General features: G+C 60.8%; 87 protein-coding genes and 1 pseudogene (1 of these 88 cut by a window edge). 28 read left to right on the top strand and 60 right to left on the bottom strand.

What is annotated here, in order from left to right:
* Positions 1 to 310: 310 nt before the first annotated feature.
* Positions 311 to 3,889: a carbohydrate binding domain-containing protein gene (locus tag ACP26L_RS02275; protein ID WP_426450881.1), complete on the top strand. Its 3,579-nt coding sequence runs from the start codon at positions 311 to 313 to the stop codon at positions 3,887 to 3,889.
* A gap of 282 nt (positions 3,890 to 4,171) precedes the next feature.
* On the opposite strand, the gene ACP26L_RS02270 is transcribed toward ACP26L_RS02275, so the two are convergent.
* From ACP26L_RS02270 to ACP26L_RS02170, 21 genes are all read right to left on the bottom strand, one after another.
* Complete coding sequence (locus ACP26L_RS02270; RefSeq protein WP_426450880.1) at positions 4,172 to 7,348, bottom strand: Athe_2463 domain-containing protein; 3,177 nt, start codon at positions 7,346 to 7,348, stop codon at positions 4,172 to 4,174.
* A gap of 130 nt (positions 7,349 to 7,478) precedes the next feature.
* A complete protein-coding gene (locus ACP26L_RS02265; protein WP_426450878.1) occupies positions 7,479 to 8,522 on the bottom strand; it encodes an S-layer homology domain-containing protein in 1,044 nt (347 codons plus the stop codon).
* Between the two features lie 34 nt (positions 8,523 to 8,556).
* On the bottom strand, positions 8,557 to 8,922 hold the full coding sequence (locus ACP26L_RS02260) for a hypothetical protein (protein WP_426450876.1): 366 nt from the start codon (positions 8,920 to 8,922) through the stop codon (positions 8,557 to 8,559).
* 18 nt (positions 8,923 to 8,940) lie between these two features.
* Positions 8,941 to 9,549, bottom strand: coding sequence for a hypothetical protein (locus ACP26L_RS02255; protein ID WP_426450875.1), 609 nt, complete (start codon positions 9,547 to 9,549; stop codon positions 8,941 to 8,943).
* A 4-nt stretch (positions 9,550 to 9,553) separates the two neighbouring features.
* On the bottom strand, positions 9,554 to 10,105 hold the full coding sequence (locus ACP26L_RS02250; RefSeq protein ID WP_426450874.1) for a hypothetical protein: 552 nt from the start codon (positions 10,103 to 10,105) through the stop codon (positions 9,554 to 9,556).
* A 27-nt stretch (positions 10,106 to 10,132) separates the two neighbouring features.
* Positions 10,133 to 10,282, bottom strand: a complete 150-nt coding sequence (locus tag ACP26L_RS02245) for a hypothetical protein (protein WP_426450873.1) — start codon at positions 10,280 to 10,282, stop codon at positions 10,133 to 10,135.
* A gap of 33 nt (positions 10,283 to 10,315) precedes the next feature.
* A complete protein-coding gene (locus ACP26L_RS02240; protein WP_426450872.1) occupies positions 10,316 to 11,212 on the bottom strand; it encodes a hypothetical protein in 897 nt (298 codons plus the stop codon).
* Positions 11,213 to 11,246: 34 nt separating this feature from the next.
* Positions 11,247 to 12,248 carry a hypothetical protein gene (locus ACP26L_RS02235; protein WP_426450871.1) on the bottom strand — a complete coding sequence of 334 codons (1,002 nt, stop codon included), beginning with the start codon at positions 12,246 to 12,248 and terminating at the stop codon, positions 11,247 to 11,249.
* Entirely contained in the window at positions 12,245 to 13,681 is a 1,437-nt protein-coding gene (locus ACP26L_RS02230; RefSeq protein WP_426450870.1) for an ATPase, T2SS/T4P/T4SS family, read from the bottom strand. The genes ACP26L_RS02235 and ACP26L_RS02230 overlap by 4 nt, the downstream gene beginning before the upstream one ends.
* Positions 13,681 to 14,514, bottom strand: a complete 834-nt coding sequence (locus ACP26L_RS02225; RefSeq protein ID WP_426450868.1) for a tyrosine-protein kinase family protein — start codon at positions 14,512 to 14,514, stop codon at positions 13,681 to 13,683. The genes ACP26L_RS02230 and ACP26L_RS02225 overlap by 1 nt, the downstream gene beginning before the upstream one ends.
* Positions 14,515 to 14,529: 15 nt before the next feature.
* Complete coding sequence (locus tag ACP26L_RS02220) at positions 14,530 to 15,408, bottom strand: hypothetical protein (RefSeq protein WP_426450866.1); 879 nt, start codon at positions 15,406 to 15,408, stop codon at positions 14,530 to 14,532.
* An 80-nt stretch (positions 15,409 to 15,488) separates the two neighbouring features.
* Entirely contained in the window at positions 15,489 to 18,227 is a 2,739-nt protein-coding gene (locus tag ACP26L_RS02215) for a hypothetical protein (protein WP_426450864.1), read from the bottom strand.
* A gap of 147 nt (positions 18,228 to 18,374) precedes the next feature.
* A complete protein-coding gene (locus ACP26L_RS02210) occupies positions 18,375 to 18,647 on the bottom strand; it encodes a WXG100 family type VII secretion target (protein ID WP_013914194.1) in 273 nt (90 codons plus the stop codon).
* Positions 18,648 to 18,865: 218 nt separating this feature from the next.
* On the bottom strand, positions 18,866 to 19,117 hold the full coding sequence (locus ACP26L_RS02205; protein ID WP_426450861.1) for a hypothetical protein: 252 nt from the start codon (positions 19,115 to 19,117) through the stop codon (positions 18,866 to 18,868).
* Between the two features lie 19 nt (positions 19,118 to 19,136).
* Positions 19,137 to 19,934: a hypothetical protein gene (locus tag ACP26L_RS02200; RefSeq protein WP_426450859.1), complete on the bottom strand. Its 798-nt coding sequence runs from the start codon at positions 19,932 to 19,934 to the stop codon at positions 19,137 to 19,139.
* A gap of 56 nt (positions 19,935 to 19,990) precedes the next feature.
* Positions 19,991 to 20,941: a WXG100 family type VII secretion target gene (locus ACP26L_RS02195; protein ID WP_426450858.1), complete on the bottom strand. Its 951-nt coding sequence runs from the start codon at positions 20,939 to 20,941 to the stop codon at positions 19,991 to 19,993.
* Between the two features lie 13 nt (positions 20,942 to 20,954).
* Positions 20,955 to 25,028: a type VII secretion protein EssC gene (gene essC, locus ACP26L_RS02190; protein ID WP_426450857.1), complete on the bottom strand. Its 4,074-nt coding sequence runs from the start codon at positions 25,026 to 25,028 to the stop codon at positions 20,955 to 20,957.
* A 63-nt stretch (positions 25,029 to 25,091) separates the two neighbouring features.
* The gene (locus ACP26L_RS02185; RefSeq protein ID WP_426450856.1) at positions 25,092 to 25,436 is read right to left on the bottom strand and encodes an EsaB/YukD family protein; all 345 of its coding nucleotides are present in this window, start codon (positions 25,434 to 25,436) and stop codon (positions 25,092 to 25,094) included.
* Positions 25,433 to 26,278 (bottom strand): hypothetical protein, encoded by an 846-nt coding sequence (locus ACP26L_RS02180; protein WP_426450854.1) that lies wholly within the window; start codon positions 26,276 to 26,278, stop codon positions 25,433 to 25,435. The genes ACP26L_RS02185 and ACP26L_RS02180 overlap by 4 nt, the downstream gene beginning before the upstream one ends.
* A complete protein-coding gene (locus tag ACP26L_RS02175) occupies positions 26,278 to 27,027 on the bottom strand; it encodes a vWA domain-containing protein (RefSeq protein ID WP_426450853.1) in 750 nt (249 codons plus the stop codon). Before ACP26L_RS02175 ends, ACP26L_RS02180 begins: the two co-directional genes overlap by 1 nt.
* Before the next feature lie 303 nt (positions 27,028 to 27,330).
* A complete protein-coding gene (locus tag ACP26L_RS02170; RefSeq protein WP_426450851.1) occupies positions 27,331 to 27,861 on the bottom strand; it encodes an STM3941 family protein in 531 nt (176 codons plus the stop codon).
* A 270-nt stretch (positions 27,862 to 28,131) separates the two neighbouring features.
* On the opposite strand from ACP26L_RS02170, the gene ACP26L_RS02165 reads away from it, so the two are divergent.
* On the top strand, positions 28,132 to 29,400 hold the full coding sequence (locus tag ACP26L_RS02165; protein WP_426450850.1) for an erythromycin esterase family protein: 1,269 nt from the start codon (positions 28,132 to 28,134) through the stop codon (positions 29,398 to 29,400).
* A gap of 467 nt (positions 29,401 to 29,867) precedes the next feature.
* Positions 29,868 to 30,359, top strand: coding sequence for a DUF1992 domain-containing protein (locus tag ACP26L_RS02160; protein ID WP_426450848.1), 492 nt, complete (start codon positions 29,868 to 29,870; stop codon positions 30,357 to 30,359).
* Positions 30,360 to 31,392: 1,033 nt separating this feature from the next.
* Here the strand turns inward: ACP26L_RS02160 and yicI are convergent.
* The 4 genes from yicI to ACP26L_RS02140 form a co-directional block, all read right to left on the bottom strand.
* Positions 31,393 to 33,717 (bottom strand): alpha-xylosidase, encoded by a 2,325-nt coding sequence (gene yicI, locus ACP26L_RS02155; protein WP_426450847.1) that lies wholly within the window; start codon positions 33,715 to 33,717, stop codon positions 31,393 to 31,395.
* A gap of 314 nt (positions 33,718 to 34,031) precedes the next feature.
* Positions 34,032 to 35,702, bottom strand: coding sequence for an ABC transporter substrate-binding protein (locus ACP26L_RS02150; RefSeq protein WP_426450846.1), 1,671 nt, complete (start codon positions 35,700 to 35,702; stop codon positions 34,032 to 34,034).
* Positions 35,703 to 35,784: 82 nt separating this feature from the next.
* The gene (locus tag ACP26L_RS02145) at positions 35,785 to 36,678 is read right to left on the bottom strand and encodes a carbohydrate ABC transporter permease (protein ID WP_426450845.1); all 894 of its coding nucleotides are present in this window, start codon (positions 36,676 to 36,678) and stop codon (positions 35,785 to 35,787) included.
* 12 nt (positions 36,679 to 36,690) lie between these two features.
* A complete protein-coding gene (locus ACP26L_RS02140) occupies positions 36,691 to 37,620 on the bottom strand; it encodes an ABC transporter permease (protein ID WP_426454787.1) in 930 nt (309 codons plus the stop codon).
* A 328-nt stretch (positions 37,621 to 37,948) separates the two neighbouring features.
* On the opposite strand from ACP26L_RS02140, the gene ACP26L_RS02135 reads away from it, so the two are divergent.
* The 3 genes from ACP26L_RS02135 to ACP26L_RS02125 all read left to right on the top strand — a co-directional run bounded on the left by ACP26L_RS02135 (position 37,949) and on the right by ACP26L_RS02125 (position 39,416).
* A complete protein-coding gene (locus ACP26L_RS02135; protein ID WP_426450843.1) occupies positions 37,949 to 38,278 on the top strand; it encodes an antibiotic biosynthesis monooxygenase family protein in 330 nt (109 codons plus the stop codon).
* 45 nt (positions 38,279 to 38,323) lie between these two features.
* The gene (locus tag ACP26L_RS02130) at positions 38,324 to 38,914 is read left to right on the top strand and encodes a class I SAM-dependent methyltransferase (protein WP_426450842.1); all 591 of its coding nucleotides are present in this window, start codon (positions 38,324 to 38,326) and stop codon (positions 38,912 to 38,914) included.
* 70 nt (positions 38,915 to 38,984) lie between these two features.
* A complete protein-coding gene (locus tag ACP26L_RS02125; RefSeq protein ID WP_426450841.1) occupies positions 38,985 to 39,416 on the top strand; it encodes a GNAT family N-acetyltransferase in 432 nt (143 codons plus the stop codon).
* Positions 39,417 to 39,648: 232 nt separating this feature from the next.
* Here ACP26L_RS02125 and ACP26L_RS02120 read toward each other — a convergent pair whose 3' ends face one another.
* The 8 genes from ACP26L_RS02120 to ACP26L_RS02085 form a co-directional block, all read right to left on the bottom strand.
* Entirely contained in the window at positions 39,649 to 40,689 is a 1,041-nt protein-coding gene (locus ACP26L_RS02120; RefSeq protein ID WP_426450840.1) for an NADH:flavin oxidoreductase, read from the bottom strand.
* 24 nt (positions 40,690 to 40,713) lie between these two features.
* Positions 40,714 to 41,295 carry a TetR/AcrR family transcriptional regulator gene (locus tag ACP26L_RS02115; RefSeq protein WP_426450838.1) on the bottom strand — a complete coding sequence of 194 codons (582 nt, stop codon included), beginning with the start codon at positions 41,293 to 41,295 and terminating at the stop codon, positions 40,714 to 40,716.
* 166 nt (positions 41,296 to 41,461) lie between these two features.
* Positions 41,462 to 42,274: a putative protein N(5)-glutamine methyltransferase gene (locus ACP26L_RS02110; RefSeq protein WP_426450837.1), complete on the bottom strand. Its 813-nt coding sequence runs from the start codon at positions 42,272 to 42,274 to the stop codon at positions 41,462 to 41,464.
* A gap of 188 nt (positions 42,275 to 42,462) precedes the next feature.
* Positions 42,463 to 48,906: an Ig-like domain repeat protein gene (locus ACP26L_RS02105; protein ID WP_426450836.1), complete on the bottom strand. Its 6,444-nt coding sequence runs from the start codon at positions 48,904 to 48,906 to the stop codon at positions 42,463 to 42,465.
* Positions 48,907 to 48,977: 71 nt separating this feature from the next.
* A complete protein-coding gene (locus ACP26L_RS02100; protein WP_426450834.1) occupies positions 48,978 to 49,499 on the bottom strand; it encodes a phage tail protein in 522 nt (173 codons plus the stop codon).
* Between the two features lie 33 nt (positions 49,500 to 49,532).
* Positions 49,533 to 50,033 (bottom strand): phage tail protein, encoded by a 501-nt coding sequence (locus ACP26L_RS02095; protein WP_426450832.1) that lies wholly within the window; start codon positions 50,031 to 50,033, stop codon positions 49,533 to 49,535.
* Positions 50,034 to 50,068: 35 nt separating this feature from the next.
* A complete protein-coding gene (locus ACP26L_RS02090) occupies positions 50,069 to 50,593 on the bottom strand; it encodes a phage tail protein (RefSeq protein WP_426450830.1) in 525 nt (174 codons plus the stop codon).
* 96 nt (positions 50,594 to 50,689) lie between these two features.
* Entirely contained in the window at positions 50,690 to 51,163 is a 474-nt protein-coding gene (locus ACP26L_RS02085; protein WP_426454786.1) for a GNAT family N-acetyltransferase, read from the bottom strand.
* A gap of 214 nt (positions 51,164 to 51,377) precedes the next feature.
* Between ACP26L_RS02085 and ACP26L_RS02080 the strand changes: the two genes are divergently transcribed.
* Positions 51,378 to 53,036: a PhoX family protein gene (locus ACP26L_RS02080; protein WP_426450829.1), complete on the top strand. Its 1,659-nt coding sequence runs from the start codon at positions 51,378 to 51,380 to the stop codon at positions 53,034 to 53,036.
* 333 nt (positions 53,037 to 53,369) lie between these two features.
* Here ACP26L_RS02080 and ACP26L_RS02075 read toward each other — a convergent pair whose 3' ends face one another.
* Positions 53,370 to 53,708: a winged helix-turn-helix transcriptional regulator gene (locus tag ACP26L_RS02075; protein WP_426450827.1), complete on the bottom strand. Its 339-nt coding sequence runs from the start codon at positions 53,706 to 53,708 to the stop codon at positions 53,370 to 53,372.
* Positions 53,709 to 53,880: 172 nt separating this feature from the next.
* On the opposite strand from ACP26L_RS02075, the gene ACP26L_RS02070 reads away from it, so the two are divergent.
* Positions 53,881 to 55,059 (top strand): MFS transporter, encoded by a 1,179-nt coding sequence (locus tag ACP26L_RS02070; protein ID WP_426450826.1) that lies wholly within the window; start codon positions 53,881 to 53,883, stop codon positions 55,057 to 55,059.
* Between the two features lie 66 nt (positions 55,060 to 55,125).
* On the opposite strand, the gene ACP26L_RS02065 is transcribed toward ACP26L_RS02070, so the two are convergent.
* The 7 genes from ACP26L_RS02065 to ACP26L_RS02035 all read right to left on the bottom strand — a co-directional run bounded on the left by ACP26L_RS02065 (position 55,126) and on the right by ACP26L_RS02035 (position 64,175).
* The gene (locus ACP26L_RS02065; RefSeq protein ID WP_426450824.1) at positions 55,126 to 56,085 is read right to left on the bottom strand and encodes an EamA family transporter; all 960 of its coding nucleotides are present in this window, start codon (positions 56,083 to 56,085) and stop codon (positions 55,126 to 55,128) included.
* A 112-nt stretch (positions 56,086 to 56,197) separates the two neighbouring features.
* Positions 56,198 to 57,808, bottom strand: coding sequence for a response regulator transcription factor (locus ACP26L_RS02060; protein ID WP_426450823.1), 1,611 nt, complete (start codon positions 57,806 to 57,808; stop codon positions 56,198 to 56,200).
* A 4-nt stretch (positions 57,809 to 57,812) separates the two neighbouring features.
* Positions 57,813 to 59,603 (bottom strand): histidine kinase, encoded by a 1,791-nt coding sequence (locus ACP26L_RS02055; protein WP_426450821.1) that lies wholly within the window; start codon positions 59,601 to 59,603, stop codon positions 57,813 to 57,815.
* A 459-nt stretch (positions 59,604 to 60,062) separates the two neighbouring features.
* Positions 60,063 to 60,680, bottom strand: coding sequence for a nitroreductase family protein (locus tag ACP26L_RS02050; RefSeq protein ID WP_426450820.1), 618 nt, complete (start codon positions 60,678 to 60,680; stop codon positions 60,063 to 60,065).
* A 206-nt stretch (positions 60,681 to 60,886) separates the two neighbouring features.
* On the bottom strand, positions 60,887 to 62,332 hold the full coding sequence (locus ACP26L_RS02045; protein ID WP_426450819.1) for an ATP-binding protein: 1,446 nt from the start codon (positions 62,330 to 62,332) through the stop codon (positions 60,887 to 60,889).
* A 76-nt stretch (positions 62,333 to 62,408) separates the two neighbouring features.
* Positions 62,409 to 63,701 carry a hypothetical protein gene (locus ACP26L_RS02040; protein WP_426450818.1) on the bottom strand — a complete coding sequence of 431 codons (1,293 nt, stop codon included), beginning with the start codon at positions 63,699 to 63,701 and terminating at the stop codon, positions 62,409 to 62,411.
* A 129-nt stretch (positions 63,702 to 63,830) separates the two neighbouring features.
* On the bottom strand, positions 63,831 to 64,175 hold the full coding sequence (locus ACP26L_RS02035; RefSeq protein WP_426450816.1) for a DUF4870 domain-containing protein: 345 nt from the start codon (positions 64,173 to 64,175) through the stop codon (positions 63,831 to 63,833).
* 177 nt (positions 64,176 to 64,352) lie between these two features.
* On the opposite strand from ACP26L_RS02035, the gene ACP26L_RS02030 reads away from it, so the two are divergent.
* The 3 genes from ACP26L_RS02030 (at position 64,353) to yhfH (ending at position 70,622) form a co-directional block, all read left to right on the top strand.
* Positions 64,353 to 65,024, top strand: coding sequence for a response regulator (locus ACP26L_RS02030; RefSeq protein WP_426450814.1), 672 nt, complete (start codon positions 64,353 to 64,355; stop codon positions 65,022 to 65,024).
* A gap of 1,300 nt (positions 65,025 to 66,324) precedes the next feature.
* Positions 66,325 to 69,525: a response regulator gene (locus tag ACP26L_RS02025; protein ID WP_426450813.1), complete on the top strand. Its 3,201-nt coding sequence runs from the start codon at positions 66,325 to 66,327 to the stop codon at positions 69,523 to 69,525.
* Between the two features lie 911 nt (positions 69,526 to 70,436).
* Complete coding sequence (yhfH, locus tag ACP26L_RS02020) at positions 70,437 to 70,622, top strand: protein YhfH (RefSeq protein ID WP_426450811.1); 186 nt, start codon at positions 70,437 to 70,439, stop codon at positions 70,620 to 70,622.
* A gap of 685 nt (positions 70,623 to 71,307) precedes the next feature.
* Here yhfH and ACP26L_RS02015 read toward each other — a convergent pair.
* A complete protein-coding gene (locus tag ACP26L_RS02015) occupies positions 71,308 to 72,513 on the bottom strand; it encodes an MGDG synthase family glycosyltransferase (protein WP_426450810.1) in 1,206 nt (401 codons plus the stop codon).
* 122 nt (positions 72,514 to 72,635) lie between these two features.
* The gene (locus ACP26L_RS02010) at positions 72,636 to 72,911 is read right to left on the bottom strand and encodes a hypothetical protein (RefSeq protein WP_426450808.1); all 276 of its coding nucleotides are present in this window, start codon (positions 72,909 to 72,911) and stop codon (positions 72,636 to 72,638) included.
* A 196-nt stretch (positions 72,912 to 73,107) separates the two neighbouring features.
* Here ACP26L_RS02010 and ACP26L_RS02005 point away from each other — a divergent pair, with 196 nt between their 5' ends.
* Positions 73,108 to 76,239 carry a PAS domain S-box protein gene (locus ACP26L_RS02005; protein WP_426450807.1) on the top strand — a complete coding sequence of 1,044 codons (3,132 nt, stop codon included), beginning with the start codon at positions 73,108 to 73,110 and terminating at the stop codon, positions 76,237 to 76,239.
* 115 nt (positions 76,240 to 76,354) lie between these two features.
* A complete protein-coding gene (locus tag ACP26L_RS02000; RefSeq protein ID WP_426450806.1) occupies positions 76,355 to 76,801 on the top strand; it encodes a MarR family winged helix-turn-helix transcriptional regulator in 447 nt (148 codons plus the stop codon).
* 77 nt (positions 76,802 to 76,878) lie between these two features.
* Here ACP26L_RS02000 and nagZ read toward each other — a convergent pair whose 3' ends face one another.
* Complete coding sequence (nagZ, locus tag ACP26L_RS01995) at positions 76,879 to 78,144, bottom strand: beta-N-acetylhexosaminidase (RefSeq protein WP_426450805.1); 1,266 nt, start codon at positions 78,142 to 78,144, stop codon at positions 76,879 to 76,881.
* 366 nt (positions 78,145 to 78,510) lie between these two features.
* Here nagZ and ACP26L_RS01990 point away from each other — a divergent pair, with 366 nt between their 5' ends.
* The 7 genes and pseudogenes from ACP26L_RS01990 (at position 78,511) to ACP26L_RS01960 (ending at position 86,880) form a co-directional block, all read left to right on the top strand.
* Positions 78,511 to 79,431 (top strand): alpha/beta fold hydrolase, encoded by a 921-nt coding sequence (locus ACP26L_RS01990; RefSeq protein WP_426450804.1) that lies wholly within the window; start codon positions 78,511 to 78,513, stop codon positions 79,429 to 79,431.
* A gap of 33 nt (positions 79,432 to 79,464) precedes the next feature.
* Positions 79,465 to 80,058: a histidine phosphatase family protein gene (locus ACP26L_RS01985; protein WP_426450802.1), complete on the top strand. Its 594-nt coding sequence runs from the start codon at positions 79,465 to 79,467 to the stop codon at positions 80,056 to 80,058.
* Positions 80,059 to 80,508: 450 nt separating this feature from the next.
* Complete coding sequence (locus tag ACP26L_RS01980) at positions 80,509 to 84,003, top strand: fibronectin type III domain-containing protein (RefSeq protein WP_426450801.1); 3,495 nt, start codon at positions 80,509 to 80,511, stop codon at positions 84,001 to 84,003.
* A 547-nt stretch (positions 84,004 to 84,550) separates the two neighbouring features.
* Positions 84,551 to 85,036 carry a GyrI-like domain-containing protein gene (locus ACP26L_RS01975; RefSeq protein ID WP_426450800.1) on the top strand — a complete coding sequence of 162 codons (486 nt, stop codon included), beginning with the start codon at positions 84,551 to 84,553 and terminating at the stop codon, positions 85,034 to 85,036.
* A 2-nt stretch (positions 85,037 to 85,038) separates the two neighbouring features.
* A pseudogene (locus ACP26L_RS01970) lies at positions 85,039 to 85,442 on the top strand (NUDIX hydrolase).
* A gap of 113 nt (positions 85,443 to 85,555) precedes the next feature.
* Positions 85,556 to 86,053: a hypothetical protein gene (locus tag ACP26L_RS01965; RefSeq protein ID WP_426450799.1), complete on the top strand. Its 498-nt coding sequence runs from the start codon at positions 85,556 to 85,558 to the stop codon at positions 86,051 to 86,053.
* 83 nt (positions 86,054 to 86,136) lie between these two features.
* A complete protein-coding gene (locus ACP26L_RS01960; protein WP_426450797.1) occupies positions 86,137 to 86,880 on the top strand; it encodes a metallophosphoesterase in 744 nt (247 codons plus the stop codon).
* Between the two features lie 251 nt (positions 86,881 to 87,131).
* On the opposite strand, the gene ACP26L_RS01955 is transcribed toward ACP26L_RS01960, so the two are convergent.
* From ACP26L_RS01955 to ACP26L_RS01945, 3 genes are all read right to left on the bottom strand, one after another.
* Entirely contained in the window at positions 87,132 to 87,296 is a 165-nt protein-coding gene (locus tag ACP26L_RS01955) for a hypothetical protein (protein ID WP_426450795.1), read from the bottom strand.
* A gap of 83 nt (positions 87,297 to 87,379) precedes the next feature.
* Complete coding sequence (locus tag ACP26L_RS01950) at positions 87,380 to 88,213, bottom strand: protein-glutamine gamma-glutamyltransferase (RefSeq protein WP_426450794.1); 834 nt, start codon at positions 88,211 to 88,213, stop codon at positions 87,380 to 87,382.
* A gap of 185 nt (positions 88,214 to 88,398) precedes the next feature.
* Complete coding sequence (locus ACP26L_RS01945) at positions 88,399 to 89,715, bottom strand: deoxyguanosinetriphosphate triphosphohydrolase family protein (RefSeq protein ID WP_426450792.1); 1,317 nt, start codon at positions 89,713 to 89,715, stop codon at positions 88,399 to 88,401.
* A gap of 245 nt (positions 89,716 to 89,960) precedes the next feature.
* On the opposite strand from ACP26L_RS01945, the gene ACP26L_RS01940 reads away from it, so the two are divergent.
* A complete protein-coding gene (locus ACP26L_RS01940; RefSeq protein WP_426450791.1) occupies positions 89,961 to 90,683 on the top strand; it encodes a hypothetical protein in 723 nt (240 codons plus the stop codon).
* An 862-nt stretch (positions 90,684 to 91,545) separates the two neighbouring features.
* Here ACP26L_RS01940 and ACP26L_RS01935 read toward each other — a convergent pair.
* The 5 genes from ACP26L_RS01935 to ACP26L_RS01915 form a co-directional block, all read right to left on the bottom strand.
* Entirely contained in the window at positions 91,546 to 92,700 is a 1,155-nt protein-coding gene (locus tag ACP26L_RS01935; RefSeq protein ID WP_426450790.1) for a mannitol-1-phosphate 5-dehydrogenase, read from the bottom strand.
* The gene (locus ACP26L_RS01930) at positions 92,697 to 93,134 is read right to left on the bottom strand and encodes a PTS sugar transporter subunit IIA (RefSeq protein ID WP_426450788.1); all 438 of its coding nucleotides are present in this window, start codon (positions 93,132 to 93,134) and stop codon (positions 92,697 to 92,699) included. Before ACP26L_RS01930 ends, ACP26L_RS01935 begins: the two co-directional genes overlap by 4 nt.
* Positions 93,135 to 93,138: 4 nt before the next feature.
* A complete protein-coding gene (locus ACP26L_RS01925) occupies positions 93,139 to 95,193 on the bottom strand; it encodes a BglG family transcription antiterminator (RefSeq protein WP_426450786.1) in 2,055 nt (684 codons plus the stop codon).
* Between the two features lie 82 nt (positions 95,194 to 95,275).
* Positions 95,276 to 96,742, bottom strand: coding sequence for a PTS mannitol transporter subunit IICB (locus ACP26L_RS01920; protein ID WP_426450785.1), 1,467 nt, complete (start codon positions 96,740 to 96,742; stop codon positions 95,276 to 95,278).
* Between the two features lie 167 nt (positions 96,743 to 96,909).
* The gene (locus ACP26L_RS01915; protein ID WP_426450784.1) at positions 96,910 to 98,742 is read right to left on the bottom strand and encodes an LTA synthase family protein; all 1,833 of its coding nucleotides are present in this window, start codon (positions 98,740 to 98,742) and stop codon (positions 96,910 to 96,912) included.
* On the opposite strand from ACP26L_RS01915, the gene ACP26L_RS01910 reads away from it, so the two are divergent.
* Complete coding sequence (locus ACP26L_RS01910) at positions 98,741 to 98,974, top strand: hypothetical protein (protein ID WP_426450783.1); 234 nt, start codon at positions 98,741 to 98,743, stop codon at positions 98,972 to 98,974. The two genes, ACP26L_RS01915 and ACP26L_RS01910, sit on opposite strands and share 2 nt — an antisense overlap.
* 261 nt (positions 98,975 to 99,235) lie before the next feature.
* Here the strand turns inward: ACP26L_RS01910 and ACP26L_RS01905 are convergent, their stop codons facing one another.
* The 3 genes from ACP26L_RS01905 to mgrA form a co-directional block, all read right to left on the bottom strand.
* Complete coding sequence (locus ACP26L_RS01905; RefSeq protein WP_426450782.1) at positions 99,236 to 99,820, bottom strand: WHG domain-containing protein; 585 nt, start codon at positions 99,818 to 99,820, stop codon at positions 99,236 to 99,238.
* Positions 99,821 to 99,839: 19 nt separating this feature from the next.
* Positions 99,840 to 100,544, bottom strand: a complete 705-nt coding sequence (locus ACP26L_RS01900) for an MBL fold metallo-hydrolase (RefSeq protein WP_426450781.1) — start codon at positions 100,542 to 100,544, stop codon at positions 99,840 to 99,842.
* Between the two features lie 195 nt (positions 100,545 to 100,739).
* The gene (mgrA, locus tag ACP26L_RS01895) at positions 100,740 to 101,732 is read right to left on the bottom strand and encodes an L-glyceraldehyde 3-phosphate reductase (protein ID WP_426450780.1); all 993 of its coding nucleotides are present in this window, start codon (positions 101,730 to 101,732) and stop codon (positions 100,740 to 100,742) included.
* A gap of 266 nt (positions 101,733 to 101,998) precedes the next feature.
* On the opposite strand from mgrA, the gene ACP26L_RS01890 reads away from it, so the two are divergent.
* From ACP26L_RS01890 to ACP26L_RS01865, 6 genes are all read left to right on the top strand, one after another.
* Entirely contained in the window at positions 101,999 to 102,850 is an 852-nt protein-coding gene (locus ACP26L_RS01890) for an AraC family transcriptional regulator (protein WP_426450779.1), read from the top strand.
* A gap of 277 nt (positions 102,851 to 103,127) precedes the next feature.
* Positions 103,128 to 103,430 (top strand): autorepressor SdpR family transcription factor, encoded by a 303-nt coding sequence (locus tag ACP26L_RS01885; RefSeq protein WP_426450778.1) that lies wholly within the window; start codon positions 103,128 to 103,130, stop codon positions 103,428 to 103,430.
* Between the two features lie 6 nt (positions 103,431 to 103,436).
* The gene (locus tag ACP26L_RS01880; RefSeq protein WP_426450776.1) at positions 103,437 to 104,057 is read left to right on the top strand and encodes an SdpI family protein; all 621 of its coding nucleotides are present in this window, start codon (positions 103,437 to 103,439) and stop codon (positions 104,055 to 104,057) included.
* The gene (locus tag ACP26L_RS01875; protein ID WP_426450775.1) at positions 104,054 to 104,827 is read left to right on the top strand and encodes a CPBP family intramembrane glutamic endopeptidase; all 774 of its coding nucleotides are present in this window, start codon (positions 104,054 to 104,056) and stop codon (positions 104,825 to 104,827) included. Before ACP26L_RS01880 ends, ACP26L_RS01875 begins: the two co-directional genes overlap by 4 nt.
* 107 nt (positions 104,828 to 104,934) lie before the next feature.
* Positions 104,935 to 107,376, top strand: a complete 2,442-nt coding sequence (locus ACP26L_RS01870; protein ID WP_426450773.1) for a YcdB/YcdC domain-containing protein — start codon at positions 104,935 to 104,937, stop codon at positions 107,374 to 107,376.
* A gap of 282 nt (positions 107,377 to 107,658) precedes the next feature.
* Entirely contained in the window at positions 107,659 to 107,844 is a 186-nt protein-coding gene (locus ACP26L_RS01865; RefSeq protein ID WP_426450772.1) for a hypothetical protein, read from the top strand.
* Between the two features lie 19 nt (positions 107,845 to 107,863).
* Here the strand turns inward: ACP26L_RS01865 and ACP26L_RS01860 are convergent, their stop codons facing one another.
* From ACP26L_RS01860 to ACP26L_RS01840, 5 genes are all read right to left on the bottom strand, one after another.
* A complete protein-coding gene (locus ACP26L_RS01860) occupies positions 107,864 to 108,676 on the bottom strand; it encodes a serine/threonine protein kinase (RefSeq protein WP_426450770.1) in 813 nt (270 codons plus the stop codon).
* A gap of 351 nt (positions 108,677 to 109,027) precedes the next feature.
* A complete protein-coding gene (locus ACP26L_RS01855; RefSeq protein ID WP_426450769.1) occupies positions 109,028 to 112,141 on the bottom strand; it encodes a PAS domain S-box protein in 3,114 nt (1,037 codons plus the stop codon).
* Between the two features lie 265 nt (positions 112,142 to 112,406).
* A complete protein-coding gene (locus tag ACP26L_RS01850) occupies positions 112,407 to 112,871 on the bottom strand; it encodes a DUF2243 domain-containing protein (protein WP_426450768.1) in 465 nt (154 codons plus the stop codon).
* Positions 112,872 to 112,956: 85 nt separating this feature from the next.
* Entirely contained in the window at positions 112,957 to 113,925 is a 969-nt protein-coding gene (locus ACP26L_RS01845) for a TRM11 family SAM-dependent methyltransferase (RefSeq protein ID WP_426450766.1), read from the bottom strand.
* A gap of 286 nt (positions 113,926 to 114,211) precedes the next feature.
* Positions 114,212 to 115,343: the 3' portion of a DUF7594 domain-containing protein gene (locus tag ACP26L_RS01840; protein ID WP_426454784.1), read on the bottom strand. It continues 2,957 nt past the right edge of the window; the window shows 1,132 of its 4,089 coding nt (coding positions 2,958-4,089); its start codon lies off the right edge, out of view; it ends in the stop codon at positions 114,212 to 114,214.

The following is a 115,343-nucleotide window of genomic DNA, read 5'->3' as shown; positions in this document are numbered from 1 at the left end:
GACGGGTCAGATCCTTTACAGCATTCCGGAAACCGGTTTCAAGTCCGTAAGACGCCTGGTCAGAGCACAGAATCAACCGAAACGCCGGACTCTAAATGAAAGCGTTTGCTAATAAGGGGCTGAGATGGAATCCTTCCTCTCTTCCCGCCGAAAGGAGGCTTCCGTCCGACCCGCCTGATCCCTCACCCCTGATTCTACGGCTTCCGCGGCCGGGGTTCTCCTCTAGTTACCGGAGGCAGAGCCTTGTCCGCCAGCCGCCATAACAATCACGGTTTCCTATTCCATTCTAAAGAAAGCTGGTGTCCTTCTGATGAAATCCCGTTCAAGATGGCTCCGCCGGTTCAGCGCCGCCGCGTTGGCCCTGGCCCTCGCTCTGCCATCTGCCTCCGCTTCGGCGGAAATCGCCGCATCCCATGTGTATCACAACCACATGCCGAACTTTTGGCCCTACTATGACGTCTCCAAATACGATTCCACACCGGTAGGCGGTCCGGTCCGCTATATGTATGACGGACAAGTGATCGACCTCAAGAAGAACCCGCCGGCCAACTACACCTATTACCTGCCGAGCGGCGCTCCGATGCCCCATGACGATCTCGTCTCCTACTACACGCACCATGCCAAGACCGGCGCCTACCTGGAATGGCCTTGGGATGTGGCCGGCACCTTGAAGGCCACCCACCCCTCCGCCCAGATGCAGGTGACGATGTCCGCCGCGGTCATCAACAACGTGAACAGCTTCATGTACACGAACAACGTATCCGGCTACAGCAACACGAACTGGGGAGCTCCGTGGAAAAACGCCTACAACACCTTGAAAACGCCGGGAGGCAACCGGACGCTGGATATGGTGCATTTTACAGGCCATCATACGATGGGTCCTCTCGTCGGCAACGACTATATGCTGAAGGACCTCATCTATCACAACGCGACGCTGGCTCAGCCTTACTTCCTCGGAAGCGACTTCAAGTCGTCCAAGGGCTTCTTCCCGACGGAGCTCGGGTTCTCGGAGCGCATCATTCCCGTGCTGGAGAAGCTCGGCATCCAGTGGTCGGTCATCGGCAACAACCACTTCTCCCGTACGCTGAGAGACTACCCGCTGCTGAACGACCCGGGCAAGGATACGATGGTCTCCCCGCCGAACCGGGCGGACCTGCAGAATGTCAGCAATGTCGGCTCCTGGGTGTCGCAGCAGATGTTCAACGAGCAGCAGGTGACGCATAACAAGTTTCCTTTTGCCTCCACGCCCCATTGGGTCAAATATGTGAATCCGACGACGGGCAAAGAGTCCAAGATCGTCGGGGTCCCGGTAGCCCAAGCCGAGTCCTGGGAGGAAGGGTATCAGGGCCAGGTGACGGCGAAGGCACTGAAGCCGTTCGAAGGGCTGGTGCCGCAGAAGCAGTTCTTCGTCATCGCGCATGATGGGGACAACTCCTCCGGCCGCGCAGGCGACAAAGGCACCTACCTCAATGCGGGAGCGGTGACGTATTCCGACTCCGGGGTCAAGGGCATGGGCATCGACGAATACCTTGCGTCGAACAAGCCGGCGTCGACGGATGTCGTGCACGTGCAGGACGGCTCCTGGATCGATACGCGCGATTCGTCTTCCGACCCTCAGTGGCATCACTGGAAGCTGCCGTTCGGCATCTGGAAGGGCCAGTTCGCCGACTTCAACCGCGTGATGGGCACGAACTACACGCCGAAGAAGAACCTGGCGGGCGTCGAAGAAGGCATGACGGTCTCCTTCGAGCACGGCTACCACTACCTTGAGCGCAACTTCGCGCTGCTTCAGGCGGCCGAGAACTACGCGAAGACGGCGGAGCAGATCTGGCTCGACGAGCATCCGAACCACTGGCAGCCGGCCACCGCACTCGACAAGGAAGTCACCTATGCGGGCAACCAGCTCAACCCGTGGATGATGTCCTATCCGGTGAAGGGCGACGCATCCAAGGATTATGCAGGCGGCGCCAACCCGGCGGAGCTGTCATGGTACTTCCTCATGCCGGCCATCGACTCGGGCTTCGGCTACTATGACGAGAACCAGGACGACTCCGTGAAGCCGACCCTTTCGTTCAACCAGTCGCTCTACTTCTCGAAGCCTTACGTCACGCCCAAAGCCGACAAGGACCGCACCGGACCGTCCGTCTGGTGGCCGCAGCGCTGGCCTTATAATCCGGGCAGCGCCAACGTGGACAAGTCCGAGGGCTGGACGCTGCACCATTTTGACAATACCTTCGGTATCTATACCTATGCGTATGACCTGAACAGCGTGGCGGACATTAAGGTCAAGATCCGGAAGCACACGAGCAAGCAGGCGGATGCGGCGGACAATACCTTCCGCGTCTACGACCCGGCGGCGCTGAAGGCGCAGGGCGTCGCGGGCATCGATCCGGCCAAGGTCGGCGAGTGGAAGGAATATCCGATGCAGCGCCGCGACCTGAAGCCGGACATGAACGGCGTCGACTGGCAGGCCGGCTCCAAGGCCGTACTGCAGAAGGTGCCGGCGCAGGCGATCGGCGACCTCTACTACTCTTACATCAAGGATCTGCGTGACGAGCTTGTCGACTATTACATCGAAGCGAAGGACAGCAAGGGCAACATTACCCGCAGCGACATTCAGCAGGTGTATGTCGGTGCAGGCACGTACAAGAACGAGGGCGGCAAAATCATCGAAGACCTCAATGGCGATATCAAAGGCACGTATCCGTTCCTGACGGACAAGCCTCCGGTACTCGACACGACACCTCCAAGCGTACCGTCGGGCATCAAAGCCGCTGCCGCTTCCAAGACGTCCATCGAGCTGACGTGGACGGCTTCCACGGATGATGTTGGCGTTACGGGCTATGAGATTTACCGGAACGGCACCAAGGTAGGAACCTCTGCGACGAACCGTTACGTGGACAGCGGCCTGGCCGCCCTGACCGCGTACACGTACACCGTGAAAGCTTTCGACGCCAAAGGCAACACGTCCGGCGCCAGCGCCGCGGCCACCCTGTCGACCACCGACCAGGGCAATGCGGCCACGGTCTACTACAAACCTGGCTACACGACGCCATACATGCACTACCGTCCGGCGGGCGGCACATGGACGACATCTCCGGGTACCGCTATGCCGGCCTCCGAGATTGCCGGCTATCACAAGCTGACCGTGGACCTCGGCGCCGCCACCTCCCTCGAAGCCGTGTTCAACAACGGCAGCGGCACTTGGGATAACAACGGCGGGAAGAATTACATCTTCCCGGCAGGCACGTCCACCTACAGCGGCGGCGTCATCACCTCCGGCCCGCCCGCGGCGGACAGCCAAGCGCCAAGCGTCCCCGCCGGCCTGCAGGCTTCGGCCAAGACGGACACGAGCGTCACGCTCGGCTGGACCGCTTCGACGGACAACGTGAAGGTGACCGGGTATGACGTGTACCGCGGCGGCGTCAAGGTCGGCACCACCGCCGGTACGACGTACACCGACAGCGGCCTGACGGCTGCAACGGCTTACAGCTACACGGTCAAAGCCTTCGATGCCGCAGGCAACACCTCCGCCGCATCAGCCGCGCTGTCCGTGACCACGAACCCGGCTGCGGGGGCCAGCACGCTGACCTTCAAGGTCACGGTGCCGGCGAATACGCCTGCGGGCGACAGCCTCTACGTCGCCGGCTCGTTCAACAGCTGGAACCCGGCCGATCCGGCCTCCAAGCTGGTGAAGCAGAGCGACGGCACGTATACCGTGACGCTGCCGATTGCCGAAGGCACGGCGGTGCAGTACAAGCTCACCCGCGGCTCCTGGGAGACCGTGGAGGTCAGCTCCACCGGCGCCGACATCGGGAACCGGGCCTACACCAAGGGGGCAGGCGCCCAGACCGTCTCGCTCACTGTTGTCCGGTGGAAGGGACTGTAGGCAGGAGCAGGAACGCAGGCATTGCAGGATTAGGCTGCCAGGATGCTGCACTGGCCAAAAGGGAGGACCCGGCATCACGGTCTGGCCCAGCTTCATAGACAGATGCCTCATCCCAGCCGGGTGTGTACTTCAGGCCGTACTAATGTATGACCTGGGCCGGCACTAACCCTCCGAGCTTTAGACTGCTGCAAGCACAAAAAGGACCGCAACCCTCAGCCCCGGGGTGCGGTCCTTCTGCTGTTCTTTTGTTCTCAAGCTGCCGTTTGTGATACGCTCAGCTGTTTAATCGGTCCACTGCCAACCCGATCCTGAATCGACGTTCCCCGGCTGGGCCGGTGCAGTAGGGGATGTATCGACCCACATGTCCTGGAACACGGACCCGAGGACAACGAGCGGCTCCAGCCGGCTGTACAAGCTGAGCTTGCGCCCGGCGAACGACGGGTCAAGCTTGGACAGATCCGCGCTGCCTTCCACCCGCATCGTGTAGAAGCCGTCCTTCGTATTCGGATGGATCATGAAGCCGCGGTAGCCTCGGCCGGTCCATTCGTACGACTTCGTGTTGAGGTTGCTCCCGCCGAAGGCGCCTTTGGCCGGCTCCAGCCAGACCGGTAAGGCGAAGGCGAACTCCGTGCGCTGCACCTGCAGCCGGTTCCTGCTGTCTTCGATAATCGTCTGGCTCGTGGTGACCGGCTTCGAAGCTTCGATCAGCGACTGCACCGTGCCGGCCTGCAGCACGAGCTTCTGGTTCTTCTCACTCAGATTGTTCGTGAGATCGCCGTACTTGCCCGGCCCTGTTACGGAGGTGATCAGCTCCTCATCCTTGGCTCCCGAGAGCTGAAGTCCCGAGCCGCCCTCGACCACACTGCTGACGAGCTCCGCCATGCGGCGGATGTTGTCCGCCTCACTCGGTCCTTCGAGCACAGCCCTCACTTCCAGGCTGCTCTCCGTGAAGAGGCCCTGACCGGACCGGATCACCCTCGGGAACGCCTTGAACTGCGCCGACGTGTTCTTCTCTTCCTGGATCAGCTTCGGGTTATAGAAGTCTCTAGGATCGAACTTGCTGTAGACCTTCGCTTCATTGGCCGGTACCAGGTCGCTGACATTCTTCACAGATCCGTCCGCATCGAAGGTATTAAAATCACCTGTGTCCGCAGCATGCAGCGCCCCGGCCGTGTCCTTCGACATGCCGACCTTATACTGCGAACCGGTCCGCATGGCCGGGAAATCCGTGGCCCATGCCGCAAGGAAGCCCGGCCGCTCCAGCGTCGTGCCGCTCTTATGAATGCTTTCCGGCACTGTCAGATCGAAGTGAACGGCATAATCCCGGTAAGTGTTCATGCCGGAGCGGCCGTTCGCCGTCTCGTGACTGAACTCGGTCGGCGCCCCTTTGCCCTGGAAGTAGGCGAATTCGGGCTTCGCCTTGCCGTCATGCAGAGCAACAGGCGAATAGCGGATGGTGATATAATCAAAACGGCCGAAGGTGTCGGTCACGTAAAGGGTCAGCGTATGAGGCCCCGGCGACAGCGCCGGACGGTCCTTCCCGATGCCCTCCATGTATTTCAGCAGCCTGTGTTTTTCCGTTCCCTGGGCCTTCTGGTAGGCTTCCGACTGGCGGAACAGGTCCAATTGTTCGCTGTAAGCGAACAATTGCTGCAGCTTCTCTTGGGAGATCACGAGCTCATCCGAGGATCCGCCCTTCAGCTTGGCTTCAGTGCCCTTCGTGATCACCGCCCCATCCGACGAGGTGAGCTCGTGGATGAACGGCTGCTTCTCCGAAGCAAAGGCCGGCAGCACCATCTTGCGCCAGTAGCCGCCCTGCGGGTTGGCCGGGTTGTCCAAGGTTCGCAGCCCTTCCGGCAGCTTCGCTTTGTTCGCCTCGTAGTCGAGGATGAGATCCGCCTTCAGCCCGCCCGCAGGAAATCCGAACGCGGAAGCAGAGATGCGCAGATTGCCCTGCGGGTCCACCGCGAACTTGCTGATCTGCGGCGCGCGGGACTGCTCCACTTCGAACTCCGCCAGATTCTGCGAATAGTAGGAGCCCATGGACTGCAGTCTGAACGTCTCGGTCACGTAATAGATCGTCTCGCACTCCGTCTCCGTTACGCAGGCTCCTTGTTCCGTGCGAGTGACTTCAGACTTGTGCTCCGTCTTGAAGGCCGGGGCCGTCAGCTTGCTCGTCAGCTTGGCCCCCGAGAGCGAAGCCAGCGACGAGATTTTCAGATACGTCCGGCTTCCGTCATTCACGAAGAAGCTGCGGGGACCGATGTCATTGCCCTTGCTGTCTTTCCAGACCGGCTCCGATTGCAGGTCGGATAAGCTGCTAACGGTCTTGCCGCCGGTCGACAGCTCCTGAATGAACGCCGGGTTGCCGCCATAAGAACGGACGTCCTCCTGGGACCTGAGTTTATTCAGATCGCTGACCGGATAGAAGCCCTCGTACGGGCCGTCCGGTACATCCACAGGAGCGGACAAGGTAATATAGTCTACGTTATCTTCCTCGTAGGCTTCTTGGAACTTCTCGTCCCGCTGCCCGCTGCTGTTCACCGCATAAGCTTCGACGGTAATTTTCTCCCCGCCGCCCGGCCGCTTCCAGTCGATGCTGACCTTTTCCATTGGGTGCTCGCGGGAAAGCTCGATCTCTTTGGAATTGATGATATCGCCGTTCAGCCTGCGGAACCACACCTTGATGCGCACCGGCTCCGAATTGTAAGCGCTGAGTTCCACCTCCGTATGAAGCTTGAGCGGTGAACCCTCAGGCCCCTTGTTATTCGGTGTTAGCGATGAGCCTCTTAGCGAAATGTTATACCGGCTCTTCAGCGGTGGAATCAGGAAGTCGTCGTACCAGACCGTACCATCCCGGTTGTGGAACAGGACGATCTGTCCGTACGAATACTCCGTTGGACGGGACAGAATCACCGCATGCTTGTACAGCTTGTCTACATCCCACCGGAGATCCTCAAGCAGGTTGCTGTTGTTGTTATACTTGTTCACCGTACTCTTCAGCCACTCTTTAGGTGACATTTCGAGATGAGAGTCTTGGTTAGCGGAGTCGGCATGATCCCCAGTCTCATAATTCATCCATTTTGTTTTCTCCGCCCGGGGAATATTCTTGGTCCAAGGTTCCTCGATCCATTTTCTCTCCAGTAACGGAGTTACTTCCTTGGAGTCCCGCGGAAAGTCGTAGTTGGGGAATACGGTCAGGTCTTCCGTATAGCCCGAATATCGATGCTTGTTCCCCGCCTTGGGAGCGTCACCCGGATCATCGAAAGGCATGCCGTACACGATGACCTTTTTGATGGCCGCCAGCGGGTAGTTGATCTTCATCTCTCCCGCTACCCCGTCTCTGGACAACAGAAAACCGAGGGATTGAAAATACTCATCAATCTCCCGCTTCAGCTGTCTGTTATCTCTCTCGAAATCCTCGGCTGTGTAGGTTCCGTTCAAATCTTTATTCTTCATAAAGTCTTGGAATCGTTCCACCAGTGACGATCCGCTTTGTGCCTTAGCTCTATCATTTGCCGGCCATAGAGGAATCAGAAGCACGACGACCAGGAACCAGATAGTCCATTTCCTCATCCGCAATCCCCTTCTATTCGACGATGATTTCCATGCGAGTCATGAGATTTTCATCCGGTTTGAGGTACAAGGTCCACTGTCCTGCCTGCACCCGCTGTTCTTTGTGTTCCTTCAGAACCGTATGAAGGGTATCCGTGAAGTTGTCAGGCACTGGAAAACCGAGTGCTTTCACCGATGCTGCTGTCATTTCCACACTTCCTTCTCTTTCGGATTCCAGCAGGTGGAATAAGACAATCGATTTGGTCTTTGGATCATATTCGATCTGCGTTACCAATAGATTTCGGTTCTTTCCGTCAATCACCGTAACCGTACTGGTATCGAAATGACCGTCATGATTCGCGCTGCGGACACTGTAGTTCGGAAACTTGGTCATGACGTGTGTATTCAACACGTACATGATCTGATTCAATCCCACCTGGGTCGGGCTTGGCATGACAGGCAGTTCGCTGGCCGGCGAAGGCTCATAGGGCCTGGTCCGGAAGTAATTCACATTGTTGATCTTCAAGTTACGGATGAATTGGGCCGCTTCCCCACGGGTTAACGTATCCTGGCCCTTGAAGGAGGCAATGGTCATCTCGCCCTCGACTTTGCCTGTTGCGAGCTTAAATCCGATGAGATACTGAATCGCTTGATCCCCGCTGTAGTTCTTACCGACGGTCCCGACTACAAATTCCGCTACCCGTTCCCGGGTAATCGGCTGATCCCGCTGGGCAAGCTCCTGATATCCCTTCAGAGGATAATTCTTCGACTCTGCAAAATAGTAATAAGCATCCGCCCAATGCTTCGGAGACTGCACCTCGCTGACCTCCGTCTTGAACGAAGCCACCATCATCTTGACGAACTCCGCTTCCGTGACCTGTACGTTCGGCTTAAAGGTTCCGTCCGGATAACCGCTAATCAGCCCTTCCTGCTGCCCCCAGGTGATCGTTTCCTTAGCCCAGTGGTTCTCGATATCATTGAATCCTGCCGCCAGCACTGCTATGCTGCCTCCGCCAAAGCCGCCGAAAGCTGAGAAAAGCAGCGAAGCCGCCAATGCTGTCTTTAAACCGCGTTTCATTATGTATTCCCCCTATGTTCGCCGTGTCGTCCCCTTATGGTGCCGCCGTATCGCTGCCGAAGGTCTTGTACTCGAGATCCGGTACGCCCGGAATCTGCGGCCACTTCTTCGTCTCCACCTCGAAGCCGCCAACCGGAATCTCGCTCTTCGACGTTGTTCCATCCGGCTTCCTAATCGTGACGCTGCCTTTGGTCCAGACGGCATCCGTCTGGCTGTCCGAGATCTCCTGCTGCCGGAAGTCGCCGGTAAGCTTCTTCACGGTGCCGTAGTCCGCCGTAGCCGGTGTCGGTTCAAAGAACTCGGACACGTAGGTGATAATGGTCCGGCCATAGACCGAGGATACGACCAGCAGCGAAGCAGCGGTCAATATAGCCGCCATGCTTATTACTTTCTTCTTCATTCGAATCCCTCCATTCGTTCAGGGTGTTGGTAGGGGCGCCGGCACGGAAACCGTTCCGGAGCTCGCTCCAATTTGGAATTCCGCCAGCTCCACATGGCTGACCGGAAACCGCATCATCGAACTCTCTTCCCATACCGTATCCGCACCCGGGTGCAGGTTCAAGGAGGACATCAGGAACCGGCGGTAGCCCAGTCCCACCTCATACGTCGGGATCAGATCTGCAGAGCCTTCCGACTTCTCGACCTCCGCAGGCCATTTCAACTGCACAGTAATGCGCCCGGACAGCATCCGGAGCTTGGTGTTCTGCAGCCGGTCAGGCCGGGGCGTGATGTTATAAAAGTAATAAGTACCGTCCTCACCCGATTCCTTCACGTAGGCCGAGTCCGGATATTGGGTGGCGATATAGCGATCGAAAGCATCCCTTGTCTGCCCTTTGACCTCTTCGATTGTGCCCATCACATTCGAGCCTTCACCCGTACCCATGGCCGAGAGCATATACTTCAAGCCTTTGCTCGATTCGGCTTCCACCTCCGAGTGAAGCAGGAAATACCTCATAAGATCGGTCACGACAAGCAGGGCAAACAGGAGCAGCATCATCTTGATTACGAAGGTTCCGAATCTGACCATGGCGCTACCACTTGTAGTCCGCAATCGTGATGGCTGCCGAGCTGACGCTGAAAGGCAGATACATGACGAGGCGTTTGCCGAAGGCGATCGTCTCGACTTTGTAATTGGTCCGGATCTCTACGCGAATCGGCACGTCACGGTCCAGCACATCCACAGGCGCGATCCCACCCGACTCGGCTGCCGCAACCCGGGCTGCTTTCTCTCCCTTCGAGAGCGGCAGCAGCTCACGCTCCGCCTGGCCCTCGCCCGGACTGTACTCAGCCCTGATGCTCACCTCATCCGGTGATCCTATGCCCGGAAGCAGATACCCGGCATCGGCCTCCCCCGGCACCAGCGTGGCACTCGAGAGGAAGCCCCGCTCCGTCCGGAATTCGGCGAGCCGCTTGTCCACGGCCTCCCGATCCAGATAACCGTCGTTCATCACTTGAAGCGAGATCTGGTTAGCAATGGATTTTACATCCATCAGGTAAGGGAAAAAGGTCAGGAAAGAGAATAAGCAGAGAATCCCGAGAATCAGCATGGAGAAACGGACGATCAGCCAGAAAAAATGGTGCATGCTCCCTCTCCCACTTTCAAAAGTTGGTTACGCCGTTCCATTCCCCATCCAACCCTGGAACAGATTCCATACATACGTCCAAACCTCGCCAATCCAGCCTTCCATATTTTTGTTCAGTACCGTAATGATAACCCCAATAATAAAGATGGCCGCAGCCATTTGAGCGAACTTCACCATAAATTAATCCTCCCGAATTGGTTATGACAGCCGTTACTGCAGCTGCCTGAAGAATTGCACGAGTCCCGAGCCCTGCATCTGGGCCAGGAAATAAATGATGAGAAGCAGGAAGAACGGCACATACATGAGGCCGAGCACGCCGTTGATCCGGCTCTCCAGCTTGAGCAGGTCCTTGTCGACCTGCACCTCCCGCATCTTGTCGAGCTCCAGCTTGAAGTTTTCCATGACCGGGGTATTGTCTTCCCCCCGGAGCCGGCTCTCGATAATCTCCGCGTAGCGGATGATATAAGGGAGCGGCAGCCGGTTCTTCCACCGCTGGATGGCCTCGAACTCACCCACTGACTCGATGTCCTCGAGGAACACCTTCAGCTCCCGCTGGAATGCCGGGTGACATACCCGCATGTGAGATTCCACCACGCGGGACAGCGAGGTGTTGATGTTCTTTTTGTAGGAGTAATAATTGCGCCGGTAGAAGGACGGGAACTTCTTGTAGACGATCTCGTTCATCTGCCGGATCTCCCGGTTGATCGTCTCCACCGGATAGATCCATCCGGCTACAGCAATCGCAAGCCCAAGAAGTCCAAGGACCGGTGCAAAGGCCCAATAAGAGAACAGCCCCACGAGCAGCGATACGCCGGCCAGCACGATCTGCTCCTTGCGCACATCCCGGGCGCTCTTCGCGAGACCCAGCCGCCGCAGCTTGGCGTTCAGCTCCTGTTCGGCCGTCTCCGACAGGAACACTTCCTTGAGATCGACCTTCAGCAGCTGGAATACGCTGTCCGGGTCCCAGTCCTTCTTCTTCTCCTGCTTCACCCGGAAACGGACGGCCTTCTTCTTGGCCACCGGCCGGAAGATCGCCTTCCCGAGCGCATAACCGAGCCAGCCCAGGGCCAGCGAGCCGATCACCGCAAAAAATAATATCGATGCCACAGGGCATCCCCTTTCTTATCCTTACACTTCTGCCTTACGCTTCTTCCGTGAATTCGTCGTCATTCACCCGGGCCGTAATCTGAACGATCTGATTGCCCGCATAGATGATCAGGCAGAAGCAGACGACGACCGAGTTGATGATATGTGCGATGCCCGAGCCCTGCATGAACTCGGCGGATATGCCGACGTAGTTGGCATACAGCGCCAGCAGGATGATGATGAGAATCCGCGCCAGCATGTCCTGGTTCTTGCGTTCGAACAGCGCTTCGGACCGGACTTCGAACATCCGGATGAGCTTGTTCATCTCGACGACGTCCATGAAGGCCTCGGCATCGCCTTCCCGGGCGTTGTACTCGTAATTCTTGGCTTTCCTCGCAAACTCGTGGAACCGGGGGCCGAGCTTCTCCGCCAGCTCATCCATCGCGCGTTCAACCGCAATCGTGCTGAACTTCCGCTGGTTGATGTACGTCTGGATATGTCCCCGGATCCGGGGATCGGCAGCGGCGATATTTCGCTCGAAGGTCGCCGTGACCCCGCGCCCGATCAGCGGGCAGATGATATCCAGGAAGTCCATCACCGCGGTGTCCCGGGCCTTGATCTTGGACTTCGAGGAGGTGACGATGGCAGCGAAGACAGCGGCTACGGCCGGCGTGGCGATCAGTACGGCCATCAGCAGGTTCTCGATCGTCCAGTAGAGCACGCTGACGAGAACGAACCACAGCACGATGAAGAAGACCGTGAAGTTTTCCACGGTAATCTTGATCTCGTAGGCCTCGATGACGCTGCCGAGAATCCGCTGGTACAGCTTCACGACCTTCCGCTGCTTGAGGCCGATCCGTTCTTTCTGCACCCGCTTCCGGTTATTCTCCACCCCCCAAGCCAGCAGCTTGGTGAAGGTCCGGGAGCCCATCTCCTTCGACTTGTTCTGCAGATCGATCTTCCAGTACTTCACCGTGAACAGGAACAGGGAGAGGAGCGCCAGAAGGACGGGGAAAATATCCCTGCTGAACAGGAACAGTTTCAGCTCGCGAATCACAGCAGGACAGCCTCCTTCTGCGTACCCTCGTAGTACGTCGCCTCCACCTCCCGGCCTCCTGCCGGAGACTGGGTCCACTTCGCATACCGGTTGAACGGGATATGCGCATCCTTGAATTTCGTAATAAGCTTGTCGCTGATCGCATTGCGCCGGACGAAGGAGCTCTTCACGACGCCGTCATCGTCGACATGCTCGATCTCGTATTCGTAGATGACGTTGATCAACGGCTTCATGCCTTCGGAGCCGACCACTTCGGCAATCGAAGTGACCCGTCGTTTGCCTGTCTTCGGGAAGAGCTTCACGCAGACGATCAAGTCGATCGTATCGCAGAGATTGCTCATGACGAGCTCCGGCGGTTCGTTCGGCGATACCATCAGGTAGGTCGTCAGGTACCGCTGCAGCGCCTTGTCCGCCGCATCCGCGTGGAAGGTGGCGAACGTCTGGTGCCCGGTCTGGGCGGCGACCAGCATCGTCTTGAACTCCTCCGGCGTACGAATCTCCCCCGCCCCGAGATATTTCGGCGTCTGACGAAGCGCATTGGTCAGCAGGTTGTTCATCGTCGGCCAGTTCGGGTTCTTCTCGTTCTCCGGATCGGGGTTCTTCGCGACGAGCTGCAGGAAGTCGTTGACCGTCTGCCCCGTCCGTTCGTCCTTCTGTTCGAAACGGATCTCCGTCGGATTCTCGACGATGATCGTCCGGTCCGACGGGTTCATTTTCTTCAGGATCGCTTCGTTCAGTGCGGTCTTGCCGGAGCCCGTAGGTCCGACCGTCCACCAGTTCACGTAGATCTGCGGCATGAACTGCAGGAAGTTAAGCATGTCCTGCGTCATGACGCCATTCTCCAGGAAATCCTCGTCGCGGAACGTATTCTCCCGGAATTTCCGGATGACCACGCCGTACTCCCCGAGATGCGAGATCTCGCCGTGGATGGCGTTGATCCGCCAGCCTTCCTCGAGCGTCCGTGCGTTCTTGAACGGTTCGTTCTCCGTAATCCGCACTTCGCCGAGCAGACGCTCGATGACCCTCCGGGCATCCTCCGGGCTCGAGAAGGACTTCTCATAGCGCTTCGTCATCCCGCCCGCCTCGTAGAAAATCCGGTCATAGCCGTTGATGCGGATTTCGTTGACCGACGGATTTTCCATCAGCTCCGAGATGATGCCGTAGTGGATCATCTCATCCTTGAGCGCCTTGCGCAGCTGGTCCGGGTTCTCGTAGCCTTCGACCTTCACCTCGAGGTCGTTCACGAACCGGTCGATGTTATCCCGGGTCCGCTGCTTCGCTTTGAGCGCGCTGAGGTTCATCTCCCGGTTCAGACGGTGCAGGTAGCGGCTGCACTGCTCGACGATCTTCGTGAACGAAATCTCTTCCTTCGTATAGAGGGAGGCCCGCCCGTACCTCGCCCGGCGCTGTTTCAGCTTCTCCGGTGTCAGCATCAGCTCTCACCTCCGCCGGTACCTGTCTTATGGTTGCTCAGCAGGTAATCGACCATATGGTAGAACTCCTTACCGTAGGCGCGGGACATTTTGCCCGAATTGATGATGAGCTCCCCGGCGGCCTTCAGTTCGTCCATGTCATCGATGTAAGGAACCGAGCAGACGTAGTTGCAGTTGAACTCCTTCTTGATCTTGTCGAGCTCGTACGCCCGCTTCGTCCGCTTGTTGACCACCACGTTCTTCACCATGTTGACGCAGTCGCTGTGGCTGTCGAGGAATTCGAGCATCTGCAGCGTCTTGTAGCCGCAGTCGTTCTGCTCGTCCCAGACGATGATGGACTTGTCCATCCGCTCTAGAATCTCGATGAACCACTCGCTCATCGGCAGGTACGGGATGTCCGCGATGACGAAGTCGAAGGTCTCCGAGACGTATTCCATCAGCCGGCCGAGATTGTCCTCGTTGGCCTGCAGGATTTTGTCCACGCGGTCCTTCGGGGAGGTGGAGATCAGCCACAGGTTCTCATGGCCGGGCACCCGGATATTGAGCTCCTTCTCCTCGATCTTGTTCGCAAAATACATGCTGAGCGACTGACTCTCCGGCACTTCCAGCCCGTCGAAGAAGTAGAACAGGTTCGGCTGGTGGAAGTTCGCGTCGAGCAGCAGCACCTTCTTCTCCTGCTTGGAGAGCAGGGAGGCCGTATTGGCGGCCAGCGTCGAAGTCCCCGCCCCGTTGAGCAGGGAGACGAACCCGAAGTTCGAGCAGAAGTAGCTTTCGCTTTGAATTTTCTCGACGTTGTATTCGATGATCTTCTTGGTGCGGTTTAGAAAATCCATTGTGTTCTATGCCCCCTATGGCTGAGCTGCGCCGTCCGCCTGCGGCGCCGGTGCTGGAGTTCCGCCCTGCAGCTGCGAGAGCAGCGATCCGATCTTGTTGCTGTTCTCCACATTCTCATCCCGGGTGAGGATATCCGCCTTGATCTGGATCTTCCCGTTGCCGAGGAACTTCTGCAGCGCTTCGGCTTCCTCGTTCGTGAGCACCAGACCCATAAATTTCGGCGTGAGGCTGTCCTGGAATTCCTTACGCTTCATGAGCGCCTCCTGCTGCTCCCGGGAGAGCATCTGCGCATCCTCAAGGTACCCCAGCACGGATTCCTCCTCGGCGTTGAGCAGGTCGGTAACCTTGATTTTTTTGAAAATGACGTCGACATCCGCCAGCTTGTTCAGCTGTCCCGTGGCCGGGTCCGTCCCCTGGTAGACCGCGTACAGCTTCACGTAATCGCCGGGCAGGAGCACCCGTCCCCCGCTGTACCGGGAATCGTACGGAATCGTCACGAACTCCTGGTTTTCCTTCATGTCCTTGAGGTACTTGAGCCGCTCCTTCTTCTTGTCCGTGAACCAAGTCTTCTGGAGCGGGACGCCCTTCGGTATGTATATGCCTGTGTACTTGCCTTCGATCAGACTTGCCGCCTGATCATAAGGCACCATGGTCTTGCTGTCGTAGTCCCGCTCGGCGAGGGTGCGCTTCTGAAGCATATCCTTCTTGATCAGCGTCCCGCTCCCGACGTCCTCTCTGAATTCAGCTACGGCGACATCCCGCTTGTATTTCGAGGTGTTGTTCAGAATCATGACCAGAGAGGCCAGGAACACCCCGAGCGCGAGCAAGTACACGCCGATGGATTTGAGCTTGTTGACTAGCACCCGTGTATCGCTGCTGCCCCTTTTAAACACGCTATGACGCCTTCCTTCCTTGACTCTGACTCATACGATTGACTCTCTAGTGATGTAACATCACGGGGCTCGGCTTTCGGCTACATATTCTCGATAATCTGGAGAAAAGGCTCCCGCAGCTCGCCGAGACTCAGCATCCGACCGGTGCTGTATTGGCCCGCATAACCCGGCGTGTAAGGAATCGCCCCGACCACCTTGAGGTTCCACGGATCACCCTGCCTGCGGATCAGCTTCTCCGCCAGAGCGCCAGTGAGTTCCCTGCGGTCCAGCAGGCTCTCCTTCTCGTAGCGGGTCAGCACGATCGAGCCCTTGGCGAGGTAATTGGTAAACGCAAGCTCATTGGTCTTGTACAGCGAACCGAGCTCCACGAAGAGCAGGTTGGACAGCGCCAGCTCCGAGTTATGCGAAGTGAACAGCACGTAATCGGAGTAGATCGACAGGTCCTCCGCGATCTTCATCGTTTCGGCCGGCAGGTCAATGACCACCCAGTCGACCAGCGTCTTGACGTAGTTCACTGCCGCATAGAAGCGCCGATCCTGCAGCAGCTCCTCCCTCGGCTTCTCGCCGATCGTCCGCTCGAACCGCCGGTCACCGTAGAGCTCGAGCACGTAAGGCTCGGTCATCGTGACGAACGAGAGCTGTTCGTGCTCCACGAACATGACGTCCTCGAACAGTCTCGGGTTGTTGAGCAGTGCATAGAGCCCGAAGCTCTGCCGCTCGTCGGTCTGCCGCTTCACCGTCTCCGGGAAGAGGTACGAGACCCCCTTGCGCTTATAGTCAAAATCAAGCAGGGCCACCGTGCCGTAGCCGGACAGCAGATGGGCCAGATTCACGGCCGTCGAGGTGACGCCGCTGCCCCGGTCGCCGGTAACGAGAATGCTGCCGTGCTTCGGGAGCTTGACTTTCTTCTCCCGGCTCCACAGGAACGACTTGCCGGTGGGGCGTTCCTTCTCCGGCGCCGTCTGGGTTCCCCGGCCCCGCTCATCCGCATCGAAGCGGATGCTGAGCTTGTCCTTCAGGCCCCACAGGCCGCCCCGCTTCGTTTCCTTCGGAGGCTCAGGCGGAGCCTCCGGCGCCGGGTGCGGCTCAGGCGGGGGCTCCCGGCGGACGCGCTCCGTCTCCTCTGCCGCCTGCGGCTGGGCCGGCCGGGACAGCTCCCGCTCCTCCGGTGCGACCGAGCGGCCGGAGGACGGCTGCATCTTGCCGGCATCCGGCGCCTGCGGAACGGGGCGGGAGAACGCCTGCCTCTCCGGCGGCCTGCCGGCGTCATGCGGCTGCGGCTGCGAGTCCGCCATGCGCGTTGGCGTATCGGCCACCGGCTGACGCTGCGCCACCTCCGCATCCGTCTGGTCCACCGCTGGGCCCGCTTCGGCCGGCTGGTGTGCCCTGCTGCCGGCACCCGCTGCCTTCTGCGGCGGTCCGCTGAACCGGGGGTGCCGTATGCCGTCCCGGTCATATTCACCCGACAGCAGACGCACAAGCTGGCCGCCGTCCATGCCGGGCAGGAAGACCGCGCAGGCATTGTCATACGCCAGCAGTTCGTCCAGCTCGATGAACTGCTCGTACAAGCTCATCCGGCTGATGACCAGATACAGAGCCGGCCGGCTGCTGCCGGTTCTGCCCATCTGCAGCAGCGCCTGCTGCAGCCGCTCCGCTTCCTGCCGGCCGTGATCGGGCGAGGTATGCAGCACGATTACACGGCAGGGGGCGGGCAGCTGTCCCCCTTGCCTGATATCTGTGAGAAAGGCCTCCAGCTCCGCAAACACCGCAGCCCTTCCCAGACTGTGGGCTTCAAGGCGGGTCTGAAGTCCTTCCTCCGGCTCCCCGCCGATGATCATGAACTCTTCCATTGGCTGTTCCTCCTGCCTGACAGGCTCCCTACGGGCTGCAGGCTCCTTATGAATCCGGTTGAGGAGCAGGTACCAGGCCTTGAAGCCCGGTGCCTCCTCCTCCCGGCTGCTGTGCCATACCCGGCTCCACAGCGCTGCGGCTTCTTCCCCCCACAGGGTCCGGACCGCTTCTAAGAGCAGTTCGCCACGGCGGCAGGACGTCCCGATCTCCGCAGGGTCAAAGTAGCTGTCCCCATAGGCTTCCCTCCGCAAGGAGGGGTCGGCCCAAGCCAGCATCTCAGCCAGCAGGACGCCGCCTGCGAACCGATCCGCTTCCGGAGACCAGGCTCCCGTCTGCTGCGCTCCGCCCCTGGCATAGCCCGGTGTCCCCTGCGGCAGCACCTGCGGCCGAGCCGCGTCAGGGTGGTACATCGTATCCACGTCGATCAGCTCGACGGGATATCCACTGCAGGAAGGCGCTGTTCCCAGGAGAGCCGGAAGCAGCAAATTCGCGGAAGAGAGATCCCCGTGAGCCATCCCGCTGCGTTCGAGATCGAAGAGTATCTTCGAGAGAGCAAGCGCCAGCTGGAGGCATGTCTCCTGCGTGAGCTCCCGCCTGTCCAGCAGTACATCCGTCCATGTGGGACCGTCGATCCAGGGCATGAGCACGGCGTAGTCCAGTCCCGCTTGTTGCGGCGGGCCCTCTGAGGCGCCTGGCACCCAGACGGTTCTGCCGCAGACCGACAGCCCCGGCATGGAGGCGTAAGGCGCCAGCCGGCGGGCCTGTTCTGCGATGAACGGCTGCCGGAACCGCGGGCGGAATACTTTCAGTGCCCGGGACGGCCCGCCTTCCGGATCATCGAGCCGGTAGACCGTGCCCTGCCGGCCTTCCTGCCCGTACGGCAGACCGGGAGCGGCCGGATGCTCCGCAATGATATACCGGCTATCGGCTGTACGAAGCTCTTCTCCCGCTTCGGGTTGAAACAACAAGGAAATCCCTTCCTTTGTGATGTTCTATGTATTCCTAAAACGCGATAAATCACGATCGGTTCCTGGTACTGTAGACTCATATCTTCCCCGGATGGGCAACAAAAAGACCAAGCGCACTCGGGCTTGGTCTTCTCTGATCGGGTACATTTACCCTTGGCCGTCCGCCTGACGGAAGCGCTGCGCGATGGTATCCAGTTGTGTCGAGATGTTATGCAGCAGTTCCACATAGTTCTTCATCATCGATTCCGCCTGCTGGAAGTCCGCGAAGAACTTCTGCTGCGTCATCCCTTCCCATTGTCCCTGAAGCCCGTTGATGGTGGCTTTCAGCTTCTGCACTTGAGCCTGGCTCTCAGCTCCGCCCTGTTTGAAGGTGTTGGATGCTTGCTGGAGTGTCTCCGGTGAGACCAAAATTTTTGCCATGGTGTCATCCTCCTGCGACAATATGTAGTAAAGGTGGAGATTATACCCGTTTCTATCGTACTATATCCAAAGCAGGAATACAATGGATTTAGGCTTATTTTTAATTGACATTAGGCCAATAAAACGAAGTTAAACCAGGAAAATATATGGAATTATGCATAAATAAAAGTAATTAAATGTAAATTTACGTTCGCCGACTTATACCTTCCTAGGTCTTTTTACTTACTAGTGAAGTAGCGGTACATGGCATACCAGATGAGCAAGGGTACCAGCAGCATCAGCGCGTAAAAGACCTCTTTCAGGAAAAGCAGATAAACGACCCCGCCCGCCATACAAACCATAACGGCGATCATAAAATACTTGGAGGCAGCCACGAGGAATGTGTAAATGGCTCCAATGGCAGCAGCGACCCCGATCAATAACTTCCCGAAACCAGATTCAAAAAAATCTCCATCGGATTTTTTGGACATCTTCAACCCGCCTTTGCCGCTAAAAGTCCAATTCTTGTATTTGGGTCCTGAAGAGAGATGGGGACAGCTTAGAAACCGTGAAGTTATTCCCCTGCCCATCAGGGTACAGCAGCCACTGGGCCCCTTCGGACTCGATGACAATCAGACCGCGGTCTGCCCGCAGTTCCTGTGCTTTTCCCTCCTCCAGTTTCATGACGCTGTAGATGGAAGCCGCATGCTGCGCATCCTCCAGGAAGCGTTCTGCCTGCTCCGTGGTGAATCCACCCGACACCAGGGCGTCCCTGCTTTCTGCTGCCTGCTCGGAAGTCAGGCCCGCCAAGTCATTCACCAACCGGGCGGGAAGATCAGCCAGGGGGCCGTCGTTCTCCGTATCGACCTTGATCCTTAAGCCCAGCAGAGACAACCCTTCCTCCGCAAGGCCTTCAGGGCTCCCCACCTCCTTGAACGTATGAACAATCCCGTCCAAGCTCTGATAAGAGATATAAGAGCTTCCTTTGCGGTGCAGGTGTCCGGTATAAGAGGTCTGCAGCGCGGTGTCCACCCGCTGGTAGAACAGCGTCGCCTCCGGAGAGCCGGTCGCATCCAAGTACTCCCCAAGCGGGGAAGCGATACTCAACTTCTCCCCATCCCCGGCTACCTGCAGCAGGTCGCGGACCAGAAGCGAATGGGATGCGGTAACGAAGATGTTCTCCACCTCTTTGGGCGGGAGCTCCTCATAAGCGATACCGAGCATTAATTTCGATTCCTCATCCCGTCCCTTCAGGTGAAGAAGCAGGGCCAATTCCTCTAACGAAACTTTTATCGTAGATGCACTCATGTATCCGAAACCACCCCTGCGTACGGGGCAGTCTTGCCCTCCTCCTGTTATGTACGTTACAAGCCAAGCAGGCCCTTTAGCTTTTTGACCCCGGACTTAAACCGTTCCCTGGGCACCAGGTTCTCGATGGCTTCGCTGACTACAGCTCCCCCCAAGGAAGAACCGACGATGGCGCCCGCGATGCCGCCTACCGCCGTACCGATCGGCGGCAGGACGAAGGAGCCCAAGAAGGCGCCCGCTTGGGCCCCGCCGACCGCTCCCGCATACGAAGCGCCCACCGTGGCGGCCACTTTGGTAGTGGAATAGGCAACGTCCGTCGCGACATGCCCTGCAGCTTCCAGGCCATCGTACTTCGCAATATCGTCTTGGATCGATGAGACGAGCGGTTTGACTTCACCGACGGATGTCAGAGCAACACCAACCAAACCGAACGGCTTGAGCTGTCCGCGGATATGCTTCGCTATATTCGTTGCCTTAATGCTGCCGCCGGGCAGCGTGTGATCGATATTACCCAGCTTGGCCGCCATCTTCTGAGGCGTATTGACACTCTTCACCGGAAGCAGTCTGCTCCAGACTTCCGCTACTTTTCCGTTCTTCACCCAGTCTCTCACGCCTATGTCCACCAGGTCGGCCCGCTTGGCATTGGCGGTGATCTGCAGCGCACTCGCGACAAACCCAAGCTTGCCTGCGGTGGACAGGCCCGAAATTATGGCTTTCTTTAATAATTCGGAGGAAGAGTCTTCCTTTTTGTCCGTATCTGCAAATTTTTGGCTGATTTGCTTGAGGTCGCCTTCAATTTTTTGCAGCGTCTCCAGATACCGGCCCATGATCTGGCTTGCACGCTGGAAGGACTGGTAGAACTCCTCCCGGGTCACGCCGCTCCACTGGGATTCCAGCCGCCCGATTGCACCGCGCATGCGGGCAATCGAGGATTGGCTCTGATGCTGAGCCTGCTGGAACTGCAGGGCGACCTGCCCGAGCTGCTCGGGACTGACTCTAATTCTCAAAGCGGCTCCTCCTTTAGCTCATATGGCCTGCCATAGGGCCGACCGATTCAGTAATGCGTCTCACCCATTGCTCAGGACCCGCTCCCCCGGTAAAAGGAAGGGCACCCTTGAACGGAGCATGCCTGCGCCGGACATAGAACCCTTCTCCCGAAGGAAGGGATTTGCCGGTTTCGGCGTACGGCAGCTTGAGGTTGAACAGATTCAGATCCGCACTCTCCGTCGTACCGAGGAGGAATCCGGTCTGTGCGCTCTTGACCGGGCCGGTCCAGCTGTCGAAGCAGTTCCCGATCTCCGCCGGGATGCAGCCGAAGAGGATGTAGACGCCAAGGCCCCTGGCCTGCTTCAGAATCCACTCCAGGTGGCCCTGCAGCTCATACGACATGCCGATCTGCCGGGCCACGGCCTCCCCGTCGTCGATCGCCAGCACGATCGCCGGGAAGCCCGCACCCACGGTTCCGTCCTCTTCGGACTGCAAAAGGAACTTGCGGCGTTCAAGCTCTTCCCGGAGCGGCCCGAGCAGCCCCAGCAGGCTGTCCTCATCCACCGCACAGCCGGTGACGTGGGGAAGCTGCCTCAGCGCATACAGGCCGCTCGGGGTACGGCGGAAGTCGGCCAGCACGAGCTGCAGCGCCTCCGGCCGGTTGGCCCCAGCCAACCCAAGAACCCAGGAAGTGAGCAGCGCGGTTTTGCCGCCTTCCATGCGGGAGCCGACCACGAAGATCGGCCCGTCGCGCAGGTCCGGGCAGAACGGTGTCAGCTCCTCGGTCTCGAGGCCCACCGGAACGCACAGCACCCTGTCCCCGGTTCCCGGCCGGTCTGCTGCTTCACCGCCGCCCGCTGGAGCCCCGCAAGCTCCCTCGAGCAGCGCGCTCAGCGAAACGACCTCCGGCATCACCGGAATCCGGTATGCCCAGGGGCCGTTCCAGGCTTCGCTCATCCGCTTCACCGTGTCCCGGATCACACGGGTGCGCTCGAACTCGTCGGCCCCGCCTGCCGGCAGGGCGATCTGTCCCTCCAGCGGAGGCACCGCACCCTTAAGGAGACCGCGCCCTTCCGGCGCCTGGCTGAGCGGCCGCACCGGCCGTCCCACGGCGAAGTAATAGTCGCTCGGGTCCGCCAACTCGAAGCTGAAGGCCAGCGGGAAGTTGCTCCGGATCTTGTCGAACATGTCCGATACCCGGTTCGTCGTCACAACGAAGTAGAGCCCGAGGCTCGCCCCCTCCCGCAGGAGGGCCTCCCAGCGGTCGTGCTCGTCCGGATAGGCATCTTTGAAGCTGAGGTACCCATCCAGGACGGTGAACACGGCCGGCATCGCGCTCCCGGTCACCTTGCGGTACGTCTCGAGCGACTTGACGCCCGCTTCCGAGAAGAGTTGCTTGCGCTGGTCGAGCTGCACGGCGAGGAACCGGAACAGGCGGCGGACCTTCTCCGCCTCCTCCTGCTGGATGACCGCTCCGGTATGCGGCAGCGGGTCAAAGTCCTTCAGCATCCGCCCGAAGTCCAGCACATAGAACTGGACATCCTCCGGATGGTGCTCGGACGCCAGCCCCAGGAGCAGCGTCTGCAGCATCGTGGTCTTGCCGGTTCCCGGCATGCCGTAGATGAGCAGATGCCCCTCCTCGAGCGGGAAGCGCAGCAGACGCTGGGCCTGGTTCGCCAGGTCGTCGATCAGGCCGAGGGCCGGCTGCAGCCAGCCTTCCGCCCGCTGCCAGCCGGTGCCGTTCCAGCCGGACGCCCCGTCGCGCAGGTCCCCGAGGAACAGCTCCGCCGGAAGCGGCGGCGTCCACGGCCCCGGCAGGGGCTCGATGCCTTCGCCCCCGGCTGTCTCGGCCAGGTGGTCGATGAACACCTGCAGCTGCTTGCGTTCATCGAGCCGGTCCCCGGCCGAGGAGGCGGCCGCCGGTGCGGCACAGCGGTAACGCGTACCGTTCAGCGCGACCGTGTAAGCCTCCGCCTCCACGGCGGCGGATGCCGCTTCCGGCTGGTAAGGGGCGCCGCTCCAGGCGAACTGCACGAGCTCGAAGACCTCGTTGCTGCCCACCTGGAAGTAGCCCCGGCCCGGGTTGCTGATCCGCGCCGCATCCGGTACGCGCAGCATATCCCGGCTGTCCGCCTCATCCTGTACGCGCAGGCAGATCCGGAAGCGGGCGTTGCTCCAGATTTTGTCGTCGACCACGCCGGCCGGCTTCTGGGTTGCCAGAATCAGGTGAACCCCCAGCGTCCGGCCGATCGCCGCAATCGAGATGAGCTCGCTCATGAAGTCCGGCTGCTCTTTCTTCAGCTCCGCGAATTCGTCGATAACGATGACGAGATGCGGCAGTGGTTCCTTATCCCGGTAAGGGGACCGGTAGTACTCGTCAATATGCTGCAGGTTGCCCGCCGCATTCAGTATCCGCTGACGGCGCGCCAGCTCCGCTTTGAGCGACACCTGCGCCCGGTCCATCACCCCCTTCCCCTCCAGGTTCGTGATGGAGGCGATGAGATGCGGGAGTCGGGCAAAGGTGTTCGACATCCCGCCGCCCTTGTAGTCGATGAGCATGAACGCCAGTTCATGCGGGTGGAACTGCAGCGCGAGGGAAGCGATCAGCGACTGGATCACTTCACTTTTGCCCGACCCGGTCGTTCCCGCAATGAGGCCGTGCGGCCCGTGCCCCCGGCGCTCGATCTTGTCGTGAATATTGAGCTGCACCGGCTTGCCGCCTGCCCGCACGCCTACCGTAACCGGCAGCGTGTCCGGGTACCGGTTCTTCCGCCAGTTGGCCGCAGGGGACAGCTCGCCCGTCTCCCGCACGCCGAACATGTCGTACAGCGTCAGTACCCTCGGCAGCTCCCCGGCCGCCGACTTGCGCAGCCGGTAAGGGGCCAGCAGCCGGGCCGCCTCGTCCGCCTGCTCCAGCGTGATGCGGTCGGGGATAAAATAACGTTCCCGGCCCGTCACGCCGCTCTGGCCGGAAGCGGTCTCCAGCAGCCTGCCTTCGCCCAGGGTGACCTCCAGGATCATGCCGCATTCCTTCGGCAGGGTCTCCCGGCGGTCCGACAGGATGAACGTGCAGGCGGACAGCGCCTCCGCTTCCCGCAGGAGCAGATGCACAAGCGGCTCGTCCTCCATCGGCCGGATGTCGCTGAGAAAGAACACATAGGCCGGCAGCTTCATCTCCGCCTCCCGCCCGGGGGAGGCGGCAAGCTTGCGTGGGTGCAGCACATGGTACAGCGCATCCAGGGCCTGCCGGGTCGTGCTCATATCCTTGGCGAGATAGCGCGCCTTGCGCTCGTCATCCCAGGTATGGGGCAGCCAGCGCATCCACTCCCAGTACGGGGCCTCTTCCTCCCCGAAGAAAGCGCCGACCTTCACTTCGTCGGGCGCATGATGGGCAGCCAGCTGCAGAGCCAGCACGCGTACCATGTTCTCGGCCGCCTGCCGGTCCCCGACGATCCCGATGACCTTCGACTCGAAGACAGGCAGCTGCACAGGCACATGGGAGACCGCCTGGTAATCTTCGTCGAGCTTCTGGGCCGCTTCAATCAAGGGCTCCTTCTCGTAGCCGTCCTGCTCCGGCGCTTTGATCCGGATGCAGAACGGCTGGTCTCCCACCCCAAGGCGCAGGTGCAGGAAGTCCTCCTCCTGCGGGGAACGGTTCCAGACCTCCCCGCTCCACTCACGGATGCGGCGCACGCATTCCTCGGGCGGCGGGTCGGTGTCCAGCATGACTGATTTTTGCAGCTCGCGCACCTTCTCCAGTTCCTTGCGGTGGCTCTCCAGCTGCGCTTCGTATTTGGACTCCCGCTCCGCCTTCTCCCTCTTGTACTCCCGCTTGTTCGAGAGGTGCGTGAGGAATGGCACGAGATAGGAGACGGCCATCGTCGACATCGAGATGAGCTGCACGACCAGGTACGAGCTGTTCTGGTTCGGATTCAGCATCACGAGCAGCAGGACGCTGGCCGCCGTCATGCCGGCAGGCAGCAGCATGGAGATCAGCGACAGTTTGGGAGGGGTTGGCGGCGCCGGAGGCCGGTGCACTTCCACCGTGCCGTAAGGAATTCCCTTTTTGATCCGTGGCGACCGCTGAAAATACTGGGGTCTCTGCATAGAAGTACCTCCACATGATGTTGCGTTGCTTGGGACCTCGGAGGTCCGACGTTACATCCCAGGTCAGGAAAAAAGCGGCTTCCAGCCTGCAACCGGCAGGCCCGATGAATCCCCTGAAGCGGATTCGGCCTTCCCCGGTCCGGACTTGTCTTCAGGCGGTGCAGACATACGGCCGATGCGAAGAAATGCCCCGTCCCGAATGTCCTCGTCGCTCAAAGTGCGCTCCGGCGGAAGGATCCTCCAGGCCTCTCCCGGCAGACTCGCTTCCAGAATCAGCCGTCCCCCGTCGTGGACGGCCGCTCCCGCCGCCTCCGCCAGAAGAGGAAGCAGACGGCCCACCGGCATGTCGTCCGGCACTTCCACATCCACATCCAGACGTTCCCTGAGCAGCGTCATAATGCGGTTCATGATGATGCCTCCTCTCTGTCATTCGGCGGCTGACCGCTCCGCCACTGCACCTGAAAATAAAGCTGGTCGTCATCCGCCGGATAATCTCCTTCTTCCCAGCAGATACGCAAAGGATCAGGCCCCTCGGGCGGCAGGTTCGTTACCCCTTCGCAGTAAGCTGCCAATCCGTCCGTATAGACGGTCAGACCAGCTGCCGTAGCCGGCAGTTCGCTGATAAGCACAGCCGGACGGCCTCCAACGACTCCCCGCCTCGTTGACCACCTTTGTCTCGTCGAACTGCCTGCCGGCGGGGGCTCCCACCGCCCATCGGTAGATACGAAACGTAGCCGGATATCCCCCAAGCACCCCAACACGAGCCGTCCCGCAGGAAACGCCGTGTTCGGAAGATCGATCCTGCCGCAGACGAACATCGCCTCGCTTCCGAGCAGGCGTTTATCCTCGAGCACTTCCCGCAGCAGGCCTGCGGCCATAGGGGGAAGCGGATGGTTCCGCACTTCCTCGCCGGCTGTGTGCGTCAGCTCCATGAGCAGCCGCGCCAGACTCAGCCGGACCTCCTGCTCTTCAGCTTCGGTAGAGATCCCGTTCGCGCACCACTCCAGCAGGGCATCTCCGAGCAGCCGGGCGGCCAGCCCGCCGAAGAAGGACAGGCTGACTCCGTCGCAGATGCAAAAGGAGGCGCCGGCCTCATCCGCGCGCAGGGCCAGATAATCCTGGCTCGGCTCTCCCGCAAGACGGCTCTCGTCGGCCCGTCTGGCCGCAAAGCGGTATAAGGCGGGACCGATCACGACAGTGGTCGGAGGAACATCCTCAGCCGGATCCAATCGAAATTCGTATGTATTCATCAGCGGACCGGCGTGGCGGAGGACATCTGGAAGCCGAGCCCCACCAGCTCCGCGCTGCTGCCCGGCAGCATCATATACGATCCGGCGGACAGCGGGTAACCCGAGTCCTGGAGAAGCTCGAGATAGCTCTCCGGGATCCGCGAGGACATGCGTCTCAGCCGTACGGCCGTCTCTTCCAGGAACGGTGTATCGTCCTGAATGCCGCCCCAGCTGCGGACATCCCCGACCGGCTCGACCAGCAGATGCTCGGAGATGAAGATGTTCTCCACCAGCACAGCCCCGTCGGGAACCCTCATGTCCATAAGCCGCCGGACGACCGGTTCGGGATCGGCCCCTGTCGGCGTGCCATCCGTTATATGGCACACGAGGGGAGCGGGACAGTCGGCCAGGCCCGGCAGCTCGGCCATCAGGAGCTTCTCGGCGTAAGCGAACGCTTCGGCCGTCTCCGTCAGCCGCTGGGGGACGAGCTCCGGAATGCCCTTGCGGGCCACCTCATCGATCGGCTTGATTCCTCCGAGCAGATCGTAGACCGCGTCGCTGTAAGCAATAAGAGCCACCCGGTACCGCGGGGAGAGTCTGCCTCCCTTCGTCGAACGGAACACCATCTGCTTCAAGGCCGCCGTCAACGAATCGAGCGCGAGATCGAGCCTCCGCCTGCCTCCCATGGGAAGCGTCATGGATCGGCTGATGTCGAGGAGGTATATGATCAGGGCCGGTGTTTTCTCTGTTGCCTGTATGCGGTAGCTCATAGATCCTCCGGTCGCAGAACGAAACGTTTCAACTGTACCTTACTCCGCCTGATGACAAAGCCACAGCGGTACGCTTAGGGATCAAGTACGTCCGCCGCGGCCGTTGGGTTTCAGGCTTGGTCCGGCAGCGATCCGCCCGTCCCAATTTGAAATATATGGAATACGTATTATTACCTATATAGAATTAGATTACGTGGGATTAAAAGACTACATTTCCAACGTTCGGCTTGATTTTACAATTAATCCTTTGGAAATTCAATCACTCTTCTATGTATTTGGGCCATACTGAGTCCAAAGACCCAGTTACTCCTTTGTACGGAGAGCGGCATTCCATCGCTCCGTCATGACCGCGTAAAGCTCATCCAGAGGCATCCTGACGCCCGTCTGCGGAATGTTGACGGAGGCCTCGACCAAGCCGCGGTTCATCCGCAGCAGGACTCTTTTGAACGGACTCTGCTTCTCCAAAAAGGACCCCGGGTCGTGCAGCTCGAGTCCGATAAAACGCTGGCCCATCAGCTCATAGACCGTGATATCGCGAATCTGCTCCCATCGAATGGCCCCGCCTCCCGTGTAGGAGGAATGATCCATAATCCCCTCATCGTCAATGACCAGCGACGGCTTGCGGCGAATCAGCCTGGACAGCAAATACAGCAGACAGCCTCCGAAGAAGATGATGCCCGCCGCCCCCACGACGATCAATTCGAGGTCTTCCTCCTCTTGTCCCCAAGCGAATAATCCCGCTCCCCCGGCCACGAATATGGCAGCCCCTATGGACAGCCCGGCCAGTTTGAGCGTACTCGGATACTCGATGATTTCCTTCTCCCTAACCTGCATGCCCTCTCTCCTCTCGCCCGGTAATTAGCCAAGGGTCAAGCAAGCCTGGCTCTTGACATGCCGTTTGGCCTTCAGCCCTTCCCCTACCCGGATAATAATTGGATATCAGTGTATCATCCCGGCCGAGGGGTGGCAATACCTTACTTGTCAGGTTAGCTTTGTACAGCGGCAGGAAAAAGCAGGGGCTGGGGGCATGAAATGCCAGGCGGGTAAGGATACTACGGGTAAGGGTACGATAAGAAAATCCATATCGGGAGGAATCCATATCTCATGCTAAGCAAATCGACAGAACGTATCGCAGCCCTTCAGAAGCTGGCCGTTCCCCTGAAAGAAAAGGCAGCGATGGACAGTCTGATCACAGCCGCGTCCTCCGCCCGCTGTGTGCTGCTCGGCGAAGCCTCGCACGGCACCTCGGAGTTCTACACGCTGCGGGCTGAACTGACGAAGCGCCTGATCACCGAGCATGGCTGCCGCATCATCGCCGTCGAAGGAGACTGGCCTTCCTGCTTCAGCGTTAACCGGTATATCAAAGGCCTTCCCGGCGCCGCAGGCAGCGCAGCCGAAGCTCTGGAAGCGTTCGACCGGTGGCCGGAGTGGATGTGGGCCAACCACGAGATCGGCAGTCTGGTCGAGTGGCTCAAGGAGCACAATGCTTCCCTGCCGCCGGAGCGCAAAGTGGGGTTCTACGGGCTTGATGTTTACTCTCTGTGGGAGTCCATGGACGAAATCCTGCAATATCTCGAGCGCACCGGCTCACCGAACGTGGAGGAAGCCCGTGCGGCGTTCGAATGCTTCGAGCCCTTCGGCGGCGAAGGCCAATCTTACGGGATCTCCGCGTCGCTCTTCGGCGAAGGCTGCGAAGATGAAGTCGTTGCGCTGCTGGCCAAGCTGCGGACCGAGCGTACCCGCCCGCAGGACCCGCAGGAGGAAGCGCTGGACGTCGAGATCAACGCCCTCGTGGCCGTCGACGGCGAGCGGTATTACCGCGCGATGATCACTCATGACGCAGAATCCTGGAACATCCGAGACCGGCACATGACCCAGGTGCTGCACCGCATTCTGAATTTCCACGGGGCGGACGCTAAAGCGGTGGTGTGGGAGCATAACACGCACATCGGCGATGCCCGGGCGACCGATATGTTCACCGACGGCATGGTCAACGTCGGCCAGCTCACCCGCGAGCAGATGGCGCCCGGTGAAGTGTACGCCATCGGCTTCGGTACCCACCGCGGCACGGTTATGGCCGGCACCAGCTGGGGAGCGCCAGCCCAGGTGATGGACGTGCCGCAGGGCATCAGCGGGTCGTGGGAAGACCTGCTGCACCATGCCGTCGGCGAGGACTGCGTCCTGCAGCTGAAGGACGCCCCGGCAGTGCTGCGCGAGACGATCGGCCACCGGGCCATCGGCGTGGTGTACCGCCCCACGCATGAGCGCGGCAACTATGTGCCGAGCCGGCTGCCGGACCGCTACGACGCTTTCGTGCACGTGGAAGTCTCACAGGCTGTGCGTCCGCTGGCGGGCGAACCGGTTTTAACTTAGCAGCCGGGCGGGGATTCCCGGGGAGGTCAGGTCAGGCATTGGCGGGCAGGGAGGGATCGGAATGGCTGGGATGCGCTGCGCAGCCCTCCCTGCCGGCCCGGGCTGCTGCAGGCAAGCCGGCGGCCGATGGCTGCGGCGCTATGGCAAGCCACGCACCGGCAGGTGAGCTGACTCCGGCTTAGTCCGGTGAGGGCTCCTGACAGGCCCAGCATGGCAGGCATGAAGGCGGCCGATGGCTGCGGTGTTATGGCAATCCACGCGGCAGCAGGTGAGCTGATTCCGGCTTAGTCCGGTGGGGCTTCCTGGCAGGCCCAGCATGGCAGGCATGAAGGCGTCGCGGTGAACTGGCGAGTGGTGCGGGTCCATGACGCAGGGTCCGTGTGATGGCCCCGGCCCGGACTTGACCGAGACCTTCCGCATCCCTTACGCTGGGAGAGAGACGGCTCAGAAAGGGGACGCGTGAACCTATGCTGAACAGAGAGCGGGAAGAACGGCGCAGACACGGCCACCAAGGGGAACAGGAAGCGGCGGAACGGCCGATCATTCCCCTGCCGAAAGAGACGCTGGAGGACCGCGATGTCATCCTGCACGCCCAGCTCGAGCAGCATCGGCTCGCCAATGAAGCGTACGAGGAATTCGTCAAGAACGGCGGACTGGAGAAGCTTCCGGGCTTCGGCAAACCGCTTGAGGTGCCGACCGGCGATATTTTGGCCTCCATTATGACACAGGCCAAGGTGCAGCCGCCCTTCATGATGCTGCGTACGGAGATCCGCAAGAACATGGAGCTCGCGATGGAACTGCTGAAGCAGGATCCCGGCAGCCCCGAGATCGACGCGACCCTGAACGATGCCAACAAGCAGATCACGGAGCTGAACTATCAGGCGCCCAGCCTGAGCCTCCACCGGAAAAAGCTGACCCGCGAGAACCTGCAGGAGCAGTACGAGCGCTGGTACAAGTAAGGCCCCCTTGGAATATCCGGTTTATCTCAGGGGTGCCGGGTTTATCATTTGAAATGGAGATGCGGTGCCGTTTGGCGCCGTTTTTTATTTGCCTTATTGGGGAGTGCAAGCGGACAACCAGCGGTTGCCCCGTATGTTAGCCGCGGCTGGCTGGACTTTCAGGGATGCCGGGTTATCCGGGACTAGCTTGGGAGCAATGAGGGCTCAAGTGACCGGTGTGCTGCACGGGCCCGTACGGTTAGCATGCGGCCTGCTGTATCGCTCCCATAACGCGGAAAATCCGTGTTCGGCGGGAGGTAGAGCGGCGAAGTGGAAGCTTGCGAACGGGCTTGCACGGTTTTTACGTGTTAGAAAGCGTGAGATTGCTGAATCGCTCCGATAGCGCGGAAAATCCGTGTTCGGCACGGGTTGGAGCCGCGAAGCGGAGGCTTGCGGACGGGCTTGCACGGGTTTTCCGTGTTAGCCCGCCTATAGAGTGCTGAATCGCCCCGATAGCGCGGAAAATCCGTGTTCGGTGCGGCTTGGGCGAGGTGGAAGCTTGCGAACGGGCTTGCGCGGGTTTTCCGTGTTAGCCAGCGTGCGGCCTGTTGTATCGCCCCCGATAGAGCGGAAAATCCTTGTTCGGCGGGGGGTGGAGCGGTGAGGCGGAGCAGCCAATTTGACAAGCTTCACTGGGAGGATGAGCTCCAAAGCATGGCTGCCGTTTCTGCATCTGATGTAATTGATCACATGGCAGGACTCACTCCTCCCAACTGGCGGTTATCCGATATCTTACATCGGATAATCTTCTCCAGCTGTCCCAAATGGGCTTTCTCGGCCCCGCATCCGATGGTTTACATCACATATCAGGCTCCGACTAACCTTTCAGGCAGGTATGCGATGTTTTACATCGGATACCTGACCCGCGCCGGCCCGCCCTGCGGCGTGCCCTCGGCCCCGGCGCCCACGGCCCCGCTCGCGCAGCGCGCGCAGACCAAATACCCCAACCTCACGGTTGGGGTATTTGCCGCGCCTCGCCTGCCGTGCCGCCCGCCTACGCCAGCCGCACGCTCCACTCGCGGCGACCCGCCTCCGGCGTGAGCCGCACGCCCTGCGGCGTGCGCTCGGCCGCGGCGCCCTCGGCGCTGGCGCTGTCCACGCCGCGCAGCAGCAGGCTCCACGCGCCGGCGCTCTCGCCTTCGGTGCGCACGCTCAGGCTCCCGCCGCTGCGCGTCACGCTCACGCGCAATACTTCCTCCGCCTGCGTGCTGTAGACAACCCGCTCCGCCGTGGCGCCATCCGCCAGCTCGAAGAGCTGCAGCTCCAGGCCGTCAGCGTAGTCGTAGTCCGGCCGCTCGGCATCCGCGCCGACCGGCAGCAGCGTGCCCGGCCGCACATAGATCGGCAGGCTCATGTAGCCGTGCTCCTCTTCGCGCCAGGTGCCGCCTTCCACCGTCTCGCCGGTGAACAGATGCGTCCAGCGGCCCTGCGGCAGATAGAAGCTCACGCGGCCCTCTTCGTTGAAGACGGGCGCGACCAGCACCGAGTCGCCCAGCATATACTGGCGGTCGAGGTAGCCGGAGGTCGGGTCATCGCCGAACTCAAGCAGCATTGCCCGCATGAGCGGCAGCCCCTTCTGCGACGCTTCCACCGCCCCGCCGAACAGGTACGGCATCAGGCGGCACTTCCACTGCGTGAAGAACCGCATGACGTCGACGGATTCTTCGTCGAACGCCCACGGCACGCGGTACGACACGTTGCCGTGCAGGCGGCTGTGCGAGGAGAGCAGGCCGAATGCCGTCCAGCGTTTGTAGACATCAGCCGAGGATGTGCTCTCGAAGCCGCCGATGTCATGACTCCAGAAGCCGAAGCCCGAGAGGCCGAGCGACAGGCCGCCGCGGAGGCTCTCCGCCATGGATTCGTAGCTCGCGAAGCAGTCGCCGCCCCAGTGAACCGGGAACTGCTGGCCGCCGGCAGTCGCCGAACGGGCGAAGAGCACTGCCTGGCCCCGGCCCAGTTTCTCCTCCAGCACATCGAATACGACTTTGTTGTAGAGCTGCGTATAGTAATTGTGCATCCGCTGCGGGTCGGAACCGTCGTGATACACAACATCGGTCGGGATGCGCTCACCGAAGTCGGTTTTGAACGAATCGACACCCATGTCCACGAGCTCGCGCAGGTAGCCGGCATACCACTCGCAGGCCTCCGGATTCGTGAAGTCCACGATGCCCTGGCCGGGCTGCCAACGGTCCCACTGCCAGACGTCGCCGTTCGGACGCTTGATGAGATAGCCCCGCTCCCGGCCTTCGGCGAAGAGCCGCGACTGCTGGGCGATATACGGGTTGATCCAGACGCAGATGTGCAGCCCCTTTTCCTTCAGCCGCTTAAGCATGCCAGCCGGGTCCGGGAACACTTCGGGATCCCACTGGAAGTCCGTCCAGTGGAACGCCTTCATCCAGAAGCAGTCGAAGTGGAACACATGCAGCGGCAGATCGCGCTCGCGCATCCCGTCCACGAAGGAGTTCACCGTCGCCTCGTCGTAGTTCGTCGTGAACGAGGTCGTCAGCCACAGCCCGAACGACCAGGCCGGCGGCAGTGCAGGCTTGCCGGTCAGCGTCGTATAGCGCTCCAGCACCTCTTTGCCCGATGGTCCGCCGATTACGTAATACTCCAGCGACTCGCCCGGCACCGAGAACTGCACCTTCGACACCTTCTCCGAGGCGACCTCGAAGGACACCATCTCCGGCTGGTTCACGAACACCCCATATCCGCGATTGGACAGATAAAACGGCACATTCTTGTACGCCTGCTCACTGCTCGTCCCGCCGTCCCGGTTCCAGATGTCGACGGTCTGGCCGTTCTTCACGAACGGAGTGAACCGTTCGCCGAGACCGTAGATCAGCTCTCCGACACCGAGGTCGAGCTCTTCCTTCACATGCACGTCCCCTTCCGGTCCGCTGACATGCGCGATGGCCTTGGTCCCACTGCCCGTAATCCGGCGTCCGTCCTGGTAGAACACGGCGCTCCAGTCCCCTGCCTCGAGTACCTTCACCGATACGCGGCCCGCCGTCAGCGTCACCACGCCGTCTACGCGCTCTACCGAAACATCGTGCGTTTCGCTGCGCTGCAGTTCGAAATCCGGCCCCACATGCTGCACACCTGCGAAGTGCTCGATCTTCACCCCGATCACATCCGGCTGCGGTGAGAAGTAGCGGATCGTCAGCAGCGGACAGTCGAGCTGCCCGCTGCGGCGCGATACATCCCTCGGCGCCACGAGTACGGTAACCGAGCGTTCTTCCGCCGTCACCGAGAATACCTGGACCGCATTGATCAATTGATACCCTTCGCGGGTCATCCAAAAGCCGTCACTGAATTTCATTCGTAATTCCTCCTTGCGGCTCTACGGCCGCGGCTGAATGGATACCGATATGTACAGGGCAGCAGCCCAAGGCACGAGAGGAAGGGACCCTCCAGCTTCATCTGCGGCCTCTTTAGCCTCCACCTGCCGCGGGGGCCGTTCAGCCGTCTGAAAGAGCGGCCTGCCCCCTTCCCGCTGCCTTGACTGCGCCCACCTTAAGAGGTCCGTTCCCTTCAGGACATCCTTAAGGACCCGACGACCGGGCCCTAAAGGCTTCCTCCTTATTCCCGGCAGCTTCCTGACGCCCGTCATGGGTGCGCCGGCACTTACCTGCCCTACTCGTTAAACAGCTTTGCACGCTCCTTGACCAGTTCCGTATACTCCTGCTCCATCTTTTTCACGCCCACCTTATCCAGCTCCTGCAGCATCCCGTCGTAGATGGCATCGAACTGCTCCGGCTTCGCAAGGATCGCTTCCGGAATCCGCTTCCATACGATCGTCTTCGCTTTGTTGTAGGTGACGTTGACGTTGGAGTCCGGCTCTACAGGGATCGACCAAGCCGCCCCCCAAGGCTTCACCGGGAATTCTTCCTTTTTGGGGAACAAGTCTTTCCAGGTCGTTGCGCCGTACGCCTTCAGCGTTTCTTTGTCCGCCTCCGAGTAAGAAGCAATCTTCTGTTCTACGGTGGTTGTGGTATAGGTGTTGCCTGTCGAATCCTTCACACCGTCGCCGTAGCGCCCGGAGATGTAGTACGACCCGATCCCGCTCGCCTTGTTGAAGTTGTTGGCATCATTGACCTTCTTGTCCAGAACATCCGGAGGGATGACCCGTTTGCCGTTCTCCACCTTGTAATGCATGCCCTCGATCCCCCAGTTGATGAGGACTTGACCTTCGTCGGACGCCAGATAATCCAAGAATTTGATCGCCCGCACCGGATCCTTCGCGGATTTCGTGATCCCGATCCCATATCCGGCAAGGTAGCCCGTATCCTGGAACGAGTGGTCCTTGAAGCTTTCATTGAGCGTAACCGGATAATGGCCGTACGTCCGCTCGAATTTGCCCTCTTTGCGCAGCGCGTTCTGCGCCTCCTGGTAGTCCCAGTCTTGGTCGATCAGCCCAAGCACACGGCCCGAAGCGATCTTCGCCTTGTATTGGTCATACTTTTGCACGAAGCTTTCCGGGTCGATCAGTCCGATATCGTTCATATGATTCAGCCAGCGGAAGTACTCCTTCTCTTCGGGCCGGAAATAGTGGAATTTGGCTTCGTACGTCTTCGGATCGATATAGTACTCCCCATCATCCGGGGCGCCCGTCGTCAGGAACGCCGGGTTCGTCACGGAAATCATGATGTGCCAGTCATCCGCATTGAGCGAGAGCCCGATCGTCGGCTTGCCGTCGATGGTCGGATGCTTCTCCTTGTATGTTTTGATGGCGTTCTCATAATCCTGTACCGTGCGGATCTTCGGATAGCCGAGCTCCTTCACAACCGCATGCTGCAGCTCGAAGCCGCCGCCCGCATCAAAATATTCCTGATCCACCGGTGAAATAGGGAGGATATAGATACTCGGGTCCTCTGTGCTCCAGCGCAGGCGTTTCATATATTTTCCATAGACCTTCTTCAGATTCGGCGCGTGCTGTTCAATCAGGTCCGTCAAATCAACCAGCGCATCGGCGGCCACCAGCTTGCCGGGGTCTCCCTTGGGCAGAATCATATCGGGATACTCGCCGCTGGAGACCATCAGCGGTATTTTTTGGTCGGAAGAGCCGACCGGGAATTCCATTTTGAGGGTGACGCCCGTTTTCTCCGTAAGCTTCTTGCCCACCTCGTCCTGCATATTGTTCCAAGCCGGATTGGGGTCTGCGCTGAATACGGACAGCGTGACGGGCTCCGTACTTGACCCGGAGGCCTCGCCCGGCTCGGCGGCCTGATTCTTGGAGCAGCCGGTAACCGTTACCAGCGCTGCGGCCAGCATGACACTGGCCCATTTCGTCGTTCGTCTCTTCATTATGCGGATCCTCCCTTTTCTCATCCCACGGTTATCGTAACACAGCCCTTCCGGATTTTCCCGGATAACCTGCCCGCGGGGCTTAACTTTTCACGGCTCCCAGCGTCATGCCCTTCACAAAATATTTTTGCAAAAACGGATATACGAGCAGGATCGGCAGGGTAACGACAATCGTGATGGCCATCCGGATCGATTCCGGTGACACGGCCGCAATGTTCTGTGCCATATTCGGATTGCGCGCGGCGTCGGCATTATTCTGCGTGCTCTGCAGCACCTTCATCAGCTCGTACTGAAGCGTGGTCAGCGACTCGTTCGAAGAGTTATAGAGATACGTATCGAACCAGGAGTTCCACTGTCCTACCGCAATGAACAAGGCTACGGTAGCCAGCACCGGCTGGCAGAGCGGCAGCACCACGCGCCAGTAGATCGTGAAGTCGTTCGCACCGTCAATCTTTGCCGATTCCTGCAGTGCATAGGGAAGACCGTTAATATAAGAACGGATAATGAACACGTTCCAGACGCTGAGCAGCCCGGGAATCAGGTACACCCAGAAGCTGTTGATGAGATGCAGATCCCGCATCAGCATGTACACCGGGATCAGACCGCCGGAGAAATACATCGTCAGCGCGAACATCATCGAGAACAGGCGGCGGGCCTGGAATTCCTCCCGGCTGAGCACATAAGCCACCATGGAGGCGGAGATGACGCCGATGAGCGTGCCCGCCACCGTCCGGATGATGGAGTTGCGGAAGCCTGCCAGCAGGCCGGAATATTGGAAGATCGTCTCGTAATTCTTCAGTGTGAACTCCCGCGGCCAGATGTGGATGCCGCCGCGCACCGTATCCGTCGAATCGTTGAGCGAGATCGCCAGCACGTTCAGGAACGGGTACAGGGTGACGATCACTGTGAAGATCATGGCCGCATAGAGCACCACGTCGAACAGCCGGTCGGACAAGCTTTTGCGTGTCCAGGTCATACGCATGCCCTCCTAAATGATGCTTTCTTTCGTTAACCGCTTGTAGATGCCGTTGGCCGTCAGGACGAGCACGATGCTCACTACGGAGTTGAAAATCCCGATCGCCGTGCCGTAGGAATACCGGCTAAGCCCGATTCCGTAATTGAGCGCATACAGGTCGACGACCTCCGAGTAGTCGATGACGAGCGGGTTGCCGAGCAGGAACTGCTTCTCGAACCCGATGGAGACCAGGTGCCCGATCGAGAGGATGAGCAGCACCATGAAGGTCGGCCGGATCCCCGGCAGCGTGATGTGCCAGATCTTGCGGAAACGTCCCGCCCCGTCCACCGTGGCGGCCTCATACAATTCGGGATCGATGCCGGCCATAGCGGCGAGGTAGATAATCGAGTTCCAGCCGGTTTCCTTCCACATGTCGGAAGCGGTTACAATCGACCAAAACCACTCCCCTTTGGCCATGAACTGAACAGGTGCATCAATGATCCCAAGGGTGAGCAGCAGCGAGTTGACCGCGCCTCCCTCGGTCGACAGCATTTTCGTTACGAGCCCGGCTACGACGACCCACGACACGAAGTGGGGCAGATACGAGACCGTTTGGACCGATCGTTTGAAGAACTGGCCCTTGAGCTCATTCATCAGCAGGGCAAAAATGATCGGCACCGTAAATCCGACCACCAGGCCCATGACGCTCATTGCCAGCGTGTTGCGGAGCACCAGGTAGAAGCGCTCGTCGGCGAAGAGCTCGGCGAAGTTGGCAAGACCCACCCACTTCTGCTCGAGGATCGACCGGCCCGGCCGGAACTTCTGGAAAGCCATCAGCCAGCCCCAGATCGGCACGTAGCTGAAGACGATCAGCCAGATCACGAACGGCACGGACATGAAATACAGGTACTTCTGGCGGCCCATCGTCTGCCAGAATCCGCCGGAGCGGCGGGGCTTCTCCATAGGGAGAACCCCCCGTGTTGTTAGCGGTTCCATTAGGCTCCCTCCTTTGATTCGTTCTTTGTATACCTCTATGATACCGGAGCCGCCGCCCCTGGAACACACGCCGGATTCCACCTGATATCATGTCAAAATCGGATGTCGGGCCCGGTACAAAGGGGTCATGGGACTGTAGCGGGTCGGATAGGATTGGAGGGGATCCGAGGGGGATTGGGTCGGCCCGGATGGAGTCAAGATAGGGTCAAGAGGGGTCGAAGGGTCTCCCCCTCCGGGACTGCCTGTGGTAAAGTGGAGCCATAGCGAAGAGAAACATGAGGGAGGATTCGGTCACATGGGCGAAATAGCTAAAACACCGCAGCCCCCATACTATGCGGTGATTTTTACCTCGGAACGGACCGCCGGCGACAAGGGCTACGGCCGCATGGCCGATCTTATGGTGGAGCTGGCCTCACAGCAGCCGGGCTTTCTTGGTGTGGAAAGCGCCCGTGACGCCGACGGCCTTGGCATCACGGTGTCGTACTGGGACTCGCTCGAAGCGATCCGTGCGTGGCGGGAGCATGCCCTGCATAAGACGGCGCAGGAGAAGGGGCGCACGGACTGGTATGAACGGTACGCGCTGAGGGTAAGCAAAGTTGAACGGGATGCTTTTTTTGAAATGTGAACCGGGCAGGGAAGCATCGCAGGTCAGGTAGAGGACTGAGGAGAGATGAGCACTTTTTTTGCCAGGCATTACGATGCCCTGATGGGCTGGCTGGAGAAGCGGGGCTTCACCCGCATCCGAGCCAATCTGCTGCGGGAAGCTTCCGGGACGGTGCTCGAGATCGGCTCGGGAACCGGGCTGAACTTCCCGCTGTACCGCGGATGCGACAAAGTGACCGCGCTGGAGCCGAGCGAGGTCATGCGCAGCGCCTCGATGAAGCGGGCCCTGCTCGCTCCCGTGCCGGTCGAACCGGTCGGCGGGGACGCACAGAACCTCCCCTTTGCCGATGATTCTTTCAACACGGTCGTGGGTACGCTGGTGCTCTGCACCATCCCCGATCCCGAGCAGGCGCTGCGGGAGATCCGCCGGGTCTGCAAGCCGGGAGGAACGGTGCTGTTCTTCGAGCATGTCCGCCTCGAGCATGCGGCGCTCGGCCGGCTGCAGGACTGGCTCACGCCGGCTTGGAAACGGCTGTGCGACGGCTGCTGCCTGAACCGCAGCACGCTGGACACCCTGCAGCAGGCGGGACTGGAGATCGAGAGGACGGAGCGGTATTACGGGGATATTTTCGTAACAATAGTGGCAAGGAATCCGTAAGCGGCAAGCGGGGACGCATCAGGAGGCAGGATAGGAACGATCGAAAACTGATCACACGGAGGCGGCAAAAATGCAGCGATCTGTCAGGCTGGCGTGTCCGGACGATGCGGACGGCCTTGTACGGCTCAACCAAGAGTTCAACGGAGTGGACATCACGGCTGAAGAAGTGGCCCGCAGCCTGCGCCTTAGCCCCGAGCTGGTTGCTGTGGCGTTTCTTGGCGGAGCGCTCAGCGGCTTTGCCTGTGCCCGGAGCTTCGCTTCCTTCTGTTACCGGGAGCGGCAGGCCGAAATCACGGAGCTCTTCGTAACGGAGACGGCCCGCGGGCAGGGACTGGCCCGTGAACTGCTGCTCCTGCTGGAAGAACACCTCCATAGGCAGGGGGTTCAGAGCATCAAGGTGATCACCGGCGGGAGCAATGAAGCCGCCCTGAAGACCTATGCGCGGTCCGGATATGTCCGGAAGAAGCACGCCGTGCTGTACAAGGAGCTTGGGCCTGATTGAGCAGCAGCTGAGCCATAGGATCGGGGAACTGCAGCAGCCCAGCCTTAAGTTAAGCCGCCGAATTATCCGGCAGCGGCGTACTTGCCCCTCCCTTACAGACGACTTCTCTATGGGAAGGCCTTCTGTAATCACCATACGCAAATAAAGAGCAGGCTGCCTGGGGCAGCCTGCTCTCGCTTCCACTTCAGATGGATCAACCGGCCGGAGGCATAAGCTTCCGGTCCATCATGAGTTATACCAGCGTTTTCAATGCCTCCGGCGTAAAGGGAGTCAGCTCATCCGTCCGGCCGTCGCGCAGCTTGCTTGCCCAGGCAGGATCGACCAGCAGGGCCCTGCCCACGGCAACCAGATCGAATTCCTCGCGTTCGAGCCTCTCGATCAATCCGTCGATCTTGGCATTCCCCGCGCCTTCCCCATTGGTGAAGAGATTCGTAAAGTCCCCGTCGAGGCCCACCGATCCAACCGTAATCGTCGGTTTCCCCGTCAGCTTCTTGGTCCATCCGGCCAGATTCAGATCCGAGCCTTCGAACTCAGGCTCCCAGAAGCGGCGGGTCGAGCAGTGGAAGATGTCGACGCCTGCAGCGGACAATGGCGCCAGGAACTCTTCCAGCAGAGCCGGCGTGCCGGCCAGCTTCGCCGAATAGTCCGAAGGCTTCCACTGCGAGATGCGGAGTACGATCGGGAACTCGGGACCGACGGCGCGACGGCAGGCTTCGATGATCTCCACCGCAAAGCGGGTGCGTTTGACCAGATCGCCGCCATAACGGTCCGTGCGGGGATTCGTCTGCTCCCAGAAGAATTGGTCGATGAGGTAGCCGTGCGCCCCGTGGAGCTCGATACCATCGAAACCGATCCGTTTGGCTTCGGATGCGGCCTGCGCGAAAGCTTCCACTATGGAGGCGACTTCCGCTTCCGTATATTCACCGGCATTGCCCTTGGCGCCCATATGCCAAAGCTGAGGAATGATCCGCCCGCCAGCCTCGTGCACCGCAGCCACTACCTTGGCCCATCCGTTCAATGCGGCTTCACCGTAGAAGTGCGGTACATTGCCTTGATTCGATGCATCGGGGTGAGGAACTACAGTGCCCTCCGTCACGATAAGGCCCACGCCGTTCTCCGCCCGGCGGCGGTAATAGTCAACCACATTCGGGCCGGGCACACCGTCCGGAGAGTACTGCCGGGTCATCGGGGCCATTACAATGCGGTTAGACAAAGTTACATTCCCGAAAGTAAAAGGCTTGAACAAGGATTGAACTGACTCATTCGTTTTCATCTTTAGAGCCTCCAAGTCATTTTTTTAAGGCAGGATCAGCGCAATAGACGTATGCAAAACCGCTTGAATCCGCTCCGGTGAGGCACCTGACTTCTCCATCATCCGCGCACCGAGAAGAGCGCCTGACAAATGGGCGGCAAGCGCATCAGCGGTATGCCGGTTCGTGATCTGCCGCTGCTCTTGACCACTCCGGATCAACTTCCCGATCAACCGTTCCATTTCGCAGGACATCATCTCGACCTGTCGGGTTACCTCCTCATCACTGGATCCGAATTCCAGCGCGGAGTTGACCATGAAACATCCTCTGCGGCCCGCTTCATCGCTTGGGGTAAAGGAAGCGTCGCACATCATCTTCAGTTTCTCCAAGGGAGAACCGTCCAGAGAGACGAATTGTTCCATCCTCGCCACCTGCTGCTCACGATACAAGGCCAGCGCCTTCAGGAATAAGGCCCGTTTGTCATCAAAGGCACAGTACAAGCTCTGCTTCTTGACCTGAGTACGGCGGGTCAGGTCCTCGAAGGAAGTCGCCTTAAAGCCTTTCGTCCAGAACACTTCCATGCACTGCTGAAGGGCACATTCGATGTTAAATTCTCGGGGTCTGCTCATGGGATTATCGTATCGGTTCTTGACTATGTAGTCAATAAATATTTTTACAGCATGACCATTATTATACATAACAGACTGCGGTCCCTTATCCTAAAATACACAGAAAAGAGCAGCTGCGCGGCAGCCGCCCTCTGTTCTATCACCGGCGTTTATTCTGTTAAGACTGTCATCCCACTTGGCCTGCACATTCGGTTCGCCTCCCGATGATTACGTTAGCGTCATGCTCTTCGGAATGAACCCATTGGGGAAGCAACCCAGATCGGGCAAGGAGCTCGGCAGTCCAGGGCGCCTGCATCCTACTGGTTTCGATCAGCAGACAACCCCCAACGGCCAGCCACCGGGAAGCCCCGGCCGCGATTCTTCGTTGGACACCCAGCCCATCAGGCCCTCCGTCCAGCGCAATCCTTGCCTCATGCATGCGGGCCTCCGGCGGCATAAGCCGGATGGACTCGGTAGGCACATAGGGCGCATTGGCTATAAGAACATTGACCCTTCCGCACAGCTCATCCGGCAGCGGATCATAGAGATCCCCCTCATATACGAGGCCATCGGCCAAACGAATATTCCGACGGGCGCACCGTACGGCAGCCGGATCGATATCCACGGCGTGCAGTTCAATACGCCCCCTCATTGCAGCCAAGGCTGCGCCAACAGCTCCCGAACCGCAGCACAGGTCAACGACTATGTCTCCCGGCTGCATGAGTGCCGCGGCCTGCCGAACAAGAAACTCCGTCCTGTACCGGGGAATGAACACACCGGGATCGAGCTCGATCCGCAGGCCGGAGAATTCCACCCATCCGACAATGTGTTCGAGCGGAACCCCCGCCGCTCTCCGGTCTACCCGCTCAGCCAGTTCGGCAGTGCTCCGCGAAGCGGAGAGGAGCAGCCGGGCTTCTTCTTCGGCAAACACACAACCGGCTGCACGAAGCTTCCTTACGACCGTTTCCCAGATGGCATTTTCTTCATCACAAGTATCCACATATCCTCCTATTTGGCCTGGGATATTGTCTCCATACCCCAGTCTACAAGGGATCGCCGGTTTCCCATATGCAGAAATCTTTTATACCTAAACTATCCTCCCCTTCCCCGGTACAAAAGAAAGAGGCTGCACCCCCTACCTTCGGACGGTGCAGCCTCTTTCTCATTTCCTGGTACGTTCTTCCCGCTTCAGCTTCCGGACAAGCCGGTCAGCTGCAGCAGCTTGGAGATCAACGTGACCGTCTCGGCACGGTTCGTCAGGCCCTGCGGCTTGAACGTTCCGTCTTCATAGCCGGACAGCAGTCCCAAGACCTGCGCCTTGGCAATCGCTTCGCGCGCATAGCCGCTCACCGCTCCGCTGTCGGTGAAGGCCGCCGATGAACCGGCCCCCGCGCCTGCGGCTTGAGCTTCCGCCTGCACATAGCCGAGGACCCGGGTCAGCAGCACCGCGGCCTCTTCGCGGGTAATCCGCTGGCTGCCGCGGAACGAGCCGTCTTCGTAGCCGGAGATCAGTCCCCGCTCGGACATCGAAGCAATAAACCCGGCATCCCATGCCGCAGGATCGACATCCGTGTATTGCACGGAGGCCGCCGCATCCGGCACCCAACCGAGTGCACGGGCCAGGACCGCTGCGAATTCGGAACGGCTTACCGGAACCTCAGGCCGGAAGCTTCCGTCCGGATAACCATCCACGACGAGCCGGCCGCTTAGCCGCTCAATCGCATCCTGGGCCCATGTTCCCGCGGTATCCGTAAAGCCGGTGGAATGTGTGATCACACCGAAGGTTCCGTTATGATCAGCTTTCAGTACAAGAACCGTGGAACCCTTCACCTCCGCCTTTTCAAACGGAACCGGGTACACCGTGCCTTCCCCGCTGATGCTGATACCGGCAGCCTGATTGGCATTGGCCGAAGGCCGGAGCCCGAAAGCTTTGGTCAGGTAGACGCCCTTGTACTGATCGTAAGGATAGGTCCGTCCGCCGGCTTCCACCACGATGGAGAAGTCATACAGGCGGGCGGATGCCGCATCCACGCCTGCCGGCGCCGGCTTGGCCGTAATCGCAATCAAGATGCGGGCCTGCCCGGCGTCCGCGGCACTGATTCCCAGTGCTCTGGCCAGCGCCTCCGGTGTGAAGAGCCGCACCGGCAGATCGAACGAGGCCCCGTCTGCGGCAACACCCACACTGCTGGCCCCATGGCCTGTTCCGATCAGTGACATGATGCCGCTGGAGATCTCGATCTGTGCACGCTGCACTCCCTCCGGCACAGTGATGAGGAAGACCTTCGGTCCTTTCTTGCCGTCGAGCTTATCCTTGACGGCTCCCTCGCTCAGGCTGACTACCGTGGTCGAGCCATTATGGCTCACGGTACCCGCGAGCGGCACGAATTCGGTGCCGCCCGGCCGAACTGGAATCAGCCACGGTGTGTCATCTGCTGCCGGCACTTCCGGTTTCGGTGCAGGGTCAGGGAGCTCGCCGCCCCCCGTACCGCCGCCACTGCTGCCCGTGCCGCCGTCGTTATCGCTTCCGCCGCCATTGTCCGAACCGCCGCCATTCCCACCGCTCGAACTCGAGTGTTGACGGGTGACCTTCAGGATGTACTCCTTCTTGGAGCCGTCCGGGGCGGTAACGGTAATGTCGAAGGTATTCAGCCCTTCGGAGAGATCGGCTTTCACCGATGCCGCTCCCTTTACGGCTGTAGCGCCGTTGATCGATACCTTGGCATCCGCGTCCTCTGCCTCCGCTCGGATATCGATGGTGCTGACACCGCTGCCCACGATCGCTTCGTAGGTGTCGGTTTTGCCCGGCTCAAGAACGGCCTTACCCTCGGACAGTGTCAACGACTTTAGGATAGTGCTCGTCACCGTTACGCTGGCAACCGCCTGCTCACTGCCATATTGGGCGGTAATGTCGGCCTTTCCGAAGCCGACCGCCGTTACCTTGCCCGCAGTATCCACTTTAGCAACCGATGAATTGGTGCTGAAGAAGATAGATTGGGCGGTCACGTCACGGAGTACGCCTGGTCCGTAGACGGCTGTCACCACCGTCGCATGACTTTCACCGAGACGAAGAGTGTAGATGTAACTGTCGAGCTGAAGTCCCGGATCCCTTACCATTACTTTTATCGGGGAGGAGACACTGCCCTTATACAGCGGATTGCCATCCGCATATACGGCCTTGATCTCCGAGCTTCCCAGCGGCAAAGTAATATCCTTAAGAAGAGCATTCCCCCCAGCGTCCAGCGGAGCTTCGCCCAGAAGCTGGCCGTCCCGCAGGAAGCTGACCGTCCCGCTTGGCTTGCCCATTCCTGGAGCAATGACAAGCACTTTGGCACTCAAATTGACGCTCTCTCCATAAACCGCGTCACTCACCGAAGGCAATACCGCCGTCGAGGTTGCGGCCCGGTCTATGGTCAGGGTAAAGGCTGATACGCTTTTCGCATGGAGACCATCACCGGCATAGGATGCGGTGAGGTTATAAGTACCCGGCACAAACTCTGTCAGTCCAATTACGGCTAAACCGTCTGCCTCAAGGACTCCGTGGCCCAGCTCTGTAGCACCGCTAAGGAGCACAACCTCTCCTGTCGGCGTTGTACCTGTGGACTTCACTTTGACCGTCAGCTTTACCTTCTCGCCATAGACAAACCCGGTAACCGTTCCCTCCAGCGAGGTAGTGGTCGGCCGTAGATCGGCAGTGACCTTCACTTCAGATGAAACACTCCCTTCAAAGGAAGCATCCCCGCTGTACTCGGCGGTGTAGTTGTGCTCGCCTTTTGTCAGCTTAGGTATGGGCCACTTAGCGATGCCGGTGTCATCTATATTGACCTTACGGATCACGTCGGCCCCTTCCTTGAAGGTCACGGTTCCGCCCGGCTGCCCTTTCCCAGGGTCCGTTACCGAGACCGCTGCGGTCAGGATGACCGTCTCGTCGACGGCTGTCCTTTCTGGATCGCTTGTCAATTTGGTAGAGGTCGCCGCTTGGGCAACTGTAAAGGCCGAAAGAGCTGTAGAGATGCTGGAGGTGTACCGTTCATCGCCCGCATACTCGGCGGTCAACGAAGCGTACGAGCCGACCGGGAAGCCGGGCTCAACAGTCCAGACCGCTATCCCTTTCGCATCCAGCAGGGCAGTGCCAAGCACTTCAGCACCGTTTTTGAAGGTAACCATGCCGCTTGGTACACCACTGCCGGGTGCATTCACCTTAACTTTAGCTGTAAGTTTGACTGGCTCGCCATAGACGCTTGAGGAAACGCTAGAGCCAATCTCCGCAGTCGTGTCCGCCTGCCCTACCTGCAAGTTGGCTGAACCCGAGCTACCAGTATGACTGGCGCTGCCCTCAAATACTGCGGTAATCGTATGAGCACCGACACTAAGACCCGATGTATTCCAAGAGGCCGCTCCGCTTCCATCCAATTCGGCTGTTGCGAGAACTTCCATCCCCTCCATGAACGTAACGCTTCCCGCAGGAGCTCCGCCACCCGGTGCAGTCACGGTAACCTGGGCTGTCCAAGTGACAGACTCACCATATACGCTGGCTGCAACGGATCCAGTGAGGTTCAGCATTGTTGACGCTGGGTCCACGGTCAAAGGGTTGGCCGGGGCCGAAGTGCTCCCATTGAAGTTCGCATCACCTGTATAGACGGCTGTAAATTCATGCGTTCCGATTTCCAGCGGCGATGGAAGAGTAAAGACCGCTTGACCGCTTCCACCCACGGCCGCTGTTCCGAGCGCCGTACCGCCTTCCATGAACTGAACCGTACCCGACAGCGTACCGGCACCCGGTGTCTGCACAGCCACCTGTGCTGTCAGGATAACCGGCTCGCCGTATACTGCGGATGAGGCCGGCGCCGCATTCAACGTCACAGCCGTATCGGCACGCTCCACCGTATAGTCGAGCCCTGCAGAGACACTGCTGGCAAATGAAGTTGAGCCGCTATAGACCGCCGTAATACGGTGCGTCCCGGCGGTCAGCTTGTTCACAGGCAGCGAGGCCGTCCCCGTTCCATCCAGCGCCGCCGTACCTAGCTCGGTGTTCCCTTCCTTGAACGTCACAGTCCCGGCCGGCGTACCGCTTGCCGGAGCCACTGCTGTAACAGCGGCCGTGAACGTAACCGGCTGGCCGTAAACGCCTGACGGAGCGGATGCGATCACTTCTGTCTGTGTCGATCCGAAAAGAACCGTCTGCTCCACAACTGGCGATACGCTGCCCAGATAATTAGCCGATCCGCTGTACTCCGCTGTGATGCGGTGGATGCCCACCGCCAGTACTCCCGACGAGATGCCTGCAGTTCCAGTGGCATCCAGATCTGCGGTGCCAAGCTCGTTGGTGCCATCCTTGAACGTAACCTTGCCGGTCAGCGTACCTGTTTCCTGCCCCACCACTGATACGGTGGCCGTCCAAGTTACACTCTCCCCATAGACGCTCGGCGTCTTCGAGGAAGTCAGACTAGTCGTCGTCGCTGCCTTCGACTCGATGATCGTGCTGTCCTCTGCGGTATTATTGGACGGGTTAACATCGCCTCCGCCGGAGACGACAGCCCGGTTCGTTACCGTCGATGCCGCTTCCTCCTGAACACTCACGGTTAGCACGATCGGGTCATAGCTGTCCCCCGGTCCTAAAACTTGTGCCGATGAACACTGTGTCGGTTCTTGTCCAGTAACACAGGACCAACTGGCAGCTTGTACATTAACGAATGTTAATCCCGCCGGAAGCCAATCTTCTACCGTAACCACGCCGCTTGTCGGTGCCGAGCCTACGTTCGTGACCGTAATCGTATACGTTCCGGTCTGGCTCTTACGGAAATTCCCCGTATGTGTCTTCGTGATCGCAAGATCCGGCTGGGCCGTGACGGTGACTTGGAACGAATCCGTCATAGACCGGACAGCGCCGCCGACTTGGTGACTAACGGTCACCGTAATCGTCGCCGTACCGCTTTGTCCGGCTGCCGGCTTGACTGTAAGCGTCCGTGTGCCACCGCTGCCAGAAACGGCGAGGTTCTCTCCCGCGTTAGGGATCAGCTGTGGATCGCTCGAGACCGCGGTCACCGTATCCACGCCAAGATCCGCATCTCCGATATGGAACGGAATCTGCAGCGTCCCGCCCGTACCCATCGCAGCATCCTGCAAGTCCTCGACGCTCGGGTGCGCTTCGAACGCACCGATATCGACGGCTGCCGCCGTGTCAGCATCAGCCGCATCCGCCGTACGGGCAAATGCCGTGCCCCGCTGGTCTGCCGCTCCCGGCGCCTGGGCGGCTGTACCCGCATCGAGCGCCGGACTGCCAGCGAGCAGCGCATGCGTCTTGGTCGACCCGCCGTTGTCGGCAAGCGCACCGAGCCGCAGATCGCTGACGCCGGTTTGGTTGCCGGCCGCCCCGTTGACGAGCCCGCCGGATCCGCCGGTACCGATCAGGTTATAGCTGCTGCCCCCTGCGGCTGTGCCGAAAATATCGCTGGCCGCCTGGGAACCGAGCTTGTTGCCTGCGACAATGGTATTGTGGATCAGCGGAGAAGCCGTGCCGGCCTGGACCCCGATCCCTCCACCGCTGCCGGAAGCATTATTGTCCGAATCCGCCGTATTTCCGTAGATCGTTGCATTGCGGACAAGGTAGGCGCCTTCCACCGCGTAAGCCAGCTGCAGACCGCCGCCCCCCTTCACTGCCGTATTTCCGCTGACCGTAGAATTATCCAGATTCAGTTTAGATATGGCATAGACACCTCCGCCGAGACCGTCAAGACTGCTTCCGGCCGTTCCCGTCGCGGAGTTCCCCGCAATGGTGCTGGAGGAGACCGTTCGCTGGGCGTCTCCCATAAGGAAAAGGCCGCCCCCACTCCCCCCCGTTGCTGTATTGTTCTCAACGGTCGTGTCCGTCATGATGAAAGGCGTTACGCCCTCCACAAAAATCCCGCCCCCGCGGTTATAGGAGTTGTTGCCGGTGATTCGGCTTTTGTCGACGAGGAGCTTCCCCGCCGGATTGCCGCCAGACAGATACAAACCGGCACCGTTCCCGTTGACTGACGTATTGCCGCTTACGATAGAGTTATAGATCCGAATCGTTCCGCTGCCTGAATCGGCAGCAATGCCGGCGCCATACTCGTCTGTCCCCCGGCCGTACCGGACGGTCAGCGCCTGAATCGTTACGTTCACGTTCAAGTCGAGATTTGGGTTGATATCGATCACTCGGTCAATGCCCGCACCACTGCTCGCGCCCGCCTGGATCACCGTCGCTGCAGGATCACCCTCTGCATTGCCACCCGCACCTACAAGCACGAGATCCCCCAGGATATCCAGATCCCCTGTGGCCGCCCCATTCTCGTCTGTTCCGTTCCTGGTGAGCGTATACACGCCCGGAGGCACGTTGACCGTATCAGCGCCGGGGAGTGCATTCGACTCCATAATCGCCGCACGGAGCGTGCATTTCCCGGACGCACCGGATGCATCGGCGCACACCCCGTCGCCTGGTGCAGCGTCAGCGGTATCAGCGGTATGATTGACGGTAAAAGTCGCCGCCTGAACGGTACCATCCGGTACAAGCAGGATAACCAGCACCGTCCATAAACAAAATAAACTCCACCGCATCAGACGAAAGGCCGCCGAAGCGGCCGATGCGGCATCCGGAGCAAGTGTCCGATTCAACATGTGACCTCCCTGGTCCTCCCGGTCACCCTTCGATCCGGCACCGGGATCTCAACTATTGGCTCAACGGATTAATTACGCTGCGGGAATATGCCCTGCAGAGCGATAATGTAATTCACCGCAAGGTAAGGCTGCCGGTTGTTGTGCGGCTGGTTGCCTCCCGTAATGCCCAGCGCCTGCGGGCTCATTGGCGTGTCCGGCGCAGCAGCGGCATAAGCGGCAGGCCCCTGCCGTCCCCCCGTCTTCGACCAGACCGCCCCTTCCGGGCTGGACTGCGTGGATGAGGAATGGGCTGCTGCCAAGTGCGTGTGATAAGGCATCTGCGAATTCAGCAGCGTAACCGCCGCACTGCCTCCCGCCTCTCCCTGCGTCCGGTTCGTTAACCCGGGTCCTTGACCGAAGCCGATAGGCGCCCGGCCCATAAGGTTCGGCAGGGCGAAGGTGGTCTTGCCGTCCCCCCCATACATTGTGCCGAGAAGGGAAAATAAAGCGGTGTTCTGAATGATCGGCATCAGCTGCCCGTTACAGAAAGCCCAGTTCTTCGGCGGAAAATTCCCTGCAAATATCCGGATTTCACCAACAAACGGTTCCAAGTCGGCATCCACTCCTTTCTCTCGGTAAATGGGTTACTCTCTGGATGGATATATCCCTTCGACGCAAATGCAAAATTGAACTACACCGTAGGGCTGCATATTGTTGTGAGGCTGCGAGCTTCCTGCGGAAGACAGTGCGGCGGAACCCATAACCGTGTTCGCAGCCGCCGTATCATAGCCTGCCGCCGTCTGCTTCGCCCAGACGGCACCTGCCGGCTGATTCGTCGAAGCTTCGGAGGAACTCCCCATGATTTGATGCGTATGAGAGGGGATTTCGTTCACGGTCAGCGTATGGGACTCCTCGCCCGCGATCATGCCCAGTGTGATCCCTGTGCCCGGGTGGACGGGCACCCGGCCCCGAAGATCAGGCAGCGCAAAGTTGGTCTGTCCGTTCCCGCCGTAATTGGTGCCAAGGATGGAGAACAAGGCCTGGTTCAGATTAATCGCCAACAGCTGACCGTTGCACGGCATCCATCCCCTGGGGGCGTAACCGAAAGAGAATGCCCTGATCTCGCCTATAAAATCTTCGCTCATTACCGCATGCTCCTTTGCCAAAAAACTTCAATGCACTAATTCTGAGACGGATAAATCCCCTCAAGAGATATGATAAAATTGACCGCGAGATACGGCATCATGTTGTCATGCGGCTGATTCCCGCCTGCCGGGGATACCGCTGCCGGATGCATGGTTCCGCTGGGTGTACCGCCGGGTACCGCATAAGGATTGACTGCGGAGGCCGCCCACAGACCGCCTGCAGGACTGCCGGTCGTACCCGGCTCCTTCTGTGCCCGCACCGGGTGGGTATGCGATGGAATGTTCCCCTGAGTCAGCGTCACGGTCTCCACACCGCCCATCTGCCCGAGAGCAAAGCTGCTCTGCGTTATGGGATTCTTACCCTGGTGGACGGGAGCTCTGCCTCGCAGGTCCGGCAGGGCGAACGTCGTCTGTCCGTCGCCTCCGTATGTGGTGCCGATCAATGTGAATAGGGCATCATTCTCCGAAATCGGCAGCAGCTGACCATGACATAAGGCCCAGCCGACCGGAGCAAAATTGCCGCCGAACATGCGGATCTCGCCAATATAAGGTTCTGACATGGAATCACATCCTGATCTGATTTTTCCTCGCAATCGCATGATTGCGTTTACAGCAGAGTTCTACAGAAGTTGAAGGTCCTGCAGCTCATCTCGGGGTCACTTAACGACATGGCCCATGTAAGGTTTCCACCGCATCTGCCGGTAGACGGAGGGCTGCCCCACCGTCTCGAACCCGAGCCGCTCATACAGCCGGCCAGCGGGACTGCCCTCCACCACGCTCAGAAGGATGCTCCGGCCCGCGGCCCCCGCTTCCATCTGAAGCTCCCGCAGAAGCTGAGTTCCGATTCCCCTGCCGCGCCAAGCCGGCAGCAGCGAGAGATCGACGAGCCTAAGATCGTCCCCGCTACGGTCAATCCGGACCTGGCCTACGCGCTGCTCCTCATGAACGATGATCCAATGGTCCGACTCCGGATACTGCGACCGGTAAGACTGCTGCTGAAGCCGGTACTGCATGCCGAGGAACGCCTCCCGTTCCTGCGGTCTCCAGCCCCAGGCATCCAGCTCCTCCTGCCGTGAAGCCCCGTACAGCGAATACAGCAGGGCCTCATCCTCCGGACAAACCGGGCACATCTTCAATGGCAAGCCCCTCCTTTTATTACGTCAGCCGCCTTCATCCAACCTGCTGTACCTATTGAAGCTGAAGAAATTTATCATATGAGTCCTAGTTGCCATTGTATATTTATGCTAATCTATTATATATGAAAGCAGTCCGATCCTACTATATATTTTTCTCCATCTTCCACGATACGACATAGAATAACATTAATCGACATCCGGAGGGCATATGAGTACCAATAAACCTATTACCAGGCGTCATTTCCTTGCTTACCTGGGCACCGGAGCAGCCACACTAGTCACGGCAGCCTCAGGTCTCGAATCTCTTCTGGGTGGAAGCGGTACGGCCAAGGCGGCCTCTGTCCTTTTCGACCAGGAAACACCGGTCGTTACCTCCGGTTCTCTCGCAGGGAAGCCCGTTTCCACCGACGAACTGACCCTTCCCCAAGGCTTCCGGTATGACGTCATTGCGGCTTACGGGGACATCATCAATGCAAAGGGCGATACCTTCGGTTATGACAGCGCCTCCGCCGTATTCCTGCCGGAGAACGGTTCACGCGTAAAAGGTCTTCTGTACGTCGACCATGAGACCTCCAGCCCGCAGTGGGCCCACGGCAGCCGCAGTGAAGGTGCATACACGGCAGGGCAGATCCACAGCTGCCTGTACAACCAGGGAGCGTCCGTTCTGGAAGTATACCGTGGCATGGACGGGCAGTGGCGGATGGATCCCGCTTCCCCTGCGGCAAGACGCATCACCGGTCTCGACCCGTTCGAGCTGACCGGGCCGGCCCGCGGAGCGGCTGCCGTCCACGGAGCGGTCCAAGTACAGGGGACGCTCGGCAACCGGACCGGCGCCGTCACCTTATGGGGAACGGTGCTGACCTCCGAAGGCAGCTGGGACGACACCTGCCACGATGCGGGGCTGGACCCGAGCCATTACGGCTGGGCGGCGGAGATAGATCCGGCAGATCCTTCCTTCAAGCTGCGCAAGCATACCGCGCTCGGCCGCTTCCGCCACTCCGGCGCACCAATGAAGCTCACCCGGGACGGACGCGCTGCCGTCTATATGGGAGATACAGCCGAAGAGTCGCCGCTGTTCAAGTACATAAGCCGCGGCCGGTTCGACGAGGGACGCGGCACGGCCAATTCGGAGCTTCTGACCGAAGGCACCCTCTACGCGGCGGACCTGGAGAACGGGCGGTGGATCGAGCTGTCGGTCGACGCGGTGAAGGAAGTGCTGCGTTCTCCGGGCCTGGATCTGCCGCATGCGGTCAAGTATACGCAGGAACAGCTGCAAGCTCTGTTCCGGGAGCAGGCCGACGTGCTGGTCCATGCGGCCGAGGCGGCCCTCCTGCTGGGGGCGACACCGCTTGGACGCCAGGGCGATGCGGCGCTCCATCCGCAGGACGGAAGCCTGTACGTTTCGCTCGTGGATACGAGCGTACACGGCCAGATTCTGCGCATCGTGGAAGAGGAGGGGGATGCGGGAGCTCTCGCGTTCGACTTCGAGATCTCGGCCACCGGCGGTCCGCAGAGCGGGTTCACTTCACCCGGGCATCTTGCCTTCGACCGCAGCGGCCGGCTCTGGATCGCTGCGGATGTGGCGCCGTACCGCCTGCTCCGCTCCGCCTACCGCCGGTACGGCAGCAACGGCCTGTATGTGCTTGATCTGAAGGCACCGGCCGGCAGCGGGGTCACCCCGTTCGCCTCCGCTCCCGTCGGGGCGGCCTTTGCCTCCCCGGCGTTCACGCCGGGAGAGCAGACGCTGTTCCTGTCGGTGCAGCACCCGGGCGAAGCGTCAGGCGCCGGAACGCCGCAGGTCAGCTCCTGGCAGCATCCGTCTGGAAGCTCGGCTCCGCGTTCCGCGCTGGTGGCCGTTCGGGGATAGCCGCACCGGCAGAGAAGACTGCCCGTGTGGTCCCGTCTTCCGAAGGCATCCCGTTCTTGGACAGGGAGCAATCCGTTAGGTTGCGAGCAGGATACAGCGCAATCTGTTTGGGGCAAGCAATAGTCAGGATACCCGCACAGCCCGGGCCCCTGCTCATCCAAGCACCGGCTTATGCCCCGCCGCCTGCGCCTCTTGCCAAGGCTGCCAAACGAAAGAGGAACCGGAATATTCGCTTTATATTTCAAAGGCGAAATTCCGGTTCCTTACAGGAATGTAAGCTATGATGTTGCATACTCGGGATGAAGCCGTTCCTTCGGGAGCGGCTTTTGCCTGTTACGCCTGGCCGTCGCGGATCCGCCACTTCAGGGCCCAACGGTCCATTTCCTTCAGCACCCCATGGAAGTCCTGCCCCTTCTCGGTCAGGGAATACTCGACCGTGACGGGCACGGTGGGATACACCTCACGCCGGACGATGCCGGTCTGCTCCAGATGGCGCAGCGTATCGGTCAGAGACTGGGTCTTGACCACCGCAACACTGCGCTGCAGCTGCTTGAACCGCTGCGGTCCTTTCTGCAGTTCATCAATTACGAGGAACGCCCATTTGGCACCGAGAATTTGCAGGACGTCGCAGATGTTCGAGTTCTTCTGTACCTCAGGACAAGGCTGCTCCATACCTTCACCCGCTTACTAAAGTATAGTTAGTCAAAATAACAGGACAATGTCCAAAACCTTTGCCTTCTTACCACGATATAGCAGCCGTATTATACTGTCAATCAAACGAGATCGATCGGACTCCAGCCGGCCCGCCGTGCCGAAAAGTCCGTAACCGAAAGGATGATGGTTTATGAATCGACTGCCTATTCTGCTGCTTGCCCTTGGCGCTTTCCTCGTGGGGACGGCCGAGCTTGTCGTAGGAGGCGTCCTGCACGCCATGGCCGATGACCTCGGCATCTCCATCGCACTCGCCGGCCAGTTCATTACAGCTTATTCCCTCTCTTTTGCCCTCGGAACCCCCATTCTCATCGCCGTGACCTCCCGTCTCGGCCGCAAATCCCTGCTCCTTGGCTCGCTCGCCATTTTCATCGCCGGATCCCTCCTCTCCTGGGCCAGTACGGGCTATGCCGTCATGCTCGTCTCCCGGATCATCCTGGGCTTGAGCGCAGGCGTCTATACGGTCGTCGCGGTCTCCTCGGTCACGAAACTCGTGCCCCCGGAGCGGATGGGCAGCGCCATCTCCATGATTGCACTCGGTTTCGGAAGCGCCATGGCCCTCGGCGTGCCCATCGGGATCGCGGTCACCGGGTGGTGGAGCTGGCAGGCCATCTTCGCCGGTCTGGCCGCTGTCAGTCTCGCCGTCACGCTGCTGCTCCTGCAGCTTCTCCCCCAGATCGAAGGCGATGCGCCAGTCACGTTCCGCCAGCGGTTCTCGGTGCTCGGCCAACCTGTCATTCTGAGCGGCCTGCTCGTCTCCCTGCTGCAGAACGGCAGCAATTCGGTGCTGCTGACGTACCTCACTCCTTACCTGCAGGAGGTACTTCACCTGAACGCTTCCCTGCTTGGCGCCATCATGCTGACGCTCGGGCTGGTGGGCATGCTCGGGTCGCGGCTGGGCGGCATCGGGGTTGACCGGTGGGGCAGCGTGTTCATGCTCATCTCCACCATCGCCCTCGCAGCGGTCACGCTCGGGCTGCTTCCCTTGGTCACCGCCTCGCTGACCGCCGGCCTCATCCTCGTCGTGATCTGGTTCAGCTCCCTCTTTATGAGTGCGCCGGCCCTTCAGACCTACTTCATCCAGCAGGCGCCCCAATCCAGCAATCTCGTGCTCAGCCTCAATCTGTCCGTGATTCACCTGGGACTCGCGGCAGGCGCCGGCGCAGGCGGGGCCGCTGTGAGCTGGACCTCCACCGTCCACTACAACCCTTGGATCGGCAGTGTGGCGGCCCTGCTCAGCCTGATCGCTGCCTTCGTTTCGTTCTCCCTGCGCAAAAGCGGGGCCCTCGCCCGGGCCGCAGCCCGGTCGTGATGCCCATAACGCAACCGAAATAGAAGCAGCAATCCCCCTGCCCCAAATAGCAAACAGCCTCTGCCGTCATGGCAGAGGCCGGACTTCCTCCCCCTTCCGCTCCCCCGAGTCTGCCGGGTCTTCGGCAGCCTCCTCCTTACGGCGGGACGGCAGGGTCAGGACAACAACAGTAAGAATAATGCACAGGCTCCCCAGCAGCTGCACCGCATCCATGGGGATGTGAAGGAACAGCATACCGACCAGCACGGAGGTCAGCGGCTCGGCGCTGCTCAGGATGCTTGCCTTGGCGGCCGTCACATAGCGGAGGCTCTCGAGGAACAGGAAGAAGGGAATGATCGTTCCGATGATGACAATGAACGCGAGCAGCCCGCCCATGTACAGCGAGCTCTGGCTCCAGTCGAAGGTCCATGGGGGATGCAGTACGGCGAGTCCCGCCCCGCCGATCAGCATGCTCCAGCCCACGACGGGCACCGAGCCCCAGGCCGCGACCAGGCGGCCGGGGTAGAGCGTGTAGAACGCCGCAGCGAGCGCCGTCAGGATGCCCCACACGAACGCTTCCACCGACATCGTCAGGGAGCCGAAAGAGCCTCCCGTTGTCATGAGAAAGATCCCGATCAGCGCCAGCGCGAAGGCCGACAGCTCCCGGCCGCCGGGCATCCGGCGCATTTGGACCGACACGTAAGCGATGATGAAGACCGGCCCCAGGTACTGAAGCAGGGTCGCGGTAGCCGCATTGCCCTTGTCAATCGCTTCGAAGAACGTATACTGCACCCCAAGCATGCCGACCAGCCCGAAGACGAGCAGCGAGCGGCGGTCCTTCTTGTGCGTCCACACCGAGAAGGTGCTCTTCGCTCCCTGCAGCAGACCATGCAGCAGTATCATCAGCCCCCCGGCGGACAGCATACGGACGGACACGAGCCAGCCGGGAGACGAACCATAGTGCGAGAAAAACAGCTGCGCCCCGATGCCCGACAACCCCCAGGCAACGGCCGCGGCGAGTACCATCATGACGCCCTTGTTCTTCATGTCTCTTCCCCCTCAGATATCTTAGTAACATAACATGGAGGGGAAGATTTGGACAGGCCCATTTTTACTTATATTGGATGCCCCGGTGCCCGGAACGCGATACGCTTCCGTCCTAGAAACCTTCGCCGATCTTCACCTCGGCGCGCTGCGGCTTTTCTTTGTAAGCGGACGGCGGCATGCCGACGTACTTCTTGAACTTGCTGTGGAAGTAATCCACGTTGGCATAGCCGACGAGCTGGGCGACCTGATGCACCTTGAGCCCCTCACCGAGCAGCTCGATCGCCCGCCGGATGCGCACCTTGTCGAGGTAGGTGTGGAAGCTGTCGCCGGTGTAGTTCTTGAAGAGCTTGCCGAGATAGCCGCTGTTGTATTTGAACAGCTCCGCGAGCGTCTCTAGCTTCAGGTTCTCGCTGTAGTGCCGCTGGATAAAATGCAGCATCTGCTTCAGCACCGGCTCGCTGCTCGTGCTGCCGGCCGTGTCGATCAGCTTGTCGAAAGCGCTCCCCACATAACGGAGCAGGGCTTGATAGCTCGGCTGTTCGTAGATCCCCGTCACGACCGGCATGCTCTCCTGTACCCGAGGCAGCGCTGCGGCGCCGCCCTCGGACAGCTTGCCGAGCACCACCGTGACCAGCTGGGCGAATTGGGTCTTCACCGCCTGCTCGGCCGGATCCTGGCGCAGCATCCAGCGGCCGGCCTCCGTCAGCGCGTCCCGCACCCCTTCCTTGTCCCCGAGGTCCAGGGCAAAGTAGAGCTTCTCGGCGCTCTTCTCCGCAGCGGCAGCCACCTTCTCCGGGGGCTCCGCCGTTGCTGCCAGCAGCTCCTCGAGCTCCGCGCCGAGCCGCGTATGAATCTCCGCGCCGCCCAGCAGGAAGCGCTGCCCGAGCAGCCGGCACGCCCCGGCGTAGGAGGCTGCCAGGCCTTCCGGGCTGCCCGCCGCCGGCCCGGCTGCCGCCGTGAAAGCGAGGCCGAGCGCGCCGAGTCCCTCGCTGAGCTCGTCGTAGAGCCGCTGCCGGACCTTCGGCATGCCCGGGTTCTCGTAGAGCAGCAGGCCGATGTAAGGCTCGGCCGGGAAGACGAACCCGCAGCCGCACGCATCGAACGACTCGGTCAGCCAGCGCTTCGCGGTCCCGTAAGCTTCGGCCGCGGTGTGCGCGGCCGCTCCGGCCTCCGCGCCCGCGCTCGGGTTCACCGCCACGAGCAGAATGCCGCAGGTGCGGCCCTGACCTCCGGTCAATTCCTCCAGCTCCTCGCGTCCCAGTCCTTGCGCGGCCGCGCCGCCGTGAAGCACGGCCCGCAGCAGCTCTTCACGCCGCCTCGAGCGGCTGAGCCGGACCGTCTGCGCCTTGTGCTCCATCTCGGCGGCGATCCGCTCCAGCTCCCGGTGCACTTCCTCCTCGTCCACGGGCTTCAGCATGTACCCGTTCACGCCGCACCCGATGGCCTGCTTCGCGTATTGGAAGTCCGCGTAGCCGCTTAAGACAAGGAACCGGCACGCCGAATCCGTCTTCCGGATTTCCTCGAGCAGCTGCAGCCCGTCCATCCCCGGCATTTTGATATCGACGACCATCAGGTCCGGAGACAGCTCCGCATGCAGCCGCAGTCCCTCCCGGCCGTTCGCCGCGTCGCCCGCCACTTCAAAGCCGTACCGCTCCCAGTCGATGAGCGTGCGAAGCCCCTTGCGGATCGCGAGCTCATCATCGACAATCACAACCTTCTTCATCACATCATCCCCCTACCGGTATCATGAAATGAATGCGGCTGCCCGCATCCGGCCTGCTCGTAATCTGCAATCCGTATCCTTCGCCGTAGGTCAGGCCGAGCCGCTGGTGCACATTGCGCAGCCCGATCCGGTGCTCGCCCTCCCCGTCGCTGTCCTCCAGCGACCGCTCGATGAACGCCATGCGCTCCGGCGGGATGCCGAGGCCGTTGTCGATCACCTCGATCCGCAGGTGGTCATCCTCCAGCTTCGTCCGCACCTCGACGACCCCGCCCTCCTCCCGGCTCTCCAGGCCGTGGATGATCGCATTCTCCACGAGCGGCTGGATCATCAGCGGCGGCAGCGGGATGTCCCGGGCGAGCGGGTCAAGCTCCAGCTTGAAGGTCAGCCGGTCCTCGAAGCGGAACGTCTGGATCTCCAGGTAGCAGCGCACGATCTCCAGCTCCTCGGTCAGCGGAATCCGCCCTCCGCCGATCTCCAGATTCTTACGGAGCAGCTTACCCAGGGAGCGGACGATCGCGGCAAGCTCGGCCTGCCCCTGCATATGGGCTTTCATCCGGATCGACTCCAGCGCGTTGAACAGAAAATGCGGATTGATCTGGCTTGCCATCATCTTCAGCTTAATGTCCCGCTGCTGCAGCTCGAGCTGGCTTTTCTGGTGATTGGACTCGCTCACTTCCTCCATCAGCTCCCGGATGCTCTCCACCATGTAGTTGAACTGGCGCGACAGCATCCCGATCTCATCGTTCCCGTCGATGGTCGAAACCACGTTCAGATTCCCTGTGGACACTTGAACGAGCTGCTCCTTAAGCCGGAACAGGCGGCCTGACAATAGCTTCGAAGAAAAGTAGATGAGCACCATCGCGATCGACAGGCTCGTCAGGATAATAATCAGGCCCATCAGGGAGATCCGGTTGGCTCCGCTGACGATGCTCTCGATCGTAAAAATCGACACGATCTTGAGCCCGTTACCGCTCGCTTCCGGCAGCAGATCCTCGACGAGCACCTTCGACGGCTTCCCGCTGAACACGGCCTCGTAGGTTCCGGTCACCATGTTCAGGAAGTCCGGACCAAGCTGCAGCTCCGCCGCATTGCGCCCGACCCACGCGGGATTCTTCGCGGCGACGACATACCCCCGCTCATCCAGCAGCATCGTATCGAACGGCTCCTGCCGTACCATCGCATTCAGCGAATCGGCGTTGACGTTGATGACCAGGACACCGGAGGTCCGGTACTCATGGAATACCACGCGCCTCACCAGGCTGAGATACTTCTGATTGCCCTTCGTCTCGTCTTCGATATAATTCCAGGAGATCGTATCGTGGTTGTTAGCCATCGCATTGCGGTACCAGAAGGCCCCCATCGTCCTCGTATCCGGCTGGAGAAAATCCCAGTTGTCGATCAGCGTCGGATTGGTCGTGTAGAATCGGATATTGGTGATCTCCTTGTACAGCTTCATATATTCCTTGAATTCGGCGTAATTCCGGTAGGCCTCCACCACCTCATAGGTGGAATCATAGCGGGTATTGACCAGCGTGCTGAGGCGCGGATCGACAAGCAGCTTGTTCGATACCTCGATCGGCATCCGGATGATTTCAAGTGTTCTCTGCTTGATCTTATCCACGTTATTCGAGGTCTGCTGCGTTGCATGGTCAAGCACGGTCTGGCGGAACTCATAGGTCAGAAAACCGCCGACAAGCATCACGGGGATGAAGACGACGAGGATAAAAGCAAGAATGAGCTTATTGCGGATGTTCACGTTGTTGGACCAGCGGATTAGTGCTGCAACCGGATTCATAGAAAGTCACCTCAAGGGCCGGACGATGCCGTCGCATCGGAAGCGGGGAGCCGCCGCCGTTTGTGGTAACGCTTACCGTACCGGATGCGCTGAAATCCTCGGTATGTCCGGTGATGTTATCCTGATTATACCCCAGGGCCGAATCATTCGCCTACAGGCCGATCTATGCATCTTTTCCCCCGAAAATTAGACATGAGACCGAACCGGGGACGGCCCACATCCCGGTTACAAGCTAAACGGCTTCGCCGTCTTTTACGGACGGTGCGCGTTTAGATGTGCGTTGATAAGAAATATAAGATGACGGGATCAAGTCCTGGCGAGATATACATTCTTATATTGTAAGAAAAACCCCTGATCGAGGTTCTTTCGAGGAAGCACATGCTTAACAAAAAACCCCCGGCCCGCCTAAGCGGCGGGATCGGGGGTTCGGTAAGTGAGCCTAGATGGCCACCGTTCGGATTAGAAGCTCTCGTTGATGACGACGTTATCGAGCGGCAGACGCTCGGTCGCACGTGCAGGGTTCGCCGCTTTGCCGATCGGCAGGAGCATTACCGGTACATAGCGCGCCGGAATCTTGAACTCCTCGATCAGTGCTTGCGGGTTGTAGCCGCCCATCGGTACGGTATCGTAGCCTTTGGCACGGGCTGCCAGCATCAACTGCATCGCCGCCAGGGAAGCGTTGCGGATCGCCTCGTCGCGTGCTACGGCCGGATTGTTCTGATACGCGCCGTTGATCTGGCCGACCATCATGTCGCGGATCTCCTGCGTCGCCGACTCATAGACCTTCGGAGCGATAAGGTTCGCTTCCAGGTCGCCGAGCACTACGACAACGACGGAAGCGTCGGATACCTGCTGCTGGTTGAAGGCGATCGGCAGCAGACGGTCCTTGTTCGCCTGCTCCTGAATCACGAGGAAACGCCAGTGCTGCAGGTTCCATGAGGACGGTGCGCTGTGCGCCAGGGACAGAATTTCGTTAAGTTCCGCTTCCGGAATCACCACGTCACGCTCGTATTTGCGTACGGAATGACGGGACAGAATCGCTTCTTCTGCGCTGATCGTTTGGTTTACTTGGCTCATGTGGCTCACTCCCAAATCTTGTTTTTTTCATCATAGCCGAATCACTTACTTTTGTAAAGTATATAATGTTTTGTAAATTTTATTTTACAATTCACACCAGACCCGGTTCGCATACCCATCCTACTTTAGCCCGCACGGACTGTTTTTATTCGGAGCTTCGAATGGAAAAGAAAAAGACCCCTCCCAGGGACGCCTTAAATGGGTGACTATGACGGAATCGAATCCGGCTGCTGCCGGCTTACGGGCAAATACAGCGTGAAGCGGCTTCCCTTCCCCGCCTCGCTCTCTACGCTGAGGTGGCCGCCGAGCCTCTTGGCCAGCTCCAACGAGATGGACAGGCCCAGACCCGTGCCGCCGTACCTCCGGGAGATGGAACCGTCCGCCTGGCGGAACGCTTCGAAGATCAGCGCATGCTTGTCTGTACTGACGCCGATGCCGGTATCGAGAACGGAGAAAGCCACCCAGGGTCCCTCTTCCCCGTCGGGCCCTCCGCGTACGGCGCCGATCTCCAAGGCGACGCCGCCCTCCTCGGTAAACTTGACCGCGTTGGTCATCAGATTCTTGAGGATCTGGTGGACCCGGGCCGCATCCGTCCGGATGATCTCGGGAGCATCCCCGGCAGTGGTGGCGGAGAAGGAGAGTCCCTTTTGGCCTGCAGCCCAGGAGAAGATATGCTCCAGGATCTGGGCGATCTCCCGGACGGAGACCTCCTCATCGTGCAGCTCCAGGTGGCCCGCTTCCATCTTGGAGAGATCCAGGATGTCGTTGATCTGCCGCAGGAGCTCCTCACCGGATGCCCGGATGATTCCGAGATACTGCACCTCCTCCTCCGTGAAGCGCCCCTCATGCCCGTCGGCCGTAAGCTGAGAGAGCGTGATGATGCTGTTCAGCGGCGTCCGCAGCTCATGCGACATCGTCGCCAGAAACTCCGACCTGTAGCGCGAGGCCAACTGCAGGTCGCGTGCCTGCTGCTCGAGCACCGCCTTAGCCCGCTCCAGCTCTCTTTTCTGTTCGACGAGCAGTTCGTTCGTCGCACGAAGCTCAGCGGTCCGCTTCTGGTCGAGGTAGAAGTCCCGCAGAATGAACAGGAACAGGGCGCTGAGCAGCGTCCCCATGGGAAGCGTGTAAGGCATGATCGTGCTCACGTACTCCAAGATGGGGATGGCACCGAACAGCGCCAGGTTCACGGCGTTGAGCACATTGATGACCAGCAGCGATATCACGAAATTCGCTGGATAGCCGACGCTCGCCCGCCGGAACCAGACGGACAGGCCCGCAGCGGCCAGACCGAGCAGCGTCAGGTTGAAGAAGCCGGCCAAGCCCGCGTCATTCCATCCGAGGGTCAGGCGGACCAGACCGATGCCGATGCCCACCAGAAGGGTAAGCGAAGTCCGCCGGAACACAAACATGCTCACGATCACCGGCACCAGGCGCAGATCGAAGAGCATGGTTTCGTTGATCCTCAGACCGAAGAGCATCGTCACCCAGCCGGCGAACACAAGCAGCGCCGCCACCAGAGCATCGCGTACCCTCGCAGACATGGCGGTCCACCAGCCGAAGCGGCCGGCGCTATATTTGTAACCCAGGTTTACGAGATAGGAAAGCGTAACGAGCAGGGAGACATTGACGAAGAATACTTTGGTAAAAGGCATGGGAACCTCCGGGCCGGCGGACGGCTCGGAGCCGTTTTATTGCCGTACTTTTCCATTATACCCGAGGGGGCTCGCTTCAAAAAGCGGGGATTGCGCAGAGGACCGATTGGAGGTTGACATTCGCATAGGAGAGCCCGTAATACCACGGGTTCGGCTGCACGCGGAGCCCGTCCGTGACCGGGCCGCCGATTCCTGGTCCCGGCGGGAGCGGAGCGGGCCGGTACCCGGAGACCTGCAGGCGGCGGATCCACTCCGCCGTCCGTACGCACGGTGCCTCTGGAGTCGGCGCCCCAGCCGGGCCTGCTTCGCCAAGGACCGAGGCCAGCCCCGCCCCGTAACGGGCCTGCAGGGACATGCGCACGCCTGCGGGCAGCAGGCGGTCGCCCAGCCAGCGGAACAGCGCTTCATAGTAAGGCCAGGCGGCCTCGAAGCGGCCGAGCGGCCCGCCTGCCGCGGCGAGATCCGCGTCCGGCACGCTGAGCACGAGCGCACGCGGGCGCAGGCCGTTCACCTCTGCCAGCAGCTCAGCCGATGGCGCGGGGCCGGCCGGATCTGCGCCCGGCAGACGACCGGCCGCATAGGCGAGCAGGGTTCCGCCCCCGGCGGTCAGCTCGGCGGGCCAAGCGGCGGGCAGCACAGCTCCGCGCAGCGGCAGCGCGTGGAAGCGGACCGCCAGACCGCAGGCGGTGCCGGCCCGCTGCAGGGCGCGTTCGCCGGCGAGAAGAGCGGCCGGGTCCGCCTCCGCGGCGTAGACGGCAACCCTGGCGGGGAGCGGACGGCCTGCGGCGTGCAGCAGCTCGAGCACAGTCGCCGCCGTGCAGGCGGTGCCGGGGCCGAGCAGCAGCAGGCGCAGCTCGCCGTCCGGGGGGGCAAGCCGTGCGAGCATCGCTGCGGCCGTGTGGTGCGCCGCCGCCTCGAGGCCGGCCTGCGCGGCATGCGCTGCCGGCGGGGCCGGGCGCCGCGGGACGGCGCCTGCGGCCGGGGCAAGCTGCTGCTGCATGGCGGCGGCCCAGAGCGCGGGCAGCCGTGCACCGTCCGGCAGGGTGCCGAGCCAGCGCTGCAGGCGTACGGCGGCGGCCGCCGGGCTCTGCAGCGCAGAGGCGAGCAGCCAGCGCAGCTCGCCGTAAGCCTCTGCGGGCAGGAGCAGCGGCTCGGCCGCGGGGATGGCAGCGGGCGCCGCTGCAGGGGACAAGGCCGTGAAGACCGTACGGCCGGGCGCCGGGCGCTGCAGAACGGCCGAGGAGCCTGCGGGAGGCGGGAAGGTCGGGGACATGGATTCTTCTCCTTTACTTGGGGGATCGGAGGGGCAGGAGACGAAGGGGATTTTTTTACCGTATGGGGTACGGGGACACGTTAGGTACGGGTACACGCTGGCTGAGGAACGGAAAGGGGAAACCTGGGAACGTGCAGTACCCTGTATCGTGGCCAGAATTCGGGTTCATTCGTTAAGATGCCGCAGCCTGTGGAAGGTCGTCCTCCTGCGGGAGGAGATTGGGGCTTATTCCGGCGAAGGAATCAGCGTAAAGGAACCGACGACCGGCAGCGGCCGGCGTTCTCCTCTTGCAGCCTTCACCATTCCAAGAACGGCGAGCGCCAAGACAGCCAAGTTCGCTATGGGCATCAGCAGCCAGCCGATGACGGGGATCAGTCCCAGGATAATGTTGAATGCCATCGCGGTCAGCAGCAGAAGAAGCCCTTGATTCGCATGGTACATCGCGAAGCGGGAGTCCTTGGCGGTCAAGACCGGCAGGAAAAACAGAATATAGGCCAGCACGGCGGACGTTTTGTTCCGCTCGATGTCTTCCTTCTCGGAGATCGGGCGGCCGGGTTCCATCGGTTTCATGAATAGACACCTCATCGTTTCAAGTTGGTTTACGCTATTTATCATAGGACCGGCCCGGTCACAATGACCAGTTACCGGCATCATGCGGGCGGTCATATTTTTTCGGCGCAGAGGGAGCAGGGCATTCAATTCGTCCGGGGATTGCTCTATAATGGAAGCATGAATGGAGTGAAAACCATGAACAGCCCGACAACCATCGTCCTGGCGGACGACCAGACCCTGATGCGTGACGGACTGCACACGATCCTGACTCTTGAGGACGACCTCGAGGTCGTAGGGACGGCCGAGAACGGCCAGCAGGCCCTTGAGCTGGTGGAGCAGCTGCGTCCGAATCTGGTATTAATGGATATTCAAATGCCGATTATGAACGGGATCGAGAGCACGAAGCGGATCAAAAAACAGTTTCCCGAAACGATTATCCTCATCCTCACCACCTTCGCCGAAGACGACTATATAGTAGAAGGGCTCGCCAACGGCGCTTCGGGCTTCCTGCTCAAGGACATGCCGGGAGACAAGCTCATCCAGTCCATCCGCGACTGTGTGAAAGGCCAGCTCATGATGCCCGCTGTGATCGCTTCCAAGCTCGCGGCCCGGCTGTCCTCGGCCTCTGCGGCCGCCACCGCCGAATTCGATCCGAAGCGCCTCAAGTCGGAGGGGATCTCCTTCACGGAGCGGGAGAAGAATATCATCTCCCTGATGATGGAGGGAAAAAACAACCGGCAGATCGCCGGATTGCTCTTCATGAGCGAAGGCACCGTGAAGAACTATGTGTCGATGATCTACAACAAGATCGGTACCAACGACCGGACGAAAGCCATTCTTGCCCTGAAGGAATGGATGACTCCATAACTCCCGGATGCGGCCTTCAGTTCCCGGAAGCGTACCCACAAACGGCAGTCTAAGGAATCTTGGACTGCCGTTTGTGTTGGATTCGCCCCTCTGGGGGGAGGAAGCCCCAGGCATGCTGGGATTCCTTCCGCCGCATCCTGCCTCTTACCGAGCGCCCCGTCATGCCGCTTGCCTTGGCTGCGTGCCCTGTGGAGCCGCATCAAGCTACGGATATACCTGACTTTTCCCTTGCCTCCTGTCCGACACGGAGTCCCCCCCCTGCGCCGCGGGCCCTGCCTCTTACTCGAGCGTCCCGTCATGCGCTGGCCTTGGCTGCGTGGCTCCTGTGGAGCCGCATGGGGCTGCCGGTATACCTGAATTTTCCTCCGCTTCCTGTCCGACACGGAGTCCCCACCGACGTTGCTAACCCCGCCTCTTACCGAGCGCCCCGTCATGCCGCTTGCCTTGGCTGCGTGCTTCCTGTGGAGCCCCATCAGGCTGCGGGTACGCCTGAATTTTCCTCCGCTTCCTGTCCGACACGAAGTCCCTCCCGGCCGCTGCCCCCGCCTCTTACCGAGCGTCCTGTCATACCGCTTGCCTTGGCTGCGTGCATCCTGTCGAGCCGCATCAAGCTGCGGGTATGCCTGACTTTCCTCCGCTTCCTGTCCGACACGAAGTCCCTCCCGGCCGCTGCCCCCGCCTCATACCGAGCGCCCTGTCATGCCGCTGGCCTTGGCTGCGTGCCCTGTGGAGCCGCATCGAGCTGCAGGTATGCCTGACTTTCCCCCGCTTCCTGTCCGCACGGGGTCCCCCTCCTGTGCCGCTGACCCTGTCCGCTTATTGGAATCTGCCCCTCCGGCCGGATCTGTGACTGTATACCTTTGGGCAGCACCAGTCCGCACGGGCACCGGCCTTGCCCTTGCTCTTTCTTTTCCCCGCTGCGTTTTCGCCCCCGCTCTATTTCACTGCCGATCTGCGCCCTTCCCTTAGAGCTTCAAACCCTTGGCCTCCTCTCCCGTCGAGCCCTTCGCCCGCCTTTTCGGCCCCTCATACACCGGCTGACCTCGGTTTCGATTTCCGTCCTTTTTCCCCGTATTCCCTTTCTCTCGCTGTCCATAGTCAAGTGCACTGGGCGGTTCGTCCTGCAGTTCATGCATGAACTTATGACTGGCGTCACTTATCATGTGACCGTCCCATGCCTCATAGTAGAGAGGATACATCCAAAACTGTGCGGTTTTTCACAATTCGGATTTCCTGTGCTGCCGGGCTCCCTCGGAACAACCGGATAGCCATCCTATCGTGCGAAGGGGGCCTTATCGTTATGCACTTTCAAATCACTGCCTTCACCCGGCCGGCCCTGACCGTCCTCCTTCTGCTCATCCTGGCTGCGGCGGGCGCGGGACTGCTCGGCTTCCTGCCTCTGCTGCCGGTCTCTTCCGCAGGATACGATCTGGGCCTCAGGGACGGAGGCTGGTCGGTTCATATAGGTGATCTTCCTGCCGAAGCCGGCCGGGCAGCGGATGAATCCGCAGCGGACTGGCGGCCATGGACCGAGGCTGTTCCGCAGTACGCGGGCAAGCGGTATACCGGGTACCTATGGCTTAAACGCCCTGTTCCGGCAGGCGGATGGGAGCATCCCGTCTTGTATGTCCGCGGTCTCGCCTCCTACCAGCCTTATCTGGGAGGGCTTCCTCTGGACAGCTCCTTTCCTATCCTCCAGCTTCCAATGGCGCAATCTGCGGCCGGGCTTGCCCCTTCCGTGGAGGAGAGCGGCCAAAACCTCCTCGTCCGGATCTATCAGGACGGACAGGGTCTTCAACTTGGGCAGTTGTCCATCGACAGCGAACGAAATGTATGGCTCGGGCTCATCCGGCGCGACCTGACCCACCTGACGGCCGGCACAATGTTCCTCGGAGCCGCCGTCTCCGGCTGTCTCTTGTATCTCCGCCGCCGTACCCAGCCTGCTTATCTCTATTTCGCACTGCTCGCCGGCTCGGCTGCCATCGGTGCCCTGCTGTCTGCCGAGATGGCCGCCCTGTTCCTCCCCTACCAAGCACAGGAGCTATGTCTGCTGACCCTTCCGGCGGGGGCCTACGCTTTATTCGCTCTGCTCGAATCCTCTTACGGCAGCGGCCCGCTGCATTTGCGCCGGTTACTCCGCCGGAGCATGTTCATTGTGCTGGCATTCAGTCTAGCGGCCGCCTTTTGGGACCCCGTGTTGTATAAAGAAACCATGACCCTGATCTTCCCCGTTCTGTTCTTGATCTCCCTTGTCCTGACCGCCTGGCTGGCCGTGCAGGCTTACCGCAGCTCCCAGGAGAAATCAGCCGCTTGGCTGCTCGCCGGCTGTGCCGTATGGGCCGCTGCCATCGCGGTGACCGTGCTGTCCCGTCTTCTCCCGGGCACATGGCGTGATACGGGAATCTCTGCTGGGGGGGATGCGGCTGACGGGATTTTCCTGACGGTCCTTCTCTGCCTGATTTGTCTCAGCATGATGCTTCTTCAGCGCTCCTCGGAGGCATATGGCCGGGGGGAACGCTTCCTAGAAGAATTCCAGCGTCAGAACAGCCGGCTGGCCGCGGTCAGCCGGCTGAATGAAGAACGGCTTGCGATGGCATCGCGTGAGCTGCAGGCACCGTTGAACGGCATCATCGGCTTGGCCGAATCCCTGCTGGACGGCGCTGCCGGGCCGCTCAACCGGACAGCGCGCAGCTCCTTGGAGCTGGCCGTCTCCAGCGGCAAACGCCTCGCCAGCCTTACCCGTGATAGGATTGATCTCTCAATGGCCAAACCTTTGCTGCCGCAGCAGCGCACCGAAGTCGAGATCAACCGTTCCATCCGCCTTGCGCTCGACGTCTTCGCCCCGCTGGCCGCCAAAAAAGGCGTGATGCTCGCCGCCTCCCTCCCGTCTGATCTGCCTTCGGTCTCTGCGGAAGAGAACCGTCTGGAGCAGATTCTCTACACCCTCCTCGGTCAGGCGCTGGATTTTACCTCCGGCGGGGAGATCGGCATCCATGCGGGCGTGCGGGACGGCTGCGTGGAAGTGACCGTTCTCGGTACCGGGATCGAACTGCAGAAGAACGAACGGGAGAGAATTCTGGAGGCATTCGGCTCGTACTCGGAGGGAGCACCCACAGCCCGAAGATTACCCGAAGACGAACCTTCACTCACTCTGGTCAGGAACCTCGTGGAAGGATACGGGGGGACACTTGAGCACAGCAGTGGCCCGGACGGCATCCGGTTTCGCTTTACTCTTCCCTGCTGGACTGAGCCCTCAGCGGAAGCCTCTTCGGCTTCCGACTTCGCCGAACCGCCGGCCGGACCAGACGGGGGACATACGATGCCGGAGTCCCCTTCGGACGAATGGCGCAAAGAAAAGACCGCAAACCGCTCCGTCACCGCCGGACTGCTGCCGGATATGCGCAGTCACCGTGCCTTTCGGCCTGCGGCCCGGATCCTGATCGTGGATGAGGATCCGGTGAACCTGCAGCTGCTCGATAATCTTCTGGCGCTCCAGCCTTATACGGTCGCTCAGGCCTCCAGCGGGCCTGAAGCCTTGGCCTCCATCACCGCAGAGAAACCGGATCTGCTCCTGATCGACCTCATGATGCCGCGGATGACCGGGTACGAAGTGATCCGGCTTATCCGCCGCCGCTATAAGGCTACCGAGCTGCCGATCGTGCTCGTGACGGATAAAGACCGCGCAGACGGCCTTGTCGATGGCTTCGAGGCGGGAGCGAACGACTGTGTGACCAAGCCCGTCGTCAAAAAAGAACTGCTCTCCCGCATAGAACAGCAGCTGAAGCTGCTGCGCATGCACCGTTCCCTTGCGGCGCAGGTGGAAGAGCGGACCATCGAGCTTGAAGAGACGAAGCGCAGGCTGCAGGAATCGATGCGGGAGACGGCCGAAGCGGTCGCTGAGCTCTCCGTGGCGGAAGAGCGGGGGCGTGCTGCCCGTGAGATTCATGATATTGTCGGGCATACGCTGACGACGACCGTCGTCCAGATCGAGGCTGCCAAGCGGCTGATCGCCAAGAACGACGAAAAGGGCTTCCAGAAGCTCGATGTCTCCCAGGAGCTCGTCCGCAAAAGCATGAACGAAATCCGCCATTCCGTACACATGCTCTCAGCCAGCACAGCGGATTATGATCTGACCGCGGCACTCCACCAGCTGCTGCACGACACGCAGGATACGTCGGGGATCGAGGTGGAGCACCGGATCTCGGCGATGCCCCCGCTGAGTGCCCTGCAGAAAAAGGTCATCTATCATGCGCTGCAGGAAGGGCTTACCAACGGCATGCGGCACGGGGACGGCCGGCGCTTCCGTTTTCGGCTCACCCAGGAAGAGCGGGAGCTGCATTTTCTGCTGACCAATGACGGACGTCCTTACGACGAAGGAGCCCCCATGGGCTACGGCCTTACGGCCATGAAAGAGCGGGTCCAGCAGCTCGGCGGCTCCATGTACCTCTCTGCCGGCGACCTCGATGGCTGCCGCCTGACCATCGTCCTTCCTGTCGACTAGCCTCAGAGGCGGAAGAGCGGCACTGCTCTACGCAGCAGGGAAGCACGCCCGTCCTGCCGGGGAGGCTGGCCTGCTCCGAAGCCTGCCAAGCAGCGTGCTTGGCAGGCTCCGGCTGGCATCGGCCGAGTGCCCGATCCGCTGCCTGCGCGTCCTTTGCTCGGATGCACGGGTGCCCCGCCCCCACCTCCACGCTCAGAGTAATGTGCTGTTCCACAGCAAGCTGGCTCCAGCTAATCCTACGCTAACTGCCCCAGCCGGCCTAAGTCGCAGCACCTCAAACCAACACTTCCGCGGTTTAACTCACACCCCTGCTTCAATATCGGACCAGCCTCAGGCTTGAGGCTAAGCGCGCAGACTTCGGCTGGCGCAAGCTTGCGTCCGATCCGCTGTCTGCGCGCCCTTTGCCCGGATGCCCGGGTGCCCCGCCCCATCTCCACGCTCAGAGTAATGTGCTGTTCCACAGCAAGCTGGCTCCAGCTAATCCTACGCTAACTGCCCCAGCCGGCCTAAGTCGCAGCACCTCAAACCAACACTTCCGCGGTTTAACTCACACCCCTGCTTCAATATCGGACCAGCCTCAGGCTTGAGGCTAAGCGCGCAGACTTCGGCTGGCGCAAGCTTGCGTCCGATCCGCTGTCTGCGCGCCCTTTGCCCGGATGCCCGGGTGCCCCGCCCCCACCTCCACTTTTCGCCCCCTCATACATTGGCATCTGGCAAATGATCGCCCATGCATGCCGATGGACTTCGATGCAAAGTTCCTTCGTTCCTCTTCGTTATCAAGAGCTGACACATTTCACACACGTCTCCTTTGCCAGCGCAAAAATAGTTAGTCCGTCGACAAGAAATCGCTTACATTCCCAAGTGGATTCGAGTATAGTAGGAGTATCCTGGAAAAAGGGAGTGATGGTATCATGCATATGCGATCAAGCGAGTTCTACGAGAACCTGCCTCTCCGATGCTGCGACACCTGCGGCAGTGCGATAGAAGAGATGGCGGACTGCTACAGCAGCACCTGTACGTCCTGCAAGGGCCTTACCTTCTATCCGCTCAGTCCCCTTACCCGTTCCTTGGCCGACTCTTCTTACAACAACGAATGAAGCCGATGACTTGTCCTCGATAGCTCAAAAACGCCCCTGCAGCGCAAGGGGCGTTTTCGTGTACCTGAGCGGCCTTCCCGGGATTCCAACAAGGAGCAAGCCGCAGATAAGCAAATAGCGGAACTCAGGTGCTCTATTCACGTTCTACAAGAGGCCTTTTCAAAAATAGCGGAACTGAGATACCTTAAATGACCGTATCAAAGGGATTTTCGGCCTCCCGGTGCTCTATAAGATACCTGAGTTCCGCTATTCCTCAGGAAATGATGGGAAATACCCAAATAAGGCATCTCAGTTCCTTTATTTACTCTTCTTTTCCTATATTTAAGACAGGTGATACCGTTAGACAGCCATGCGCAGCCCACCGGCCCGTCGTAGAGGCTAGCTTCAAGACGCCGCAGAACTGGTTTCAGCTGCAGCAAGAAGGTGCTACGTTACTAGAAACCCCGCAGCACCTGCCTACGGGTTCAACCGGCCCCGTGACGGCGTTACCCACGCCGGGCCCAACGCGGTGCCAGTCCAGCCTCACGCCCGCAGGGGCCCGCTCCGCCAGCTACGCTCGCGCGCATGCCTCCGCCAGCCTGCCTACCAGGCCTTACCCACGCCGGACCTGACGCGACGCCAGCTCAGCCACGCACCCGTGGGGGCCCGCTCCGCCTGCTACGCTCGCGCGCCTCCGCAAGCCCGCCTACCAGGCCTTGCGCACGCTGAGCTCGGGGCGCGGCGCCAGCTCGGGCTGAGACCGCGGCTGCAGCGCCAGCACCGCCTCCCAGGCCCGCTCGGCCGGCCTCGCGATGCGGAACGCCTCCGCCCGCCGGCGCATGTGCGCCAGGCGGCCCGGATCACGGACCAGCTCCAGCAGCTGGTCCGTCAGAGCCCGGCCGCCCTCAGCCAGCACAGCCACGCCGGCGCGCTCAAGCACGGCGGCGTTGTCCTCCTCCTGGCCGGGGATCGGCTTGTAGAGGAGCATCGGCAGCGCTTTGGCCACGGCCTCAGAGGTCGTCAGCCCGCCGGGCTTGGTCAGCAGCAGGTCCGCCGCCGACATCCAGCGGTGGATATCTCCCGCGAAGCCCAGCAGCCGGACCCGTCCAGAGGGACGGCGCCTGAGCTCCTCTTCCAGCTCGCGCTTCACGGCCTCATTGCTGCCGCAGACGATGACGAGCTGCACATCCACGCACACGTCTTCGGAGCGCAGGAGAGACCGGATGCCTTCGCTGAGCAGTCCGCCGCCTCCGCCCATCACCAGCACGACGGGCATGTCCGGCCGCAGGCCCAGCTCCCGCCGCACCACCGCGCGGTCTTCTTCCTCATGGAACCGCGGCGCTACGGGGATGCCGCTTACTGCGATCCGCGAGGAAGCGATGCCGCGGGCGCGCAGCGCGGAAGCCACCTGCGCCGAACCGACGAGATAGAGATCCGTGGCCGGGTTCAGCCACAACGCGTGATCCGTGTGGTCCGTGATTGCCGTGATCAGCGGAACGTGCAGCCGCCCTTCCTCCTTGAGGAGCGACACGGCTGCCGCGGCAAGCGGGAAGGTACAGATAATCGCGTCAGGACGGTATTCGGCCGCAAGACGCAGCAGAGCGCGCCGTCCCAGCCGCAGGAACAGCGCAAACAAGGGCGAGAGCCCTTTGTCATATTTGGTCCTATGATAAAAATATCCGTAGATGGATGGCGTTTTTTCCACCATTTTCAGAAATCCGAATTTGACGACGTGCTGCAATTGGGGATAGACGCGCTGCATGAAATCGACGACTTCCGTATCCACCGCTTCACGGGTGCCGAGCCGGGAGGCTTCCGCCAGAGCTTTGGCCGCCTGCCGGTGTCCATCTCCCAGATTGCCGGAGAGCACGAGCACCCGGACCCGCTCCGCCGTCCCCTTACTCCAATTCATGAACGTACCCCCTGCATGGTTTCATGTACCGCCCTCAATCTCTTGTACAGGACGATTCTGTATCTATATATATATTAAACGCATCTGCTATAAAATGCCCCCACCCAAATCTTATTTTTTTCTTAAGGGAGGCGTGCGCCGACCGAGGAGATCAGCGAATCGGCCAGCACGGCGGCCAGTGAGACCGCCGACACCAAAGCGTAGATCCGGAAGGCCGTCCGGATACTCGAAGGCAGCTCCTCTATCCGCTTCGGCATCCGAAAACCATTCACGGTATCAAAATGAGAGATCGCATCATTGAAAGGCACCCGTTCTTCTGCACCCCATCCGCGGCTGCGGTGCGTCTGGGTGGCATGCAGCGCCGGATCTTCATAAGGGTTATAGGCACGTGTGTTCATCCATCGTCCCTCCCTGCCGTTTCTCTCATCGTACCACAAAGCGCTTAGGGATGCATGGGCTTGGAATTTTTTTCCTAGAATTTATTGGTATTGGGCGTTCCTCCCTTGTTTCAACGCCGCCGTAAATTCTTTAAACATAAGTAACAGTCCCCAAGAGCCTGCGGACATGAACGGATAGGAAAGGATTTGATCGGCCTTGCCTCACGACTTCAACCCGGCGACACCGGCCCTGCCGGCCCAAAGCGGCCTCTACCCGTCCCTCTTCGAGCATCACCCCGACGCCATCTATATTCTCGATTGCGACGGGCGTCATCTTCATGCGAACCCGGCCGCTCTGCGGCTTACGGGCTATTCCCTGCACGAGGCTGCCGAGGCGGTAATCGCCGAGCTGTCCAGGGACAGAGAGCTGGGCGAACGCCGGGAGAGAGAGTTCTCCAAAGCCCTGTGCGGGAAGGCCGCCTCCCCGTTCCTGATGCCGCTGACCTGCAAGGACGGGAGGAAGGTCGATCTCGAGGTAACGTACATTCCGATCGTCTCGGACGGGCGGATCACCGGAGTCTACGCTATTGGCAAAGACGTGACCAAGACCCTCGAGCACGAGCGCAAACGCAGAGAATGCGAAGAACGGTACGAGCTGATCGCAACCCATGCAACGGATATCATCTCGTGTTCGACGCCCGACGGGGTCTGCCGGTTCATCTCCCCCTCCGTGAGCAAACTGCTGGGGTATACGCCGGAAGAGCTGGAAGGCACCCGGCTGTCCGCCCTGTATCATCCGGAGGACTATGAAGCGCTCCAGGGCCGCTCCTACGCAGACGAAGACGTCTTTACCTGCCGGTTCCGCCGTGCGTCCGGAGAGTACGTCTGGGTGGAGACGACCTTCAAAGCGGTCCGAAGCACCGACGGGGCCGTCCAGCACTACCTCGGGATCGGGCGGGATATCACGCACCGCCGGCGGATGGAGGAGCACCTGACGCACAGCGAGGAGAGCCTGGCCGCGGCGCAGCGGGTCGCCCGCTGCGGCTCCTGGCATTGGGATGTCTTGTCGGACCGCGTGGAGGGCTCGGCGGAGTTTCAGCGGATTTTTGGCCGGGAGGTACGCTCGTACGACGCCTTCCTCTCCAGCATCCATCCCGAAGACCGGGATGGGGTCGACCTTGCCGTACGACGCGCTCTGCAGGGCGCCCCGTTTAACTGTGACTACCGGGTTGTGCTGCCTAGCGGCAAGCTCCGCCATATTCATGCGCAGGCCGACATCTGCCGGGGCCCGGACGGCCGCGCCGCCTCCATGATTGGGACCACCCAGGACATCACGGAGCGCAAAAGCATGGAAAACCGCCTGCGGGAGAGCGAGCAGCGGTTCAAATCGCTTTTCGATTACCATCCGTCGGCTATCTACTCGATGGATCTCGAAGGACGGCTTACGAGTGTCAACGCCTCGTTGGAACAACTGGTCGGCTGCAGCCGCGGGGAGCTGCTCGGAAGCTCTCATGGACGGCTCGTGGCCCCCTGTGATCTTCCGAGGGCCTCCGGCTATTGGACCTTGGCCTGCCAAGGGGTGCCGCAGAACGGGGAGATGATCCTTCGCAGCAAGGACGGCAGAGACATCGACGTCCAAATGCAGTATGTGCCGATTGTAGTGGAAAGCCGGGTGGTGGGGGTCTACGGCATGGCCAGCGACATTACCGAACGCAAAAAGCATTTGGAGGAAATCCAGAAGCTGAGCAGCCGGTATACGCTGATCCTGAACTCGGTAGCCGAAGGCATCTACGGGGTGGACCTGTCCGGGCGGGGCGTATTCCTGAACCCCGCCGCCTCTGATATGCTCGGCTATACGCCGGAAGAATTCGAAGGAAAGCGGGTCCATCCCTCGGTCCATCACTCGAAGCCGGACGGCAGCCCTTATCCACGTAGGGAGTGCCCCATTTTCCTGACGGCGCGGGACGGGCTCTCCCGATACGTGACCGATGAAGTGTTCTGGCGCAAGGACGGCTCCTCCTTCCTCGTGGAGTACCGCACACACCCGATCTACGATCACGGGAGGCTGATGGGGGCCGTCGTGATCTTCACCGACACGACAAGCGAGCGCGAGATCATCCAGGCGAAGGAATCGGCTGAGCGGGCAGCCGAGGCCAAGTCGGAATTCCTAGCGGTCATGAGCCATGAGATCCGTACGCCCCTGAACGGCATCATCGGCATGACGGATATCCTGCTCGATACGGAGCTGACGGAGGAGCAGCGGGAATACGCGGAGATCATCCGCCAGAGCGGCGACTCCCTGCTGCGCATCCTCGGGGATATCCTGGACTTCAGCCAAATCGAGGCAGGCAAAATGGTCCTTGAACACCACCGCTTCCAAGTGCAGGACACGGTGCGGGAGGTACTCGATCTTTTTACGCCGAAGGCCCAGGAGAAAGGACTGCGGCTAAGGGCGGACCTGGGGGCGGGCATGCCGCCGCTGCTCGGCGACTCCACCCGGGTGAAGCAGATCCTGATCCATCTGGTCGGCAACGCGCTGAAGTTCACTGAGACGGGGAACATTACCTTAACGGTCCGCAGCCGCCGCTTGGACACCGCGGGATCCTGGATGCTCGACTTCACGGTAGCGGATACGGGCATCGGCATTCCGGCCGAGAAGCTTCATCACCTGTTCCAGTCGTTCTCCCAGGTTCATCCCGGCGTGAACCGCAAGTACGGAGGCACCGGACTGGGGCTTGCGATCTGCAAAAAGCTCGTCGAGCTCATGGGCGGTACCATCTCGGTAGAGAGCACGGAGGGGACGGGGTCCGTCTTCACCTTCACCCTGCTCTTCCCCGAGGAGGTGGCGGAGGTTCCCGCGGTAGAGATTCAGCCGGCGTTCTCTCCTTCATATGAGGCTGTCAGCCCCTGGAGCGCTGCAGTCGAGGACGGACGAACAGACGAAGACGGGGCCGACAGGCCGCTGCACATTCTCGTCGCCGAGGAGACGGAGGCCGCCCGGCTGCACCTCCAGCGGATCTTAAGCCGTCTAGGGCACACGGCCCATACGGTGCCAAACGGGCTCGCCGCGGTCAAGGCCGTTCAGCGCCAGCGCTACGATCTCGTTCTCATGAGCACGTCCCTGCCGGTCATGGACGGGGTGACCGCCTCCTCCCGCATCCAATCCCTGCTACCGGCGGAACGCCGGCCGGTCGTGATCGGCCTGGCACCTGTCGGAGGGGGCGGCGGGCAGAAGCGTTATACGGAGGCCGGCATGGCGTATGTGGCGGCGAGGTCCCCCGGTACCGGGGAGCTGCGGACCCTGCTGCGTCGGATCCAGACGCAGATGATCCCGGGGAGGAAACACTAAGAGCGGGTAGAAGCAGGCGGGGAGAGGGCCGATTTCGGCCGTCTCCTTATTTTTTTATAACGCCATAGCTGTGATTATCAAATCCTTCATGGTATAACGGAATCAGGTGATGCCCATGAATACACAACGACCCGAGTATACCCATGTCCGGGAAATGATGCAGGGGCTCGTCCACCGGTTCGGGCTGCTGCAAAAGGACGGCGCCCAATGCTGCGGCGTCTCCGTGCTCCAAAGCCACGTGCTGTACGAGCTCGGCAGGCGCCCCAACCTGTCGCTGAACGACCTCGGCCAGGTGCTCAGCGCAGATACGAGCACCCTCAGCCGCCAGGTGCATCAGCTTGTGGAGATGAGGCTTATCAGCCGCATCCCCGACCCGAGGGACAGACGCTTCGTGGTCCTGTCCCTGACGCCGCAGGGTGAACAGCAAGCTGACATGATCGCGGACACCTTGGAGATTTATATCGAAGGCCTGCTGCGCCACGTCCCCCCAGACAAGCAGGCCCAAGTGCTCGAGAGCCTGGAGCTGCTGAGTACCGCCATGAGCCGCAGTGATTCCCGATAATCGCTGCCGGCTCTTTTCGGCTTCTCCCAGAAGCACTTCACAAGCAGATACCTCCGCGGTACAGCCGGCCGGATGTGCTACTTTCCTCCCGCCGGAAGCGGCGCCTCAAGGCCCTTCATCGCGTTCTTCATCTCCTCGTTCAGCGCGGCGGTGTCCACAGCCCCCGGGCGTTCATCGCGGAGACGGTACTTCGCCTTCAGCCGCAGAATGCGCACCACGCTCTCCTTCAGCCTCGCCTCCGTGATGACCCCCTCCTGCACCGCGCGCTTGACCGCCGAGAATACCGCCGTACCGGCCTCATACCCGTGACCGACGAGCAGCACATCCCCCCCTGCGGCTACCGCCTGTACTCCCGCCTGTCCAAGATCATAGCGCTTGGTAATCGCCCCCATCACGAGATCATCGGTTACGACAACCCCGCTGAAGCCCATCTCCTCCCTGAGGAGACCGGTAACCACACGGCGGGAGAGGGAGGCCGGCACCTCCGCATCCAGCTTCGGCAGAAGAATATGGGCAACCATCACGGCATCGGCCCCGCTGCGGACCGCCTCGGCGAATGGCTTCAGCTCCACCTTCCGCAGCCGGTCGAGATCATGCGTTACGACGGGAAGCCCGTAGTGGGAGTCCACGGATGTGTCCCCGTGCCCCGGAAAATGCTTCACGACCGCCGCCACCTGCTGTGACTGCAGTCCCTTCATCGCTTGGATGCCCATGCGGATGACTTGTGCCGGATCCCGACCGTACGCCCGGTCCCCGATCACGGTGTTGCCCGGATTGCTGAACACATCGAGCACCGGGGCAAAGTTCATGTTCATGCCGAAGGCCCCGAGCTCTCTGCCGACGGCGCGCCCGATGGCCAGCGATGCGGCCGGCTTGTCAGCCCGGCCTACGGCCGCCGCGGAAGGGGGCTTCGCCAGCTCCGCCGGCATCCGGCTGACCCGGCCGCCCTCCTCATCCAGGCTGAGCCACAGCGGGACACCCCCGCCGCTCCGATTCGCTTCCTTCAGATCCCCCGTCAGCTGTGCCAGCTGGGCCGCATTCTCAATATTATCCCGGAACAGGATGAAGCCCCCGGCATGATAGGTATGAATCCACTCCCGTGCATGCCCGTCCACCACCGTGCCGTCCAGCCCGACGAGCAGCAGCTGCCCTACTTTCTCGTCAAGGGACATGGCTTCCACCTGGTCCCGGATCTCATCGCGCGGCTTCAGCGCCGGCTGAACCTGCTCCTGCCCGGCCTCACCGGACGGCTCCGCCGGCTGCTGCGGCTGAGGGGCTGTCTGCCCCGCCGGGGGGGCCGGTGCTTTGGATCCGCAGCCCTCCATTCCGGCCGCGGTTATCATAACCAACAGAATACAAAACCACCTTGCCGCTTTCCTCATTCGGATCCCCTCCCTTCCTTATCCGGCTGCCCTGCTTCGGCAAGGCTCCTTCGTTTATCCTTGCCCTCCTGAAGCTGCGGGAAACGTACCCGGCCCTTCTCCCGCTTTTACCGTTCCCTCTTCGATATACCTTCCTCCGGTTTCCCTGCGACCCGGCTTTCCACTGGACACTCCAGAGTCATACGGCGCTGCCCCCAAACGATTCGTAAGATACGGCCCTTTTCTTCCCTGTTTACTTTACTTCAATACCGTGTTGGGGTACAATTCAGCCGTCAAACCTATACGACGTTTGGCAAAATTACCCATATGGTGAGGTGTCCTTTTCTTATGAAGCGCAGAAGTATCGCAGCGGCATTATCCTTTCTTCTTTCGGTCTCTCTGCCGGTTCCTTACGCGCAGGCTGCGGGGGGAGACGCAGCCGCCACAGCCTCCCCCTCGGAGGGAGACTCCACCACGGACCGGCCCGTGGCGGAATCCGGCACTGTCTTCCAGGGTAAAGTGGACATCGGCGGCTACGGGCTGCATCTCACAATCCGCGGGGAGCGCCGCACCGGGACGCCTACGGTCGTCTTCGAGAACGGTTACGGGGACTCCTCCGGAATCTGGGATGCGGCAGCCGCAGAGCTGGCCAAGGTCACACAGGTGGTTACCTATGACCGGGCCAATATCGGCCTGAGCGATGCCCCCGCCTCGGCCTCCTATTCCGCGCAGGATGCGGCGAACCGGCTGAACCTGCTCCTCAAGAAGGCGGGAGTGAACGGCCCTCTTGTGTTCATCGGCCATTCCATGGGCGGACTCTATATCCGGGAATATGCCTATCTGTACCCGGCATCCGTCAAAGGCCTGATCTTCGTCGATGCCTCTCATGAACATATGGAGGACGTCCTATTCGCCGAATACCCGGCTGAGACGCGAAGAAGCATCGTGGAAGAGGATCTCGCCGCATCCGGCGGAAGGGAAGGCCACTATGACCCGGATGTGTACAACACCTACAGCCAGATCGACCAGGGCCGGCAGACCGACTTCCTGCGCAGCCTGCCCATCACGGTGCTCTCGGGCGGAAATCACGGGTATCCCGACGTGTTCGTCGACGGCGAAGCCCGCTGGGCTCAGCTGCAGCGCAGCCTGGCCGCCCTCTCGAATGACTCCGTCCATGTGACCGACTCCGGCAGCGGGCATTACCTGCATACGCAGAACCCCTCGCTTGTCGTAACCTCCGCGATCGCTATGTTCGGCCGTATCAAGTAACCGCACCTACCTCAAGATGGAAGGAGATGAATCATGTCCGCGGTCATTACCACCGTTTATTTCGTGAGACACGCAGCCTCCCCTTACTCCGCCGGGCAGGAGCGGGAACGCGGCTTGTCTGCAGCAGGGGAAGAAGACGCCCTGAGAGCGGCCCGGCTCCTCGAAGGCGAGGGGATCGACCTCCTCGTCTCAAGCCCTTACCGGCGTGCCGTCCTGACGCTGCAACCGCTGGCGGAGCGTCTTGGACAGGCCATCCTGCTCGAAGAGGACCTCCGGGAGCGGAAGCTGTCGGAGGAGCCGCTGTTCCCTTCACGCGAAGCCTTCTATGAAGCGAAACGGGCACTGTTCGCGGACCCCCTGCTCCGCTATCCCGGCGGCGAGTCCAGTGAGCAAGCACGGCAGCGGGGAACCGCCGTCCTGCAGCGCCTGCTGCTCGCAAACCCCGGCCGCAGGCTCGCTCTTGGCACGCACGGCGATATCATGACTTTGATGCTCGGAGCCTGGGACCCTGCCTATCACTTCACCTTCTGGCAGAGCACGTCGATGCCCGATATTTATAAGGCGGAGTTCCACATGGACGCCGCAGGTCCGCAGCTGTACGCCGTTACCCGCCTGTGGCCGGGGTAGGGGAGACTCCACAAGGACGTTACGCCCGTACCTCTCCTAAGCTTCGGAACCGGCAGTAGAACGAGCCTGCAGCATTTCCGTATCGGCCGCACCCCCGATTCACTGACCTTTAAGGTGGCCATCCGCCCCGAGACGCTTCTCCTCTCCTGAGGAGAGGCGTCTTTTTTCGTTTCCATGCCAAGGTGCTTCCCTATCGGGTGCCTCCTAAATACTTCCATGACCGAACCTGTGACAGGAGTCAGTAGTCATATGACCGGCTCATCGGATACGATATGTATCGACCGCTGCAGGCGGCGCCGTCCGATGCTGCAGCGAAGCAGAACGTGAAACCAATGAATTATAAGGATTGTCCCCAGGGGGGATACCCACCGTATCACCCGCGCAAGAACCGCTTTTCCTTCCTTACCTATCCTCACCCCAAATTCATGAACATTGGAGATGACCCCATCCATGACATCCAAACCATCCAACCGCAAAAACCTCCTCATCGCCAGCTCGCTGCTGCTGGCCTCCCAATCTCTAGGTACGGCAGGTGCTGCCGGTACGGACACCCCAGGCTCCTCCTCCCCCACCGCCTCGGGTTCCACCACGGTAACCGCCTCCACCTACAGCTCCGTCACCTCGGCCACGTACGGTGCGGATATCACGGCTCCCACGGCGCCGGCTTCTCTGACTTCCACGGCCGTGACGGCCGGCTCCGTGACGCTCAGCTGGTCCGCTGCCTCGGATAATGTGAAGGTCACCGGTTACGACATCTATCAAGGTTCCACGAAGGTCGCCTCCGTCCCGGATACTTCCTATACCGTGACCGGGCTTGCTCCGAATACAGCGTACTCGTTCACCGTGAAGGCCAGAGATGCCGCAGGCAATGCTTCTCCGGCAAGCAAGAGCCTCTCCGTGACGACCCCTGCCATCGCGGCCCTGACGGCAGGGGAGCTGCTCTTTGAAGCGGAGCTGCTGACCCAGCGGGATTCCGGCGACGCTACGACGCAGTACAGCGATACCGCCGCCAGCGGGGGCAAGTGGGAGTACTACAACTCCAACGCCGTGGCGGACTACATCGAGTACGATCTGAACGTGCCGCAGGCCGGCACCTATGCGATCACAGGCCTGGTGCGCTCCGCCAACAACCGCTCCATCGTCCAGCTCTCCGTAGACGGCAAAGCCCAAGGCTCGCCCGTGGATGCTTACGGCACAGCGGCCGCCTATGAGCAGAAGTCGTTCGGGAGCATCACCTTCGCCGCCGGAGGCACGAAGAAGTTCCGCTTCACCGTCACCGGCCGGAACGCTGCCAGCACGGACTACAAGATCGCCCTTGACGCGATCAAGCTCACGCCTCAGGGAACGGCAGACAACGTGGCGCCTACCGCCCCGTCCGGCCTGACCTCTACCGGCAAGACGGATACGACCGTCTCGCTCTCCTGGACCGCCGCCACGGATAATGTCGGTGTCACGGGCTACGACATCTACAGCGGTGCGACCAAGCTGGCCACTGTCACCGGCACCACGCATACCGTGACAGGCCTTACGCCGGCTACCGCCTACTCGTTCACCGTCAAGGCGCTGGATGCCGCAGGCAACGCTTCCCCGGCGAGCAGCCCGCTGGCGGTGACGACGAACGCGGCTTCCTCCACGTCGCTGACCTTCGAGGCCGAGAGTGCGCCGCAGGCGGACTCCGGCGATGCGACGACCCTGACCGCCGATGCGGCTGCAAGCGGCGGCCAGTGGGAGAGCTACAACGCGAACGCGGTCGGCGACTATGTCGAATATGCCCTGAACGTAAGCGCAGCGGGCAGCTATGAAGTGCGCGTAGCCGGCAAGGCCGGAGCGAATGCCGGTACGGCGGCCCTGACCATCGACGGCACGGCCCAAGGCACGCCGATAGACTTCTACAAACCGGCGGCCCAGTCGGCCATCACGGAATATAACCGCGGTCCGGTCTACTTCAATACACCGGGTTTCAAGATCTTCCGTTTCACCGTCACCGGCAAGAACGCCTCAAGCACGGGCTACACCGTTCCGCTCGACGCCGTGAAGCTTGTCAAGGTGGCGGACAGCAAGGCGCCGAGCGTACCAGCCAATGTCACGGTCACCGGCAAAACGAGCACGAGCGTGTCGCTAGCCTGGGATGCCTCGACCGACGACGTCAAGGTAGCGGGCTACGACATCTATAACGGCACAGCCAAGGTCGGATCCTCCACCGAGCCGTCGTTCACGGTAACGGGCCTCTCCCCGAACACGACGTACTCGTTCACGGTCAAGGCGAAGGATGCTGCCGGCAATGTCTCTGAAGCGAGCGCTGCGGTGTCGGCGGTGACCTCGGCGGCCCTGGGCTCTGTCCCTCTGGCGGTTTCCCTGCTAGGGAACCATACCCTGTTCATCAAGAGCGACGGCACCGTCTGGGGCTGGGGCTATAACGGCCACGGACAGCTCGGTACCGGCACGTCGAACTCCACCGCCGTCCCGGGCAAGGCCATCAACCTGACCGGCATGAAGATGATTGCCGGCGGGGAGAACCACACCATTGCGCTGCGAAGCGACGGCACGCTGCATGCCTGGGGCTACAACGGCTACGGGCAGCTCGGCGACGATTCCACAACGACCCGCTACAGCCCGGTGCAGGTCTCGACCCAGACGAACTGGACGGCCGTATCCGCCGGGGAGAATCACAGCCTGGCCCTGAAGAGCGACGGCACCGTCTGGTCCTTCGGCTACAACGGCTACGGGCAGCTCGGCGACGGCACCACGACCAGCCAGCGCACGCCGGTGCAGGTCAAAGACCTGACAGGCGTTGTCGCCATCGCAGCGGGCAAAGACTTCTCCCTCGCTCTGAAGAATGACGGTACGGTCTGGAGCTGGGGCCAGAACTCCTACGGGGAGCTCGGCAACGGCACCACGACCCGCAGCAGCGTTCCGGTCCAGGTAGCGCTTCTGACCGACGTCAAGTCGATTTCGGCCGGCGACTACCACGGGGTGGCGCTCAAGAAGGACGGCAGCGTCTTGGCCTGGGGGTATAACGGCAACGGCGAGCTCGGCAACGCCTCGACGATCTCGCAGACTACACCGGTGCAGTCCGGCGTAACGGGCGTCAAGAGCATTGCCGCAGGGCCGTACCACACGCTGGCGCTGAAAAGCGACGGCACCGTCTGGAGCTGGGGGTATAACGGATACGGGCAGCTCGGCAATGGCAATAATACGAACCGCAGCGTGCCAGCGGCCATCCCGGGCCTCTCTTCGGTCGCTTCCATCGCCGCAGGGGAGAACCAAAGCATCGCCTACGGCAATGACGGCATCCTGTACTCCTGGGGCCGCAATGCGAACGGACAGCTCGGCAACGGCACGACCGTCGATACGAACGTGCCGCATAAGGTCATCGGCCCGAACATCAACCCGGCGGATACGACCGCGCCTGCAGCGATCTCGGACCTGCGCGTGTCCTCGCAGAATGTGCGCTCGCTGACGCTGAACTGGTCGCGGACGACCGATGACGTCGAAGTCGCCTCCTATGAGATCTACAACGGTTCGGTCCTCGTCGCCACGACAGGCCCCACCAACACGTCCCATACGCTGAGCAATCTGGCTCTGAACACGACATACCAGATCACGATCCGGGCGAAGGATGCTACCGGCAACAAGGCCGCCGCCAGCAATGTCGCTTCCGCGACGACCTCCGACAAGACGCCTCCGGCTGCACCGAAGGATGTTACTCTGACCGGCCTGACCGCCGCGACAGCCACCCTGTCCTGGAGCGCCAGCACGGACAATGATCTCGTGAAGCAGTACAACATCTATCAAGGTACGACCAAGGTGGGCAGCACGGCCTCCACTTCCTTTACCGTAACCGGCCTGACCTCCAAGACTGCCTACAGCTTCACCGTCAAAGCGGAGGACGATGCGGGCAACGAATCGACCGCTTCCACCGCTCTCTCCGCAACAACCGAGTAACCGCTGCTTCAAGCCTCCTCCGGCTCCTGCCGGATGGAGGTTTTTTTATTGTAAGCCCCGTTTCGTTTTTACTATAAGTATTATAAGCTCCGCGATCGCTGTGGCAGCAGGAGCACTTCTCTCGCCTATCCCCCGCATGGGAGTATCACTCGCCCGTTCGTTCAACGACGTACCATACCATCCGCTTCCTATTGGAAGATCAGACGGCAGCAGATGAAGGGTCGTCACGAAGCTTTCACAAACCAGCTTTTGTCCTGGGGGCCGGGTTATGATATGATAGACTTGCTGGATATATTAACCAGATCCTGAGAAGAATCTAAGCCTTAGTCAAGTCCGCCGCCCCATTCGGACGATCGGAGCAGCGATCCGTTCTATTATGATTGCGCTTACAAAGCACCTCGTCTGCTTCCGGTCATCCATCCACATCATCTACCGGCCTGCACCCTGCCCCGCTGCGAACCCACGAGAACACCACGACCGCTGCCCGCAGCCAACCGAGCCGTCCGGCACGCTCTCCACCCTATACCTATACAAAGGAGTCTTCGCCATGTCCCAACCCATCCTGTCGAAGCCGGGGATCCATCTGGTCTCCCTCGAGAAGCTGCAGCTGATCGGTCTGCACGTCACCGTCCCGTTCGAGCTCGGCAAAGACGGTGAACGTTCGGTGCACCGTGTCCGCGAAGAATTCAGGCGGCGGCGGCACGAGATTCATCATGCCGTTCATCCTGCGCGTTATGTCTGCGCCCATTACGCAAGTGAAGTGCTGTTCACTTACTTCTACTGCCTCGAGGTCAGCTCTCTGCATACCATCCCCGGCGGAATGACCGGGTTCACGGTCCCTCCGCACCGCTATGCGGCCATCCGATCGGAGGGCGATCCTTACCTGGAGATCGAGAACGGACTGCTGTCCCGCGGGCTGCGCAAAGATACCAAGGCGCTGGCGCTGGAGTTCTACTCCTTCGAGCGTCCCTTGTGGCCAAGCGAGGTGGACGTCTACGTGCCTCTGCTGCCGACCAGTGAAGAGGAGATCTGAGGATGCCGCCGAAGCATATCGTCTCTGCAGCCGCTATCGTATTGAATGACCGGGGTGAGCTCCTGCTCGTACGGGGGCCCCGCCGCGGCTGGGAGATGCCAGGAGGCCAGGTGGAAGAGGGCGAATCCCTGAGTGCCGCCGCCGTGCGGGAGACCCTCGAGGAATCGGGCGTCGAGATCGAGATCGTCCGCTTCTGCGGGATCTTCCAGAACGTGAAGGGCAGCATTTGCAACACGCTGTTCCTGGGCCGCCCGATAGGAGGTGCACCCGTACCTACGGAGGAGAGCCTGGAGAGCGGCTTCTTCCCCTGCCGGAAGCACTCGACAAGGTGACCTGGAACAATTTCCGGCAGCGGATCGAATACTGCCTGCGGCCTGCACAGGAGCCGTTCTATATCGAGTTCTAGCTTCTGCCCCGTCGCGCACAAAAACGGACCTTCCTCTCGGGAAAGCGTCCGTTTTTGTGCGCAGTCGTGATATAGTAAATAGAGGAAAAATGAAGAAGCGAGGACACTGCAAAATGACCCGAAGACGACTGACATGGACCGCACTCTCCCTCGGGCTGTACGGCCTGCTCACCCTCGGTGCAGGCCTGCTCGCAGCCGAGGCTGACCCCGCTGACCAAGGGAGTCTGTACCCGCCGCTCGCCAACCTGCTGAGCGGGCCGCAATTCCTGATCAAGGCGCTGTTCACCGATGACACGCTGATCCTGTACCGGTTCCATTGGCCCTCCTTCCTGCTCGGAGGCCTGATCTGGGCTCTGCTGACCGTCTATGCACTTCGGCATCTGGAGCGGAAGCCCGATGCCCACGGTTTGATCGGGCTGGGGTTCCTCCTCGCCGGCCTGGAGCTCGTGCTGGTCCTGCTGACCGTCGGGTTCATCATGACGGTTCCCTCCCTGTTCGAGCCCTTCCTGCGGTTCGCCGGGGGGCTGCTGATCTGGGGCCTGTTCGGCATCCTTCTCATCGGCGTCGGCCTCATCCGGTATGTACAGGAGCTCAGCGGCTCCCGCAGGTAAACCCGCTCTATGCAGCTGTCGCGCTAGTCCGCGGCAAAATTCATCATGATGCAGACTGCGGTCTGCAGCCAGGAGGAATCCCTATGACAAGAACCCTTGTGATCAGCGATATTCACGGCTGTTTGACGGAGCTGCAGGCACTGCTGCGGCAGATGGCTTACCGCCCGGACGCCGACCGGCTGCTTCTGCTCGGCGACTATGTGGACCGCGGGCCGGACAGCCGGGCCGTGGTCGAAGAAGTGCTGCGCCTCGTCCGGGGCGGAGCGGAGGCGCTCCGCGGCAACCATGACCAGCGCTTCGTCGACTTGATGCTCGGCCGGCCCGAGCAGGCCGACAAATTTGTGAAGCACGGGGGCCTGCAGACGCTGCAGAGCTACGGGATTACGGAGCTGCCGTCGGGCCCGGCGGACCCCCTGCTGGCGGAGAAGCTCGGAGCTGCCGCAGAGGCGGTGCGCTCCCGCTTCGGAGAGCACCTCGCCTTCCTCGACAGCTTGCCCCACTATGCGGAGGATGAGCGCCATATCTACGTGCACGCGGGGCTGCATCCGCAGTACACGCCGTGGCAGGAGCAGCCTCTGCGTGAGTTCCTGCTGATCCGCGAAGCCTTCCTGCCGCATCCGGTCACCGCCGGCCGGACCGTGGTCTTCGGCCACACGAAGACAGTTGACCTCCATGGCACCCCGGAGGTCTGGTTCGCCGGCGACAAGATCGGCATTGACGGCGGCTGTCCGTTCGGCTTCCGGCTGAACGGGCTCGAGATCTCGGAGGCCGGTGAGTACACGGTGCACCAAGTGCCGTCCACCTGCCGCTGGGTGCTGCAGGATTGACGAAGGCACTAAGACCATGTGCTGCCCGGCTCCTGCCTGCCCTTCACGCTATTGCGCCTCAGCAACAGTTTCGGGTCCCCGACTCCTTCGCCACTGGAGACGCGTCCGCTCGATTGCGAGCGAATTGCAGCTAAGTATGCTAAGCCGCCCCGAGTTGGCTGACTACCTAAAGAAAGAGACGCCATGCGGAAGGGACAAGGTCCCCCAGCCTGGCGTCTCTTTTGCTTCCTGCATGCGGTACGGTGAACGGCTTACGATTCATCCAGAACCCCGGCGGTTTCCTGGGAAGCCATCTGTTTCTGGGCCGCGGCCACCGGATTGCGCTCGTGCCCGAATTCACGGCTTTCGCTGAACGGACGCTCTCCTGCCGATTCGGCCGCTTCTCCCGTTCTTCGGCTGCCTTTCTCCTCTGGCATAGGCTCTCCTCCTGTATGGTCTTTTGGCTAGTGTCCGCCAACCGCGGCCTATCTATGCCGGCTGAGGGAATCCCCTCCATCGGTTACAAATAAATGGCCGTCCGCGTACCGATTCGCGATACGATCTGTCCCGGCGATTGCATGAAAAGCGGCGGCAGAAAGGAAGGCGGCCGGCCGGAACCGACAGCGTCGAGCAGTGCGAAGAAGTTCGGATACGTGGCCTCATCCAGCAGGTAAGCGGATACGGTACTGCCGGGCAGGCGGTGCCGGTTCAGCTTTTTGATGAACATGTCCACATCCCCGATCCCTACGCCGTGCCCAAAGTAGCGGTTCCCCGCCAGCTTTACGATATTCTCTCCCTGCCATTCGATCTTCTTCGGGTCCACCTGCGGGTTCTTCACATATTGAATGTCGCCCGGGTAAGCCTCCCCTTTGCCGTACACCGTGATGAGATGCAGCAGGGAGTCGTGGTGCCAGGACATCAGGAAGAGAAACCGGAACAGCCGGTCGAAGGCCTCATCGCCGATCGTCTCCAGCACCGCCTTGTACAGCACGATAATGACCGCGGTCGCACATTCGAAGGCATAGTCCTTACCGTTCACGTAGATGTCCCGGATCGCCTCGGACGCGTGCACCCCCGGCCGCTGCCGGAAGCCCCCGCCTTCCGTGCGGGTCCAGTAGACATCGCTGCACCGGGACTCCTTGAACGATTCGAACTCCGCATCGCTCCTCTGAAGCTGAACCGCCGCCTCCACAATCGCCGCCCTCACCTTCAGCTCGAACCGGAGTGCAGCCAGCGACGGGTAATGAAACGCGTTCGGGCTGCTCTGCTTCCTCTCATAAATCTCCCGCTCCAGCGGGGGCAGCATCTGCACGGCCGCATTGACACTAAAGCTGCTCTCCGGCAGCACAATCATGCCCGTTCCCTCCTTCTGCTCCCGGGAACCGCTCCGTTTGCCAACCCTGTCCCGTGTCAGGATACCGCCAAAAAAGGAGCGGCCCGGCGCCTGCCGATTCCGCTCCTTGATTATATGCGGGGAGGACCTGCATACAGACCCGCTTTTATGCCTGCTCCGGGCCCCAGCCACGTCACCCCCGAAGGTTAATCCATCTCATAAATCGATCCGGATTTGCTGGCGAACAGCTCCGCATACACCTTCTCCGCGTAAGCATCGGTCATGCCCGAGATATAATCGGCAATAAACCGCGGCCACGTCCACTTGCCCAGGTGCGCCTTGTAGTTGTCGATCCAGTCAGGCGGAATGATCATCCGCCCCTGTTCGGGCACCTTGAAGCTGTCCCACAGCCGCTTGATCATGATCTCGCTGCGCTTCTGCAGCCGCTGTACGCGAAAATCCTTGATAAGTGTCACCCAGGCGAGCTTCTTCAGGATCTCCATCGTCCGCAGGAGCTCCAGATCCTGCTCTCCGTCGCGGACGAAGGTCACCTTTTTCCAGCCCCGCGCCGTGTCGTCGATAATCCCTACCCGCCCCGCAAAGGTGCTCACCCAGCGGGCCTTCATCTCCCGCCGCGTCCGGGACGATTCCCGTCCGCACTGCTCGTAGATCTCCTCCCACTGCGCCAGATAGTCCTCCAGCACCCGCTTGACCATGCCTTCGATGTCCACCGACTCCCAGCCGACCTCGAGATTCCCCTGGTCGTCGACGATCTCCTGAACGAGATGCTCGATGAGGCGGTCACTCTCAAAAAAGGTCCGGTTCATCCCGATCTTGCCGGCCCGGATCCCGTCCTCGATATCATGCGTGGAATAAGCGATATCGTCGCACAGGTCCATCAGCTGCGCTTCAAGCGTCGAGCAGCCGGTAGGCATATTCCACTTTCGCCGGAGCTCTGAGATGCCCTCCCATTCCATGCCGTAGCACCCTTTGAGCCGTCCGGGGTCGTCGAGGCAGTAGGGATATTTATTGATCGCCAGCAGTACGGCGGCGGTCAGGTCCAGACCGCTGTCGCTGCCCGCCCTTTTCTCAAGGAACATGAGAATCCGGAAGTTCTGGGCGTTGCCCTCATACTTCATCCCGTGCTCCTTGGCGAGCAGCCGGTCCAGAACTTCCTCTCCCTTATGCCCGAACGGGGGATGTCCCAGATCGTGGGCCAGCGAGGCGCACTCGACCACAGCAGGGTCCAGGATCAGGCCGGGATGCTCCCGCCGGTTCAGGAAGGGATACAGCTTGCCCATCCGCCGTGCCGTCTCGCGGGCGATCTGCGACACCTCCAGCGAGTGCGTCAGCCGGGTGCGGTAATAGTCGCCGGAGCCCGCTCCGAAAACCTGCGACTTGCCCTGCAGCCGCCGGAACGCCGGCGACTGGATCAGCCTCGCATAGTCGCGCTCGTACTCGTCCCGCTCTTCACTGAACGTGCCTGCAGACGGTTCATCCAACCGAAGCTTCCGTAAATCCATTGTCTCTTCCCCCTCGCTGCCGAGCTTAAGATGTCATTTTTGTTTACATGTGGATCACATAATGTTCTGGACATTGTATCATACTCCCTCGGGAGATGAAAAGTGAGCTTCGACTATGGGGTGTTTATTCATCAAATCGAACGGGATGACCGAACCTTGCAGGGATTCCCCGCGTCTACAACGTATAGCAGCAGACCCCTCTGCGGGCTCGCTGTCTTCATTGACCTGCTGGAGGAGTCCTGCCCATGCCCGTTACCCGCCGCCGCGTTCTTCCGCTGTCCCTGGCTGTGCTTCTACTGATGTCCGGCTGCGCCTTCAGGGAATCCCCCGCCTCCTCTGCCCCGGAGCCGGCAGTGCTTACGTTTCAAGCCTCCGCTCTGGCGCTGAACCGGGTCCCCGTCGATCCGCCTGCTCCTCTGCCCGCGGCCGCGGCTGTTGAGCCTTATGCCATCCTCGCGAGCAAGGCCATCGGGGCGGACGTCATCGAGCTGCGCACAGACGGCAGTCCCGCCGATACGGTGACCGCCTTCCTCCGCCGAGGTGACCGCCTCCATGAGATCGGCGCCGCTGGGTATCTTCCCCTGATCGATCCGGGGATGCTCGAGATTCAAGAGGTTCACGCCTTCTCCCGCACGCTGATCAAGATCAGCGGCTTCTGCGGGGCCAACTGTCCGGTTACCTACTATGTGGACCCGGCCCCGGAAACTCCGGTCCTCTTCCTGCGGATCGACGCCCATGGCGTGGAAGCGGACGCGGATGATGACGGGACCGTCGACGTCATCGGAACTGCAGGCACCCAAGCCGAGTGTACCCTGTATACCCTGGAGGATAACACTTTGGGCGCCGCCTCCTTGAACCGGCTCTTCGGCGCGGTCTCGGTCCGGTATGACGAAGCGGGCCGCTTCTTTTGGGCGGAGCGCCCGGACGGCTCCGTCCGGATTAGGATGGCCGATCATCCTATATCCTGATTCCCAGGAGCGGCAAAAGAAGCTGCTCCCTCACCCCGGCAGTAACCACGTATGCACTCGGCAGTTATGCACTCCGCAGGTCCAAGCGTGTGCAGTCGTGCGCTTAAGCGGACGAACCGCAGGCCACGCTTCGTGAACTCTTTGTCCCAGTAGTTCATCATCCCAGTAGGACGTTCGCCAATAGCGGACTTAAAGGGACCGCCCTGCGGCGCGCCCCTTCTAAGTCCGTTCCCATGCTCCTTCCGCCAGGACTCCTGCGTTCAGAGAGCCCCGGAATCGTTCATCCCCGGCCTTGGCCGGCCGATAACGCGTCAAAAAAGGCCAGCCGATCACGGCTGGCCTTGCTTATGGACGAATCCCATGCTCAGAGCTGGAGTATGCGGCTAACCTTGCTCCAGCATTGGGCTGTTCGCCCATTAAAACGGTACACGAGCTGGTTCGGAACGTCGTGAGACAGTTCGGTCCCTATCTGTCGCTGGCCCAGGAAATTGGAGAGAGAATTCGGGCGCGGCCCCCTTGCCCCCATGGGAGATGGAAACCCTTTAGTAAGCGGGTTCCTTCCTCGCGAAATAAAGGAACTATGATACCTTATTGGATCATTTCCCGCTATTTCCCAAGGAATAACGGAACTCAGATGCTTTATTGCTCTCCATTTGCCCCGACAACCGTCCTATGCATCGAACTAACGAACCTCAGTTAACCTCAGTTCCTCTATTCTCGATGCGACTCCACTTTCTACAGACTTAACGAATCGGAGTTCCGCTATTTTCATTGAAGCCCTAATCCTTGTGCTTTCGGCGGGGTATCTTCGGCTGTGCCCCGCCGAAGATACCGCGGCCTTTAACGGTGCCATCCGTACTGCTTATGCCAGCTGCCGGCTGAGCGCTTCGTACTGCGCGACGATGAGCGCGTGCACCGGATGATCTGCCGCAAGCGAAGTGAACCGGCTGATCGCAGCGGACAATCCGTGCTCCTGCAGCTCCGCCCGGATGAGCTGCACTTCCGGGTCATCCTCCACCCGGAACATCAGCGCGGCCGCCATGGCCCGGGCCAGTGCCTCGGGACGGACGCCCATGTCATGAAGCCCTAGCGCCGGACGGACCAGACGGTCGTTCGGCGAGAGCTTGCGGACCGGAGAGCGGCCGACCCGGGCAACCTCATCGGTCAGATGCGGATTGCGGAAGCGCTCCATCGTCTTCTCGATATAAGCCTGATGCTCCCCTTTATCGAAGCCATGCTTCGCCGTAAGCAGCCGGCCCGTCTCGCCAAGTACGGCGCGCACTTCGGCCGCGATTCGCTCATCGGCCATGCTCTCCTGGATCGTCGCTTGGCCGTGCACGAAGCCCATGTAAGCGGCGCAGCAGTGACCGGTGTTGACCGTGAACAGCTTCCGCTCGATGTAGGGTTCGAGTCCGTCGGCGTAGTGCACGCCCGGGATCTCCGGAAGGCCCGGCAGCGTCTGCGAACGGTCGACGACCCACTCGTAGAACGGCTCCACGGTCACGTGAAGCGGGTCCTCGTGGTGCTGCAGCGGCACGATCCGGTCGACCGCCGCATTCGGGAAAGCCAGCCGGCCCTCGGCCTGCCGCTGCTCCTCTTCGCTCAGGTAGCCGAAGACATGCGCCTGGAGCTGCGCGCTGCCGCCGATCGCATTCTCGCAGGCGATCAGGTGCTGCGGGCCGCCTCCGGCCTGCAGGCGGAGCCTCACGCCCTTCGCTATGCCTTCGGCAATATGCTTTAGGATATTGACACCGACCGCTGTAGTGACGAGATCCGCACCGGCCACCGCCTGAGCGACCCGCTCCGTGTCACCGCCATGCAGCGCGGTCACGCCCTTCACGTGATACGTCTCCTGCCCGTCGCTGGCCAGGGAGACCGTGTATTCGCCCCTGCGCTGCAGCTCGGACACCAGCGTCTCATTGACGTCTACGAAACACACCTCATAGCCGGCTTGGGACAGCAGCAGCCCGATGAAGCCGCGGCCGATGTTCCCCGCCCCAAAATGGACCGCCCTCATTCGCCCATCCCTTCCTCGAAGATCCGGATGATTTCCTCCTTGGAGGACGCCTTCAGAATCTGCTCCATGTTCTCTTCGTCCGAGCAGATCATCGCCACGTTGGTCAGAATGCCGAGATGGTCGCTGCCCGCTGCCGCGATGCCGATGACCAGGTGTGCCGGCTCGTCGCCGCCGAAGTCTACGCCCTCCGGGAAGAGAACGATCGACAATCCGGCCGAGGAGATCATCTCCTTGGAATCCTTGGTGCCGTGGGGAATGGCCAGACCGCCGCCCATGTAGGTCGACAGCGCCTCTTCCCTCTCCAGCATTTTCTCGATATAGCCCGGAGCGGTGTGGCCGGCATCAACCAGCAGCTGTCCGGCGATGCGGATCGCTTCTGTTTTATCCTGGGCTTTGGCGTTCAGCAGCACTTTATTCGGTGACAGTATGCTCATTGTCTCATTCTCTCCTCTTATCCGTTTTATAGATACTTTCAAAAAATTCCGTCAGCTTCGTCGACAATTCGTGCCGGATCTCTTCCTCGCTCCCCTGCTTCAGGAGTTCTACGAACTCTTCATCGAGCAGGAAGGAGCTGATCTCGCTGAGCACCTCAAGGCTTTCCTTGGGCAGCTCCCGGGGACCGAGCATGAGCAGCAGGTGCTTCACCCCCGCCCCTTCGCCGGGATCCAGCGGGAGCTCCTCCTGCAAGGTGAACAGCGTGAAAGAAGGCGTCTCGATCTGCCCGCTCCTCGTGTGGAACAGCGCAAGGCCCGTGCCCGGAATCACCTGGCTGCTCAGCTTCTGTCTCTCCAGCAGAAGCTCTACCACTGCGGGCAGATCGGTGATCCCCGCCCGCTGCTTCACACGCCCGCAGGCCTCCTCCAGGATGCCGCGCAGCCCTGTACGTCCCTCCAGCGGTCCATGAACCCGGAATTGGTCGACGATCGACACGATTTCATTCAGGTAAGCCTGCAGACGGTGCAGACGCTCCAGCGATTCGGCCGGCGGACCCCCCTCTTCGCCGCGGCCTGGTCCCCGCTGCAGGGTGACTTCCCGGATAAACCGGCGCAGACGCTCCGACTCTTCTGCGGTCAAGAGCGGGCTGAGCTTGATGTAGCGGTGCTCCTCCAGCGGAAGATCCACCGTCGAGATGATGAGGTCGTAATCCTCCTCCGGAATCCGGACCGCTTCGTACCAGGAAGCATGGCTGATGATCTCCACCTGTGGCAGCTCCTTGTTCAGGCGGATGGCGAGCATCTTGGAGGAGCCGATGCCGCTCGTACAGACGATCACCGCCCTCACGCTCCGCCGCAGCGACTTCAGCCGCTCCAGGGAGGCGCCGAAATGCATCACGAGGAAGCCGATCTCCTCATCCGGGATCGGCAGGCCCGGCAGGACCGTATCCGCCGCTTCCCGGATCTGAACGAACAGGCGGTCATAGTCCCGCCGGATCTGGGAGAGCAGCGGATTGCGGATCTGAAAGCCCTCGCGGATCCGCGGCAGAGCCGACTCCAGGTGGCTGGTCAGCCCCTCGCGCAGCTGGCGGTCCTCCCCGAAGCCGGCCCCGAGTTCCTCTTCGAGGGCCGCAATCAGCCGCTTCGCCAGGTCCATGGAGCCGGGATTCGCTTCCGGCACCAGCCCGTGGCGGTCCGGCGTGTCCGCCAGCTGCAGGAGCCCGGCCAGATAGCGGACCTCCTCCGGCGGCAGACCGCCGAGGGCCGGGGACAGCTCCTCGGCCAGCTTCAGCAGATGCGCGGGCAGCCCCTGCGCCGTCTGGGCGTCACGGATCTGGCGGCCCTCCCGGATCCGTCCGAGCATGACCGACATGCGGATGAGCAGACGCGCGTATTCGTGCTCTGCGAGCAGCTTCAGCCACAGGCGGTCGGCCGCCCAGAGCGCATCCTCCGCCGCCTTCAGATGCGGCCTGCCGATCAGCTCGAGCAGCCGGCGCTTCACCGGCTCCCGGGCCAGGTCCTCCGGGCGCCCGAACAGGTCGGCCTCATCAAGGTGCTGCATCGCAAGCAGGGAGAGCGTGCCGCGCAGGCCCTCCTCCTCCCCGGCCAGCTCCACCCCGTAGCCTCTGCGGCGAACCAGGGTCAGGCCGCTCCGCGCAAGCCAGCCCTCGAGTTCATCCAGGTCATTCGTAACCGTAGGCACGGTCACCTTCAGGCTGTGGGCCAGCGCGAACAGCTTCACCGGCTCCCCGGATTCCAGCAGCAGACACAGGATCAGGGCCCTCCGGTCCTCGGCGGTGTAATCCTCGGGGACCGCTTCGAACAGCCGCCGGTGGAGCGCCTCCAGCTCCCCCTCCCCCGCCTGCAGCAGAATGCCTTTTCCCGATTTCTTCAGCAGATCCACACCGTACTCCGCCAAGACGGCCTCCAGCTCATCCAGCTCCCGGTGAACCGTTCTCGTGCTCACTTTGATTTCCTCCGCAATCTCGCCGGCCGTGATGCCGTCACTGCGGAGCAGCAGCAGTTGTATGATCTGTCGTTGCCTGGTAGAGACACGCATGGCGTCATCCTTCCTCAGTCAGGGATAGGCCGGGCCGCGGGAACGTCTCCCGGCAGCCGGCCTCCCGCCCGAAGCCCGGCGGCTAAGCAAGCCGTTTCGTCAGCTCGTCGTACTCCGGACTTTTCATGAAATTATCGATCGATATGTGCTCCGCCTTCGGCGCCTGGGCCTTGGCCCGGTCCGTCAGCGACCGGTGGGTGATGACGATGTCCGCATCGCCCGGGATCTCACTGATGGCCGTGTTGATGACCGTAACGTTGGCGCCGGCGTCCTTCAGCTTCTTTCTCAGAATCGAGGCGCCCATGGCGCTCGAGCCCATGCCCGCATCGCAGGAGAACACGATCTTGCGCACGTCTTCCTTGGCCTTGCGGGCCACCGCAGCTTCCGTCACTGGGGCTTCGGATGCCGCAGCAGCTTCAGCGGCAGGCGCGGCGGCCGGTGTGGCGCCCTTCATTTCCTTCATCCGGGCTGCCGCCTGTTCCAGGCTCTCTTCCTGCTCTTCCTGCTTCGTCGTCTTGAGCAGCAGTGCCGCTACCACGAAGGAGGCCGCCGCACCGGTTAGAACTCCAGTGAACACGGACAGGAGACCACCCTTCGGGGCCATTGCCATGAAAGCGAAGATGCTGCCCGGCGAGGGAGGAGCGACCAGACCGGCATGGAACAGACCGAACGTGAACGTCCCTGTGACGCCGCCCGCGATGACCGCGAGAATCAGACGCGGGTTCATCAGGATATACGGGAAGTAGATCTCGTGAATACCGCCGAGGAAATGAATGATGACCGCCCCCGGCGCGGACTGCTTGACGCTTCCGCGGCCGACGAGCCAGTAGGCCAGCAGGATGCCGAGGCCGGGACCCGGATTCGACTCGAGCATGAACAGCATCGATTGACCGGTCTTGGCCGCCTGATCGAGCGCGATCGGGCTCAGCACCCCGTGGTTGATCGCGTTGTTCAGGAACAGAATTTTGGCCGGCTCGATCAGCACGTTGGCCAGCGGCAGCAGACCTGCGTTGACCAAGGCCTGCACGCCGGATGCCAATGCCTTGCTGAACACCTGCACGACCGGACCGACGAACGTGTAGGCGATGACCGCCAGCAGGGCGCCGATAATACCGGCGGAGAAGTTGTTGACAAGCATCTCGAATCCGGAGCGGATCTTGCCTTCCACGGCCCGGTCGAACTGCTTCAGGACCCAGGCGGCGAAGGGACCGACGATCATCGCCCCGAGGAACATCGGAATATCCGTGCCGATGATCACTCCCATGGTGGTTACCGCGCCGATCACGCCGCCGCGCGTCCCGTGAATCATCGTACCGCCCGTGTACCCGATAAGAATCGGCAGCAGGTAGGTGATCATCGGAGAGACGAGCTTCGCCAGATCCTCATTCGGGAACCAGCCCGTCGGGATGAATAAAGCCGTAATGAGCCCCCAGGCGATGAATGCTCCGATATTCGGCATCACCATGCCGCTCAGAAAGCGGCCGAACCGCTGTACCCTTACTCTAATGCCGCCACCGGCAGACGCCGGCTGTGTTGCCGTTGTACTCATTAGGATACCCCCTGATTGTAAGTCTTGATCAATGTGCAGCAGCAGTGGCTGTAGAGTTATACTAAGGCAAAAGCGCTTTCAACATCAATGAAAGGAAAACCCGGTTTCGTCATCAACATTGTTGACAAGTTTTTTGATCCTCAGCAGCAGCAAAAAAACGGACAGCCCTATGGGGCTGTCCGCTCGCTTGCGGCATAGGCCGCGTCCTCTCCGGGAGACTGCCCGCCATTGTGGGTCAGTCCGTGAGATTCCGTATACTTGGCAAGATACTGCTTGCCGAACATTTCGTCATACTGGAGCTCGCGGTACTTCTCCACGTCCGCTTCCACCGACGGCGGAATTTTCGTGTACAGCTCCTGATTGGCATCCACGACAAGGGAACGCAGCAGCCCCGGTGTCTTCTTCGCAAGCTCCGCGTTGTAAGCCCAGGCCGCCGGCAGCGGAAGATCCAGCCGGTCCAGCACATAGGCGCTCAGGAAGGAGTTGCTGAGCACCGGCACTTCTTCCTCCGGGAGCTTCGTATTGGACCACATGACGAACGGCACGCTGTGCATGCGCTTCTGCTCTTCAAGCGACCACTGCTCGGCTTTGCCCGTGTGGATGAAGTCCGCCTGCACGTAAGCGTCATAGTCGTAGCCCAGCATCGGCAGATGGTCGCCGTAGAAGACCACCACGGTCGGCTCGCCCGACTTCTCCAGCGAATCGATGAGCAGCTGCAGGCTGCGATCGGCATCACGAACGCCCTGGGTATAGGTCTGCAGCATGTCGCGAGCACTGTCGCTCAGATCACCGTCCACCGAAATCTCTGTTTCCCCATATCTTTTGTCGTCATAGGGGCCGTGATTCTGCATCGTTACCGCGTAGATGAACGTCGGTTCCGCGTTGGCATCGATTTCCTTAAGGATGCTCCGCGAGACCTCGTCATCGGAGATGAAAGCCCCTTTATACTCGGGATTCACCATCCCCTCCTTGCTCAGGAAGCTGTCGAAGCCCATGTGCTTGTACACCTGCTCCCGGTTCCAGAACCAGCCCTCATAGGAGTGGATGGCCGCACTGCGGTAGCCCTGCCCTTTGAAATAGCTGGCCATGCTCGCGATCGGCTTCGAGATATACTGCTGGTACGGTACGGAGCCTGCCGGCAGGAAACTCATCGACTGGCCCGTCAGGACCTCAAACTCCACGTTGCTCGTACCTCCGCCGAACTGCGGCGATAACAGGTAGCCGGACGTCGATTCCTGCTGCAGGCGGTGGACCGTCGGAAGCGGGTCCTCGCTGAACTTGACGCCGGGCAGCAGCGTAGGATCCCAGAACGCTTCGTTCATGATGAAGACCACATTGGGCTTCTCTCCAGAGGCGGCACTGGCCTTGGAAGCGCCTACCAATTGGTTGAGACTCTCCGCCATCGAGGCGATCGACATCTCACTGTAGCCCGGAGGCTTCGGAACAATCGTATTTTTAACATTCATGGTAAAAGCCAGCGAGAGGCCGTTCGTCCCGTAGTTCTGGCCTTGATTCCATACAATCTCGTTGGCTCCGGCGGCATTCATCACCTTCAGCGTCCATGGGGACTGCACACCGAAGGAATGCAGCATGAACAGGCTCATCAGAGCCAGCGACAGGCGCGTAACGGGACGCGGACGAAGCCGCGGCATCCACCGGGCGAACAGGAAGATCAGAATGACCGCTCCGAATACGGTTCCGAGCTTGGTCAGAGCATCCTTCGAGGTAACCAGAGGCAGGATGTTCATGCTTTCTTTATTGAGAAATATATCCCATGGAAAAAAGGGTTCACCGATGAGCTTCTGCTTGAAATACGAAATCATCGAAACCAGCATAAGCAGCAGGGTGCTGACCCCGACTGCCGGCAGCAGGCTGCCGATGAGGCTGTACAGCAGGCTGAAGACCAGGAAGGTCATGACCGCGTTGAGCGCGAACAGGTAGCGGTTGCCGGAGATCCACTCCCAGGTGGCGTCCCAGCTGCCCCGCTGAATAAATTCCATGCCAAAGACCAAGAGAACCGGTACGATCAACAATGCCGATAGGATGGCACTGCTTCTTCCCGCGCGGGCAAGCTTCGATCGTGATGACTTTGGCTGTCCTTTGGTGGCCAAAGAACGACGCATCGTTTCTCACACTCCTTATCTTCCCGCGTTTCTGGCACAGCCGGTTGTTGACGGCGCCCCTCGCGCCTCCGGCCGCTTTCTCTCTATGCGGATATTGCAATGGTTTTAAGCTATTGTAAAGGAGAAACATGAAAATAACCTGAAAATAAATGTCAATGGGGAAAATTGGTTCTTTCGGCAGGTTCAAGAAGCCTAGAAATCGACAAAATAACAGGCGGTGGGTTAGAAAAAATCCCGTACTCTCCTTTTACCCTCATTTACATATTCTTAAAACTCCGAAGGTGTGTCAAATTTGTGACGGTGGGTAAACACAAAAAACGAAGGGACTTCGCGTCCCTCCGTTCTTGGATAGGCAAACTTGATTGTCTGCTTACCGGCCCATATTCGCAGCCTGCACCGACTGCTCCAGACCGGCCAGGTAGGTACGAAGCAAAATGTCCAGGCTCTGGTCGGGATCCAGATCCATGCCGAACCCGCCCCGCATCTCAAGCGCTGCGAATCCGTGCAGCAGGCTCCGCAGCCCCCGGACCGTGTGCAGGGCGTCTTCCCGCTCCAGGCCGAAGGCATCCAGCACCTGCAGAAGCAGATGCAGCAGGGCATCTCCGGCCGCCTCGACTTCCGCATCCATAACATCCGGAGCCCGCATGATGCCCTCGTACAGGCCGGGGTGCCGGCGCGCGAACTCGACATACGCGAGCCCCGTCGCGTGGACGGCCCTGCTCCCGGACTTGCCGAGTGCGGCCTCAGCCAGTCGGAGGCGGAGCTGCACCAGCCCGTGGACCGCGAGTTCCTTCCGCAGCCCCGGCAGGCCGGAGATGTGATTATACAGCGACGGCGTCTTCACTTTCAGCTCGGCCGCAAGCGCGGCGAGAGTTACGCCTTCATATCCTTCGCGGTCAGCGAGGGCGGCCGCAGCCTGCAGGACGCTGCCGCTGTCCAGTCCCGCTCTTCCCATCTTTTCTTCAGCTCCTCTCTTACAGTGCCGCAGCTGCGGCCTCAATCGCCCTGCTCATCGCGGTCAGCGGCTGCTTCAGCATCCGTCCGTGGCCTACCGCGAGCACCGACGGCTTCAGGTCCCGGAGGCGGCGGGCACTCTCTACGGCCAGGCCCTTGTGCCAAGTGCCGAAGGCCGGGAACGGGAACCACGGGACGATCTTCCCGGCTACCGCAGCGCCGCCGCGCAGCTGAAAGGCGTCCCCTGCGATCAGGGCGCCGGTCCGCGTATCAAGGAACGCCATCGATCCCGGCGTGTGCCCCGGCGCCGAGACAGCCTGCAGTGAGCCGATCCGGTCACCATCCGCCAGCGTCACGTCCGCACGGGTCTGCAGCCCCTTGGGAGCGCCGCCGCGGATCGGCGACTGAGGCTCGCCCGGGTCGAGCGTGCGGTCGCCCCCGAGCAGACGGGCGTCACGCGCGGAGATCATGACCCGGGCCTCCGGGAGCGCCGTATGCAGGGCGTCCAGCGCGCCGACATGATCCTCGTGCGCATGCGTAAGCACAATCCGGGTGATCGGCTTGCCGATGCGATCCGCCGCAGCCAGTATACCCTTGGCGCTCATCGGCAGCGCCGCATCGATCAGCGTGAGCTCCGCCTCTTCCTCCACCAGATAACAGTTTACCGGGAACAGCACCGGAAAAAACGTGATCCCGTGCAGCCACTCGATACGTTCCGTACGCATCATCCATCGCCTCCGTACTGTTTAACTAATCTTATTAGTATAATAACTAATACAATTAGTTTTGGCAATAGGTTCAGCTTATTTTTTTTCCAACTGCCGCAGTTGTTCCCTGCCGATGTCCCCTGTCCCTGCAAAGCAAAGAAGCCTGGGGCGCAGCATCCTGCGGCCCCAGACCCGTCCGGCTATCCTCTCTGCTTATCCCTGCAGAATCCGTTCGATCCGCTGCAGTTCTTCCTCGGTGAACTCCAGATTCGCGACCGCGCCTACCGCATCCTCGATCTGGCTGACCTTGCTCGCGCCGATGAGCGCTGAAGTGACCCGGCCGCCGCGCAGCACCCAGGCCAGCGCCATCTGGGACAGCTTCTGGCCGCGCTCCTGGGCAAGGACGTTCAGCTCCCTGACCTTGCCGAGCACGCTGTCCGTCAGCTCCTCCGGACGCAGGAAGACACTTGGCCCCGCCGCCCGGGAATCGCTTGGAATGCCGTTCAGATAGCGGTCCGTCAGGATCCCCTTGTACAGCGGCGAGAAAGCGATGCTGCCTACACCCTCTTCCTCCAGCACATCGAGCAGTCCGTCTTCCACCCAGCGGTTCAGCATCGAATAGCTCGGCTGGTGAATCAGGCACGGCGTACCGAGCCGGCGCAGAATGCCGATGGCTTCTTTCGCCTCTTCGGGACGGTAGTTCGAGATCCCGACATACAGCGCCTTGCCCTGCCGTACGACCAGATCAAGCGCGGACATCGTTTCCTCGAGCGGCGTGTTCGGGTCCGGACGGTGGTGGTAGAAGATATCCACGTAGTCCAGGCCCATCCGCTTCAGACTCTGGTCCAGGCTCGAGACGAGGTACTTCTTGGAGCCCCACTCGCCGTAAGGTCCCGGCCACATGTAATAGCCCGCCTTGGTCGAGATGAGAATCTCATCGCGGTAAGCCCCGAGATCCTGCTTCAGGATGCTGCCGAAATTCTCTTCGGCCGAACCTGGAGGAGGGCCGTAATTGTTCGCGAGATCAAAGTGGGTGATCCCGAGGTCGAAAGCCCGGCGCACCATCGCGCGGCCGTTCTCATAGGTGTCGATGCCCCCAAAATTGTGCCACAAGCCAAGCGAGATGGCCGGCAGCCGCAGTCCGCTGCGGCCCGAGCGGTTATACTTCATGGTTTCATAGCGGTTCGATTCAGCCAGATAAGTCAAGGCAATCCCTTCCTTCGCAGGTATAATGGTTGTTGGTTTCCCGTTGATGTCATCAGTGCCAATGCTGCCATGGAAGTCCGCAGCCCCGCGTAACGCCGGCTCCGGGACTCCACACAATACCGTAGCTCAGGATGTATGCCTCTGCCCTCCTGAGTGCTCTTCCCCATTCTACCCTTCTTCGGCCTTCAGGCATATGTCAGTACGTCTGCGAAATATAGTATAATGTCACCATGATTCAGGCCTTTCAAGTGAGGACGAGTACAGCGATGCCATCCGGTAAAAGAACCTATATCCCCGCTCCCGCCGCCGTTCAGCCCGGCATGGAGCTCAAATTATATTACTGCGGTGCGGAAGACTGCGCACCCGGGCATTCCTGGGGCCCCGGCCTCAAGGACCACTACAAGATCCATGTGGTCCGCAGCGGCCGGGGAATCCTCCGCAGGGGCGGCCGGACCTATGCCGTATCGGCCGGTCAAGGCTTCCTCATCCGGCCTCAGGATGTGGCCTACTACGAAGCGGATGCGGACGAACCCTGGAGCTACGCCTGGGCCGCCTTCAACGGGCTGCAGGCGGACAGCTTCCTGGGCCGGGCGGGACTCGGCACCGAGGCGCCGGTGTTCTCCTGCACCGAGGAGGAGGGGACCCTGCTGTGGCGCCTGATCGAGGAGATGATCGGAGCCGGCAGCCGGCCCGCTTCCCGGGATCTGCGCCTGCTCTCCTCGCTCTACGCGCTGCTCGGTGCGTTGGTCGACCGGGCGGAGAACGGCCGGGACGCCGTTCCCGCAGCAGCCGGCGGCACAGCCGGTGACAGCTATGTGGCCCGGGCGGTCGCCTATATAGAGACGAATTACTCGCGCAGCATGACGGTGGAGGAGCTCGCCGCCGAGCTCGGTCTCGACCGCAAGTATGCGGCTCGGCTGTTCAAGGAAGCGCTCGGCGTTCCGCCGCGGCAGTTCCTGCTCCGGTACCGGATGGAGCAGGCCAGTCTGCTCCTGCGGCGGGAGAGCCTGTCCGTTGCGGAAGTCGCCCACTCGGTCGGCTACCGCGACCCCCTGCTCTTCTCGCGGATGTTCAAGAAAGTCAAAGGGTGCTCGCCCCAGATCTACCGCCGGAAGTAATGTCCGGGAGCGAGCGCCCGTCGGCCGTTCGGCATTGGAGCCGCACAGCCTGCTCGGAAGCCCGCCTGGCTTCACGCCTCCGCCGCGGTGGAAGAAGCTCCCCCTTCTAGCGCAAACCCTGCCCCCAATCAGAGAGCCCACCAGCCTCCGGTTAGGGGTATTTCGTTATTTTTCTTGACGCCGGTATCCTCCTTATGGTTAACTTAAATTAAACATTTAGATAATTTTCTAAATATATAATAATTAACATTGAACCGCAGGAAGAGGTGAACCCATCATGGCTCTCAATCATACCTTCAAGGCCCTCTCGGATCCGACCCGAAGGCAGATTCTCGACCTTCTGAAGGAGCGCGACATGACCGCCGGCGAGATCGCCGAGAAGTTCGACATGTCGAAGCCGAGCATCTCCCATCACCTCAATCTGCTCAAGCAGGCGGAGCTCGTCTGGGATGAACGCCGGGGGCAGCACATCGTCTACTCTCTGAATCTGACCGTGTTCCAGGAGCTCATGAAGTGGCTTCTTGCCTTCCCCCTCCCCGCAGAGAACAGCGCCGGACAAACCAAAAAAGGAAAGGAATGATCTCTCATGAAACGTTATCTGCCCAGCATCACCCTGCTTGTTCTGACCGTCGCCCTGAGCTTCTTGGTCTATCCGTACCTGCCCGAGCAGATGGCCGTCCACTTCCGCTTCGACGGCACCCCCGACGGATTCATGACCAAAGCGTGGGCCCTGGCAACGCCGCCCCTGTTTATGCTTCTGCTGATGGCGGCAGCCCTCCTGGTCCCCGTGAACCCGTCCGACGCCCGCACCTTATCCGCCCGGACCCTCGTCCGTGAAACCTCCATCGCCCTCCTGTTCGGCGTTCACATCGCCATCATCCTGTACGGAATGGGCTACACGTTCGACATGGCCAAGTATGTCACCCTCCTCATGGGCATCGTGTTCCTCATCACAGGCAACTATATGCCGCGCTTCCAGCCGAACTACTATGTTGGAATCCGGACGCCGTGGACCCTCGCGAGCGAAGAGAATTGGCGCCGCACCCACCGCACAGCCGGCAAAATCTGGTTCATCGGCGGCCTGCTCATGTTTGTCTGCCTGCTTCTTCCGGAAGGCATGACCGCCTTCGGCTTCCTGTTCATCCTCATCGCCGTCATTGGGATCACCCTCGTCGTCTCCTTTTATCACTCCCGGGGGCGCGCATGAAAAGGAACCTGCCTCTGACACTACTGCTGACACTCCTCGGCACACTCGGAGCCATCGCCATTCTCCCCTATCAGCTGGCCCTTCTCGGAGGATCGCTCCCGGATCCCGGCGGGCTTCCTCTTCCCGCCTCTCTAGCCTTGGGCGTGGCTCAGCAGGCCGTGCTGCTCTTCATTGTCACCTCCATCGGAGTGAGGCTGCAGAAGCGAACCGCCCTGGACATCCCCCTTCTGCGCGCGTGGATCACCCGGACGCAGCGGCCTCCGGTTTCTCTTGCCTGGATGGCCGGCGGGATCGCAGGCAGCCTGATCGGTTGCGTGGTCATCGCACTGCTTGATGCCTACCTCTTCACTCCGGCTATCACAGCTTCCCCTACGGAGCATACTCTCCGTCCATCCTGGTGGCAGTCCCTGCTCACCATGTTCTATGGAGGCGTCACGGAGGAACTCATGCTGCGCCTCTTCGCCATGACCCTGTTCGTATGGCTGCTTGCCAAGCTGACCGGCAAATCCGGCGAACGCATTCCCTCCGTGTACTACTGGACCGCCGTTCTCCTCTCGACCCTTCTGTTCGGCATCGGGCATCTGCCTGCGGCTTCCGGCCTGTACGGGACCCTCAGCGGGATGATCGTCGCCCGCATCCTGATTCTGAACGGACTGCTCGGCATCTGGTTCGGTTATTTATACTGGAAAAAAGGATTGGAATACGCTATGGTTTCCCATATGTCTGCCGACCTATTTCTCCATGTGGTTTTTCCATCTATTTTTGACTAAAAATGGGCCTAGCGATTCATGATTTTTCTAGAATCCCTGCAACCTTCTTTGGATCCGGCACGTTTAGTGCGTAGCAACCCATTCCACGATACGGAGAGGATCCATTTATGCAAAGGCCATTCTTCAAACCATGGGGCATCGCCGGCATCACCACCGCCATTCTGCTCACTTCCACAGCACCCCTTCCCGCCATCACGTCCGCCGCCTCGGCTGAACAGGCACCGGCCGTGCTGCTGCCCGCCGCCATACCTTCGGCCCCTGCCAAGGAAGCCGCCCCGGCTGCAAGCGAAGCCCCTGTGAATACAGCCGTTTCCCGAGAGCGCGCGATTGAGCTGGCCGGTTCCTACGTCACCCTTCCTTCGGACTACAAGCTCCAGAGCGTGAATTACCAGGTCACCCCGTCCGCCGGCGGCAGTACCCGCGGCTCCTGGAACCTGTCCTTCGTCAAGCAGGACGCCAAAGGGTACTACGGCAGCATCAGTGTAACGGTAGATTCCAACAGCGGCGAGCTGCTCTCCTATCAGATCTACGACAACGATCCGGACCGCAAGCCCTCCTTCCCTCCGCAGGTTTCCCTCGAGAAGGCCAAGGCGATCGGCGAGGCCCAGCTGGCCAAGCTGCTCCCGAAGGAGCAGAGCCAGCTGACCTACGCGGCCGAAGACGAGAAGAATTTCCGCAAGCCCCTCAGTGGGGAAACCCAGTATCCACTGCGCTGGGTCCGCAGTGTGAACGGCATTCCCTTCTACGCCAATGAAGTGCGGATCACCGTAGACGGTGATGGACGGATTGTCTCGTACTCCAAGCAGTGGGACGACTCGCTGACATTCGCGCCGGCCGGCACCCCGATTGCCGCCGACAAGGCTGCGGACATCCTCCGCCAAGCGTCGGCTCCGCGCCTCCAGTACGTGACTCCTTACAATGCGGACAGCAGCGCGCAGCAACTCTATGTCTCCTACCTGTCGGACCCGCTGATGGTCGACGCCGCTTCAGGCGAAGCACTGACCCTCTCCGGCGGCAAGCCCGCCACTGCCGCCAAACCCGTACCGGTCAGCGACAAGCCGCTCGCCGAGCTTCCCGCCTCATCGCTGAAGCTCACCAAAGAACAGGCGGTGGAGCGGATTACGGCACAATTCCCTCTGCCGAAGGATGCGAAGCTTGAAGACGCCTCCTACCGGGAGTTCACCGATCCCCGTACGAACCGGACTACGTCGGCCTGGGACTTGCGCTGGTCCATCGGCGGTTCGCCTGAGAACGGCGGCAAGGCGGTCTACGCCTCCGTTGACAGCTCCACGGGCATCATTCTCGCCTACTCGCCGAACGAATTCCGGCCGCTGGCTGCCTCCACGGATGCTGCGGGTACGGAGCTTTCCTCTGACGAGCTGAGAAGCAAAGCGGTTGAGCATGTGAAGGAGCTCCTGCCTGCCTATGCGCACCAGCTCTATCTCGAGCCGCAGGGCGAAGAATCTCCCGAATGGAAGACCAAGCTTGCTGTCATGCCGTACTACCCTGTGAACTTCCGCCGCATCGTCGGCGGCATTCCGACCGAGTATGAGTCGGTTACCCTCGGCCTCGACCGCAAGAGCGGCGAGCTCAAGGAGCTCAGCTCCAATCTCTCGACCATCGCCTACCCGGCGGAACCGCCGAAGGTCATCGCGGAGGACGAGGCACGGAAGCTGCTGCTCGGCCAGTACGACATCAAGCTGCAGTACGTCATTGACTACAAAGGCAAGCCTTCTCCGTACGGCTTCGCTGGCACCGGCGGCATGGCGCAGGAGAAGTACAATGTCATGGTCGCCTCCGGAGAGATCAAGCCGGAGAGCGCCGAGAAGCTGCAGACACGCCTGGTCTACGGACTCGTTCCCAAGTTCACAGAGCGTGAGCAGCAGTTGTTCCTGGACGCGGAGTCCGGCAAGTGGCGCAGCCGTGAGAGCGGCCGCGAGGTAGATCCGTTCGCGGCGCCTCCCGCCGACATCACCGGCCACTGGGCGGAAGAAGCGCTGAACCTGATGATCGACTACGGCGCGCTGGATGTGACGGACGGCAAAGTCCAGCCGGACGGACTCATCACCCGCGGGGAGATGGTGAAGATGCTGCTCGCCGCCGTGAATGGCGGCTACCTGCCGATCTCCGCCGGAGCCTATGCCGAGCGGTCGGCCTCCTTCGCAGACGTCGCGAAGGACTCCAAGTACTTCGCTTATGTCGAGAACGCCGCCGACCGCGGCCTGATCGACCGGACCTCCGGCACGTTCCAGCCGGACGCCGCCCTCTCCCGCGCCGATCTGGCCGAGCTGCTCGTCCGCGCCTTGGGCTACCGGAAGCTGGCGCAGACCGAAGGGCTCTTCGTCCAGCAGGCCACCGACCTTGAAGCCGGCGCGGCGGCCAGCCCCGGTGCGGTAGCGCTCGTGAACGGCCTCGGCATCATGACGCTCGAGGACGGCAGGTTCCGGCCGAAGACCGAGATGACCCGGGCCGAGGCGGCCACCGCCTTCTACAAGTACCTGCAGGTGCGTGCGGAGCTGCAGGATTCGCCCGTGAATCCGCGCTGGTAACACAGCCTCCATCACATCTGCTTGAACATCGAAGCCCCGACATCCAGGACGTCGGGGCTTCTTTTTATGATCATAAGGCGGCTCCCCTTGCGCGGCTCGGGAAGGCAGTACGGCTCGAATCACGGGTAAACAGCCCCTCCTTGGCTGATGGGGAGCATCGTGTGGCTGCGTGTCGGAGTCCAGGCCACTTTTTACCTCGCCGGCATCGCACCTCTTCCCGAAACCTGCGGCTCTCTTCTGCGTAAAGTAATGCAAAACCAACATTGGGGAGGGATTCTTACTATGCTGAAACATCTGCTTCACAAAATCCTGCACTCCGTCATCGGTTCCAAACACAGCCACCGCCGCTACAGCAGTTCCCACCGTTACCACCGCCCGATGCGCCGCGGCTCATCGTCCGACCGCTACGGTTCCGGGTACGGCCAGCGCTATTATAAGAACAGACACGGCAGCAGCTATTCCAGCTAAACGCCCGAGACGCCTTCGGCTATGACCCGTGCAGCGTCTCCAGCACCCGGTCCAGCCCGGCCATACAGCTGACGGTATCCGCATAAGGCGGCTCCTCTTGCAGGAGCCGCCTTAGCAGCGTCCGCGTACCGTCCGACACCGTAAGCTCTTCCTCCCAGCCCGCCTCCGGACTGTTCTCGTCCGCCCGGTAGGTGGAGTACAGCAGGAACAGCAGGAAGTGGCCGGCTGCGTACAGGTCACTCTGCACCACAGGGGTGCGGCGCCGCCGCATCTCATCGTTCTCGAAGGGCTCCAGTCCCTCCGTATCGCCGATCCGGCGGGCGAGACCGAAGTCGATGAGATGGATCTCCCCGCCGCGTACCATCACGTTCGGAATACGGACATCCAGATGAACGTACCCCTGACGGTGGACGAAAGCCACGATCTCCAGCAGCTCCCGCACAAATCGGAGGGACACTTCCTGGGTGAACCGGCGCTCTTCCCGGAAGATCAGATCCTCTACCGTCTCCCCGGCAATGTACTCCGTGACCAGGCAGAGCCGTCCGCTCTCTTCGAAGAGCTGCCGGGCCTCAGGAATGCAGGGGTGGCGAAGCACCTGCAGGATCTCATGCTCCCGCTGCAGCAGGCGTCGGCCCAGCTCTTTTTTGCTCGGCTTCGCCATCTTCACGACCACGTCCGCCCCCGCTTCCCGGCTATCTCGGCACAGATAGGTCAGCCCGTAGCTTCCCATTCCAAGAAAACGCTCTACCATATAGCGGCCGCCCAGCAGCCTGCCCTCCCGCAGCGGGTAATCGATCCACGAGGTATACACGTTACGGAAATACTGCAGCATCCCGCCATCTCCTCTCCTGCCGCTCCCAGCGCACCGAATACCTCTTATTCCCTCATCGTACCAAAAGGAAGGTCAAACGGCTACGCCGGCCATCACAGAAATAATGAAAGCGCTCCGTTTCCGAGCAGGGGCGGGATGAATCGGATCGTAAACCGGAGGCTTCGGCATGCGATGCGGCCCTAGCTATCTTATGGCTAACCGCCATGGGCCAGGACCGTCGTCCGCCTACAGAGAAGCATGCCTTCGCCATTCCTGGCGGGCACAGCAGGACGCGCCCGCACAGCAAGAAGGACACCGGAGATCGAGCCGGTGTCCTTCTTGTATCCGCAGCGAATCCGGCCGGGCCAGAGGTTAAGCCCCGGCCCCGGACGCATCGTCGTAGGCGGCGACGCGGTTGCGGCCCTGCAGCTTTGCCTTGTACAGCGCCTTATCCGCCTGTCCGATGAGATCGCCCGGCTGCACCAGTGGGTGAGGGATCACGGTGGCCGCTCCCGCACTGAGGGTTACACAGCCGCCGGCCTTGGAGGCCTTGTGCGGAATGGCCGCCTGCTCCACCGCCGCCCTGACGGCTTCGGCGGCTTCCCGCGCCTCCACCGCTCCGGCACCGGGAAGAAGAATGACGAACTCCTCTCCCCCGTAGCGCGCCGCCAGGTGCCCTCTGCCCCCCGCCTCCGATTCGAGAATGCCTGCCACGGCCCTCAGGCAGGCGTCACCGCCTTGGTGCCCGTACGTATCGTTGTAGGCTTTGAAGAAATCGATATCGCAGAGGATGACCGAGAGCGGCTTGGCCTCCTTCGCTGCTTCCTTCCACGCCCTGCTATAGGCCTCGTCGAAGCTTCGCCGGTTGGTCATCCCCGTCAACCCGTCGCGGGAAGACAGCATCTTGAGCTTCCGGTTCGCCTCCTCAAGCATACGGTTGGTTTCCTGCAGCTTCATCTCGGCCGCCTTCCGTTCGGAGATATCCCGGAAGGAGGTGAAGATCGCCGGTTTACCCCCGTCCATAATCGAGCTGATCGAGACCTCTACCGGCACCTCCGTCCCCTGTGCCGTCAAGTATGTCAGCTCCAGATGGGGAAGGACCCCGTTGGTTCGATACAGTTCTTTGGCATCCAGCAGTTCTTTGTCATAGTGCTTCGGGTGCAGGAAGCGCTCCGTCGGGGTGCCGATCACCTCAGCAGGACTCTTACACCCGAAGATGGCGGCGGCACGGTCATTCGCGAATACGATCCGCCCCTCCTGATACACGCAGACGGCATCCGGCGAGAGCTCGACCAGCTTGCGGAACCGGTCCTCCGTCTCCTTCAGCGACAGCTCCGCCCGCCGGCGTTCCGTCAGGTCGAGCGCCATAACCATGGCCGACGCGTTTCCCTTGTAGCGGATGTCCGTGCCCTGCATGAGCACGTCGATGATCCGGCCGTCGACGCCGACCAGCTTCTCCTCCAGCAGTTCCACGGGAGTTCCGTTCTCGTACATCTGCCGGGCCCGCCGCCTTACTTCATCGTGATACTCATGATGCACAAAATCCATGATGTTCCGGCCGATGAGCTCTTCCGGCGAAGCGGCACCCAGCATCCGGGAGCCCGACTGGTTAATGAACACGATCCGGCCTTCCGTATGCACCGCAATCAACTCGGGGGACAGCTCAACCAGCCGGCGGTACCGGGCCTCGCTGCTCCGCAGTTCTTCCTCCGCCCGTTTGCGATCGGAGATATCCCGCAGGATGTTCAGCGAAGCCTTCCGGCCGCCGAGATCAATGATCTGCGTACTGCATTCGCACAGGAAGATCTCCCCACTCTTCGCCTTAAGGCGCCACTCGAAGGTCGCCGATCCTTTCTCCTTCAGAAGCCGGATGACCTTCGCGTACTCCGTTTTGAAGTGCTCATCCCCCACGCCGAGCTCCACGCCGGTCATGCCCCTCAGCTCATCCCTGGTATAACCGAGCTTGCGGCATGCCACATCGTTGGCCTCCAGAGTCAGTCCTACCGTATTGTGAAAGTCCCCGAGCACAATCATATCGCTGGCATTCTCGAACAAGGCCCGGAACCGGTTCTCCGAGTCGAGGATCTGGGCTTCCGTTTTTTTGCGCCGGGTGATGTCCCGGATGATGCTGCTGTAAAAGGAGACCCCTCCGGTCTGCCAGCGGGTAAAAGAAAGCTCGATGGGAAAGGTATGCCCGTCCCGGTGCAGCCCTTCCAGCTCCAGCGTCCCGCTCCCGGCCAGCTCCGTCCGGCCCGCCGCCGCTTCCTTTTGTGCGGCGAGAGAATCAGGGGTCAGCTGAGGGATGATGCAGGAGAGCAGCCGGCCCAGGGCTTCGCTGCGCGAGTAGCCGTAGATTCGCTCGGCCCCCGGATTCCAATCGAGAATCCGCATCTCGCCGTCCGCCAAAATAATGGCGTCCTGGGCCGTCTGGGATACCGCCCGGTACAGGTTCTGGGCATTGACGTGCGACAGGCCGAAAGAGAGGGTCGGCGCAATCTGCAGGAGCTGAAGCAGATGCTTCTTGGAAAGATGGTCCGCCCGCTTCGAGCCTGCCCCCAGTACCGCAATCACCTGTCCTTGATAGAAGACCGGAACATGGAGGGAGGACCGCATTCCTTTCTCGTACAGCTGCCGGTCCAGAAGGCCGGATGGACGGTGCAGGTTCCAGTTCGGATAGTGCATCGGCTCCCGGCACCGGATGATCTCCACCGAATCCGTACCGCTGTCCGTCACAGGGCCCGTAATCTCCGACATGACGCCGTCCTCCCGCAGCGTGACGAGCCTGTAACCGCTGTGGTCCACGGTAAGAAGACTGCCAAAGTCGCATTCCAGCAGCTCGATAATCTCTCGCAGCACCTTTCGATGGATATCGCCGTGATCGGACCGTTCGAACTCCCTCATCAGCGCGGCAATCGCACGGTTGACGTTCAGCCGCAGGATGCTGCCGTGGATTAAGGTGTACACCAGCGCGCAGAAGAACGAACCTCCGAGCAGCAGCGAACAATAATACGGAAGAATACCGTATTCCTGCGGCGGCAGAACCAGAAGCAGGGAGAGGGCCGTTACCGCTATAAAATAAACCGTCATCGTCACCCACCTGCGCAGGCAGCCCCGTATGTAATGGGCGATCCCCCCCGCCCCGGCTGCGGCGAGGAACGTATATAATGCAGCCTGCAGGGCTGCCGGATCACCGCCCGCTTCCGAAAGCCGGAACCCCCCGATCAGCAGGCCGGCCGTCAGCGCTCCTGTGAAGCCGCCGAAATGCCCGGCCAGCATGACCGTCAGCTGCCGGTAATCCAGCACGACGTGCTCTGTAACCGGATAACCGTAATGGATGAAGAGGATTCCGAAGACGCCTTGAAGCAGACCCGCGGATATACGCTGCCGCAGAGTCATGCGGAAGGCGGAGCGAGGGAACAGAAACATCGTTATAAGCAGCAGGCCGATGACCAGCACCAGATCTTCAATCAGCACTTGGAGAATCAATGGGGTCCCTCCGGAAAGTTAGCTTGATCTCATTAAAGTTAGCTTACTATCATAAAATGTAGCTCGATACCACTTTATTCGACATCATTCGTCATTTTCCTGTCGGCACTTCTAACGAATATTCCCAAAACTGTTGAAATCCACATCTGAACCGCGGCCGCAGGCGGCATAAAGAGTGGAAGCAGGCCGGTCCGCATGAAAAAACCGCCGTCTTCGGAGAAGACAAGCGGCTGTGAGCTTGCTGCAGGGCGGTGGAAAGCCAGACCTAGCGTGCCCTTATGCGCCCCCGCGAGCTGCGGTAAAGCGCCAGACCGGCGAACAGCATAAGAAGCCCCGAAGCATCGTAAGCCAGATCGAAAGCGGTCTGGTACTCCCCCGGATGCACATGATGAAGCTGAAGCACATGATGGTTGATGATGCCTTCCACGAAGTTGAAGAGCCCGGCGCCGGTGAACAGGCCGGAGAGGAAAAGCCTCCTTGCGCCGGGTTCGTCCGCCCTGCCGCTGTTCCATAGAACCACCGCACCCCAGATCATGACCACCGTCACCGCAAGATGAAAGAGCCCGTCGCTCATAATCTGATGCTGCCGGTCCGTATGCATATTGACGCTGTGCCACTGGAGCAGCTGGTGGAAGATGATCCCGTCGAGCATGCCGATCGCTCCGATCCCGAGCAGGAACGCGCCCAGCAGAGTCGGGTGATGCCGAAGGTCATGCGTGAATCCGTTCATTAGGGTGCCTCCTTCGTACGTAACGGATAGATGCAGTTATAACCGTTTTTACCCGGTAGCATACGAAGTGCACCCGCCCTCTTCCCTAGAGGCCAAGATAGATCTGTCTGCTGAACGAGCCCTTCCGGAGCACGGCATGCCCCGCCACATGGAAGCCTGCAGCAGCGATCTCCTCCCCGATCTCCTCCGTCGCGACAATGACGGCCCGGGCCGCGAGCCGCCGGACACCCGCCAGCAGGCCTGCCTGCTCCTCGGCCGAGAGCTTCGAGCACAGGTTGTACGGCAGGTCGAGCACGGCTGCGTCGTACGTCTCCTCTAAGCCGGTCATATCGGCCAGCCGCACCGCCGACTCCGGAAAGCCGAAGTGGCGCAGATTCACCCGTGCTCCGCGCACGGCCAGCGGGTTGATGTCGCAGCCCTCGCTGCCGATGCCCATCGACAGCGCTTCGACCAGCACCGTGCCCATGCCGCAGCACGGGTCGATCAGCCGCCGGCCGGCTCCCTCCGGCACGGCGATGTTCACCACCGCCCGGGCGACCCGGGTGCTGAGGGCGGTGGAGTAGTTCTGCGGCTTCTGCGCATGCTGCAGCCAGTGGGCTTCGCCGCGGTGCAGCGGCCCGAGCAGCCAGCGGCCGTCTGCGCAGGTAAGGCCAAGCACGTGCTGCGGCGTACGCATGTCCGCCCGGCCGCGGATGCGGGCGCCGGCTTGGCGTTCCAGCGCACGCTGCTCGCCGTAGTCGGCGCCGAGCCCCCCTTCGGCGTAGACGACCTTGAACGTGCCGCCGGCGAGCTCAAGCTCCGGCAGCCGTTCGAGCAGCGCCGGCAGGCTGTCTTCCTCGAAGCGCACGTCGAGCCGCTGCTTCAGGAACGGGCTGCGCCCCGGGTCCAGCACGCGCGGCGAACGCAGCCAGCCGCCCTCGGCCGTGCAGCCGAACAGCTCACGGAGCTCGAGCCGGCAGAGCTCAAGCTCGTCCTCGTGGCAGGCATACGTATAGAGACAGGCAGGGGCTTCGGGCTCAGGCCCTCCCTGCCTTGGTTCATGGATAAGGTTCACAGTCGTTCTCTCCTTCTCATGCCGCCATTATATCACACACGGCTCGGCAGACGAGCCGGCAAATGGAAGGTGACGGGAATGCATGAGTAGGGGAGGCCCTTTCTAAATTCTTAGATTTTAACACAAGGAAGGGACAGACCGCCCCAAGCGGCTCTGCCCCCTCCTGCATTCCTTACGTGATGGACCTGCCGGCCATGCTCTGTCGGCTGCAGGCCGGCCGGACACCCCCGGTGCCCTGCTTTCCGCCTGCCTTACCATCCGGCAGTGATCCTGATTGACGTATGCCTTACGGCTTCACCAACGTGGCCTTGCCCCAGTTGCTGCGCTCGGTGGAGTTCGTGTTCGTGCCGTTCCACATCCACTGCCGCTTGCGGTTCTCCCCGTCCTCACTGTCATCGAAGCCGAGGTCGAAGCGGAACTGGAGTCCGTCCGCCGCCTGCATGTTCACCGTCTCCCACGGGATCGCGGCTTCGACCACATAGCCGCCGCTTCTCGCCTTCACCGCCATGCTGACCGCCTTCTGCCGGTTCGTGTTGAACCAGAACCAGAACGGCTGCCCTTCGGCCGTCGGCTGGGCGCTCATGATCAGCTGCCGGTCGTTGAATAGCGGGTCGCCCGGCGTTGTAAGGTCGCCCGGGCCGAAGAACAACTCCACACCGTCCCCGCGCCAGACGTTCATGTCGGTGTACTGGTTGCGCATCGGGGTAGGTTCGGTGATCGATGCGGTCACGTACAGGTTGGCGTTATCCCAGGCCAGCGTGTACTCGCCCGACATGCCCGCCCCGTCGGTACCGCCGACAAGCTGTGCCTCGCTCAGCACATACTTCGGCGTCCCGGCCGGGAAGCCGTTCACTTCACCGTCGATCGGCACCGGCACCGGCGTATACGGAATCGCCATCGTGTTATTGCCAGGCTGCCTTGGCGAATCGCCGAAGTCATAGCGGAAAGGCTCCTTCTCGCCCAGTACCACACGGTAGATGTCGTGGTTCGTGGCCATGACGCCCTGCAGGAACGTCTTGTACGGGCGGTCGGCCACGTTCACGAGGCCGAAGTTATAATGCTCGCCGTCATCCGCCTCGGACCAACGGCCCGTAGCCGCCTGGTCGAGATACGTGAACCAGTGCGCCCCGACCACATACCCGAGCGAGGCTGCCCCTTCCACGTAGGCCCGGTACCGCAGCTGCCGTTCATTCTGGTCGGCGACGAGCAGCGGAGACCCGAGCCCCTGCTCCATCGTGCCGAAGCCGTTCTCGGTCAGGATGAGCGGCTTTCCTCCCGATTTGGCATACACTTCATTTAGCATCGTCACATTGAGATTCTTGGCATAATGGTTCATGGAGATGACATCCATATGACGACCCGCCGCTTCGGCCATGAAGCCGCGCAGCTTGGCGTTGTTCATCGGAATCGTGAGCCAG

Origin of the sequence: Paenibacillus sp. S-38 (assembly GCF_049942825.1) — a bacterium.
GTDB lineage: Bacteria > Bacillota > Bacilli > Paenibacillales > NBRC-103111 > Paenibacillus_G.
This window is presented reverse-complemented; position numbering and strand designations above follow the sequence as displayed.

Excerpts from the sequence above, each read along its gene's own strand:
- ACP26L_RS02075 (WP_426450827.1), bottom strand. The coding sequence starts at position 53,708 with ATGGAGCAGCCTTGTCCTGAGGTACAGAAGAACTCGAACATCTGCGAC.
- ACP26L_RS01865 (WP_426450772.1), top strand. The coding sequence starts at position 107,659 with ATGCTGAAACATCTGCTTCACAAAATCCTGCACTCCGTCATCGGTTCC.
- ACP26L_RS01920 (WP_426450785.1), bottom strand. The coding sequence starts at position 96,742 with ATGAGTACAACGGCAACACAGCCGGCGTCTGCCGGTGGCGGCATTAGA.
- ACP26L_RS02260 (WP_426450876.1), bottom strand. The coding sequence starts at position 8,922 with ATGAAGAAGAAAGTAATAAGCATGGCGGCTATATTGACCGCTGCTTCG.
- ACP26L_RS01900 (WP_426450781.1), bottom strand. The coding sequence starts at position 100,544 with ATGCGTACGGAACGTATCGAGTGGCTGCACGGGATCACGTTTTTTCCG.
- ACP26L_RS02230 (WP_426450870.1), bottom strand. The coding sequence starts at position 13,681 with ATGCTGACACCGGAGAAGCTGAAACAGCGCCGGGCGAGGTACGGGCGG.
- ACP26L_RS01880 (WP_426450776.1), top strand. The coding sequence starts at position 103,437 with ATGAAACGTTATCTGCCCAGCATCACCCTGCTTGTTCTGACCGTCGCC.
- ACP26L_RS02080 (WP_426450829.1), top strand. The coding sequence starts at position 51,378 with ATGAGTACCAATAAACCTATTACCAGGCGTCATTTCCTTGCTTACCTG.
- ACP26L_RS02145 (WP_426450845.1), bottom strand. The coding sequence starts at position 36,678 with ATGACCTGGACACGCAAAAGCTTGTCCGACCGGCTGTTCGACGTGGTG.
- ACP26L_RS01960 (WP_426450797.1), top strand. The coding sequence starts at position 86,137 with ATGACAAGAACCCTTGTGATCAGCGATATTCACGGCTGTTTGACGGAG.
- ACP26L_RS02170 (WP_426450851.1), bottom strand. The coding sequence starts at position 27,861 with ATGCAGGTTAGGGAGAAGGAAATCATCGAGTATCCGAGTACGCTCAAA.
- ACP26L_RS02090 (WP_426450830.1), bottom strand. The coding sequence starts at position 50,593 with ATGTCAGAACCTTATATTGGCGAGATCCGCATGTTCGGCGGCAATTTT.
- ACP26L_RS01870 (WP_426450773.1), top strand. The coding sequence starts at position 104,935 with ATGCAAAGGCCATTCTTCAAACCATGGGGCATCGCCGGCATCACCACC.
- ACP26L_RS01885 (WP_426450778.1), top strand. The coding sequence starts at position 103,128 with ATGGCTCTCAATCATACCTTCAAGGCCCTCTCGGATCCGACCCGAAGG.
- ACP26L_RS02270 (WP_426450880.1), bottom strand. The coding sequence starts at position 7,348 with ATGAAGAATAAAGATTTGAACGGAACCTACACAGCCGAGGATTTCGAG.
- ACP26L_RS02225 (WP_426450868.1), bottom strand. The coding sequence starts at position 14,514 with ATGGATTTTCTAAACCGCACCAAGAAGATCATCGAATACAACGTCGAG.
- ACP26L_RS01915 (WP_426450784.1), bottom strand. The coding sequence starts at position 98,742 with ATGGAATTTATTCAGCGGGGCAGCTGGGACGCCACCTGGGAGTGGATC.
- nagZ (WP_426450805.1), bottom strand. The coding sequence starts at position 78,144 with ATGATAACCGCGGCCGGAATGGAGGGCTGCGGATCCAAAGCACCGGCC.
- ACP26L_RS02015 (WP_426450810.1), bottom strand. The coding sequence starts at position 72,513 with ATGAATTGGAGTAAGGGGACGGCGGAGCGGGTCCGGGTGCTCGTGCTC.
- yhfH (WP_426450811.1), top strand. The coding sequence starts at position 70,437 with ATGCATATGCGATCAAGCGAGTTCTACGAGAACCTGCCTCTCCGATGC.
- ACP26L_RS02120 (WP_426450840.1), bottom strand. The coding sequence starts at position 40,689 with ATGAAAACGAATGAGTCAGTTCAATCCTTGTTCAAGCCTTTTACTTTC.
- ACP26L_RS02135 (WP_426450843.1), top strand. The coding sequence starts at position 37,949 with ATGGGCGAAATAGCTAAAACACCGCAGCCCCCATACTATGCGGTGATT.
- ACP26L_RS02070 (WP_426450826.1), top strand. The coding sequence starts at position 53,881 with ATGAATCGACTGCCTATTCTGCTGCTTGCCCTTGGCGCTTTCCTCGTG.
- ACP26L_RS02025 (WP_426450813.1), top strand. The coding sequence starts at position 66,325 with ATGCACTTTCAAATCACTGCCTTCACCCGGCCGGCCCTGACCGTCCTC.
- ACP26L_RS02055 (WP_426450821.1), bottom strand. The coding sequence starts at position 59,603 with ATGAATCCGGTTGCAGCACTAATCCGCTGGTCCAACAACGTGAACATC.
- ACP26L_RS01940 (WP_426450791.1), top strand. The coding sequence starts at position 89,961 with ATGCCCGTTACCCGCCGCCGCGTTCTTCCGCTGTCCCTGGCTGTGCTT.
- ACP26L_RS01955 (WP_426450795.1), bottom strand. The coding sequence starts at position 87,296 with ATGCCAGAGGAGAAAGGCAGCCGAAGAACGGGAGAAGCGGCCGAATCG.
- ACP26L_RS02035 (WP_426450816.1), bottom strand. The coding sequence starts at position 64,175 with ATGAAACCGATGGAACCCGGCCGCCCGATCTCCGAGAAGGAAGACATC.
- ACP26L_RS01965 (WP_426450799.1), top strand. The coding sequence starts at position 85,556 with ATGACCCGAAGACGACTGACATGGACCGCACTCTCCCTCGGGCTGTAC.
- ACP26L_RS01950 (WP_426450794.1), bottom strand. The coding sequence starts at position 88,213 with ATGATTGTGCTGCCGGAGAGCAGCTTTAGTGTCAATGCGGCCGTGCAG.
- ACP26L_RS02115 (WP_426450838.1), bottom strand. The coding sequence starts at position 41,295 with ATGAGCAGACCCCGAGAATTTAACATCGAATGTGCCCTTCAGCAGTGC.
- ACP26L_RS01925 (WP_426450786.1), bottom strand. The coding sequence starts at position 95,193 with ATGCGTGTCTCTACCAGGCAACGACAGATCATACAACTGCTGCTGCTC.
- ACP26L_RS02245 (WP_426450873.1), bottom strand. The coding sequence starts at position 10,282 with ATGGTGAAGTTCGCTCAAATGGCTGCGGCCATCTTTATTATTGGGGTT.
- ACP26L_RS02095 (WP_426450832.1), bottom strand. The coding sequence starts at position 50,033 with ATGAGCGAAGATTTTATAGGCGAGATCAGGGCATTCTCTTTCGGTTAC.
- ACP26L_RS02030 (WP_426450814.1), top strand. The coding sequence starts at position 64,353 with ATGAACAGCCCGACAACCATCGTCCTGGCGGACGACCAGACCCTGATG.
- ACP26L_RS02165 (WP_426450850.1), top strand. The coding sequence starts at position 28,132 with ATGCTAAGCAAATCGACAGAACGTATCGCAGCCCTTCAGAAGCTGGCC.
- ACP26L_RS02210 (WP_013914194.1), bottom strand. The coding sequence starts at position 18,647 with ATGGCAAAAATTTTGGTCTCACCGGAGACACTCCAGCAAGCATCCAAC.
- ACP26L_RS02275 (WP_426450881.1), top strand. The coding sequence starts at position 311 with ATGAAATCCCGTTCAAGATGGCTCCGCCGGTTCAGCGCCGCCGCGTTG.
- ACP26L_RS01930 (WP_426450788.1), bottom strand. The coding sequence starts at position 93,134 with ATGAGCATACTGTCACCGAATAAAGTGCTGCTGAACGCCAAAGCCCAG.
- ACP26L_RS01850 (WP_426450768.1), bottom strand. The coding sequence starts at position 112,871 with ATGAACGGATTCACGCATGACCTTCGGCATCACCCGACTCTGCTGGGC.
- ACP26L_RS02010 (WP_426450808.1), bottom strand. The coding sequence starts at position 72,911 with ATGAACACACGTGCCTATAACCCTTATGAAGATCCGGCGCTGCATGCC.
- ACP26L_RS02065 (WP_426450824.1), bottom strand. The coding sequence starts at position 56,085 with ATGAAGAACAAGGGCGTCATGATGGTACTCGCCGCGGCCGTTGCCTGG.
- ACP26L_RS02130 (WP_426450842.1), top strand. The coding sequence starts at position 38,324 with ATGAGCACTTTTTTTGCCAGGCATTACGATGCCCTGATGGGCTGGCTG.
- ACP26L_RS02180 (WP_426450854.1), bottom strand. The coding sequence starts at position 26,278 with ATGAATACATACGAATTTCGATTGGATCCGGCTGAGGATGTTCCTCCG.
- ACP26L_RS02150 (WP_426450846.1), bottom strand. The coding sequence starts at position 35,702 with ATGAAGAGACGAACGACGAAATGGGCCAGTGTCATGCTGGCCGCAGCG.
- ACP26L_RS01875 (WP_426450775.1), top strand. The coding sequence starts at position 104,054 with ATGAAAAGGAACCTGCCTCTGACACTACTGCTGACACTCCTCGGCACA.
- ACP26L_RS02200 (WP_426450859.1), bottom strand. The coding sequence starts at position 19,934 with ATGAGTGCATCTACGATAAAAGTTTCGTTAGAGGAATTGGCCCTGCTT.
- ACP26L_RS01905 (WP_426450782.1), bottom strand. The coding sequence starts at position 99,820 with ATGGGAAGAGCGGGACTGGACAGCGGCAGCGTCCTGCAGGCTGCGGCC.
- ACP26L_RS02185 (WP_426450856.1), bottom strand. The coding sequence starts at position 25,436 with ATGAACCGCATTATGACGCTGCTCAGGGAACGTCTGGATGTGGATGTG.
- ACP26L_RS01945 (WP_426450792.1), bottom strand. The coding sequence starts at position 89,715 with ATGGATTTACGGAAGCTTCGGTTGGATGAACCGTCTGCAGGCACGTTC.
- ACP26L_RS01980 (WP_426450801.1), top strand. The coding sequence starts at position 80,509 with ATGACATCCAAACCATCCAACCGCAAAAACCTCCTCATCGCCAGCTCG.
- ACP26L_RS01860 (WP_426450770.1), bottom strand. The coding sequence starts at position 108,676 with ATGCTGCAGTATTTCCGTAACGTGTATACCTCGTGGATCGATTACCCG.
- essC (WP_426450857.1), bottom strand. The coding sequence starts at position 25,028 with ATGCAGAGACCCCAGTATTTTCAGCGGTCGCCACGGATCAAAAAGGGA.
- ACP26L_RS02000 (WP_426450806.1), top strand. The coding sequence starts at position 76,355 with ATGAATACACAACGACCCGAGTATACCCATGTCCGGGAAATGATGCAG.
- ACP26L_RS02085 (WP_426454786.1), bottom strand. The coding sequence starts at position 51,163 with ATGTGCCCGGTTTGTCCGGAGGATGAGGCCCTGCTGTATTCGCTGTAC.
- ACP26L_RS01975 (WP_426450800.1), top strand. The coding sequence starts at position 84,551 with ATGTCCCAACCCATCCTGTCGAAGCCGGGGATCCATCTGGTCTCCCTC.
- ACP26L_RS02255 (WP_426450875.1), bottom strand. The coding sequence starts at position 9,549 with ATGGTCAGATTCGGAACCTTCGTAATCAAGATGATGCTGCTCCTGTTT.
- ACP26L_RS01935 (WP_426450790.1), bottom strand. The coding sequence starts at position 92,700 with ATGAGGGCGGTCCATTTTGGGGCGGGGAACATCGGCCGCGGCTTCATC.
- ACP26L_RS02160 (WP_426450848.1), top strand. The coding sequence starts at position 29,868 with ATGCTGAACAGAGAGCGGGAAGAACGGCGCAGACACGGCCACCAAGGG.
- ACP26L_RS02045 (WP_426450819.1), bottom strand. The coding sequence starts at position 62,332 with ATGCCTTTTACCAAAGTATTCTTCGTCAATGTCTCCCTGCTCGTTACG.
- ACP26L_RS02250 (WP_426450874.1), bottom strand. The coding sequence starts at position 10,105 with ATGCACCATTTTTTCTGGCTGATCGTCCGTTTCTCCATGCTGATTCTC.
- ACP26L_RS01890 (WP_426450779.1), top strand. The coding sequence starts at position 101,999 with ATGCCATCCGGTAAAAGAACCTATATCCCCGCTCCCGCCGCCGTTCAG.
- yicI (WP_426450847.1), bottom strand. The coding sequence starts at position 33,717 with ATGAAATTCAGTGACGGCTTTTGGATGACCCGCGAAGGGTATCAATTG.
- ACP26L_RS01985 (WP_426450802.1), top strand. The coding sequence starts at position 79,465 with ATGTCCGCGGTCATTACCACCGTTTATTTCGTGAGACACGCAGCCTCC.
- ACP26L_RS02050 (WP_426450820.1), bottom strand. The coding sequence starts at position 60,680 with ATGAGCCAAGTAAACCAAACGATCAGCGCAGAAGAAGCGATTCTGTCC.
- ACP26L_RS01910 (WP_426450783.1), top strand. The coding sequence starts at position 98,741 with ATGCCAAAGACCAAGAGAACCGGTACGATCAACAATGCCGATAGGATG.
- ACP26L_RS02140 (WP_426454787.1), bottom strand. The coding sequence starts at position 37,620 with ATGGAGAAGCCCCGCCGCTCCGGCGGATTCTGGCAGACGATGGGCCGC.
- ACP26L_RS02175 (WP_426450853.1), bottom strand. The coding sequence starts at position 27,027 with ATGAGCTACCGCATACAGGCAACAGAGAAAACACCGGCCCTGATCATA.
- ACP26L_RS02125 (WP_426450841.1), top strand. The coding sequence starts at position 38,985 with ATGCAGCGATCTGTCAGGCTGGCGTGTCCGGACGATGCGGACGGCCTT.
- ACP26L_RS01990 (WP_426450804.1), top strand. The coding sequence starts at position 78,511 with ATGAAGCGCAGAAGTATCGCAGCGGCATTATCCTTTCTTCTTTCGGTC.
- ACP26L_RS02060 (WP_426450823.1), bottom strand. The coding sequence starts at position 57,808 with ATGAAGAAGGTTGTGATTGTCGATGATGAGCTCGCGATCCGCAAGGGG.
- ACP26L_RS02265 (WP_426450878.1), bottom strand. The coding sequence starts at position 8,522 with ATGAAACGCGGTTTAAAGACAGCATTGGCGGCTTCGCTGCTTTTCTCA.
- ACP26L_RS02205 (WP_426450861.1), bottom strand. The coding sequence starts at position 19,117 with ATGTCCAAAAAATCCGATGGAGATTTTTTTGAATCTGGTTTCGGGAAG.